Source organism: Corynebacterium casei LMG S-19264 (assembly GCF_000550785.1).
GTDB classification, from domain to species: Bacteria; Actinomycetota; Actinomycetes; order Mycobacteriales; family Mycobacteriaceae; genus Corynebacterium; species Corynebacterium casei.
In genome coordinates this window covers 1,495,540-1,610,882 of record NZ_CP004350.1, presented here as the reverse complement: position 1 = coordinate 1,610,882, position 115,343 = coordinate 1,495,540, and the positions used below count along the sequence as shown (strand labels likewise).

Here is a 115,343-nt window from a genome sequence, read left to right as displayed (position 1 = left end):
TCCAGGCGGCCATCCATGCCCACACCAGCGTCACCAGAGTGGACACCAGAACCGGTCACCATGGTGCCGGTGATGAGTACAACGCCTAGGCCTACCGCGGCGACAATCGCCATGTAGCGGATAGAAGCTGGCAAAGCGGCAGTGCGCTCACCATCATCGGGTTCCTTGATGCGGGCAAAGAGCATCGCTGCAATCCAGACCAAGACCATCGATGGCAGGAAGTGGATAGCAACGGCCCACCAGTGCAGGTCCATGAACACGGAGATAGCACCGAGAACGGCCTGCAAAGCAACGCCACCGAGGGAGAGCCATGCGTACAGCTTGAGCTCATAACGACGCTTTGCCATATGCATAGCGACGATGGCGGCAACGGCGGCGGCAGCAACCACGAAAGTCAGCAGGCGATTACCAAACTCAATGATCTGGTGAATGAGCGGTGCTGCGCCAGGAACCGGAACCAGTGAACCGGCGTGGCAATTTGGCCAGGTTTCACAGCCCAGGCCTGAGCCCGTCACGCGAACGACGGAGCCGGAGACGGTGATGCCGCCTTGGCACAGCAGGAGGATCATGGCGATGATTCTTTGCTGCTTGAGGGATGGAACCGCCTCCCGGAAGAAACTCCGGATGCGTTGGAGCAAACCGGGTTTCCCGGTTCCTAGTGTTGTTGAAGAAGAATCAGTCATGGCGCTCACAAATACCAACGTTACCTTTGATTATGGGGGTGACCTAAAAATTTCGGGGCATGGGGAAGAAGTTCACAATTAGCCCGCAAAGCGGAACCATTTGGTGGCTATATACGACGCACCAATTGCCCAGAGGATCAGCGCGATGATGGGAATGAAGGGAATGCTGCCGGAAAGCGCTTCTGCCAGTCCACTCGCCAGAGCCACGGAAGGGATGGCGTTGAGCCAGCCAACCTCAGTAAGACCTTGGGAATAGAGTGCCCAGCCAACGATGGCGAGCAGCACGAACCAGATGAGGTTCGATAGCGCCAGGACAATTTCAGCACTCAGGCTGCCGCCCAGCGCCAATCCCAAAGCGGTAAAGGAGGCAACACCAAGCAGCAGCACGATGAGTGCCAGGAGAACACCGCCGACAGGGGCGCGGAATCCGAGGATGATAGCTGCGGTGCCTAGAACAACGACCTGGAGGCAGACCATGGCGAAGACCGCGATAATCTTGCCCACGATGATCGCCCACGCGGGCACACCGGATGCACCATTGCGCTTGAGCGCGCCGTAGCGGCGGTCAAAAGCCACAGCAATAGCTTGGCCGGTGAAACCCGCGGACGTGGCTGCTACCGCAAAGACCATCGGGATGGCCGCATCCATGCCGCCGAGGTCTTCGGCGAAGGGAAAGATTCTAAAGGCAATGAGCAAGCCGAGTGGAATGATGATGCTCAACAGTTGTTGCTCACCGTGGCGCAGCATCAGCTTGGCTTCCATTGTGCCTTGAGCGGCGATCATCTTGGCTTTGCTGGCAGACTTCGCGTTGGGGGCGAAGGTGCCTGGCTCAAACGAGGGAAGAATCTGCCCATTCATCACGGCATCAGATTGGGAGGGTTTAGACATATCTCTTAGCTCCTTAAGTGATGTCCAGTGATATCAAGGAAGACGTCTTCCAAGTTGCGGTGCGAAGTTTCCAACTGAGTAATGAGTACGTTCTGACGTTCAAGTTCAGCTGCAATGCGTGCGATGGAAGCTGGGGAAGGCTCCACATTTACGCGATAATGCAAGGGCCGAAGAGCAGCAATATCAGATCCGACGTTGCGAATAATTGCTTCTTCATCGACGTCCTTGTTGCACACGATGGTCACCAGCGCCGAAGAGAAGTTTTGAGTCAGCTCCTCTGTCGTGCCCATGGCGACCTTCTTGCCGTGGTCAATGATGAGCACTTGGTCCGCTAAGGCTTCGGCTTCATCCATGAGGTGCGTGGTGAGAACCACCGCTACACCATCCCGCTTGAGAGCTCGGACTAGCTCCCACACGGCGATGCGAGACTGGGTGTCAAGGCCTGCGGTTGGCTCATCCAGAAACACCAAGTCAGGGCGTCCGATGATGGCCAATGCAAAGGCAAGTCGCTGCTGCTGGCCACCAGAAAGACGGCGGTAGCTGTTGGAAGCCACGCCGCGCAGACCGAGGATGTCAATCAACCAATCAGGGTCGTGTGGATTCGCACTGTAGCTGGCTGCTAGTTTGAGCATCTCTCGGACTTTGATGCCCGTGTAGCCGCCACCGCCTTGCAGCATGATGCCCACGCGTTCACGCACGGCATCTGCATGGGTAGTGGGGTTAAGACCTAGGACCGAAATGTTTCCTGAGGTTGGTGCGATGAATCCCTCGCACATTTCGATGGTGGTGGTCTTGCCGGCACCATTAGCGCCCAGCAAACAAAGAAGTTCACCCCGGTGAACGCTGAAACTCAGTCCGTCTACCGCGCGCTTGTCGCCGTAGGCTTTCATCACGTTGTCAACCTGCAAAACGGGCTGTCCACCAAAAGTTGTACTCACGGTTCCCTAGTCTAGGATACGACCCCGGTTAAGACGTAAAGCAACCCACCCGATCGTGACCAATACCGCCATTGATACTGCTGCTGTCAGATAAATCTGCGCCACAGTGCCAGCCGGTAGTCCCAGTCCGCGAGGTAGCACCACGAAGCTCATAATCGCGGAGTAGATGATTACTGCGTATCTAAAGAACAGACGGTTCGCCCACGCGGCAAGCGGGAAAATCGCCCACAGGATGTACCACGGGTGCACCACGGGAAACAGGACGACTAGCACCAAGGTGGAGACGCCGAGCCCGCCGATAGGGTGCATGACGCCACGGAAGGTGGCAAAAAGCATGCGGACCATAAACGCTGCTGCGACCACGATGCCCACGGCACGCGTCACCGACAAAATAGCTTCGGTGTGGTCACCCAGTCCCAGCATCATTCCCATAAACCCGGAAGCAACGCCGACGTCGGTAGAGACAGACAGCCAGGAACGAATGGAGACCGCTCCGCCTTGGCCAGTGATCCATCCCAGTCCAATTCCAGAGAGCACGGTAAATGCCGCGATGGTTGCCAGAAGCACAGTCAGAAGGATGCCGGCAGCAGAAGAAATAGCAAGGTAAGGCTTCAGATTTAGACGTTGGGCAAAGAATCGGGCAAGGGCCATGCCGGCAAAACCTAAGCCGGTAAAGCCCGTCACCTTGACCATCCCCGCGGCAGAAATCAGCACACCACCGCCTATAATCAGCAGCCAGGCAGGCCACGCCGAAGACATCGACAAGCTTGTGCTTGCTTGCAGCTTGTCGATGCCACGTAGAGCTAACTCCATTCCCACCAGTGCGAAACCGAGCATGATGGATTCATTGTGAATTCCGCCGATGAGATGCAGAATGCTCAAGGGGTTGAGAATGCCCAGCCACAGTGCAGAAGACGGTGCGACCCGGCAGCGAACCGCCAACCGCGAAATGGCCCAACCGGCTGCGATAACGCCCAATATAGAAGCCACACGGTGCAAAATAACTGCCGCCACAATGGAGTCGCTCGTGATCACACTGATGATCCCGGCAATACCAAGAGCTACTGGACCATACGGTGAGGGTGAATTAGCCCAAATGAAGGGCACCGATCTCGCCAGATCATTGTCCGCACCGAGTAACTGCACGGGTCCTGCTGAATAGGGATCCATGCCTTGCACGACGATGGACCCATTGGCGATATAAGAGTAGATGTCTTGAGTAAACAGGGGAGCTGTCGCAATGATCGGAAGTGTCCATGCGAAAAACGTGCCCCACACCTGCGTCCGGGTAATTGAGTGTCGCGGCGTGCAGGAACTCGCGCGCAGCTGATTGCCGGCCATCGGGGCCATTAAAACCCAGGCAATAACAATCAGCCCCACCCCGATGAGCACCAGAGCACTGGAAGTAACCAACATCCGTCCCATGAGTTGGCCGAAGGGTAGGCCACCGAAAGGATTGCCGACTACCGGCAACGCTCCCGCACCCAAGCCTCCGAGGCCGATCATCAATGCGCCAACGGTGCCAATCCAGCGGAGGAGAAACAACTTTCGGGCCTGCGACAGGGACAAAGCGAGCGGGGTATCCGGCTCATCACCAACATCAAACTTGGTGCCGTCTTCGCCGTGCAAACGTGCTGAACGGGAACCGGCAGTGCCGACGCGCGGTAGTTCCTCGCGCACCCCATCCAACAAGTTGCCTATTCGGCCCAATCTTATCCTCATGACCTCTCACTCTAATGTCCACCTTGTCGGGGGTGCGAAGCGTGTGCCTTGAGCAACACTAATAAGCCGCCCGCCGTGTGGGTTCGGTGTGAAATCCCTGGGAGGGGCGGTTGTTAAGTCTATGGGGGAAACAATTTTAGACACGCCGTTGACCTGCGTCGGTGGCAATTGGGAATGAATTAGGGAACACTAGTGTTGTCTAAAGAGAGAGCAAAAGGAGGTGCGCGCAATGGCTGAAGAAACACGGCTTTCGACTGAGACTCGGTCGACCGAAGGCGATACGCGCTGCCAAGTCATGCTTTTGTTGCTCAAAGATGGTCCGATCACAGCGTCCGATTTGGGCACGCAGCTTGGTCTTTCCGCTGCTGGCGTACGCCGGCATTTAGACATCCTGGTGGAAGATGGCTTGACCGAAATTGTTAACCGCCGCCCGCAGCCCAAAAAGGGACAGCCAGCGGGTAGGGGAAGACCGGCTAAGCATTTCCGCCTCACAGATCGAGGTCGATCCCAGTTCGGTCATACATATGACGAGCTTGCTTCGGATGCGCTGGATACGCTGCGCGAGGTCGGCGGGTCTGAAGCAGTTAAGAAGTTTGCCATATCCCGTATGGAGCGAATCCTGACCGATATTCAACCCATCTTGAGGGAAGATGAATCGGTTGTGGACACCGCCCGTAGACTTGCGGCCGCACTGGACGATAATGGGTATGCGGCCACAATCAGTGAAGCTGGGCATGGAGTGCAGATTTGTCAGCATCATTGCCCAGTGGCTCACGTGGCAGAACATCACCCAGAACTATGTGAGGCGGAACAGGAAGTCTTTTCCGCCCTGTTAGGCACTCACGTACAGCCCTTGGCCTCAATCGCAGATGGCCACGGAATTTGTACAACGAACATCCCCTTGACACCGATTAAAAGAAATTCAGACGAAAGGAGCAGGGCATGACCCAAGCAAAACCGGCGCCAGGTACTGAAAAGAAGATGACCGATGATGAGATCATCGATTCAATTGGTGCTTATGAATTCGGCTGGCACGACTCTGATGTCGCGGGTGCAGCAGCACGCCGTGGCCTAAGCGAGGACGTTGTCCGCGATATTTCCGCACAGAAGAACGAGTCCGAATGGATGCTGGAACAGCGTCTCAAGGCATTGCGCATGTTTGATAAGAAGCCAATGCCAAAGTGGGGTGCAGACCTCTCTGACATCGACTTCGACAACATCAAGTACTACGTCAAGTCCACCGAGAAGCAGGCTCAGAGCTGGGAAGACCTCCCAGACGACATCAAGCAAACCTACGACAAGCTGGGCATTCCTGAGGCTGAGAAGCAGCGTCTGGTTGCAGGTGTTGCAGCTCAGTACGAGTCTGAGGTTGTCTACCACCAGATCCGCGAGGATCTGGAAGAGCAGGGCGTTATCTTCCTGGATACCGATACCGCACTCAAGGAGCACCCTGAGCTTTTTAAGGAGTACTTCGGTACCGTCATCCCAGCTGGTGACAACAAGTTCTCCGCTCTGAACTCCGCTGTCTGGTCTGGCGGCTCCTTCATCTACGTTCCACCAGGAGTCCACGTAGACATTCCTCTGCAGGCTTACTTCCGTATCAACACGGAAAACATGGGCCAGTTTGAGCGCACCCTGATCATCGTTGATGAGGACGCATACGTTCACTACGTAGAGGGCTGTACTGCTCCTATTTACAAATCTGACTCTCTGCACTCTGCAGTTGTTGAGATCATTGTGAAGAAGGGTGGCCGCTGCCGCTACACCACCATTCAGAACTGGTCCAACAACGTCTACAACCTGGTGACCAAGCGCACCAAGGTTGAAGAGGGCGGCACCATGGAATGGGTCGATGGCAACATCGGTTCCAAGGTCACCATGAAGTACCCGGCTGTCTGGATGATGGGTCCTCACGCTAAGGGCGAAGTTCTCTCCGTAGCGTTCGCTGGCGAAGGCCAGTTCCAGGACACCGGTGCAAAGATGAAGCACCTGGCTCCATACACCTCTTCCAACGTTGTTTCTAAGTCTGTTGCTCGTGGTGGCGGCCGTGCCGCTTACCGTGGCCTGATTGAGGTTCACCCGAATGCTCACCACTCTTACTCCAACGTTGAGTGTGACGCGCTTCTGGTTGACAGCATCTCGCGCTCGGATACATACCCGTACAACGACATCCGCAATGACTACGTGACCTTGGGCCACGAGGCAACTGTTTCCCAGGTCTCTGAGGAGCAGCTGTTCTACCTGATGTCCCGCGGTATCGCGGAAGAAGAAGCAATGGCAATGATCGTTCGTGGCTTCGTTGAGCCAATCGCGAAGGAGCTCCCAATGGAGTACGCGCTTGAGCTGAACCGCCTGATCGAACTGCAAATGGAAGGATCTGTGGGCTAAACAAAATGCTGAATTCTAACGAATTTTCTGGTGCTGCTGTCTCTGAAGGCGCTGGCTACCAGACGAAGGGTGACCTTCCGACGTCCTTTGATGTTGAAGCATTCGAGGTACCTGTTGGCCGTGATGAAGAATGGCGTTTCGTCTCCCTGCGCAAGCTGCGCGGGCTTCACAACGGCTCTTTCGCCGAGGACCTCAAGGTTGTTCCTCAGAACATCGATGTAAAGCACCCAGCTGGTGTCACCGTTGAGACAGTCGACGGCGAGAACGAACGTCTGCGTGCTGCCGGTGCTCCTTCTGACCGCGTTGCTGCACAGGCATGGACTTCCATGCCAGAGGCAACCCTGATCACCATTGAACCGGACACCCGGTCTGATGAGCCAATTCACGTGACCATCGCTGGTGCAGGCGAAGGCAACGTTTCCTTCGGCGCAACCACCTTTGATGTTGGACACCGCGCTGAGGTCACCCTGGTTGTGAAGTACGAGGGCTCCGGCACTCACGCTGACAACCTTGGCTTCATCATCGGCGACGGCGCACACGTGACCGTTGTTGTGGATGCTGACTGGAACAATGACACCGTTCACCTGTCTAACCAGGCAATGCTGATGGGCCGTGACGCAGTTCTGCGCCACAACTCCGCCATCTTCGGCGGCGAAGTTGTTCGTATGTTCCCACGCGTTCGCTACACCGCTCCAGGTGGCGACGCTGAATTGTTGGGCGTGTACTTCGCTGATGCTGGTCAGTACTTTGAGAACCGCATGCTGGTCGACCACTCGGTTCCAAACTGCCGCTCCAACGTCCTGTACAAGGGCGCTTTGCAGGGCGACAAGAAGAATGAAGCCCGTACCTGCTGGGTAGGCGACGTTCTGATTCGTTCCTCTGCTCCTGGTACCGATACCTACGAGACCAACAACAACCTCATTTTGACCGACGGCGCTCGCGCAGACGCAATTCCTAACTTGGAAATTGAGACCGGTGAAATTGCAGGTGCAGGCCACGCAGCTACCGTTGGCCGCTTTGACGACCTAGAGCTGTTCTACCTGATGTCCCGCGGTATCCCAGCTGACGAGGCTCGTCGCTTGATCATCCGTGGTTTCTTCAATGAAGTTATTCACCGCATCCCAATCGAGTCATTGAGCGAAGAGCTGGAACGCCGCGTCGTTGATGAACTGGAAAAGATCAACGCGTAACTACTCGCACAGCACGTTTACATCGCAAGATACAGCTAATTCAGACAGAAAGAGCATTAGATTGTCTACTCTAGAAATTAAGAACCTCCACGCCCAGGTCCTTCCTAATGAAGAGGGCGCAGAGCCAAAGCCGATCCTCAAGGGTGTCAACCTGACCATCAAGTCCGGTGAGACCCACGCAATCATGGGTCCTAACGGCTCCGGCAAGTCCACCTTGTCCTACGTTATTGCTGGCCACCCACGCTACGAGGTTACCGAGGGCGAAGTATTGCTCGACGGCGAGAACATCCTTGACCTCGAGGTCGATGAGCGCGCACGCGCAGGTGTATTCCTGGCTATGCAGTACCCAACTGAGGTTGCTGGCGTAAAGATGAGCCAGTTCATGCGCTCCGCAGTCACCGCTGTTCGCGGCGAAGCTCCTAAGCTGCGCGAGTGGAACAAGGAACTCACCGACGCTCGTGAGCGCCTGCACATCGATAAGTCCTTCATCGCTCGTTCCGTCAACGAAGGTTTCTCCGGCGGCGAGAAGAAGCGCCACGAGGTTATGCAGCTTGATCTGCTCAAGCCAAAGTTCGCTGTCATGGATGAGACCGACTCTGGTTTGGACGTTGACGCACTGCGTATCGTTTCCGACGGCATCAATGCTTACCAGGAAGAAACCAACGGTGGCATCTTGATGATTACCCACTACCAGCGCATCCTCAACTACATCGTTCCTGACTTTGTACACGTATTCGCTGACGGCCAGATCATCAAGACCGGTGGCTCCGAGCTCGCTTCCGAGCTGGAGAAGACCGGCTACGAGCAGTTTCAGTAAAGAAGATCATGTCCACACCCGCATTTGATATTGAATCTATCCGCAGCCAGTTCCCTGTGCTCAGCAGGACGGTTCGAGGCGATAAACCTTTGGTCTATCTCGACTCGGGTGCTACTTCCCAGCGCCCGCTGCCGGTGTGGAAGGCCGAAGAAGACTTCGTCCTGAACAAGTTCGCGCCCGTTCACCGTGGTGCTTACCAGTTGGCTGAAGAAGCTACTGACGCTTATGAGTCTGCGCGTGCTGCGATCGCTGAGTTCGTCGGTGCCAGTGAGCATGAGATTGCGTTTACTAAAAACGCGACCGAAGCATTGAACGAGGTTGCCTTCGTTCTCGGTGATCCCCGCGCGGGCGACCTTCAGGTCACCGCTGAGGACACCATTGTCATCACCGAATTGGAGCACCACGCGAACCTGGTTCCTTGGCAGGAGCTTGCTGAGCGTACTGGCGCAACCTTGAAGTGGTACAAGGCCACCGAAGACGGCCGCATCGATCTGGATTCTTTGGAACTGGATGATTCGGTCAAGGTTGTTGCTTTTACTCACCAGTCGAACGTGACCGGTGCCGTGGCTGATGTCGACGAGATCGTTCGTCGTGCAAAAGCTGTCGGTGCACTGATCGTGTTGGACGCTTGCCAGTCTGTTCCACACATGCCCGTTGATTTCCACGAACTCGATGTAGATTTCGCGGCTTTCTCCGGACACAAGATGTGCGGTCCTTCTGGTGTTGGCGTGCTCTACGGCAAGGCTGAACACCTTGATAAGTTGCCACCATTTTTGACTGGCGGCTCCATGATCGAGGTTGTCACCATGGAAAAGACCACCTTTGCTGCGCCTCCGCAGCGCTTTGAGGCAGGTACCCAGATGACCAGCCAGGTCGTTGGCCTTGGTGCGGCAGTAAAATTTCTGTCTGAAATCGGCATGGAGAATATCCACGCCCATGAGCAGGACTTGACTGCCTACGCACTGCAGAAGCTGACGGCGATTGAAGGCCTTCGCATCATCGGCCCTACAGAGCCTGAAAACCGCGGTGCGGCTATCGCCTTTGAAGTTGAGGGCATTCACCCACATGATTTGGGTCAGGTTCTTGATGATCATGGCGTGTCCATTCGCGTGGGTCACCACTGTGCATGGCCAGTTCACCGCACCATGGGCGTGCAGTCGACTGCACGTGCAAGTTTCTACCTGTACAACACTCGCGACGAAGTTGATGCTTTGGCAGAAGCAATCGTTGCCGCGAAGAAGTTCTTTGGGGTGAATTAATGCTTGATTCTATGTACCAAGAGGTAATCTTGGACCACTACAAGAACCCTCAGCACAAGGGTTTGCGCGTTCCGTTTCAGGCGGAAGTTCACCACGTCAATCCTTCTTGTGGCGACGAACTGACGCTGCGTGTCCAGCTTTCCGCGGATGGCAACACGGTCGAGGACGTTTCCTATGACGCGGTTGGCTGCTCGATTTCCCAGGCTTCAACTTCGGTTATGGCTGAAGAAATCATCGGCAAGTCGCTGAAAGAAGCTAATGAGAAGCTCGCCGAGTTTGAGAAGATGATTACTTCTCGTGGCCAGGAAGAAGGCGATGAGGACATCATCGGTGACGGCGTTGCTTTCGCTGGTGTTTCTCAGTATCCAGCTCGCGTAAAATGTGCTCTATTAGGCTGGAAGGCCTTCCAAGCAGCGTCGGTTGACGCACTCAACGAATTGGAGTCATAAATGACCGAAGCAAATCCAACTCCGGATCCATACCAGAATGAAAACTCTTCGTTCGATGGTGCTCGTCACCGCTCTGAACAGACCGAAGAGCAGATCGCCAAGATCTACGATGTCGCTGAGTTCATGCGCGATGTGATTGACCCTGAACTGGGCATCAACATCGTCGATCTTGGCTTGGTCTACGACATGTGGTTCGAAGAACTCGAGGGGAAGAACACTGTTGTTATCAACATGACCTTGACCTCCCCAGCATGTCCTTTGACCGACGTCATCGCTGAACAGATTGAGGACGTTATCATCGGCAACAACCAAGCCGAAGCAGTCGACCTCAACTGGGTTTGGATGCCACCATGGGGTCCAAACATGATTACCGAAGAAGGTCGTGAGCAGCTCCAAGCTCTAGGATTCTCCGTCTAATCATCACCATAATTCGTCCGCCCTTATGCATCATTGAGATGTGCGAGGGCGGATTTGCATTTGCTCGTCTCTTTGCTTCAGGTCACTGGATTAGGAACTGCGGAAATCACCGTTAGAATGGTTCGATGTGATTGTTACCCAAGACTTGGAAGTGCGCGTTGGCGCCCGTACCCTACTCGAGGCCCCCGGCCAGCAACTTCGTGTGCAGCCCGGCGACCGAATTGGCCTGATCGGCCGCAATGGTGCGGGTAAGACCACCTCCATGCGTATTTTGGCGGGAGAGACCGAGCCCTATGGCGGCAAGGTCACGTCATCCGGTCCAATCGGCTACTTGCCGCAGGATTCCCGTGAGGGCAACATTGAGCAGACCGCGCGTGAGCGTGTGTTGTCTGCTCGTGGTCTGGATGAGATCAAGCGTTCCATGGCGAAAACTCAGCACATCATGGAGACCACTGAGGATGATAAGAAGCGCGACAAGGCGATTATGAAGTACTCCCGCCTTGAGGAGCGTTACCAGGCTCTTGGTGGCTATGAAGCTGATGCTGAGTGCGCTCAGATTTGTGACAACCTTGGACTGCCAGTGCGCGTGCTCGACCAGAAACTAGGTACCTTGTCTGGTGGTCAACGCCGCCGCGTGGAGCTAGCGCAGATTCTCTTCGCAGCAACATCGGGCTCAGGAAAGTCGGAGACGATTTTGCTTCTCGACGAGCCAACAAACCACCTGGATGCCGACTCCATTACATGGCTGCGTGGATTCTTGTCCAAGCACGAAGGCGGGCTCGTGATGATTTCTCACGACGTTGAGCTACTTGAGGCAGTCTGTAACAAGATTTGGTTCTTGGATGCCGTACGTGGTGAGGCAGATGTCTACAACATGGGGTACAAGAAGTACCTTGATGCCCGTGCTACTGATGAGGCACGTCGGCGCCGTGAGCGCGCGAATGCTGAGAAGAAGGCTTCCGCATTGCACAAACAGGCAGCCAAGCTGGGAGCGAAGGCGACGAAGGCAGCAGCGGCAAAGCAGATGCTGGCACGTGCGGATCGCATGATGAATGAGCTGGATGAAGTTCGCGTGTCTGATCGCGTTGCGAGCATTAAGTTCCCTGAGCCAGCGGCGTGTGGCAAAACCCCGATGTTTGCTAAGGGCCTGACCAAGATGTACGGCTCCTTGGAAGTCTTTGCAGGCGTTGACTTGGCCATCGATAAGGGCTCCCGTGTGGTTGTGTTGGGCACCAACGGTGCCGGTAAGACCACCTTGCTGAAGCTTCTCGCTGGCGTTGAGCGGACCGATGGTGAGGGTGGCATTGTTTCCGGCCACGGGCTGCGCATTGGCTACTTCGCGCAGGAGCACGACAACATCGATCCAGATAAGTCCGTGTGGCAAAACACTATCGATGCCTGCCCCGACGCCGGTCAGCAGGACCTACGCGGTCTGCTTGGCGCGTTCATGTTCTCCGGAGACAAGCTAGAACAACCAGCCGGCACCTTGTCGGGCGGTGAAAAGACTCGTCTGTCCTTGGCCACGCTCGTGTCGTCGCGCGCCAACGTGCTGCTTCTCGACGAGCCGACCAACAACCTGGACCCACAGTCCCGCGAGCAGGTGCTGGATGCATTGACCACCTACACCGGCGCCGTTGTCCTAGTGACACACGACCCAGGCGCCGTTAAGGCTCTAGAGCCGGAGCGCGTCATCATCATGCCCGACGGCGACGAAGACCTCTGGTCGGATGAGTACATGGAGATCGTTGAGCTCGCATAACCGAGTGAACCGATGCTTGTCGAAGAGCAATAAGTAAGGGTGCTGTTTCCAATCAAATGGAAGCAGCACCCTTCATTGTGTCGTGAGCTAGGGAATTGGTCGGGGTTATTCGGCGAGGAAGCCTTCTTTGACGAGGAAGTCGTAGGCGACGTCGGCGTAGTCCTGGCCTTCGATGTCGACCCGGGCGTTAAGTTCCTGCATCTTCTCATTGGTCAGAAGGTCCGCTAGTGGCGCGAAGAGCTCTTCAATCTCGGGGTGTTCTTCTAGGACCTCAGAACGAACGGTGAGTGATGCGTTGTACTTGGGGAAGAACGCTTCGGGGTCTTCCAGCACGGTGAGGTTCAGTGCCGGTACGCGGCCGTCGGTGGCGAAGATGACGCCGAGGTTGCAGTCGCCGTTGGAGACAGCGGCATAGACCGCGCCGGAGTCCATTTCCATGATGTTGTCATGGGGTGGCTCTTCCAGACCATATGCCTCGAGCATCGGGAAGAGTCCATCGTTGCGCGCGCGGAACTCGGCGTCGGTACAAATGGTTTGTTCTTCCATCGGCATGTTTGCAATATCGTGCAGCGTCGCCAAGGCATACTCGTTCGCGGTTTCCTCATTGGAGGCAATCGCGTAGGTGTTGTTCATCGGATAGGGCGGCAGCCATTCAATACCGTTGGCGGCATCCGCTTCCCGAACAGCTTTGTATTGTTCCTGCTCATCAGGAATTGGATCGGCATTGCCCTGGTAGGTAATCCAGGCGGTGCCGGTGTATTCAAACATCATGTCCAAATCACCAGAGACCAGCGCCTGACGCGCAGAGGTAGAACCAGGAACATTGGTGAGGTCACGCGCATTCGCGCCGGCTGACTCCAGCAAAATGGTGGCAATCTTGCCCAGCACAATCTGCTCAGTAAAGTTCTTCGACCCCACACCGATGGCTGCGCCTTCCAGGTCGATATCAGCCAGATCGCCTTGGAGTTCGACAGAAGGAATGAGTCCACCTGCGGTGCCCAGCCCACAGCTGGCCAGGAACAAGGTGCTAGCTGCAGTTAGCGTTGCAACTACTTTTTTCACTTCAGCATTCCTTTCGGCGTCAGGCCAATCTAAAGCACGCGGCCGACCCACTCGATGGCCAAGGCCAACGCGGCGATGAGCACGGCGCCAGAAATCAGAATTGGGTTACGGTAGAGGTTGATGCCCGCTGTGATCAGACCACCCAGGCCGCTAGCGTCGATGAAGGTCGCGAATGCGCCCGCGCCAACCAACAGAACGAGCGATGTACGTACGCCAGTCATGATGACAGGCAGCGCTAGGGACAGCTCAACTTTGAACAGGACCTGCATGGGAGACATTGATAGTCCACGCGCGGCTTCCACCAGCGAGCTATCAACGCCGCGCAGTCCTGCTACCACGTTGGCAAGCACCGGCAGGAAGGCGTAGAACCAGAGCGCAAAGATGGCGACGGGAGGACCGAAGCCCAGCAAGATTGCTAGCAAGACGATGACACCGATAACGGGTGCCGCCTGACCGACATTCGCAATGCCTGTGACCACGGGGCTGAGGAACTTGGTTGAAGGCCGCGCCAGGACAATGCCCAATGGAATTGCGGTAAACACCACTAAGAGCGCGGAGATCACCACGATAACCAGGTGCTTCCAAGTCAGACTAGGCACATATGCGGGAGCCAGCGTGCGGTTCTCAATGTCGTCGAGCATGGCAGGGGAGCGCCAGATACCCCAGCCCACCACTGCGATGATCACCAAGACGGGGATACCAAAGAGGAGGAGGTGTTTTACGCCTTTAAGGTTTATATGCTTCTCCACCAGAATCATCCCCCTCACTCAACACGTCAGCACTGTCAGAAGCGGCGCCATTGAGACTACGAATGTAGTCATTGACCGAGCCATAGCTGATAACGCCGATGTACTTGCCGCGGCGGGTGACCATCGCACCACCATGGGAGGACACCAGCATGGCAGACATTGCGTCGCTGACCGTAGAGCGAGCTTCGACTGTCGATGACAACTCAATCTGAGGCTCTGCAATGGTCTCTACGCGCTCTAGCTGACGCACCTGCACCCATTCGCGTGGGCGGTCCTGAGCGTCCAAGACAACTACAGAATTCTGCTTCGCCTCGCGGGCACGGCGGACCACCCCAGCTGCATTGTCACCGATGCGGGCGACTGGTGGCTCAGACAGGGGGAATTCATCAACGCGGCGAAGATTCAGCTGTTTCAGTGCAGAACCGGAACCAATGAAGTCCTCCACGAATGGAGATGCCGGTGCCGCCAGAATCTGTTCCGGGGTGTCATACTGCGCGATGTTGGCTCCTGGCTCCAGGATGAGAATACGGTGTCCAAGCTTGATGGCTTCATCGATATCGTGGGTAACCACCACGATGGTCTTGCCCAGCTCCGACTGGATGTTTACCAGCTCATCCTGCAGGCGTGCACGAGTAATAGGGTCGACAGTGCCGAAAGGCTCATCTATGAGAACAACTGGAGGGTCCGCAGCCAAGCCACGTGCTACACCGACGCGCTGCTGCTGGCCACCGGAGAGCTCACGCGGGAAGCGGTGGCGGTAGATGGATGGGTCAAGCCCCACCATGTCCAGCAGCTCATCGGTGCGCTTAGCAGTCTTGTCCTCGGGCCATTTCAGCAGGGATGGCACAAGCGCAATTTTGTCCGCTACGGAAATATGGGGGAGTAGGCCGTCGCACTGGATGAGGTATCCGGTCTGGCGGCGCAACTAGGTTGGGTTGCGCTTGATTGCGTCATCAGTGTTGATTAAAATCTGGCCGCCTGGTTGGCTCAACCAGGCGGTTAATCATCTTCAGCGACGTAGTCTTGCCGCAGCCGGAAGGCCCGACAAAGGCAACCAGCTCGCCGGCTGGGATCTCCAATGAAAGGTTGTCCACAGTCGGCGATTGCTGGCCGCGGTACTGCTTGGTGATGTTCTTAAACTCGATGCTCGCACCAGCTGTGGAGTTCTTTACGTTGTTAGAATCAGTCATGCTTTACAGCCCGTTTGAAGTAGTGAGTTTTTGCAGAAGTTCCAAAAGTGCATCTACAACAAGTGCGATAGTGACGATGCCGATGGTGCCGACAAACGCATAGTTCAAGGCATTCGCACCGCCACTTTGGCTTAGTCCAGTGAAAATGTAGGAACCTAAACCAGGTCCCAGCGCATAGGCGGCGATGGCCGCAACGCCCATGGACATTTGCGTGGAAACACGAACACCGGTCATGATCACTGGCCACGCTAGCGGCAAGCGGACCTTGAGCAGCACTGCGGCCGGGCTCATGCCTTGGCCACGCGCGGATTCGATGATCCCGGGGTCAATGTTTTGCAGGCCGACAATTGCGTTACGCAGGATCGGTAGTACTGCGTAAAATACCACGAGGACTACGGATGGAATGGTACCGATTCCAAATAGCGGAATGGCAAGGCCCAAAAGCGCCAGTGAAGGCAGCGTCAGGCCGATTGATGTCAGTGAGTTAGCAAGAGCTGTCGCACGATGGCGCGAAGAAATCAGTACCCCGATGATAAGTGCGATAACGAGCGCCAGCAATACCGATTGCAACACCAGTGAGGTGTGTTGATACGCGCGAAAGGTGATGTCTTGCCAGCGATCAAGAATGAACTCTCCCAAAAGATTCACCTGCCCAGTTCCAGTAGAAAACTTTTACTTAATATTTGGAATGGTTTGGATAAGCAGCGGTTACTAATTATCAGTGGGCTTCGCTGGGTTTTCAAGACCTTCAACCAAAAGGCGGTGCCCGTATGCAGCCAATTTCGGAAAGAATGAGCAATACTCCAGCAAAACCCCAGCGCAGTGGCGAAGAGGGGAAAAATAAACAATGCCTGTGGTGTGGACTAGAACAACTAGTCACACCATAGGCATATGGGGGTGAAATCTATCAGGTGTTAGTTTCTGAAGCCATGTACTGGTGCAGGGATGAAACCACCACGCGCGATGAACTCGGAGTTGCCCACGGTGTTGACGGGGATGATTGGGGCGTAGCCCAACAGGCCGCCGAAGTTAACCTCATCGCCAACGGTCTTGCCCGGAACCGGAATAACGCGCACAGCAGTGGTCTTATGGTTCATCACGCCAATCGCTGCTTCATCAGCAATCATGCCAGCGATAGTGGATGCCGAAGTATCACCCGGCAGAGCAATCATGTCAAAGCCTACTGAGCAAATTGCGGTCATGGCTTCCAGCTTGTCCATCGAGATTGCACCCGAACGAACAGCGTCGATCATTCCCTTGTCCTCAGACACCGGAATAAATGAGCCAGACAGGCCACCGACACGTGAGCAGGCCATCATGCCGCCCTTCTTGACGGCATCGTTAAGCAATGCAAGTGCTGCGGTCGTGCCGTGCGTACCAACCTGGTCCAAGCCCATGTGTTCCAGGATGTGCGCGACGGAATCACCCAACTCCGCGGTGGGAGCCAAGGACAAGTCAACGATGCCGAATGGGACGCCCAAGCGCTGCGCGGCCATGTTGCCCACCAGCTGGCCAGCGCGGGTAATCTTGAACGCTGCCTTCTTGATCTCTTCTGCAACCTGATCCAGGGTTGCGCCCTCAAGGTTGCCCAGCGCGCGGTCTACAACGCCGGGGCCGGAAACACCGACGGAGACAACGCAATCTGGCTCCTCGATGCCGTGGAAGGCGCCAGCCATGAACGGGTTATCACCCACGGAGTTAGCAAAGACAACCAGCTTTGCACACGCAATGGAGGAGTTGTCCCTAGTCAGCTCAGCTGCTTCCTTGATGATTTCACCCATCTTCGCGGCAGCATTCATGTTGATGCCAGTGCGCGAGGAAGCAATGTTGACCGAAGAGCAGACCACGTCGGTGGTGGCCAAAGCCTCAGGGATGGAGTTGATCAGCTTCTTCTCAGCGGTGGTCGCGCCCTTTTCTACCAGCGCGGAATAACCGCCGACGAAGTTCACGCCAACCTTCTTTGCGGCCTTATCCAAAGCCTTCGCTGCGTCGACTGGGCTACCCTCAACGCCGGCGACAACCAAAGACACTGGGGTGACGGAGATGCGCTTGTTCACGATTGGAATACCCAGCTCAGCCTCAATGCCTTCGCACACCTCAACCAGGTGTTCCGCCTGGGTGGTGACTCGGTCATAGATAGCCTGGCAGGTCTCTTCCATGGTGGTGCGCGTGCAACCAAGCAGAGAAATACCCATGGTGACGGTGCGAATATCGAGACGGTACTTCTCAATCATCTCGATCGTGTCGAGGATGCCGTGTGTTTCAAATGCCATTGTTAATACGGCTCCCTCTAGATTTCGTTCATGGCGGTGAACAGGTCTTCCGACTGGATACGGATAACCTGCTTAGTCTTTTCCGCCACTGGCTTCATGTATTCCTGGATCTCCTGAATGGACTTGTCTGCATCCAGGATTTCTACGCGCAGGATCATGGTGAAGTATCCAGACATCAAGGTCTGGGAGACATCCACGATGTTTATATTCAACTCAGCGAGGGCAGTGGTTACTTGGGCAATAATTCCGGTGCTATCCGCACCAGTAACAGTCATGATGGCAATCATGGATAACATCCTAGCTAGGGATGATTCGCAGGCGTTAACAGGCACGGTAAGCTTACTTGGAAGGCGGGAAACCTATGCGCATCGTCGGCTGTGTGGTGATATTAGAGGTTGATCTCTGCCAGCATTTTTGAGGTGGTGGGAAATGATCGCAAACGCGGTTAGGGTCGGAACCATGACTGATTCTAAGAAAGTTTTGTACATTGGCGGCCATGGAAAAATTGGCCTGCTAACCACCCCAAAGCTTGTTGAGAAGGGCCATGCAGTGCACTCTTTGGTCCGCAATCCTGATTACAAGGAAGAGTTAGAAGGCCTTGGAGCGACTCCTGTTATTGCAGACATTACGAAGTTGAGCTCGCAGGATTGGGCAGAGCTCGCCGATGGATTCGATGTCGTTGTCTGGGGCGCCGGCAACGGCGGCCGTGGTGCGGCTGCGCTTACTTTCGCTGTGGACCAGGACGGCGCGATTGCTGCGGTCGAAGGTCTGGAGTCCTTGGGAGATGAGGCACCACGCTTCATCATGATTTCTTATATGGGCGCAACCACCAATGAGGTCGAAAACGATGGTGGCTCTTGGTACGCCTACGTTGAGTCCAAGAAGAACGCGGACAACCGCATCAACGCTTCTTCGCTCGACTCCGTCATCCTGGGCCCAGGCGTGCTTACTGAGGACGCCACCACCGGCATCACCGTATCTGACCCGGGCAGCACTCGCGACAGCGACGTTGAAACCCCACGCGAGCTAGTCGCTGACGTGATTGCCGAGATCATCAACGAGGACAAGGTGCCACCTCACTCACCACTCGAGTTCTACACCGGTGACAAGCCAGTCTCGAGCATCTGGGAAAGCTAAACAGCGCGAGGAATCGACCTCCAGCTAGACCAAAAGTGCCGGGCACCTCCACATTGAAAAGGAGGTGCCCGGCACTAGTGTTATCTACGGCCTGCGAAGGAGAGAGCTAGGGCGACTGGAGAGCTAAGACGCGGTACGGATGGAATGCTCCACGATATTGAGCACGGCCTCTAGGTCATGGGTATCGCCTTGAACCAAGCGGGAGATAAAACCGTCCATGAACGTCTGCAGGTAGACCATGAGCGTGCTGACCGTGATGTCGTCGCGGACACGGCCCTGTTCTGCCTTGGAGCGTAAACGGTCACGCACAGCGTCATCCAGGATGGACTGCTGGTCTTTCCAACGCGCGCGGAATGACGGATCTGTTCTCACGAGTGAGACAACCTCAACCCGTGTTGCCAGCCAGTCATGACGCTCCGGATGCCGCAGCATCTCTCGCATCACCTCAACCAGACCGTTGTTGGCAACCACCTCAGCCTGACGCAGTGTGTCTTCCTTTGCCAAGGCTAGGAAGAGCGACTCTTTGTCACCGAAGTGATGGAAGATCGCACCGCGTGACTTGCCCGTTGACTCTTCGAGCAAGCGCACTGTGGCGCCTTCATATCCATGCTCAGCAAAGCACTTGCGCGCACCGACCAAGATGTCATGGCGACGGCGGTTGAGCTCTTCATCGCTAATGATAGGCATGTGCTGAGCCTGCTCCTTTGTTGAAAATGGATAAATGAAAGTGAAATGGAAAGCGGGGCCACGACCTGTGATCGTGGCCCCGCTTTAGCCTTAAGCCATGGCTAGCAATTGCTTACTAGCCATGAGTGACTGTGACAGTCAGTGCGAAGCTCAAGCCTTGACCATCTGACGCAGAACGTACTGCAGAATACCGCCGTGGCGGAAGTAGTCAGCCTCACCTGGGGTGTCGATACGAACGGTTGCGTCGAACTCAACCTTTTCGCCGGACTCCTTGGTTGCGGTGACCTTAACGGTCTTAGGCGTGTTGCCGTTGTTCAGCTCCTCAAGACCAACGATGTCAAAGGTCTCGTGGCCGTCAAGACCGAGGGACTCGTGGGACTCGCCCTGTGGGAACTGCAGTGGGACAACGCCCATACCGATGAGGTTGGAGCGGTGAATACGCTCGAAGGACTCAACAATAACTGCCTTGATGCCCAGCAGATTAGTGCCCTTAGCCGCCCAGTCACGGGAAGAACCGGAACCGTATTCCTTACCACCGAGGACAACCAGCGGAACGCCAGCTTCCTGGTAGTTCATGGAAGCGTCGAAGATGAAGGACTGTGGAGCATCATCCTGGGTGAAGTCGAGGGTGTAGCCACCGGTGACGTCAACCAACTGGTTAGCCAGACGAATGTTCGCGAAGGTACCGCGAACCATGACCTCGTGGTTACCACGACGAGAACCCAAGGAGTTGTAGTCAACGCGGGATACGCCGTGCTCATCCAGGTACTTCGCAGCTGGGGTACCAGGCTTAATAGCGGAAGCAGGAGAGATGTGGTCAGTGGTGACCGAGTCGCCCAGCTTCACCAGAACGCGAGCGCCCTTGATGTCAGAGACTGGAGCTGGCTCAGCTTCCATGTTGTCGAAGTAAGGAGCCTTGCGGATGTAGGTGGAATCTTCATCCCACTTGAAGGTCTGGCCTTCTGGAACATCCAGGTTGCGCCATGCTTCGTCGCCCTTGAAGACGTCAGCGTAGTCAGCCTCGTACATCTCACGGGAGATAGCTTCCTGAATGGTAGCTTCGATCTCTTCGGTGGATGGCCAGATGTCCTTCAGGAAGACATCGTTGCCGTCCTTGTCCTGACCGAGAGCCTGGGTGTCGAAGTCGAAGTCCATGGTGCCGGCAATTGCGTATGCGATAACCATGATTGGAGAAGCCAGGTAGTTCATCTTCACGTCAGGAGAGATGCGGCCCTCGAAGTTACGGTTGCCGGACAGAACTGCGGTTGCAGCCAAGTCGTGCTCGTTGATGGCGTCGGAGATCTCATCTGGCAGTGGGCCAGAGTTACCGATACAAGAGGTACAACCGAAGCCGGAAAGGTAGAAGCCCATTGCCTCAAGGTCCTTCCACAGGTCTGCACGACGGAAGTAGCCGTCAACAACCTGGGAACCAGGAGCACAGATGGTCTTAACCCATGGCTTGGACTCAAGTCCCAACTCAGCAGCCTTACGTGCAATCAGGCCAGCGCCGATCATCACGGAAGGGTTAGAGGTGTTGGTGCAAGAGGCGATGGAAGCGATAGCAACCATGCCGTGGTCTAGGGTGTACTCGCCACCGTTAGGGGACTCAACGATAACTGGGTTGGAGTGACGGCCAACTGCACCCTTTGCAGCGGACTCGCCCTTACCAGCGCGGGAGTAGTTCAGCCCACCGGTTACGTCTTCGCCGTCTTCGATAGCGCCACCCTCGGAGGACATGCGCTTTGCAGCAACGGAGGACTCATCCACCAGAACTTCGTCGGTGGTGTAGTTGGACAGGTCCTTACGGAACTGCTCCTTAGCCTCGGACTGCAGGATGCGGTCCTGTGGGCGCTTAGGGCCAGCGATGGAAGGAACAACGGAGCCAAGGTCCAGCTCGAGGTACTCGGAGTAGACAGCTTCCTCAGCGTCCTGCTCCAGCCACATGGTCTGAGCCTTGGAGTAAGCCTCAACGCGATCGATCTGCTCCTGTGGGCGACCGGTCAGCTCGAGGTACTTGATGGTTTCCTCGTCGATTGGGAACATCGCAGCGGTGGAACCGAACTCAGGGGACATGTTGCCGATGGTTGCGCGGTTAGCCAGAGGGATGGACTTAACGCCATTGCCGTAGAACTCTACGAACTTCTGGACTACGCCGTGCTCACGCAGCATCTGGGTGATGGTCAGAACCACGTCGGTTGCGGTAACGCCAGCTGGGATGTCGCCGGTCAGCTTGAAGCCAACAACCTTAGGAATCAGCATGGAAACTGGCTGGCCAAGCATTGCAGCCTCAGCCTCAATGCCGCCAACGCCCCAGCCCAGGATGCCCAGGCCGTTTTCCATGGTGGTGTGGGAGTCGGTACCGATACAGGTATCTGGGTAAGCCAAGCCGTCATTGTCAAAGACAACGCGGGACAGGTACTCAATGTTTACCTGGTGAACAATACCGGTTCCTGGAGGAACTACCTTAAAGTTGGAGAAGTTCTCAGCACCCCAACGAAGGAACTGGTAGCGCTCTTCGTTGCGCTGGTACTCGATCTCAACGTTCTTCTGTAGTGCATCAGCGGAGCCGAATGCCTCAGTAATAACGGAGTGGTCAATAACCATCTCAGCTGGGTTCAGAGGGTTGACCTGGTCTGGGGTACCACCCAGAGCGGAAACTGCCTCACGCATGGTTGCCAAGTCGACAACACAAGGAACGCCGGTGAAGTCCTGCATAAGAACACGAGCTGGGGTGAACTGGATCTCGGTGTCAGGCTCAGCCTGTGGATCCCAATTAGCAAGTGCGTTGATGTGGTCTTTGGTTACGTTCTTACCGTCTTCGGTACGAAGCAAGTTCTCAGCCAGAACCTTGAGAGAGTATGGAAGCTTCTCGAGGCCCTCAACGGCGGTAAGATCGTAGTAAGTGTATTCCTTGCCCTTTACGTCAAGAGTCTTCTCGGCGTTAAAGGAGTTCAAGCTTTCAGTCACAGGGAGCTCCAATCCTTGTTGTATTGAACTAAATATTCGTTTTTCCTCACCACTCGCTGCCTTCAAACCGCTTGAGTCATGGGGTTCTAAGTCAAACATCAATGAGGCGAACCGAGGGTTCACCCTTCCATCATAGTGAGGTATCTAGTCGAACGCCGTTCATTGTAACAGAACGCTCGTACTGTTTGCACATTTTGCCAATCTTCGGCGCGTCACCCCAGCTCCAACCTTCAGTCTTGGATATAACCAGGGGAGTAAGCAATGAGATCCACATATGGATTACACAACATAAGGGGTAGATGAAAATGATTCCTGAAGGAACAGATATTCCTGCCCTGTCTGCTCAGCTTTCAGAAGACGGTGTTGCTTTCTCGAATCCCGAACTGGCCAATAGTCAAGAAGTCCAGGCTCCGATTGAAGCAGCACTCCAAGACTCACACGGCATCGCCGTCGTTGATGTCCATCCGCAGCGGCTTGCCGATACCCGTGATATCGCGCAAGAACTTCAGGACGCAACGGGACTGGATACGGTTATCGTGCAAACCACTCGTAGTGTCTCGGCTGTCAGTGACACCTATTCACGCGCAGCAATCGAATCTGCCCAAACGGCACTGCCACAAGGAATTGATCAAGTCACACTCCTTGACCAATTCTATTCGGGGGTTGACCCCCTTGGCGTGCCATGGCCGATCATTGTCGTAGCAGTTCTATCACTTGCCGCCGCGAGCGCTGCTGTCGCATTCACGTCCGCGACCCGTAAGTAAAGTCTGCGCCCTTTATTATTTCGGCCGATTTCAGTCTGCCCGCAATTGCCGCCGCGAGCCTTCTTTCGTGACAGCCGGCGTTGAGCTGTGCATTTCCAGCCAATCTCCTTAAATTTCCCAAATAGCACACCCATTTAAGCTTTCCGGGATGGAAAACGCATGCAATATTCATTTTGTGACAAACATTACATATGTCTCGTTTTGATTACGGAAGTGCTGGTAATGAACCTCTGTTAAGTCATGTTGCGTTACTTGACGTATGTGTTTCTTGTGAAAGTAGGTGCGAAGGGGTGGTTGTGTGTCGTATGGTTCAAACATCGACTCACGAGTTGGATCTAATGATTTTTGGTCACGGTTCGAGACTTGATTGTTGACACAGTTATGAATACGCAGCTCGGGCATGTGGGGAAGCACGCCAAGCGCTGGCACATCATTGTGACGACAGTACGGTTTCGTTGGTGACGAAGATTCAGTAAGTGATAGCTCGCGGAGACGGTATTTTCTATTCGCTTTTTACTGAGCACCCACCGCCTGTTGTCAGGAGTGTGGGTCTTTATTCAGGGTGCGATGGGCATGTTTAACGCCAAGCCTGTACCCGGAGCAGTCTGAATGAGGGCTCCCGAGCATTGCTTTGCCTAAATCACTCCAGCGGCGCCTTACCTTGGTCCACTTTGCCCAGTGGACCAAGGCGGCGAAGCATTGCCAGCAGGTGGTGGCGTGAGGAGTTAATCCGTGGCCACCACTTCGTCTAGACGCACACATCGTATGCGGTCAGCACTTGCAGCTGTCGCGTGCACACTTAGCGTTTCTTTGATTTCAACGACGACCCCAGCGGTCGCACAAGAAAATACTTCCGTCGCTTCCAAGCTCCAGGATGTTCTGGACGGCAACGTTTCTGTTGCTTCCTTGGCCGGCGCCATCGCCGATGCCCAGGAAGAAATCTCTCGCCTTGAAAGCGAGATTGGAGAATTCCGAGAGCGCGCCAACCAAGCATTGGTTGATCTGCAAGACGCTCGAAACCTGTCCGAGCAAGCCCGTCGTGGCACAGTAGCTGCACGCGGTGAGCTAGATGATGCTCAATTAGAGGTGGAAGATGCCCAAGGAAAGCTGGATGAGATTTCTCGTTCTGCCTACCGCCGCGCCAACACCTCCGAATCAGTCACCAACGCAGCCGGTGGTGATGCTCGCGAGGACATGCTGACTCGCCAGAGCTACTTGCGCTCGCAGGCTGAAAAGCAGCAAAACACCGTCACCGAATTGGAACGAGTTCGCACCGAAAAGTCCAACAAGGAATCTCAGCTCCGCAAGGCTGAACAGCTAGCGACCGAACGCGAATCCAACGCGGTCTCGGCAGAAAATGATGCGCGCGGTGTGCTCGAGGAAAACGAGTCTCGGATCGGTGAGATCGCTTCTGAGCGTGAGCAGCTTGTAGCTCTGCAAGAGGAAGCGCAGCAAGCGCTTTCATCGGCACGCGGCGAGGAACCTACTTCAGACGAGTCTGAAAACAACGACGTCACCGAAGACACCTCTGCGGCTCCAGCTCCGGCTACTTCCGAAGAAGCTACTTCGGAAGTAGCCGAGGACACCGCATCTGAGACAGCAGAGCAAGACACCACCGTGGCAGAAGCCAACGAACCATCTGCTGACGAGAACGAAACAGCGACTTCTTCCGAATCTGAAACTGCGTCAGAGTCCGAGTCATCTTCTTCTACGAACGGCTACGCAGCATCTGCACCAGTAGGCGCCGGTCCGACCGCTGCGACGGTAACTGAGCCTTCAGCGACCAACACTGAAGAATCTGAATCTGCCGTGACGACTGAAGAGCAGGCAAGTTCTATTCCTTCTCAGGATGCCCAAGGCGCAAATGGCGACGCGCATGGCAGCAGCGTTGATGGGGAACAGGCAGCACAGCTCGCTGGCCTAGCAGTAACCGCCGCAGCTGCAATTGTTGCAGCGTCTCAGCCTACCCACTCTGTGGACGCAGAGAATGGTGCACAGGCTGGTGCTGAAGGCGATGTCGCTTCTGAAAACGAGGGCTCATCGGAGGCTCTCATCGCTGGCAGCAGTGCGCTGTTCCCACAGCAAGGTCCGGCTGCAGAAGATGACGTTGCAGGAGACTTGGACGGCATTCTTGAAGACTTGCCAACTCCAGGCGACATTGAAGATGAAGCTTCGGCAGAGCTGGGCAATGCTTCCCGTGCCGCCAAGATTGATGCGGTAGTCGCACGTGCCGAGTCTCAAATCGGTGTTCCATATGCTTGGGGCGGCGGCGACGCTAATGGCCCAACCAAGGGCATCCGCGATGGAGGTGTTGCCGATTCCCACGGTGACTACAATAAGGTCGGCTTCGACTGCTCGGGCCTTACCCTCTATGCCTTTGCTGGCGCAGGTATTTCCCTGCCTCACTTTACCGGCTACCAGTACAACCAGGGCAAGCGCATCAACCCACAGGAGATGGAGCGCGGTGACCTTATCTTCTACGGTCCAAGCGGCAACCACCACGTGGCTATCTACCAGGGCAATGGAATGATGATTGAAGCACCACAGTCCGGTCAGACCGTTGCGTCAGTACCTGTCCGATGGTCCGGAATGTCCGATTACGCAGTTCGATTGATTTAATTTAGCGGGGTCTGAGCACACATAAAAGTGTGTGCTCTACCTAACCTCACGTTGGTTCTGGATATCCAACTTTAGTTGGTAGAATTTTCATTCATGAGCGATTCAGCCCCAACCCCCCGTGATTATGATGCCCTTCTCGTTCTTTCTTTCGGTGGCCCGGAAAAGAATGAGGAGGTCGTTCCATTTCTAGAAAACGTAACCCGCGGGCGAGGCATCCCGCGTGAGCGTCTCGTGGAAGTAGGCCAGCACTACTTCCATTTCAACGGCAAGAGCCCGCTCAATGAGCTCAACCGTGAGATCATTGACCACATCGAGAAAGAGCTGAAGTCCCGCGGCAACGACATGCCGGTGTACTTCGGCAACCGAAACTGGCACCCGTTTGCCAAGGACACTGCTGAGCAGATGGTCGAAGACGGCGTTCGTTCCGCACTAGTATTCTCCACTTCTGCGTGGGGCGGATACTCAGCGTGCAGGCAATACAACGAAGATATCGTGCATGTTGAAGAGCACCTGGAAGAAAAAGGCCTCGCAAACATTGAGATGTTGAAGCTGCGCCACTTCTTCTCAAATCCTGCATTTATCAACGAAAACGCAAAGGCTCTGAAAGAAGCTATCGCCGCAGTTGATGAGGATAAGAAGGACAATCTGCGCATCCTATTCACTGCGCACTCAGTTCCGACCGCCCACGATGAAGTTGGTGGCGGCGAAGACAATCCAAATCTCTACTCCCGCCAGGTTGCTGAGGCTTCGCGTCTAGTTGCTGAAGCTGCAGGGATAAGCGAGTACGACGTGGTTTGGCAGTCTCGCTCCGGAAATCCAGCAACGCCTTGGCTTGAACCGGACATTGTTGACCATACTGAGGAGATCCATGCGAAAGACGGTGTACAGGCAGTGGTCGTGTGCCCAATCGGATTCATCTCCGATCACATGGAAGTGATCTGGGATCTGGATACTGAACTTGTAGAGGCCGCCGACAAACTTGGTGTGCAGGTCTCGCGTGCCTACACCGTTGGCCCAACAGAGTCCTTTGCTTCAATGATCGTGGACCTCATCGAGGAACACACGCAGGCGCGCACGCCGGAAATCCTCGGTGAAGTAACTGTTCAGGGATCAACCAAGAACGGTGCTCCTTGCACCGGAGGCTGCTGTGATATTTGGTCAATCAGAAAGACCAAATCCACAGCTTAAGATTTAACTACCGAGCAAAGTCCATCAGCGCGTAGTCCACACCGGCAATACGTGCTGCGCGCACATGGCGCCAGAGGCGGAAGAGTTGAGGATCGAGACTGTGATCGCCAATGCGGTCAGTGACAGTCTCGATGATTGCAGCGACTCGATCTGCTCGGGCAAATAACTTTGCGGAACGGCTCGGCACACTCGAGGGCAGCCCCGGAGTGTCATAGAAGTCAGCCAAGGTCCCCACCGTTAGACGCGGGTTGGGGATCTTGTCCGTTTTATATCCCATCGATTCGATAAGTGATGCTGACTCGTCGGTTGCTTGTGACAGTAGTGCGTCGGCATCACCAGGGCTCAGCCAGGCGGGCGCGGGCAATGACTGTGTCTCTTCAAAGATCGACCAATCTGTGCCACGCTCAGTACTTTCCGGAACCAAAATCAGATGGCGATGCCCGCCCATGTCGCCGAGGCTCGCGCCGGTGGCGTTAGCCCGGACAATGATCGCTCCTTGACTATTGGAGCTCGCTGCGAAACTAGCGGTGCTTCCCGCAGGAAGGGCAGGCGGGTCACCAGGACCTGAGAGGATTAGACGAAGGAGGGGACCTTCAGATGAATCATCCTCAGCCGTTGCTTCTCGGATCATTGATAGGGCATCAATGAATGGGCGAGTAGTAGCGGGAGAGTCAGGCGTAGAAACTAGACGTTGAGTGCCGCCAAGTGCGGTCATAGCAGATAGGGCTTCATCAGCTGGCTCGTGTCCATAAAGCCACGCCCCGATCCATAAGGCAGTATTTTGCAGTGGTGACCACACCTGTTCGCGCACATCCATGGCGAGCCAGTCTAATAGACGAGTGTTAGAGCGATAAAATGCTCGGCATGAGTTTTTCTTCCCGCGATCCTTATGCAGGCGATATTCTCGGTGGGCATGCCCGAAGCAAGCCAGTGGAATATCCGGTGGTGCCAGCAAAACCTGGCATGGTGGTCGAAGTCTTCGGCGATGACTTCGTTGGTGCGGTCATGGGCGTTGATAAGACCGTTTATGGCGACGTGATCCGCTTGGAGGACCGCCGTGGTGCACAGCGCGTATTTAACCTCATTAAGGGTGGATTCTTGCTCGAGGGCAAGCGAGTCTCACTGAAGCGTTATGTGGCGCCGCGACAAACGGAGACTAAGTCCAACTCCGGTTCACGCAGAGTGGAAAATCTCGAAGCTAAAGTTGCTGCACCATCGCGCATCTGGGTAGAAGGCATTCACGATGCCGCGATCGTGGAAAAGGTCTGGGGTCATGACCTTAGAGTCGAAGGCGTTGTTGTTGAATACCTCGAGGGACTGGACAATCTTGAAGAACGCCTCGCAGAATTCCAGCCGCAAAAAGACCGCCGTGTTGGTGTCTTAGCCGATCACTTGGTGAAAGGCTCGAAAGAAACCCGCATGACCGAGACCGTAGGCGAGCATGTCCTGGTCACTGGTCACCCCTTTATTGATATCTGGGCTGCGGTTAAGCCCCAGGCTGTTGGAATCAAAGCTTGGCCCGAGGTTCCCTACGGCGAGGACTGGAAAACGGGAGTGTGCGAACGCCTGGGCTGGTCTGACCCCAAGGAAGGCTGGCGCCGGGTCTATAACTCGGTCAACAGCTTCCGTGATCTGGATTCAACTCTCATTGGTGCAGTCGAGCGGCTCGTTGATTTCGTGACCACACCAGAGCTTTCCAAGCACGACCTGATGTAGGGGCTTTAGGCGTCCAAGTCAGCCGCTGCAATGAGGTTGACTGCCAGCTGCCATCCGGCGCCCTCTGCCGCCCAGCCAGCGGCCTGGAGGCGCTGGGACATCGCTTGTTTAGAGATACCCAATTCCTCGGCAGCCTCATTCTGATTCAGCCCTGAACGAACCAGAGAAGTCGCTTCACGGCCTTCGGCTGTGCGCTTGCCAAGAACGAAGCTCAACAGTGCGAAGGCCGAAACAATATTCGCGGAGTCCTTCTTGGCTTTCTCCTTTGCATCTTTCGAACCCGTGCCGGCAGCCACAGTGGGCTCTACCGTGGCATAGACCTGACCGGGACGTGCGGCTGGTTTCAGTCCCTCCGTTGCAGTCTTCTTAGCATCACTGCCTGAGACGCCAATGGAGATGGCCCAGGAGCCATCGGCAAGCAATGCCATGACAACCTCGCACACTGCTGTGGCGGTGTCTACATCGGCGCAAATATCTTCAACGCCGAGGAACTCAAACTCACCGACTCCATCCAACGTAGACAGTGCAGCGGCGGAGCGTTCAACTAATTCTGCGCGCCTCGTAGCGCGGCCTCGGTAACGTGCGTGGACAGCTAACATGCAATTTAGTCTACTGTCTTGCCTTGACCTGCTTCTGCAACTGGCATGCGCGCGTCGAGTATTAATCCGCCGATTCCCAGCAGTGCGCACACAACCATTGCGACCACGATTCCCGGATGGGTTTGCCCAGTCAACAAGTCACCAAAGAAGACACCGATGGCCGTAGTTGGTATCGATCCAACGGCTGTTGCGATAGCGAATTGCCCAACCGGAATTGATGTCAGCGCGGCAGCGTAATTAAGCAAAGAGAAGGGGACACCGGCTACTAGCCTGAGTGATGCAATAGCCAACCATCCACGACGCTCTAAACGCGCGTTAATTCCGGCGACAGCAGGGTGCTTAAGCCTTGGCCGCATCCAATCTCCCAGCAGCCCACGAACGACGAGCAGCGCGATAATCGCGGATGCCGTCAATGCAGTCAGTGCGATCAACAGTCCCGTTGCTGGACCAAAGAGCAGGCCGGCCGATACCGTCCATAAAGTTCGGGGGAGCGGAAACAGAGTGAGAACGACGTAGCCGATCCAGAACAGCACGATGAACCATGATCCGGCCCCATCTGCCCACGTACGAAGCTCGCCGATACCGGGGAGATCGACAAAGAGAATTAGCGCAACTAGTGCAATGACGGCGACGGCGACAGTCATCTTGCGCGCTGGGCTCCACTGGCGAATTGAGGCGACAGCATCCTTACACAGTCCTGAAATGAACTCTGCGAAACTTTTTAACCAGGAAGCAATTGATGACACGGGCAGTAATACTACTCGCACCTATGCCGCCTTCTAATCCAGACCTTCGGTCATATCGCCATCCGGTACGATGCCTATGACGGCGCCGCCAGCAGTTGGACCACACAGGCGTAAAAAAGAGGTTCTGAACTGCGTTTTCGCAATCCAGAACCTCTAAAAATTCTGTGCCCGGAGGGGGACTTGAACCCCCACGTCCGTTAATAGGACACTAGCACCTCAAGCTAGCGCGTCTGCCATTCCGCCACCCGGGCTGGGTGTTTCAACGAGGCATAATGCTCCGTTAGGCACGGACTAACTCTAGCGTTAAGCCACTGCAGGTGACAAATCGCCACGTCAACCTATATTTATGTCCCGAATTGTCTTGAATCTGACTTTTGAAAACACATCGGTGTTAGTTTAATTTTTGAATTGCCTAGGAAGAAAAGATGCGGGAAGGTTACGCAACAACTGCCGCAGAAGGATGATGAGACGCTAAAGCTCGCGGAAAAGTTCTGTGATGTCGGGTACAAATGGATTTATGACTACCTACAACGAACCACGATTCCCAGGACCAGACCCGTACGAAGCATTGGGCAACCCACCAACTTTTGCCCTCGCATCCACAGACTTTGTCGACGGCGATGAGCTGGAGGAGAAGTTCCGTGCACCATCCAACATCTCTCCGCAGCTGGAGTGGTCGCATCTTCCGGAGGGCACAAAGTCTCTGGCTGTAACCCTGCTGGATCCAGATGCACCAACCGGTGCGGGCTTTTGGCATTGGGCAGCATTCAACATCCCCGCTGATGTCACGGAGCTGCCACAAGGTGCCGGTTCCTCGGCCGACCTTGGTATCGAAGGTGTAGTTTCTTTGAAGCATGACGGCGGCCAGCGCGAATACTACGGTCCGCAGCCACCAGCAGGCCACGCGCCACACCGCTACCTCTTTGCGGTGCACGCGCTGGATGTAGAGACCCTTGACATTGATCCTGACGCTTCACCGACGGTGTTGGGCTTCAATCTCTACTTCCACACGCTGGGTCGCTCCATTTTGTGGGGTTGGTACGAACAAAAGTAGTTCGACCAGTTAATCTAACTATCTATGGCAAAGAATTCCCCTAAGTCCACTCAGCGTTCTGGCGACAACCCCGGCGTGAGCATTCCAATTCAGGTTCGCGTCGGCGGCGCATTCATGGCACTGGCCGCAGTGCTATTCCTTTTGGCACTAGTTGCTGTGTTTACTGACGGTTGGGCCGCACCCTTTGCTTGGACCCCAATCCGCGTAGCCATCGTTATCGCGGCATTGTTGGTTGGTGGCTTCGCCACGGTAAGAAGAGACCAGAAAGCAAGCATGACTCAGGTGGTTGCTCTTGCGGTCGCCGTGCTTCTTATCATCGGCAGCCGCTTTGTTCCACAAGAAATCTACCTCGTGCAGCACCAGGCATTCTTGGTTCTATACGGCGGCGCTGCGCTTATCTGCGCACTGATTCTGCGCCGTTCTGTCATGCCGAAGGCCTAACACACCGAGGTCCATTAGAACCGAAGGCTTAGATAAATCAAGGGCGCTTCACCACATTCACATGGTGAAGCGCCCTTGTACGTTTAAGCCTTTAGACGCGCTTCCAGTGCAAGTTGGAGCCGATTGCCTCAGTGATGTTGCTGAGTCCGTGCGCGCGAATCTGGGCAGCAATTCCCTTGTGAATATCCCGAATCCAGTCTGGTCCGCCGTAAATCAGGCCGGTGTATCCCTGAAGCAGGGAAGCGCCGCTGGTGATCCTTTCCCAGGCTTGTTCAGGAGTAGAAATACCACCCACGGAAATGATGACTAGCTTGCCACCAACACGTGCGTAGAGGCGCTTAAGAACCTCAAGCGAGCGCGCCGCAACTGGGGCACCAGAAATACCGCCAGCGCCCATCTCGCGTACGAATTGGTCGTCGGAGTTAAGGCCCTCACGCGAGATTGTGGTGTTGGTTGCGACGATGCCGGCCAGACCCAACTCAACAGCGAGGTCAGCTACCGCATCCACGTCTTCATCGGAAAGATCCGGAGCAATTTTGACGAGAACAGGAACGGAAGTAGATTCCTGGACCGCCCTGAGAATTGGGCGCAATGACTCAACAGCCTGCAAGTCACGCAATCCCGGGGTATTAGGGGAGGAAACATTGACCACCAGGAAGTTTGCCAGATCGCCCAGAAGAGAGGCGGAACGCCGGTAGTCATCAACAGCCTCTTCCGCCGGAGTCAGCTTGGTCTTGCCGATATTGATGCCGATGATGCTGTCAGTCTTGCGCTTATGCAGATTGCGGGCTGCCTCAGATGCGCCAGCGTTGTTGAACCCCATGCGGTTCAGGATTGCCTTATCTTCGGGAAGACGGAACAGGCGAGGCTGTGGGTTGCCCGGCTGTCCCTTCGCGGTAATAGTGCCTAGCTCCGCGTAGCCAAAGCCAACTGCTGACCAAGAGTCAGCGGCCGCTGCGTTCTTATCAAAACCCGCAGCCAATCCGAGTGGGCGAGGAAAGTGCACGCCAAAGACTTCCTGTTCCAGCACTGGGTCATTAACCGGCAGGACTGCACCCAAAACCTTGTAGGCAGGTGAGAAGCGATTGATTCCACCCATGAGCTGGTTCGCCATGATGTGAATGTGCTCAGGATCAATCTTGAACATCGTCTTCAGCGCGACATCATATGCCCCCTGGCGTGCCGCCGTAGCCAAACGGCCTGCATTTGATCCGAGCTTGTTAACAAAATTCATCAGTGCTTGTACCTTCCGGGGTGGTTTAAAGGCTCCGAGCAAGCGTCGGAGCCTTTAAAACTATTTCAAGATTTTCTTTGTGGCTTTGGATTCTAGGACTGTTCAGGATTGTCCACGGTGTCATTGACTTCCGTAGCCGGAATTGTTTGCAAACCGTCACCTGATGCGGAACCGATAACCAAGTCACCGTTGTTCAGCGCTTCAATATGCTGCGCATCAGCAACCGTATCCAAGGTGGTGACCAGCTCAGGCACACCGGTGGAGATATCAAATCCGTGGACAAGGTTGTTGTCAGTGGTGGTAATCCACGCAATCTGACGTTCTTCATCCCAGCTCACACCCCAAGGGCTGCCATCGACTGGGCCGAACTGGTGCTGGCGGATGACGTCTTCAGAGGTATAAACCATCAAACGGCCACCAACAGTGTCCGAGACCAAGATGGTGCCGTCTTCACCGACCGTTGCCTGACCCAAACCGAGTCCTGCGCGAAGACGTCCGCCTTCGCGGGAGTTCTCCCAGTCCAAGCTCTGAATGGTGGTATCTGCGCCATAAGTGCGTACTACGTTATCCACGCCGTCACGGTTGGGGATTGCCAACAACTGATCAGTTGGATCCTCGACCTTGAAATCATCAATAACGTCGCCGTTTTTATAGATGACGATCTCAGCGGCTTCGTCGGAAGCCAGGAATAGCTCCCCTGTGGAAAGCTCGGTTGCTGCAGTAACTGGGAATTCTACGTCCACTGGAATAATGCGCGGTTCGCCAGGATTCTCAGGGTCAATCTTGTAGACCTTGTCACCGCAGCCGATGAAGAAATTACCTGCAGAAGAGGTCAGATCGCCGCATTCCGGAGAGATATGAAGTGGATCGCCCAGGGAATCGGCAGAACCAAAAGTGATGGTGTCGCCCGAACGGACAGCGAGTGTGTCGCCGACATGATCGATATCACTAATTTCGGCGTGTTCTTCGACGCTACCAGCAGGATTGCTTGCCTCCGGTGAGGCTGCCGGGGTCGCGTTGCCTTGCACCTCCGTGTCACTGCCTTCATTGGGGTTATAACCACAAGCTGTGATGACCAGCGACGATGCCGCCACTGCGCCGACTAAAAACTTTTTTGCACCAGAGGATGAATACACGATGGTTCATTCTATCACCTGGAATTACCAGCTAAGAACCGTGTTCGGGGTAGGCTTACCCGCGTGGAAAATCTCACTCTTGCGCAATCTACAACCGAGATGACGGACATGTCCTGGATTCAGGTCATCGTCTTGTCCATCGTCCAGGGCCTTACCGAATTCCTTCCCGTCAGCTCCTCTGGCCACTTGAGGATCGTCTCCGAGCTGTTCTGGGGGCAGGATGCTGGTGCTTCCTTCACCGCCGTTATCCAGCTGGGCACTGAGCTGGCCGTAGTGGTTTTCTTTGCCAAGATGATCTGGCAAATCCTCACCGGCTGGTTCAAGGGCTGGGTGGACAAGGAATCCCGTGGGCAAGATTGGAAGATGGGCTGGTTTGTCATCGTCGGTTCCATCCCAATCGGCATTCTTGGCCTGCTGGGCAAGGACCTGATCCGTGATGCCCTGCGCAACCTGTGGATTACTGCGTCCATGCTGATCCTGTTCTCGTTGGTCTTTATCGTCGCAGAGCGCGTTGGTAAGAAGAACCGGGGATTCGATGATCTGACCATGAAAGACGCTATTGTCATGGGCCTGTGTCAGTGTCTGGCACTTATTCCAGGCGTTTCCCGCTCCGGCGGCACCATTTCAGGTGGTTTGTTCCTGGGACTCGACCGTGAGGTAGCAACCCGTTTCTCCTTCTTGCTAGCTATCCCAGCGGTTCTTGCTTCGGGCCTTTTCTCGCTTCCTGATGCCTTTGATCCGGCAGCAGGTCAGGCAGCATCAGGCATGCAGCTTCTAGTGGGTACATCCATTGCCTTTGTTGTTGGTTATGCATCGATTGCTTGGTTGCTGAAGTTTGTCTCCAACCACTCCTTCGAATGGTTTGCGGCATACCGCATCCCAGTCGGCATCTTCGTCATGATTCTGCTGGCCATCGGAGTACTGCAGCCTTATTAAACCTTTAAGCGAATGCTAGGTACGATGGCAGGCATGAAATCTTGGCCAATTCCTTCAGTTCCATCCGTACCGGGCACCGCTGCATCGCTAAAGTTGTACGACTCTGCAGATGAGAAAACAAAGCCAGTACACGTTGAAGGCGATACCGCCACGATGTACGTGTGCGGCATTACGCCCTATGACTCCACCCACCTTGGCCATGCTGCAACATATGTGACCTTTGACGTTATCTATCGAATGCTGCTGGACCAGGGTCATAAGGTGCACTACGTGCAAAACATCACCGACGTCGATGATCCACTATTTGAACGCGCAGAACGTGATGGTGTTGATTGGCGCGATCTGGGCGACAGCCAGGTAGATTTGTTCCGTTCAGACATGGAACAATTGGCTGTTTTGCCACCGCAGGACTACATCGGGGCGATTGAGTCTGTCGATGAAGTCATCGGGCTGACCCAGAAACTGTTGGACAATGGCGCGGCCTACGTGGTCGATGATCCGGACTTCCCTGACGTTTATGCATCAGTTGACGCGACCGCACAGTTCGGCTATGAGTCCAACTATGACCGCGAAACGATGAAGAAGTTCTTTGCGGAGCGCGGTGGCGACCCTGACCGCGCGGGCAAGAAGGATCCTTTGGATGCTTTGCTCTGGCGCGCTGCGCGCGAAGGAGAGCCTTCCTGGGAATCACCATTCGGCGCAGGCCGCCCCGGCTGGCACGTTGAGTGTTCGGCGATTGCCACCAACCGTTTGGGTTCTTCGTTTTTGATTCAGGGCGGCGGTTCTGACCTGAAGTTCCCTCATCATGAGTACTCGGCAGCGCACGCTGAGGCGGGTCACGGCGTTGACCGCATGGCGCAGTTCTATGTCCATGCCGGCATGATTGGACTGGAAGGCACCAAGATGTCGAAGTCTTTGGGCAACCTAGTCTTCGTGCACAAGTTGGTGGAGCAGGGGATTGACCCTTCTGCGATCCGCCTGGGCCTTTACACCAATCACTACCGCGATGACCGTGACTGGTCGGATGAGGTCTTGAACACAGGTGTTGCCCGCCTTAACGCTTGGCGTGAGGCTGTCTCCAACGCTCAGAACTCTGCCGATGCCAATGCTGATATCGACGCTGATGGCGCGATGGCAGCTGCAGAAGCAGCGGTAGCTTCACTTCGTGAGCGACTAGCGAATGATCTGGATACCGCTGGAGCATTGCTTGCTGTCGATGAGTGGGCGAAGAATCCATCGACGCCAGAGGCAGCTGCGGTGGTAGCTGTGGCAGTTGATGGTCTGCTGGGCGTGCGCATTTCATAGTTTTAGGGGACAATAACCACATGAGCATTCGCGCTACCTATCAGCCACAAATTGATGAGTTTCTAAGCAATCTGGAGTCATTCGCGACGGGTGACTACCTCAATGAAGAAGAGAAGGAATTTTGGGATCAGCCATTCGATCCCAAGGCACTACCAGCTCTTCGTACAATCCTCGAGCGTCTCTTTGATGCCTTTGATGCAATCCCTGATGATCCAACTGGCAGTCAGCTCAAGGGCGCAGTTGTCCCTTTCTTGGACGAGCTTGAGGCATTCAACCGCAAGAACGAAGACGCAATCATTGAGCCTGAAGAAAAGCAGGAACTCAATGAGCTCATCGCTCAAGCAGCTGCTGATACCGGCGCTGATGATGAAGCCTTGAGCGAGCTTCCAGAGCTGGACTAGCACCAGCGAAATTATCCTAGTGTTGCCCGTGTTGCCCGTGTTGCCCGTGTTGTTCGGGTGGGCGGGGATTAAAGGTGTGCGCAAGACACGCCCGGATTTTCCTACGACAAGAAAAGTACTAGCACTAAATTCATGAAGAAACCTCTCGCCATTTTCTGGGATATGGACGGCACCTTGACCAACTCGGAGTTACTGTGGGAGGAAGCTACCTACTTCCTTTCAGAGATTCTGGGCAAGCGCCTGACCCCCGAACAACGCCAACTGACTGTTGGTTCAACATTTGAGAACACACTGCGGATCTGCGCTGAGGCCGCCGGTGTTGAACTCACAGAAGAGGATTTTCCGAAGTACCAGGCACTGACTTTCAACAAGACGCACGAGCTGTTCGCCGAGCGCCTCGAGGTATTTCCAGGGATTCAGAATCTGCTCACGCAGCTCAAAAGCGATGAAATGCCAATGTTCGTGACCACCAATACCGTCCGCCACGTGGCAGATTCCGCAATCGATACCGTTGGACGGCACTTTTTCACTGACACCATCTGTGGAGATGAAGTGGCGGAAGGAAAACCTGCGCCAGATATGTACCTTGAGGCAGCGCGCAGAGCCGGTGTAGCACCGTCTGATGCCTTGGTGTTTGAAGATTCCACGACCGGCATGCGCGCGGCGCTGAAGGCAGGATGCAACGTCATCGGGCTGCCAGAACACGACGGGGTGGAGATTCCTGAGGGTGCGGTCAACATCAAGGATTTGAGCGGAAATAAGCACCTGGACGGCGCAAAGGTTGAGGATGTCTACGCGTGGTTTGCCCGCATTTCGGGGTGAAGCGCGGGCAATGTCGTGCGAAAATTACTATCTATGGAACAATAGGTAACCGTGAAGAACTTTGAGACTTTGTTTAATGAATTGGCACAGAAGGCCAGCGAGCGCCCTGAGGGCTCTGGCACGGTTGAAGCATTAGACAAGGGCGCCCATTTCATCGGCAAGAAAATCATTGAAGAAGCCGGTGAAGTCTGGATTGCGTCGGAATACCAGTCCGATGAGGAACTGGCCGAAGAAATGTCGCAGCTTATTTACTGGACCCAGGTGATGATGCACCATCGTGGCATCGCTCTGGAAGATATCTACAAGTACCTGTAAATAAACCACTCATTCGCGGACTTGCTGAAGTGTGTTCACCGCGGATGAGCGACATAAAATTCGAAGGACCTTTCCATGATTAAGATTGCTGTTCCGAACAAGGGCTCGCTGTCTGAGATGGCAGTGAAAATTCTCAGCGAAGCCGGCTACAGGTCCCGTGGCATGACTAAGGCTTTGAACATTGTTGATGAGGCCAACGGGGTAGAGTTTTTCTTCCTGCGCCCCAAAGACATCGCCATTTACGTAGCTAAGGGCCTGCTCGACCTCGGCATTACTGGCCGCGACCTCGCCGCAGACTCCCGCGTCAAGGTTCAAGAACTCCTTCCACTGGGCTTTGGATCCTCAACCTTCCGCTACGCCGCACCAAAGGGCCAAAGCTGGAAGGTTGAAGACCTCGACGGCAAGCGCATTGCTACCTCTTACCCGAATGTTGTGCGTGACTACCTAGCTGAGCGCGGCATGAAGGCAGAGGTTATCCGACTCGATGGTGCCGTGGAAATTTCCATCAAACTTGGTGTCGCAGACGTCATTGCAGACGTTGTTTCCACTGGTAACACGCTGCGCCAGCAAGGTTTGGAACCTTTTGGTGAGCCACTGATTGATTCTGAGGCTGTGGTTATCAAGCGCGTCGACACGGATGTCACTGAGGAAGAGCAGGTTGTTCTCAAGCGCATTCAGGGCATCTTGAACGCCTACAACTACCTGATGATTGATTACAACATCCACACGGACAACCTGGATGCAGCAACCAGCATCACTCCGGGTCTGACCGGTCCGACGGTTTCGCCGCTCGCACGCGAAAATTGGGTCGCGGCGCGAGCCATGGTGCCGAAGAAGCAAGCGAACCAGCTCATGGACGAATTATCCAAATTAGGAGCCGAAGCAATCTTGGCTTCAGAGCTCCGGATTGCCCGCATTTAGGGGTATTAAAAGCCACTTCATTCGTGCGCCTTGTGAACGGGGTTACGATTGTGACTGAACACTTCAGTTTTGCTTGATTGCGTCTAGTGAAAACACGGTGAGAACATCACCGTGGCTTTTTGCTGCGTGGTCAAGCGCGTATCCGAACAAGGAGCGAAACAAACATGGCCAAAACCTCCAAGAAGGACGAGTCCACTCAGGGTAAGTCCTCCGAAGCAGCTACCACTCAGGCAGCTGACACCAAGGAGACTCAGGAGAAGGCAGCCCACAAGGCGACCACCAACTCATCCGGATTGAAGGGTCCAGCAGTCGACACCAAGAAGGCTGTTAAGACGACCAACATGAAAACCCGTACTGAAGAGGATTTGCTGGGCAAGCTTGATGTCCCAGCGGATGCCTTCTACGGCGTTCACACGATGCGTGCACTGGATAACTTCCAGATCTCGTATGTCACCGTTAACTCCATCCCGGAATTTATTCGCGGCATGGTGATGGTGAAGAAGGCGTCGGCTATGGCCAACCGTCGTTTGCACACCTTGCCAAAGAAGAAGGCAGAGGCCATTGTCTGGGCATGTGACCAGGTTCTGAATGAAGGACGTTGCATGGACCAGTTCCCACTGGATGTATTCCAGGGTGGCGCTGGTACTTCTACCAACATGAACACCAATGAGGTTATTGCCAACCTTGCTTTGGAGTACTTGGGCGAAGAAAAGGGCAGCTACGACGTCATCAACCCAAACGATGACGTGAACATGTCTCAGTCCACCAACGACGCATACCCAACCGGTTTCCGTCTGGGCCTGTACTTTTCCCTGAACAATCTCATCGAGCGCATTGACCTGCTGCAAGACTCTCTGTCCGCTAAGGCCAATGAGTTTCAGGACATTTTGAAGATGGGCCGTACTCAGCTTCAGGACGCTGTCCCAATGACCTTGGGTGATGAGTTCAAGGCTTTCGCGCATAACCTTCAGGAAGAGCAGGCGATCCTGCGCAACGCGCAGAGCATGCTCCTTGAGATAAACCTCGGCGCAACAGCTATCGGTACCGGCGTTAACACCCCTGCTGGCTACCGCCACCAGGTTGTTGCCGCTCTGAGCGAGGTCTCTGGTCTGGAAATCAAGACCGCGCGTGACCTTATCGAGGCAACCTCTGACTGTGGCGCTTATGTGCTGCTGCACTCCTCAATCAAGCGCACCGCCATGAAGCTGTCGAAGATCTGTAACGATCTCCGCCTGCTGGCTTCCGGTCCACGTGCTGGTCTGGGTGAAATCAACCTTCCTCCACGCCAGGCTGGTTCTTCGATCATGCCAGGTAAGGTCAACCCAGTTATTCCTGAGGTTGTTAACCAGGTTTGTTTCAAGGTCTTCGGCAATGACCAGACAGTAACCATGGCTGCTGAGGCAGGTCAGCTGCAGCTCAACGTCATGGAGCCAGTCATCGGTGAGGCACTGTTCCAGTCCATCCGTATCATGGGCAACGCTGTGGACACCCTGCGCGAGAAGTGCATCGTGGACATCACCGCTAACCCAGAGGTGTGCCGCAACTACGTGGTTAACTCCATCGGTATTGTTACCTACCTCAACCCATTCATCGGCCACCACAACGGTGACCTCATCGCGAAGGAATCCCTGGAAACCGGCCGCGGCGTTCGCGACCTCGTGCTAGATAAGGGCTTGATGGATGAGGAGACCCTGGACAAGGTTCTCTCCGTACAGAACCTGATGCACCCAGAGTTCCGCGGTCAGCTCTACATCGACGAATAAAGCGTCGATATGAGCTAAGTGGGAGTTGAACCTTCTTCCTCGGTCTGTGCCCTTCCTTTTTGGGAGGGCACTTTCGCGATCTTGGGTCTAGATCAAAGTCACAGTGAGATGCCAGACGAGCTTAAAGTCCCTGCGTACGATAGAGGACATGACTAAGATTCCAAGTGATGTTGAGATTGCACAAGCTCACAAGCTCAAGCCAATTGCTGAAATCGCCGACACCGCAGGCGTTCCTTCTGAAGCACTAATTCCTTATGGCACCACCAAAGCCAAGGTTGATATCACCAAACTGCCAGATGCAAAGAATCCCGGAAAGCTGGTTCTGGTCACCGGCGTTTCCCCAACTCCTGCTGGTGAAGGAAAGTCCACCATTCTCATTGGTCTGACTGATGCGTTGAACCGCGTGGGCAAGCGTGCCATCGTTGCTATCCGCGAACCTTCCCAGGGCCCAGTCATGGGCATCAAGGGCGGGGCTGCCGGCGGCGGTTATGCGCAGATTGTCCCGATGGAAGAAATCAATCTGCACTTCACTGGTGATTTCCATGCGATTGCGGCTGCAACCAACACTTTGGCTGCGTTAATTGATAACCACATCCACCAGGGAAATGCCTTGGGCATCAACCCTAATCGTGTCACCTGGCAACGTTGTCTAGACGTCAATGATCGCTCTTTGCGCAATGTGGTCACTGGCCTGGGCGGTGCCGCGAATGGATCCGTGGCTGAAACTGGATTCACCATTACCGCTGCATCAGAGATCATGGCCATCCTGGGTCTTTCCACTGATTTGGACAACCTAAAGCGACGCCTTGGCGCCATCACAGTGGGCTACACCTTCGATGATAAGCCGGTAACGGCAAATGATCTGAAAGCAGCGGGTGCTCTCACAGCCTTGATGCGCGATGCGCTCAACCCAAACCTGGTTCAGACTTTGGGTGGTGCGCCAGCCTTTGTCCACGGTGGTCCTTTCGCCAATATTGCGCATGGCTGCAACACGTTGTTGGCAACCAAGGCTGCTCTTAACCTTGGTGATATCGCTCTGACCGAAGCTGGCTTCGGTTCTGACTTGGGCGGTGAGAAGTTCGTTGACATCAAGGCACGCTTCGGCGAGCTCAACGTCGATGGCGCTGTAGTAGTGGCCACCATCCGCTCCCAAAAGTACAACGGTGGTGTCGCGCAGGAAGACCTTCAGACCGAAAACATCGATGCGCTAAAGAAGGGCATTTCTAATCTTGAGCGCCACGTGGAAAATATCCGCAAGTTCGGGATCAAACCAGTTGTGGCATTGAATCTCTTCCACACTGATACCGACGCTGAGCGTGAGTTCATGCGTCAGTGGGCTGAGGATTTCGAGGTTGCTTATGAAGAGGCTGAGGTCTTCGCGCACGGCGGTGCCGGTGCTGAGAAACTAGCGCAGAAGCTACTGGATAGTCTCGATGGCGAGTCCAAGCAGCTTTATGATCCGTCTGAAGGTGTTGAAGCCTCCATCAAGACCATCGCGCAGGAAATTTACCGCGCTGAGGATATCCAATACTCCAAGCGTGCGCTGAAGGACTTGAAGTACATCAAGGACAACGGCTGGGACACCATGCCTGTGGTCATCTCCAAGACGCAGTACTCTTTCTCCGATGACCCGACGGCATTGGGCGCTCCTGAAGGCCACACCCTGCACGTGCGCGAGATCATTCCTCGCACCGGTGCCGGGTTCATCGTGGTGCTCACCGGTGATGTCATGACCATGCCTGGTCTTCCAAAGGTCCCATCTGCCAACAACATCGACGTTGATGGCAACGGACAGATTTCCGGGCTGTTCTAATCCCTGATTGTTCTGGGTCAGACTTGTTCTAGACCTTGGACGGCTACATAGCAAAGCTCCCCATCAGTTGGACCGAAGTTTCGGATTCTTAGCGGATGGGGAGTATGTTTTCGGGCCAGGGGAGCATCGACAAGCTAATCTGCGGTCGAACCTGGCCACCCGGGATATTCCGGCGGGGTGCCATCGAAAGCGGGGCACAGATCCTGGAATGAGCACCATCCGCACAACTTGGACTTCTTCGGACGGAAGATCCCCTGCTTGCCGTCGCCCTCAACCTTGGCCCACAAGTCACCCAAGTCGCGCTCAAAATACTCCAGTTCTTCGCGCGAAGGTGTGAGGAACATGGAGTCAAAGACCTTCAAGTACATCAATCGAAGCTGCGCTGGAATAACGCCGTGCAGACGCCAATAGACCAAGGCATAAAAGCGCATCTGGAACTGAGCGTCATGCGAATACCGCGGCTTGGGCTTCTTACCGGTCTTATAATCCACTACGCGCACTTCACCCGTCGGGGCTTCATCCACGCGGTCAATGAACCCGCGGACTGGCACGTTGTTGGGCAAGATCGTGTCCACGTACATTTCTACTGCCTTGGCATCAAAGCCCTGCGGGTTTTCCATCTGGAAATAGCCCTTGACCAGATCACGCGCCTCAACCAGAAAGCTCATGGTCTGCTCAGGTGGCACCAGCTCAATGAGCTCATCGTCCTTGGCACACATGTCCTCCCACTCCGGTTTGAGGAACTTCACCGCGCGTGGATAGGTGCGCTCCTCACGGGGAAGCTCATGCGTCTTTTCCAATGCCGCGTGCACCAAAGTACCTTTGACCTGCGCAATGGTCTTAGGCTCTGGAAGGCGATCAATGGCGCGCAGACGATACAGCAGCGGGCATTGGTTGTAGTCACTGGCGCGCGACGGCGACAAGGCAATGGGCCGGCGCTTGCGGCCATGGCCTGTGCCTGCGTTGGGACCTGCAGCTGCGGATTGCGGAGTGGACGCGGCAGGGTCTCCGGTTGGGTTCTGGATCGAGCTAGAGATAGAAGTATGGGGAGAATTCATGGTGTTTCAAGCTTAACGCTGTCAAAGAAGTGGCACAGTGGAGGGTATGGAAAATACCATTGAAGACTTTATTGAATTCATTGCTCAATCACCCAGCTCTTATCACGCTGCCGAAACTGTAGCTGGGCGCCTCGAAGAAGCCGGCTTCAACCGCGTGGATGAAACCGCGCAGTGGCCAACTAATCCCGGTGGACACGTCATGGTGCGCGGCGGGGCAGTGATGGCATGGTTTGTGCCAGAAAATGTCACTGGGGGCTTCAGAATCATTGGCTCGCATACGGATTCACCTGGCTTTATGGTTAAACCAACTCCAGATTTTCACAACACCGGATGGTCCCAGTTGGCCGTTGAAGTCTATGGCGGACCCATCATCCACACCTGGTTTGACCGTGAGCTCAAGCTGGCTGGCCAAGTGGTTCTGAAAGATGGCACGCGTCGTTTGGTGGATACCGGCGCTTTAGTGCGTATCCCTAACTTGGCAATCCACTTGCACAGGGAGAAGAACTTCGAACCAGACCGCCAGGTTCACGTCCAGCCCATCATGGCTTTGGACTCTGATGGTGTGAGTTTTGCGCAGGTTTTAGCTGACATCCTGGAAGTCTCAGCCTATGACATTGCGTCTTTTAACCTGGTCACGGTGGATTCGCAGCGCGGGGAAGTCTTCGGTGCAGGACATAAGTTCTTAGCTGCTGGACGCATGGATAATTTAACCTCCGTGTGGGCAAGCATGCAGGCGATGATCGCAGCCGCCGCCGATTACTCCGGTGGGGACGTTTTGGTCATGTCTGCTTTTGACCATGAAGAAGTGGGCTCTTCATCGCGCTATGGTGCGGCCGGCCCAATTCTGGAAGATGTTCTCACGCGCACGGCATCCGCCCTGGGCAAAGATGATGAGGGCCGCCGGCAGATGTACGCGCAGTCTTCCTGTATCTCAGTGGACGCGGCGCACAGCGTGCACCCCAACTATGCCGGCAAGCATGACCCGACACATCATCCGCTTATTGGTCAAGGCCCGGTGACTAAGATTAACGCGAATCAACGCTATGCTTCCGATGCCACCTCCATTCAGCTCTGGGAATCCGCATGTGAGCGGGCAAACGTGCCGTTCCAGCGCTTTGTGGGAAATAACGCTGTGCCATGTGGTTCCACGATTGGTCCGATCACCGCTACGCGTCTGGGCATTGACACCGTAGACGTCGGCGTGCCTCTGATGTCCATGCACTCCGCGCGTGAATTGGTGGGCGTTCAAGACCAACTATGGATGATCGACGCTCTTGAGGCATACTTGGTGGGTTAACAAGCCCAATAATTGACCACCTTTGTTGGTTTAAGAGGAGAAACACACATGCCTTATTCCGGTCCATTTCAGTACGGTGACCGCGTGCAGCTTACGGATGCAAAGCGCCGTCACTACACCTTGGTTCTGGAAGAGGGCGTGAAGTTTCACTCGCACCGCGGCATCATTGAGCACTCCCAGATTGTGGGCATGGATGAAGGCTCTGTAGTCACATCCACCTTGGGTTCTGATTTCCTCTTGTTCCGCCACCTCATGGTGGACCACGTTCTGTCCATGCCTCGTGGCGCTGCCGTGATCTACCCAAAGGACTCGGCGCAGATCCTGGTCGAGGGCGATATTTTCATGGGCGCCCGCGTGCTGGAAGCCGGCGCGGGTTCGGGCGCGCTGTCAATGACCCTTCTGCGTGCCGTGGGTTCAGAGGGCCACGTCTTTTCCTATGAGGTCCGCGAGGACCACTTGGAGTTCGCCGAGAACAATGTTGAAGAGTACTTCGGCACCAAACCTGAATGGTGGTCACCACGCCTGGGTGATTTGGCGGATGTGAAGAAGGAAGACCTGGGCGGCCCAGTAGACCGCATCATCTTGGACATGCTGGAGCCATGGGAACACCTGGAAACCGTGCGCGACCTGCTCATCCCAGGTGGCGTATTCATGACTTATGTGGCAACCGTGCCACAGCTGATGAAGGTCATGGAAGGTATCCGTGAACTCAAGTGCTTCACCGAACCACGCGCATGGGAGTCTTTGGTGCGTGAGTGGAAGGTTGAGGGACTTGCTACGCGCCCTGAGCACCGCATGAATGCGCACACGGCTTTCCTCATTTGGACCCGCCGACTGGCCGATGGCGTCACCCCGCCCGTGGTTAAGCGCAAGGCGCGGCGTTAATTACTCACCCCTAAATGTACCCACCCACCGTATATTGTCGCCCAGGTCACATATACTGACCTGCGGATACTCTTCGGTAAGCTTTGCCTAAGGTTTAAGCCGTGGGTTTAGAACGCAAGCGTTACTTTAAGCGCTAAGGTGGACACATGTCACAATCCACCGGAGCACAAGGCAACAGTTTAGACGCGCATAACGCGAGTGAGTTGCGCGTTCAGGTGCGCAAGCTTGCTGAACGCAATTCTTCACTTGCCTCGTTGTTGCAGGATTCTCGGAACAAACTGCAGCAACTAGCTGCTGACGTTAATGATTTAGCAGAACCAGCATCGACCTATGGCATCTTCTTAGGTTATTCGGGGCGCCCGCAAGACTCGCGTCGTGATGCAGAGGTTTATACCAATAACCGGCCCATGCGGTTGAAAATTTCGCCGCAGATTGAGCCGGGTTCCTTAGAAGTCGGCCAATTGGTGCGCCTGGGTGAGGGCGTCGTTGTGGTGGAAGGCTGCGGTTTTCCACGTGATGGCGGGCTTGCCACCATTACAGAACGTATTGGCACAGATCGTGCTGTGGTTCTGGGCGGAAACAATGAAGAATCCATCGCGATCATCGCTGAACGCCTGCGGGATAGCGTGCGCTCCGGCGATAGCGTTTTGCTAGATACCCGCGCGGGCATCATCTTGGAGCATGTGCACAAGACGGAAGTCTCACAGCTGCAGCTCGAAGAAGTGCCCAATGTTACCTTTGAAGATATTGGCGGCCTCGATGCCCAGATCTCGCAGATCCGGGACTCGGTGGAACTGCCGTTCCTGCACCCGGAGCTCTACCGTGATTATGCGCTGAGCCCGCCCAAAGGTGTCCTGCTCTATGGCCCTCCGGGCTGCGGCAAGACTTTGATTGCTAAGGCCGTGGCTAATTCCTTGGCGCAGCAAATGGGGGAGGACAGCTCCTCTTACTTCCTCAACGTCAAAGGCCCAGAGCTGCTGAACAAGTATGTTGGTGAGACTGAGCGCCGCATCCGTCTGATTTTTGAGCGTGCACGTGAGCTCGCGGCCATTTCCCCGAACCGTCCAGTCATTATCTTCTTCGATGAGATGGAATCGATCTTCCGTACGCGTGGTTCTGGCGTTTCTTCCGATATGGAAACCACCGTGGTGCCACAGCTGTTGACTGAGCTTGATGGCGTGGAAAAGCTAGACAACGTCATCATCATCGGCGCCACTAACCGTGATGAGCTCATTGACCCGGCGATTATGCGCCCAGGGCGCCTGGACATCAAGGTGCGCGTCAACCGCCCCAACAAGCAGGGGGCAAAGGATATCTTTGACTCGCACTTCCCAGAAGATATCCCACACCAGGGCAAGCGCCAGGATCTCATCGAGTTCGCAACAGATGAGCTCTTCGGTGAGCGTCCCTTTGTCCGCGTCCACTTTGATGATGGCTCAGATCGTTTGCTGCACTACCGCGACTTCGTATCCGGCGCGATGATTGCCAACATCATGGCCCGCGCAAAGAAACTGGCCATCAAGGACTCACTGCAGAATCCAGAAACTCCTAAGGGCATTAACCGCTCGCACCTGTCTCTGGCTATTGCCGCGGAGCAAGCAGAAAGTGAACATCTGCCAACGTCTACCAATGCTGAAGAATGGGTCAAGACCATTGACGGTGGTTCGGGCGGAACGCTGAATCAAGGCCAGCACATTGATCGCATTGAATTTCTAGGCTTTAGGAGCCCCTCATGGCACGTTTCCTAGGCACTGAGACCGAATACGGCATTTCCACCCCGGAGTGGCCTGAGCTTTCACCCATTATTACGTCCACCCACGCCGTGGTCGCTTATGCCGCGATGTTCACCAAGGCGCGTTCACGCTGGGATTTTACTGAGGAGCATCCGCTGCGCGATATGCGTGGGTTTGATCTCAAACGCTACAGCACCGCGCCCGTGGTGGATCCCAACGCTATCGGTGTTGCCAATGTGGTCACCCCGGCGGGCGCACGTTTCTATGTTGACCACGCGCACCCGGAGTATTCCTCCCCGGAGTGCTCTAATGCATGGGACGCCATGGTCTATGACGCGGCCGGCGATAAAGTCATGCTGGATGCAGCCGCAGCAGTGGCAGGTTTGACTGAGCAAGGCAAGTCAGTCCTGGCCAATAATGAGCCGTGCCCGCCGTTGAAGTTGTACAAAAACAACGTTGACGGCAAGGGCGCTTCCTATGGCTCCCATGAGAACTATCAGTATTCCCGGGACACGGACTTTGAGGTGCTTGCACAGGCTCTCATTCCATTTTTCGTGTGCCGCATTGTGGTCACCGGTGCCGGTCGCGTGGGCCTGGATCAGGATGGTTCCACGCCAGGTTTCCAGATTTCGCAGCGTGCGGACTACATGGAGCAAGAAATCACGCTGGAGACCACGCTGAACCGCGGCATTATCAATACTCGCGATGAGCCGCATGCGGATGCAGATAAGTGGGGAAGGTTGCATGTCATCGTCGGTGATGCGAATATGTCGCAGACTTCCAATCTGCTCAAGCTGGGTATGACTTCCATGGTGTTGGATGCTATTGAGCGAGGCGTTGACTTCAGCGATCTGAAGCTTACCAACCCTATCCAAGAGATTAAGAATATTAGCCGTGACCTTAGTCTTAGCCATCAGGTTCAGCTTAAAGATGGCCGAAAGTTAACTGCACTAGAGGTCCTTGCCATCTACCGCGAGCGCATCACAGCAGCTTCAGAGGCCGACACCAAGGTGATGGATGCGTGGGACGAGGTTGTCGCATTGCTTGCCGATGATCCCTTGTCCGCAGCACATCTGTTGGATTGGGTGGCAAAATATCGCCTGATCAAGGGCTTTATTGACCGCGGTGCGGCCCTTGATAATCCGAAGCTAGCCTTGATTGATCTTCAATACACAGACATCGATCCCGCCAAGTCGCTGTATCACGCGCTGATTCGCAAGGGGCAGATGCGCACGTTGGTCAGCCAGGAAGACATTGATGCTGCAGCCATCACGCCGCCGGCGGATTCCCGTGCATATTTCCGTGGTCGCGTGACAGAGAAATTTGGGCAAGATGTGATAGCCACGAACTGGCAGATGGTTTCTTTGCGGGAACATCAAATCACCAAGGGCGTTGATACTACAGCGCACCTAGCCCACGTTCGCATTGATGACGTGGAAGGCTTTACACAGTCAGCCGTCGGGGAGCTCATTGATTCCGCCAGCTCTGTGGCCACGTTAATCAAGGGCCTAGAAGAGCAGGGAATCGGTATACAGCGCACCAGTAAAGCAATTAGAGTACGACATTAAGAGCATGAGTTAAGGAGAAAATTATGTCTAATAAGCAATCACAGGTCCATGGCTCCGGCTCAGGGGATAATGCGGGCGATGATGACGCTCAGGCTTCCGGCCAGGTGCAAATTAACACCACTGGTACAGATGACTTGCTGGATGAGATCGACGGTTTGTTGGAGTCCAATGCAGAGGAGTTTGTGAAGTCCTACGTCCAAAAGGGCGGCCAGTAAGACCTCATGAATTTTCAGAGACCACAATCGCCGGTCTATGCCCGTCGCATCATGGGCATAGAAACCGAATATGGCATCACCGCTGTATCTGAGCCAAGCCAGCGTCGGCTCACCCCTGATGAGGTCGCGCGAGAACTTTTCCGCCCTGTTGTGGACAAACACCAAGCGACGAACATTTTCACCGAGAACGCGTCGCGTCTTTATCTTGATGTGGGTTCTCACCCCGAGGTTGCGACAGGGGAGTGTGACAGCCTGACGCAGTTGCTCAATTATGAGCGTGCGGGTGATGCCATTGTTAATGAGCTCGCGGTTGGTGCTGAGAAAACCCTGCAGGATATGGGGTTGGCCAAGTCTCTGATTCTGTTTAAGAACAACGTTGATAGCCAGGGCAATTCCTATGGTTGCCATGAGAACTATCTGATTTCGAGGCACATGGTGCTGCGGGATATTTCCCGCAAGCTGATGCCATTTATGATTACCCGCCAACTGATTTGCGGCGCTGGCATGGTGGCGCCACAAAAGGCGAATTCACCAGCACGTTTCGTGCTCTCTCAGCGCGCGGATCAGGTGTGGGAGGGAGTGTCTTCTGCAACCACTCGCTCACGGCCCATCATTAATACCCGTGATGAACCGCATGGTGATTCCTCGCGTTTTAGACGCATGCATGTCATCGTTGGTGACTCCAACATGGCGGAGCCAACCTTTGCACTCAAGGTGGGGTCCACCCAGCTCATGTTGGAGATGATAGAGGCCGAGTTTGATCTCCCAAATCTCGAAGTCGAAGATCCGATCGCGCATATCCGCGACATCTCCACGGATCTAACTGGTCAGACGCCAATCAAGCTCGTCAGTGATGCTGATTCTGGCTCCACAATGACTGCGTTAGAAATCCAGCAGGTGCTGTGTGAGCGCGCTGAGAAGTGGCTGGAGCACCGCCCAGATGAGGGCACTCCAACGGTTGAGCTCGCACGAGTCATTGACTTGTGGAAGCGCACCTTGGAAGCCATTCGGACCCAGGATTTCTCTTCAGTTAGCACGGAGATTGATTGGGTTATTAAACGCGACTTGCTGGAGAAGTACCGCGACCGATTGGACTCTGACTGGGCACATCCCAAGCTTGCTCAGATCGACTTGACCTATCACGATATCCGTCCTGGTCGGGGACTTTATAATGTATTGATGCGCAAGGGACTCATCTCCCGGTGGACCACTGATGAATCCATTGCGGACAGCATCGATGTTGCTCCACAAACCACCCGCGCAAAACTGCGCGGAGAATTCCTCAGTCAGGCCCGCAAGTACGGTGCCGATTTCACCGTGGATTGGACCAGACTAAAAGTCAATCGCCCCGAGCCGAATATGGAAGAGTTTTCAGATCCTTTCATTTCCGAAGATGAACGCCTAGCTGGGTTGATAGACTACATCATGGAACATAATCGCGATAAATAGTTAGTGGCATTGACATTAACGAGCCGAAAGGTCACGCAGAATGGGAATTGGGTCAGCTGATAAGCCGATAAAAGGCAATGCCGGACAAGAATATGTCGCACTAGGCCGGCACATCAGCTTGTACCTTGCTTTACTCGGTGCTGCAAACAGCGGTGGAAATGCTTCCCGCACTTCGGAGTGGATCCGCAAAAGCGTGCACGACTACAAGGACAAGTCGGACGAGGCATTTGATAAGGCGCTACGCCGCGATATTCAGGTGTTGCGTCACGCGGGTATTCCAATTTCGCACTCGCGTGATGCCTCAGGCCACACGCACTACCAGCTTTTGCTTGAGCAGTATGCGCTTCCGGATATGGAGTTCACACCGGAAGAAGTCATGGCGTTGAGTGTGGCCGCAGGCTTTGGAAACACCGGTGGTCTTGGAGACTTCTCGCAGTCAGGCTGGACCAAGCTTGCTGCTTCTGGCGCAACGCGTTCCAAGCAGGTGATTCCTGTTCACACAGCAGTCTCCGATATGACGCTGGTGCAGCCCGTCGTCATTCGCGATATCAACACCATTATTCGCAATGGTCTGCGGATGTCTTTTGAGTACAAGCGTCAGCCAGGCGTGCCGGCGGAACGCCGTCTCATGGATCCGTGGGGATTGGTCACGCACCACAACCGCGTATATCTGGTGGGCTTCGATGTGGGCAAGGGTGCGCCCCGAGTATTTCGCATATTGCGCGTGGCATCGGTCAAGGCGCGTGACGAGAAAGCAACGCATCCACCAGTGCAAGAGTCTTTGCAAACACTGGTCAATGACGCTTTGCTGCGCAGCCAGACCGCAGCGACGCTGCGCGTGGATGCAGATAAAGCTTATGAGCTCATTGAAGAGGCCCAGGACAATGGCGATGGAACCTTCTTCTTTGAAAAGGCTTCAATGGATTGGCTGGTGCGCACGGCTTTGTCCTACGCCGACTCCGCTGAAGTTTTAGAGCCCGATGAGATTCGCACGCAAATTGTTGAGCTGGCCGAAAAGGCATTAGATGAAGACCTGGTGGATCTGTCCGGCGAGTTGACTAAGTGGCGTCACGATGAGGTCGCCGAAGAGCCAGCGCAGAATTCCGCACATAATGTCTCCACCATGGGCCCGCGCATTCACCGTTTGGTTCGGATTGCCAACGTGATTCCATATTTCCGCCGCCATCCAAATAAGTCCATGATGGAAGCCGCGACTGATTTGGACATGACGCATGAAGAACTAGCAGCAGCGCTCAATACGCTGTTCGTCTCGGGTGCTACCCAAAATACTGAGGATCTCATCGACTTGTCGTGGGATTTCCGCAAGGTCAACATCATTGATAGCCAAGGAATGGATAAGGCACTGCGCCTAACTCCAACAGAGGCGAGTGCGCTGTTGTTAGCGCTTGAATCGCTGGAGTCAATGCCCGGGCTGATTGATCCTCAGGCAGTCCAGTCCGCTGCGAACAAGATTCGCGGCATCATGGATACCAAGACCGAGGGAATCTATGACTCACTAGCCACCACGCCACCGGAAGAATCGAAGATTCAGGCCGCGCTTGCCACGGCGGTGAACACGAATAAGAAGGTGCGCTTCGATTATTGGTCGCCGGGCACCAATGAGTCTTCCACCCGAACCGTTGACCCGGTTCGAGTTTTCCTCGCCGATTCCGAGCTTTATCTCAGCGCCTGGGCCGAGGATCGAGATGCTCACCGCACCTTCCGGCTGGACCGCATGCGCGGGGTAGAGGTCTTGGAAGAATACGCCACCCCCAAGTCGGCAGTGGTTGAGATTGATCCCACAGATCCATTTGGGTTTAGCTCAAGTCAAAGAGCAACGCTATTTCTGCATGAATCTGCGAGCTGGATGGCGGATTATCACGACATCACTTTGTCTGAAACCGCGCGTAATGGCTGGATTGAGGGTTCTATGCCAATTGGAAGAGATTCCTGGTTCGTTCGCTTCGCACTGAGCAATGCTGACAGAATCCAGGTGATTAGCCCTGAAAATATTAGAAGCTCCATTTTGGACACCGCTAATCAGGCCATTGCTCGTTATACTCGACTGGAAAGTAAGTAAAAGGCTGCGGGTGCCTGAAAATGTAGGTACGCGCCCAATCTTTGGAGTTAGTTCATGCCTGGTCTAGGTGCCGTAGAAATCATCCTCATCATCGTGGTGATCGTATTGCTGTTCGGAGCCCGAAAGCTGCCGGATCTGGCACGCTCTGTTGGTCGCTCCATGCGTATCTTCAAGTCCGAGGTCACTGAGATGACCAATGAGTCCAAGGCTCGTGAGGACTCCAAGCCTCAGGCTGAGTTAACTCAGGGCGATGACAACGATCAGTTCTGGCAGGATCCCAACATGCAGCCGCGCCAGAATCCACAGCAGAACGCTCCTCAGAATGGCAACCCGCAACAGGGTTACCCTCAGCAGCAGCAAAACTGGGGCCAGAACCAGGGTGGCTACCCTCAGCAGAGCAATCCGCAGGCTAACCCACAGCAGCAGAACTGGGTAGATCCTCAGCAGGGCATGCAGCAGCCGCCACAGCAAAACTGGCCACAGCAGCCAGGCCAGCAGAACTACCCAGGTCAGCAGCCAGATCAGGGCAACTACAACGCCGGTAACTACGAGCCTGGTAACAACCAGCAGGGCAATAACTACCCTCAGCAGCCGCAGCAATAAGTACCGGCTTTAAATCATCCACCATTGTGGGAACTGAATCTAGACAAGATTATTCAGATGGTTCCCGCCCAGGTGGTTCAAGTTTGGGTAGGGGATAAATAGATCATGGCCAACGGCATGCCACCACAGAGTTCGGGCAGCGTCGCATACAACGCTGGGCCCAACTCACCAGCGAAGGCCAAAAAGCGCGGAGCACTTAACCGCCTGAAGCAGTCGCAAGCTAAGCGCCAGGCAAAGAAGGCTAACACCACGGGTGAAATGACCCTGGTTGAGCACCTGCAAGAGCTTCGACAGCGCATTATTGTTTCCTTGGCGGCACTCGTCGTCGGAACAATTCTTGGCTTCATTTGGTATCAGTCTTCACCGTTCGGCTTAGCGCCGTTGGGTGAGATTCTCCGTGGTCCATATTGTGCTTTGCCAGAAGAGCAGCGCGCTGTATTCACGCAAGATGGTGAGTGCCGCTTGCTGGCAACGCAGCCATTTGAGATGTTCATTCTGCGGTTGAAGGTTGGTGCACTTGCCGGCGTCGTTCTGTCATCGCCAATCTGGCTGTACCAAATCTGGGGCTACATCACTCCTGGTCTGCACAAGAATGAAAAGCGCGGCACCGTCGTATTCGTAACGCTCGCGGTGACCTTGTTTGTAGCGGGCGCACTGCTTGCTTACTACATCGTTGCCTTCGGTCTTGAGTTCCTCATCAGCATGGGTGATGAGTTCCAGATCACCGCGCTGACCGGTAATGAATACTACAACTTCCTGCTGGCATTGCTCGTTATCTTTGGCGTCAGCTTTGAGGTCCCGCTCATTCTGGTGATGCTCAATATCGTCGGAATCCTCGAATACCGCCATGTTAAAGACAAGCGTCGCATCATCATCGTCGGCATTATGATTTTCGCAGCCTTCATGACTCCTGGCGGTGACCCAATCTCCATGGTGATTCTGGCTAGCGCCATCGCTGTTCTGGTGGAGCTAGCGTTCCAGTTCTGCCGTTACAACGACAAACGCCGTGGCCGAGAGCGTCCAGAATGGTTGGAGCTCGATGATGAAGAGTCATCCGGCCCTATTGGTCCTGCTTCAGCTATTGGTGCGGAAGGCGGGGTTGCACCGGCCGGTCCAATCGAGCCGGCTGCTCCGATCAACAATGGATTCTCCTACCAGCAGCAGCCACCAGCCCAGCACAACTTTGGTGCTCAACCGCCACAGAATCCGCAAGGCTATGGCCCAAACCATAGCCAGGGAAATGGCGTCACCACCCATCCTGGTCAGGGTCAACAAAACCGACCTTCCAATGGTGCGAATCCATTTGATGATGTCCTTTAATAGTTGATTTAAGCTCCATGTTCTCCTTCGTGGACATGGAGCTTTCTCGTTCGCACTACCTGCTGGTAGCGGGTAGTGTTGGCAACTATGAATCACCCGCATCTTGAGGAATTCCGAGCATCATTGTCACATCCCCTGGATGACTTCCAGGTTGCGGGCTGCGAGGCTGTAGAAGAAGGCCACGGCGTCCTTGTCTGCGCACCAACCGGTGCAGGTAAGACCATCGTCGGCGAGTTTGCTGTGTCCCTCGCGCTCTCACAAGGCACAAAGTGCTTTTACACCACACCGATTAAGGCACTAAGCAACCAGAAGTACCATGACCTTGTTGCCGAGCACGGTGAGCGGGCAGTTGGGCTTTTGACCGGTGACGTTTCCATCAACGGCAACGCAGAAATCGTCGTGATGACCACTGAAGTCCTGCGCAACATGATTTACGCAGACTCGACTGCGCTGCATCGACTAACCCACGTGGTGATGGATGAGATCCACTTCCTTGCAGATGCTTCTCGTGGTGCTGTGTGGGAAGAGGTCATCCTCAACCTGGATGAATCGGTTTCGATTATTGGCTTGTCAGCAACCGTGTCCAACTCGGAGGAATTCGGTGACTGGTTGTCCACGGTTCGTGGAGATACCAGGATCATTGTTTCAGAACACCGCCCGGTCCCATTGGATCAGTGGATGCTGCTTGGCCGCAAGATTTTCCCGATGTTTGAACCGGGCTCCGGTGGCCAGGTCAATTCTGAATTGGCGCGACGTATCGCGCGTTTGGAATCGGGTTCCAGTGAAGAAGGTCGCGATGACTACAAGGCGGGCAAAGGCTTTCGTGCTCGTGCTCGTCAGCAGGGAAGAGACGGTCGCGACGGCCGTGATGACAAAGATGGTCGAGGACACGGCCATGGCGGTCGCTCAGGCGCGCCACGCCCGCAGGATCGGTACCGCCCACTAGGTCGTCCGGAGGTTTTGCAGATTCTGCAGGGACAAAACATGCTCCCGGCAATTACCTTTATCTTCTCCCGTGCCGGTTGTGAAGGCGCGCTGTACCAATGCCTGCGTTCGCGTATGTCGTTGACCACGCCTGAAGAAGCCGAGGAAATCAAGGCAATCGTTGATGCCGGCGTAGAAGGAATCCCGGAAGAAGACTTGCAGGTTCTTAACTTTCGGCAATGGCGCCAAGCGCTGTCACGCGGATTCGCAGCACACCACGCGGGCATGCTGCCGGCGTTTCGCCACATTGTGGAAGACCTCTTTGTCAAGGGCTTAGTTCGTGCAGTATTCGCCACTGAGACTTTGGCGCTAGGAATCAACATGCCGGCGCGCACCATCGTGCTGGAAAAACTCATCAAGTTCAACGGCGAAGCTCATGTAGACCTCACGCCGGGACAGTACACACAGCTCACCGGCCGCGCAGGCCGTCGTGGCATCGACACCATTGGTAATGCAGTGGTCATGTGGGCGCCAGCGATGGACCCACGTCAAGTTGCAGGCCTTGCTTCAACGCGTACCTATCCTTTGATTTCAACCTTCGAGCCGGGCTACAACATGGCCATCAACTTGCTCGGCATGCTGGGCTACCAAGAATCGTTGCGTTTGCTGGAGAAGTCTTTCGCGCAGTTCCAGGCCGATGGCTCCGTCGTGGAAGAGACGCGCGAGATCGAGCGTGCAGAACACCGCGTGAGGGATTTGCGTGCGCAATTGAATCAGCTCATTGAGATGCTTGCACCGCCGGCACCGGACGATGATGACGCTGCGGATATGCTGCTCGACTACATCGATCTGCGCCGCGAACTGACTGAAGAAGAGCGTAAGTCCGTCGAGTCAAAGACACATGAGCGCTCCAAGGAAGTAGTCAAGATTTTGGGCAAGCTGCAAATCGGTGATGTTATTGCACTGGCGGGGAAGAAGCACCCAACCCTGGCGGTTGTGGCTACCCCGGCTAATCAAACCACCGATCCTCGTCCGTGGATTACTACGGAGACCGGTTGGTCCGGGCGTATTGATGCCAGTGGCATTGAGAACCCACCGATTGTCATTGGGCACATGAAGCTCCCGCGTTCGGTGCAAAAGAGTCCGCGCCGCAATGCCAAGTTCGTGCAGGACCAATTCCGCCGTCAGCACTTTGACCGCCCAAAGCGCATGAAGATGAAGCCCCGTTCACGCCCCAACCCGCAGGTTGGGGTCCTGCGTGACGCTATCCGCCTGCATCCTGTCCACGAATGGCCGGCGACAGACCGTGAGCAACTTGCTGGTCTGGCTCAGAAGCTGGCACGCCGCGAGCGGGATTTGAAGCGTCTGACCAACACGGTTGAGCGCGCAACTGATACTTTGGGCAAGACTTTTGAGCGCATTGTCGACTTGTTGGCGCAGATGGACTACGTCGAGTTTGAGGGCTTGGGCGAAGATCGCACTCCGGTCATTACTGATGAAGGCCAGCGCTTGGCCTTGATTCACAATGAGTGCGACCTTCTGGTGGCCCAGTGCCTCAAACGCGGTGTGTGGGATGACCTGGATCCGGCTGAACTGGCAGGCGTTGTTTCCATGTGTTCGTTTGAGAACCGCAAGGAGACCTCAGGCTCACCAGAAGCGGCGACAGATCGCATGGCTGAGGCTATGAACGCCACCCTGCGCATCTACACTGAGCTGACCGCAGATGAGCAGCTGCACAAATTGCCGCTCACACGCCAGCCAGAGCCAGGATTCTCACTGGCCCTTCATCAGTGGGCAGCGGGCGCACCGCTGGGCTACTGCATGTCCGCAGCCGCTGAATCCGGTGCGGATCTAACACCTGGTGACTTTGTTCGCCATTGCCGTCAGGCAGTTGACTTGCTGCAGCAGGTGGCAAAGACCGCTTATACCGATGAGCTCAAAGCCAATGCCCGGCGCGCGGTGGATGCCATCCAGCGCGGTGTGGTTGCTATCGGAGCTTAAGTTTCTTAGTTCATTCCTGCATTGCTATCAGTCCCTGTGCCGCGCGGTACAGGGACTTTTTGTGCGTGGAGGTTTGCGCAACGGTCGCCAGTCCTAGGTTGATGCCGAGTGGGTCAAGCACTAGGGATTGCACGGCATTGATAGTCGGTTGTGTGTCGCCGTCGCGCATGGAGAGAACGGCGCCGCCGGAGTCGCCTTTGATTGCTTTGGGAGTATTTATTTGAATGGCGGCGGGACGCACGCGGGTTTCAAATCCTCGGGAGTAGGAGATTGGTAAGGGCAGCAGCACAGTGCCATGCTTTTCGATGGCATATTTGCTGTTACCGCCATATCCGAGTGTGGCTGTCTTCATCCCTGGGGATAAGGACTGTGTGCCCACGCCGAGCAGCTCACGGGCCGGGGCTGGGCGTTGTAGCAGTGCGATGGCAATATCTGTGCCGTCGATGGTGCGAACAGCCTGCAGCTTGCGGTTAAGCCCTCTTCCTCGGACGTAGAAGGCACCAATGGGTGCGGTGCGAAAGAAGTGGGCGCAGGTGAGTACCAGCGAGGTGGATATTTTCTCTTCGGTTGCCTCTAAGTCGGGCGCAATCAGCATTCCTGAGCAGTACCTGCGGCCGTTGGAGATTCTTATAGTTTGCCCGTGCAGGTCAATGCTTGGGGAGTCTAGCCATGTTTCTAAAACCACACCGCCCACCTTAGACAACCAGGGCGGAGGAGAGGCGTGAATATTAACGGTGTTATCATGGCAGACATGAGTTCATTAACTGTCTTTTCCCCTGAAGTTTACGACCAGCGCCTGCGCCGCGCGCAGGAAATCACCAGGTCCGCTGGCATAGATGCCGTGGTGGTTGCTACCGGTGAGGACTTCTTTTATCTCACCGGCTCAACGCTGTCTTCCCATGAGCGTTTGACCGCGCTCATCATTCCAGCAGAAGGCAAGCCGCAGCTGTTCGCACCAGGTACCGATATTTTGGATCTGAATCTCTCGCCAGTGCCGAACTTGGATGTTGAGGTCCACGGCTGGAATGATGGCGATGATATCTACGGCCAGGTTGCCAAAGCCATCGGCCAGGATGCTGCAACGGTTGCGGCGACTGCTGCGCTGACTGCAGACCACTTGTTCCAGCTGCAGGGTTTGGTTGATGCCCAGTGGGTTTTGGCGAATACCGCCTTGGCCGAGCTGTTTTCTTCCAAGGATGAAGCGGAAATCGAAGAGCTGCGCAAGGCAGCGCAGGCTATTGACCGCGTCCACGCGAAGGTTCCTGACTTGTTGCAGCCGGGCCGTACTGAGCGTGAGGTCGCAGAAGACCTCACTGCAATGATCTTGGACGAGCACGTAAGCGTCGACTTCGTCATTGTCGGTTCCATGGAAAATGGTGCTAATCCGCACCACAGCTTCTCTGATCGCGTCATCAATGCAGGCGACCCAGTGGTCGTGGATATCGGAGGCACCCTGGAAACCGGATACCACTCCGACTGCACCCGCACTTATGTTGCAGGTGGCGATATTTCCCAGGCGCCGGAAGACTTCCTCAAGGCTTATGAGGTGCTACAAGCCGCGCAGAAGGCGTCGCTGGAGTTCTCGAAGCCAGGTCGCACGGCACAAGAGATTGACGCGTCCTCACGTACCCCAATCACAGAGGCTGGGTACGGGGCATACTTCACCCACCGCCTAGGCCACGGCATTGGCTTGAGTGGGCACGAAGAGCCATTCATCATCGCTGGTAGTGACCTAGTAATCCGCGAGAGTATGGCCTTTTCCATCGAGCCAGGCATCTACATGCCAGGCAAGTGGGGCATGCGCATCGAGGACATCGTCACCACCACAGCAGACGGCATTGAATCCCTGAACCAGGGTCCACGTGGTCTCCGCTAAACCCGAAGCTCAACCAGGCGCCGTCCTGTTTCTGGGTGGCCGCAGCGACATTGGCGGCGAGCTAGCACGCCGGCTATGTCCAGGCCGCCCAGTTGTTCTCGCAGCGCGCGGGAATCATGGACTTGAGGGGCTCACCGCAGAGCTAAAGGATCTCGGGTGCCCACAGGTGGAGTTTCTCGACTTCGACGCCACGGATATCGCCTCACACCGGGAGAAGATTGAATCGGTGCAGCACAAGGTAGGTCCGATTTCCTGCGCCGTGGTGGCTTTCGGCATCTTGGGTGAGCAGGAGAGAGCCGAGCGCGATGAAAGCCATGCGGTAGACATCGCAACGGTGGACTACCTCGCCCAGGTATCGATGCTCACAGTGCTTGCCGATGTCATGTCCTCCGGCCACATCATCGCCTTTTCCTCGATTGCTGGCTGGCGTGCCCGGCGCGCAAACTATGTCTACGGCTCCACAAAGGCGGGCCTGGATGCTTTCTGTCAGGGACTCGCCGACAAGCTGACCTTGGATAAATCTAAGAATTTGGCGCTCATCACCGCTCGTCCTGGCTTTGTCATCGGTTCAATGACCACCGGCATGGAGCCTGCACCAATGTCAGTCACCCCTGAGATTGTTGCGGACTCCATCGCCTCAGAGATTCACAAGCAGAACAAGTCCGGATCCGGCAAGAAGTACCGCAGCATCACGCTGTGGATTCCACGCCAGCTTGCTGTTCTGGCTTTCATCATGCGCCTTGTGCCACGACCAATCTGGCGGCGCATGCCGCGGTAGGTGTTTGCAACCACCTACCGCGATGCAACCTAGTTAGAGGAACGGCGAATTCACATCGAAGATGAGCCCGCGTGGTGCAAGTACTCGGACCACCGCGTCGGCATCGCCTTCGGAAAGATCGTGCAGGACAAGCCCCTTCCACGGGGTAATTGTCACTGGCACTTCCATCTTTCCTAGTATCTCGGCGATCTCGGCACTCATCACGCCGTCAAAAAGGCCAACGCCCAGTTCCACGCGGCCGCTTGGCATATGATCAGCCAACCAACCGATGGGAAGCTGGGAGTTCTTCAACGGAGCATCGATAAGCTCTGCATCGGCAAGCTGTGCCTCTGCGGACTTGTTGGCGTCCAAATATTGCAGGATCTCTGCCACCGCACTAGGTGCCTCACCAATGTCCGTGCGAAACTCATGTTCTAAAACCCTCACGCGAACTTCTGTGGTGTTTTCAATCAACGTCACGCACACGTGCGGATGATGGCTGGCAATGAGCCCATCCCCGGAATCAACTCCGACCACGATGTTGTCCTTGGTCGACTCTGGCGCTGCCTCACCAATCAAGCGGGCAAGCTCACGCGCACGCGAGTTCAAGGGGGACGCCACCACGCGGCACGGCGACGTGTGCAGAGTAGTGGTGGCCAAACGCTCAATGACAGCGTCTCCATCGGCAATGTTGCGCAGCTCCAGCGAGCTGTGCGAGGTGAGATAGATGTTGGAATCTGCAAGCTGACGCGAGGCATCCGCGATTTCTAGCCAATCCTGCGACCTAGTGATTCCGCCCGCGGGGAACAAGCTCAATACGGTGGAATCTGACTGCGCGGAAAGAATTGGTCGTGGCATGCGCCAGATTCTACTACCTTGTGACAAATACACAGCATGTACACATGTCGTATCACGCCCAAGCTTGTAGGATGGTCAACATTATGCCGTTCATGCTTGTCCTATTCGTATACCTCGTCCTCGAAGGCTTGGCCTTTGTAGGCCTCGCGCAGCTCATTGGTCTGGGATGGACCCTGCTGTTGCTGCTTGCCACCATGCTCTTTGGCATGACCATTGCAAGCCTGGAAGTCCGCCGCATCATGAGCGGCAAGACCAAACGCACCGAAGATGGTTCCGTCATCATGGAAGACGCAACCCCCGGCCGTACCGCGGGCAATGTTGGCCTCACCCTTGCTGGTGGCGTGTTCTTGTCCCTGCCAGGCTTTATCACCACCTTTATCGGCATCTTCCTGATCCTGCCGCCAACCCGTGCATTGCTGCGCAACATGCTTTCGGTCAAACTTTTCAAGTCAGTTGAGAACATGGGCGTGCGCTTTTATGATGCCTCCCCAATGTCCGGGCAGCACGAAAGCTACGGAAACTTCGGCGGCTTTGGTGGATTCGGCAATCCAGCGGCTGGCTTTGGTCAAGGTGCTGCGCAGCATCCAAGCGCTGGAGGACAGGGTAGCGCTGCTCATGGCCCTACTGCCGGTAATAAGCCAGAAAACCATGAAGTCATTGATGAAGAAGAAATCCGCAGCTGGACTGAATCCCTGAACCCAGAGGACTTTGGCAAGTCTGGTGGTTCAGACGGCTCAGCAAAGGATGACTCCTCGGGCAAAGACAACTAAGCATGTGGTTTCGGTGCCGTCACCACGCCAAAGAAGTGATAGTAATTAGTAGTGTTACTTTTGCTTCGCCTCCTGCTAGCCGGCCTCGGCGGCGCTGGAGTCTATTACTCCTTTGAGCCCCACGGCTACTGGCCTCTTGGCATCGTTGGCATCACCGTAATTTTTGTTTCGCTGATGCCGTGGCGCGGCAACTTTGTGAGCGCCAAGTCCGGTGCGCTCATAGGGTTTGTTCACTCCATGGTGGCCTACTTGCTGCTGCTGCCGTGGATCGGGGAATTGGTTGGCGCCTTCCCATACGGCGCACTGGCATTCTGGCTTAGCCTTTATGCCCTGCTTCTTGGCGTGTTTGGCGTGTTCATCGCCCGCATGCGCCTGGGCTATATCATCTTCCCGCTCTTCTACCTGGCCATTGAGCTTTTGCGATCCTCGGCCCCCTTCGGCGGCTTTTCGTGGGTCCGCCTGGGATGGGGCCAAGTTGATGGCCCGCTGGCGTTTCTCGCGTCCTGGGGAGGACCTGCGCTTGTGACCGCCGCCGCCGCCACGGTGGGCACCAGCATCGCCGCTTTACTCTTTGGCCCGCCACGTCAACTGGTAGCGCCGGAAACGGTGGACGAGAACCCACTGGTGCGCCTCGGCATGCGTACGGAGGCCGAGTCTGGCGCCTATGGTGTTCGCGCCCTTGCACTTTTTACCGGTTTGATTCCATTTGGTCTGGCGTTTTTGGCCCAGCAAGGTGTTAATCAGCCACACCACACCACAGATACCATCAACATTGCCGCGATCCAGGGCAACGTTCCACGCTTGGGTCTAGAGTTCAACGCACAACGTCGCGCCGTGTTGGAAAACCACGTTGACGTGACCAAGCAGTTGGCAGAATCCGGCGAGGACGTTGACATCGTGATTTGGCCGGAGAATTCCTCCGACGTCAACCCTTTCCGTGACCGACAGGCAGGCGCGCTGATCCAAGAAGCCGTGGATGACATCCAAGTGCCAATCATGGTGGGCACGTTGACGGTTGACGAAGTCGGCGAACGCAACACCATGCAGGTCTTTAACGCCGATGGCGAACCGGGGGATTACCACTACAAGAAATACTTGCAGCCCTTCGGCGAAACCATGCCCATGCGAGATATCTTTAAACATGTCTCCGACTATGTGGAGCTCGCCGGCGACTTTAAACCCGGTGACGGCCCAGGTGTAGTCAACATGGCTGACGTAGTGCTCGGTGTAGCAACCTGTTATGAGGTCAGCTTCGACAATGCGTTTAGAACTTCCATTGAAAATGGTGCACAAATCCTGACCAGCCCAACTAATAACGCAACCTTTGGCTTCTCGGACATGACCTATCAGCAGCTGGCAATGAGCCGCATGCGCGCCATTGAGACAGACCGCGCCATGGTAGTTCCTGCAACATCAGGTGTTTCCGCTATTGTTCATCCCGATGGCACGGTGTCTCAGAACACTGAGATTTTCCAGCCTGACTATCTAGTTGAAGAACTTCCACTGCGCGATTCAGTAACATTTGCAGTGCGCTTTGGATGGTGGATTCAACTCATCCTCATCGCCTTAGGCGTGGTGGGTGCAGGGTATGCTTGGATGATAAAACGTCAGCCTCGCAACGTTAAAACTGCCAAGCCTGCTCAAGCAGAGGCATAGAATCAGTTATGTTTTCTTTGGCCCCAATCATATTTTTGCCGATTAAGGAGTACCAACGCCCGTGACTTCTCCACAGACCGCACTGTCTGACAGCACTTTGGTGATCATCCCAACGTTCAATGAGATTGAGAACTTGCCGCTGATCACCAAGCGTGTGCGTGAAGCAACCCCAGAGGTTCACATTCTGATCGTGGATGACTCTTCTCCTGACGGCACCGGCGAGCTCGCTGATGAGCTCTCTGAGAAGGATGACCACCTGCACGTCATCCACCGCAAGAGCAAGGATGGCCTGCTGGGCGCCTACATCGCGGGCTTCAAGTGGGGCCTAGAGCGCGACTACCAGGTTCTGTGCGAGATGGACGCTGATGGCTCCCACGCACCAGAGCAGCTGCATCTACTCCTAGAGGAGATTGATAAGGGAGCTGACCTGGTTATCGGCTCCCGCTATGTTGAGGGCGGCGAGACCGTCAACTGGCCTGCTTCCCGTGAGTACCTCTCACGTCTGGGCAACATCTACATCTCTATGGCACTGGGCGCTGGTCTGTCCGATATGACCGCTGGTTACCGCGCATTCCGCCGTGACCTGCTGGAGTTCATTGACTTCGATGAGCTTTCTGATGCCGGCTATATCTTCCAGGTTGACCTTGCATTCCGCGCGGTCAAGGACGGTTTTGATGTCCGTGAAGTCCCAATTACCTTCACTGAGCGCGAATACGGCGAGTCCAAGCTGGATGGCTCCTTTGTTAAAGACTCCCTGTTTGAGGTCACCAAGTGGGGCCTTGAACACCGTACTGAGCAGGCCAAGGACGCAGTCGAGGACGTCACCCCAGTGGTGAAGAAGCTGGTGGAAGATACTGGCGTGACCAAGGTTCCATCCCGTTTGGGCGAAGCAACCTCCTACGTCGGCGATCTGGCTGGGGAAGTCTGGAAGCTAGCAAAACATACGGTAAACGACATGCGCTCGGGCTCAAAGCGCTAGGCTTTTAGCAACAACTATTTTGCGTAAGGAAAACCATGGCTCACGTAGTTTTTGATAACGCCACTTGTACCTACCCGGGCGCCGAGGAGCCTTCCGTGGACAAGTTCAATTTGGAAATTGCTGATGGCGAATTCCTGGTCCTCGTTGGCCCGTCGGGCTGCGGCAAGTCCACAACCTTGCGCATGCTCGCGGGGCTCGAGATGGTAACCGATGGCTCAATCTCCATCGGGGACAAGGACGTCACCAACACTGAGCCACGCGACCGCGATATCGCCATGGTTTTCCAGAACTACGCCCTGTATCCACACATGTCTGTGCGTGACAACATGGGCTTTGCGTTGAAGATGGCCGGTAAGTCCAAGGCAGAGATCAATGAGCGCGTCGAAGAAGCCGCGGAGACTCTCGGCCTCACTGAGTTTCTTGACCGCAAGCCAAAGGCACTGTCTGGTGGTCAGCGTCAGCGAGTGGCCATGGGACGCGCGATTGTGCGCAGCCCCCAGGTGTTCTTGATGGATGAGCCATTGTCCAACTTGGATGCCAAGCTGCGTGTGCAAACCCGTACTCAGATCGCAGCACTGCAGCGCAAGCTCGGGGTAACCACCGTGTATGTTACCCACGACCAGACTGAGGCCTTGACCATGGGGGATCGCATCGCAGTGCTTAAGGAAGGCAAGCTGCAACAGGTTGGTACCCCGCGTGAGCTCTACGATTCACCACGCAATACCTTCGTGGCTTCCTTCATTGGTTCACCAGCAATGAACCTTTCGACATTTAGCGTCGACGCTCAGGGCTATGCCACCAATGGCTCGGCGCGAGTTGAGCTTCCTGAACAGGCACGTTCCGCAATTTCATCCTCTGGCGAATCCACCGTTGTGGTTGGATTCCGTCCTGAAGGACTGGAGTACGTTCCAAGCGCCGATCAGCTCCCAGCAGATAGCCATGGTGTTGTGTCCTTCGTTGTTGACTTCACCGAGGAACTCGGAAGCGACACCTACCTCTACGGCCACCTTGATGGCACCGAGGCTAGCTCCGCACCTAGCGTGTCAGCTATTTCGACCAATGCAGGTACAGCAGGCGCGGCAGGCGCCGCACCGGCTGCTCCGGTAGCAACACAGAACGCCGCAGACATTGTCATGCGCGTAGCTGCGAGCGCCAATATCCAGGCAGGGGAGACCGTTCACGCAGCAGTAGTTCCAGGCGGACTGCACGTGTTCTCCGCCGGCGATGGTGAACGCCTCAATTAAGTTCACACAAAAGTAAGGTGCGGGCCTCCAAGAAAATCTTTGGAGGCCCGCACCTTTGCATTGAGAGTTTAAGCTCAGGCGTAAAGCAAGAACTACTTGCCGTTCTTTGCCTGTTCTTCCTGCTGTTCCTTCAGCATGCGAGCTGCGGAGCGACGACGCTTGCGCAACGCATCAATGCGCTGTTCCAGCAAGGAATCAAGTTCTTCGATGGAGCGACGCTCACGCAGCATGTCCCAGTGGGTACGTGGTGGCTTGATTGGCTTGGACTCTACGCCTTCGCCCTCAACCAGGGTGCCCCATGAACCGTTCTTGCACAGCCATTCCACTGGAATTTCTGCATCGTGTGCGAAAGGAACCTCGTAGATCTCACCCGCTGCCGTGCGGTACTTGACCATCTGGCGTGGAGCGAGATCGTGGTCGCGGTCGGTTTCGTAGCTAACAGTGCCCATGCGGCTGCCACGGAGTACGCGATCTGCCATTGCGACATCATCCTTTACATCTAGGGATAGGAGAGCGCGGGTGAAAACACCCACAGCACCTTCTCATTAAACAGAGCTATAAGTATAACGGACAAGCACTGAAAATTGTTCCCGGCATCCCCAAGACTTATTATTCAACTGTGAGGAGTCACCCACGAAGCCGCCGGCATGGACTCACTAGTTTGGCAAACGTTGTACTAAGGTAGAGCAAGTGATGCGTACTTCTGATAGTGAAGGTGACAAAGCAGCCTGTCAGTGGTGTGGGAAATCTGTTGTAAACCAGGGTAGAGGCAGGCCAAAGAAGTATTGCAGCTCCGCGTGCAAGCAACGTGCATACGAGAAACGAGCTGCTCTACGGGATTTTTCGGACAACGAGAAAGCCTTGACCTTATCGCCTGAGCGCGCGGTGAAACTGCATGACGGGCTCTTTGAGCTTCGTTGTTCTGCCGAGGATATTGCCACAGCAATTGAAGAAGGCGCACCAGCATCAGAGGTACGGCACCTGTGTGACGAATTGGTTGGCATTGCCCGCCGAGTGGAAGAGTTGAGATAGAAACCTAATGTTGAAGAAGATTTTCTACAATCGCAAAATTATGGTCCCAATTTTTATTGTGATCATCGTGGGCTTGACGCTGGTTGCGCTTGTCCCAATGTTCTACACACTCTTCATGGGCTCCGGTGTGAAGACTGAACCAATCAATGCCGAACGAACCGAGCCAGCATCCACCGAACTGGATGGCAATTGGGAAGTTATCCAAGGTAACGCTCACAATTACAGCTCCGTAGGCTTTACCTTTGGCGAGGTTCTGCCAGCTGAGGTCACTGTCACTTCAGGCTCCACCAAGCATGTGAGCGGCCAGGCTGAGATTACCGACGGCACCGTTGAATCCGCAGCAATCACCGTGGATATGGCCGAGCTTTCTACCGATAAGCAAGTCCGTGACCAGAATATGAAGGACAAGCTGTTTGAGACTGATCAGTTCCCGGAGGCAACCTTTGAGCTGACCGAGCCAGTTGACTTGAGCACGTTGCCTGAGGACGGCACTCTTGGCGAGGTTGAGCTCACTGGCGACCTGGCCATCAAGGACACCACCAAGAATGTCACCGCGCCATTCCAGGCCGTGCGTGACGGCGACACCATCTTGCTGGGTGGCGATATTCAAATTAATCGTCTTGATTTCAACGTCATCACACCGGACATGATTGCGGCCAAGATCGAAGAAGAAGGTGCCGTCAACGTTCGCGTAGCACTGGGCAAGATCGAAGAATAGCTACCGCGAAAGCTGCAACCAGATAATTACCCCTAATAACGTCACGGTGACGTTATTAGGGGTTTATTCAGCCTTGCGGCTGCTTAAGGGCAATGGGGCCCTGAAGCGACTTCAGCAGCTAAAGACGGACAAATGCACCGAAACTCATCGACGGCCCGACGCGAACCCGGGTTGAACAGCCGAGCAGCAACGCACAAACAAAGCGAGGACGCGTACCTAAGCAAGAAAAGGCGCACATGCTCGACACGATTATTAGAGCAAACACAATAATAAACACAACGCACCGAATGTAGTGCAGCGATTTTTCTACAGCGAATGTTTCAAGTGCATCAAGCGTTTATCGAAGGTAAACCGTGGACTGTGGGCATTAATAAGCAATTGCTCCTTTTGTCCGATAATGTACATTATGTCATTATACATTTGGGTGCCGCTCTCCCCAGTTTCCAACTTGGATTGTTTATCCGCTTAGACATCCGCTCGGCTAACTAGCTCTTGGCCTGACCGTTGGCCCGCGCTTAGCGCCATTCGGTTTGCACGGACCGCCGTTCTGCAGCGAGCGCCGTGTGGATGACTGGACGCCAGGCCCGCAGGCTCGATCGCTTTAGGCCTTCGCAGCCCATTTCAGTATGATGTGCGCCATTGTGCGGTAAATGACTTTGATTTCTAATTGTTCACGCGTTAGTCTAAAAGTCTCACGGAATGGGAATGTTTCGTCCATTGAGTGAGACTTTTACTTTAATCACCAGGTTAGAGGTGTGCAATAGGTATGTTGCGGCTTCTCACCTTATGACACAGCGAATTAGAAAGCGCCAGAATATTGACTACCTCTGTTTTTCAAGATGGGAATACGCCCACTGCGGGTTCGGCTGCTAAGTTGACGCCGAAAGATCGTCGTCGTGTCGCGTTTGCATCAACTATCGGCACCACGATTGAGTTCTATGACTTCTATATCTACGCCACCGCGGCCGTAGCGGTCTTCCCTCTCCTGTTCTTCCCTGCTACTGAGGATCCAACTGTAGCGTTGCTGCAGTCGTTTGCCACCTTCGGTCTGGCGTTCGTAGCTCGTCCTTTGGGCTCCATTGTCTTCGGCCACTTTGGTGACCGCGTTGGCCGCAAAGCAACTCTCGTTGGCGCGTTGCTGACCATGGGTATTGCAACGTTCATCATCGGTTTGCTGCCAACCTATGCCACCGCAGGCATTCTCGCGCCGGCACTGCTGGCACTGATGCGTTTCTGCCAGGGCTTAGGCCTGGGCGGCGAATGGTCCGGCGCTGCCCTGCTGGCATCGGAGACTGCTGAGGACGGCAAGCGTGCATCGGCAGCCATGTGGCCACAATTCGGTGCGCCATTCGGATTCTTCCTAGCTAATGGCTTGTTCCTGATTCTGGTTTCCGTATTGGGCTACACCCGCGGTGACACCACCGGCCCATTCATGGAATGGGGCTGGCGCATCCCATTCTTGGCTTCCGCAGTCATGGTTCTCATCGGTCTGTATGTCCGCCTGAAGTTGGAAGAGACCCCGGTATTCCAGAATGCTGTTGACCAAGGCAAGAAGGTTAAGGCACCCATCACTGAGGTATTCAAGGTCGCTGGCAAGCCAATGTTCATTGGCACCTTCGTCATGGTGGGCTGCTACACCTTGTTCTACTTGGTCACCACCTGGATTCTGTCTTTCGGTATTGGTGATCCTTCACAGGGCCTGGGCTTGGGCATCGAATACACCGACTTCCTGCAGCTGCAGCTGATTTCCATCTTCGCGTTTATCGCAGGTATCCCAGTATCTTCCATCCTGGCCGACAAGCGCGGACGTAAGCCAATTCTGGCAACAGTTTCCGCCCTGATCATTGTCTTCGGCTTCACCTTCACCCAGTTCCTGTCCATTGAGACAGCAACTGAAAGCTCCGTGCTGGCCTTCCTGACCATCGGCATGTTCTTGATGGGTCTTATTTTCGGCCCAATGTCAGCGGTACTGCCAGAGCTCTTCCCCACTAACGTGCGCTACACCGGCTCCGGCATTGCGTACAACGTCTCCTCCATCCTGGGCGCGGCGATTGCACCGTTTATCGCCACCTGGCTGGTTGCACAGGTCGGTGTTCACGCAGTGGGCTTCTACCTGGCCATCGTGTCTGCAATCTCCTTGATTGCAGTACTGTCCATGAAGGAACTGTCCAAGCAGGACCTCAACGACGTCTAAAGTTGGGTTAAGTAAAGAAAAGTGTGTCTGTCGGTGTGTCGGGCAAGAATTCGACTGCTCTCGCTATGACGGCACGTACTTACTGGTAGACGAGCTATCGCTGAGTTTTAAGGCCGCGCAAGGGCATTGTATTGAGATGCGCACCCCACGGCAAAGAAGTGCTCTCGAGGAGCTTTCCATTTGATTCTTCGGTCCCTGTAAGCGAAGCTAACTGGCTGTTGTACAGGCCTTATGCTCCTAAGTGTGTGCCGGGGCGGTGTCGCTGCTGTTCGTACCATATTGAAATCTCCGTCGTGGCATTGACGTGAAAATGCCGGTTTATAGCTCCTGAGGAACTATAAACCGGCTAAAAACAGGTGATGAACTGGTAAAAGAAGGCCAACTCAGACACACTTTTCTTTACTTAACCCCTAAAGTTCGCACCTCAATAGCCACACAAAAATTCCCACCTTCCACCAGTTCGCTTTCCTGGTGTGAGGTGGGAATTTATTTTGCCATATTCCGGCAAATGCGCCTGTTCTGGTGCTGCGCTTCTGCGCAGCCTCCCTACTTGTCTTCGGGCAGGCTGTAGTGCGCGACCTGGCATGGGTAGTAGTTAGCCAGTTGAACATCCTTGACGTTGCCGCCGTCGAGGGCGATTTCCAGACGGTCTAGAATCAGTTCCCACTTTGGGGCGATAAGACTGATCTGTTCTTCAACGCCTTCCACGCTGTGGTGGAATTCCAGGTAGGTCTCATGGTTGTCTTCCTCAGTGAGGTAGAAGCGGATGTTGAGATCGTGGCCCTGGTGGTCGTTGACTGCCAAGTGCAGGTAGGTGTACGGCGTGGACTCAGCGATGGTCACGTCGTAGCTGGACTCGATTTCTTCCGAAACCATGGTCATGCGTGAAGCATCGCCCAAGGTGTGGCAGTGGCCAAACCAGCGGGAGATGCGGGCAGCGTTAGCCAGGTAGCCCCACACAACTTGTGGTGACTGCGGCAGCTCACGCGAAATTACGATCTGTCGCCCGTTGTCGGTTTCTTCGATATCACCGGTTGGCTCGAAGTTCTCAACATCGAGTGCATCCCTTGCATCCGCTAACGCCACGGTGGAACCGCCGCGCAGGTTGTGCGAAGCACGCTTTTCAGACACTTAAACAGTCTCCTTAAGTAGATACTGCATTGTAGATATAGATGAGAATAGGCACTCAGGGGCCAAGAAAGGGCCCATTAGCAATTAATAGACCCTTAAAATGATGCTTGTTTTTTAGCAAGACACAACACTAGCCCTCCTTTTCGGCAAGGTGGTAACAGATCCGCCGTTCACCCCCGATTGGAGGGGGCTAAAGGTTGCCCTCACCTGCACCTATAGTCTCAGAACTGTGCCGGAAGTTACCTTCGCCCACCCCGGTGGCGGTGGGTGGCAACGAAGGCCACGGAATCAATCATACCCAGGGCCAGCAGTGCTTCACGCAGCGCAAATTGATATGTCCACAGCCGGCGAAATACTTGGTCGAAGCCGGCCGCAGCGGCCTCACGCAGACGGCCATCAAAAAAGGACCGTTCATACTGCAAGGAAGCCTTGTAGTGCGTGCCCAGGTGCAGATGTTCCACAACGCGCAGGCCAGAGTGGCGTTCGAGCAACTTGTGTACGTCTTCCACGCTGGGCAGTTCCATGCCCGGCCAGATGTACGCGCGCAGGGGCTGCAGCGCAGAATAGGCAGCTTTTGACATCGTTTCGGTAGTCACCATCGATTGCAGGACCGCGCGGCCCGTGCCCACCAGCAAGCGGCTTAAGGCTTCCACAAATGCTTGACGTTGCTTGGGGCCCAGAGCTTCGAGCTTTTCGATGCTCACTATCGCCTCATAACGACTCTTCAACTCAGTACGGTTCGGAATTCCTTCATTCAGCGCAAGACAGGCCACTGAATCATCAACGCCCTCCAAGACCAATTGGTCATTGAGGAACTTCAAGTGGGCATCGTCAGCCGATGCAATATCAACCGTCGCGCGGCGAGCCGCAGCCTGAACTGCAACCTGTGCGCCAGATGCCGGGTAAATCAGCATGTGCGTGCCCACGTTTGTCTTCGTTAGGTCACACAACTCAGTTGCCCAGCGGCGCTGCGCGTCAGCGAGGTCCTCCCGGTCAACGGTGTCATCGGGCTCATGCACGGTGGTGACATCCACAAAATGCGGCTTCTTTGCACCCGCACCGCGCGTGAAGGACGGCCAAGACTCCCGCACGGTGGTGGAAACACCAGACGTAAACAGCCCGCCATGGTGGCTTAGCCCGTCACCCGAATACAGATTGACCAGATCTCCGGGCAGCTCCCCACCAAAAGACTCTGAGAGCGGAACCTGGTTTGTAGCCGGGTTGTAGCCCACACCGAGCAGGCGTGTGAGAACTTTTACCAAAGTCGAAGAATCCGGCGTGGACCACTCCCCGGCCATATACGATTCCGCGACGCCCAGCCATCCACTGTGCGCAATTCGCGCGAACAACGCATCATGATGGACGACCAGATCGGGCTCAACTTCCAACGAAAGTCCAGCATTGGAGCACGCTTTGGCGAATTCGGCTTCCGCACGACGAGCCCTAACTGCGGTGATGAGCCCGCTGGGGTACGTGGCGATTCCCGGCCATGCTTGCGCATCAATGCTAGACAAGTGTTGGTGTGCGGCCATTTCTGCCTTTCTTAACCCTTAAGGAAAATGAGGGAAACCCCCAGCGGGATCCTCATAGAAGAACTATCGTTTAACCCGAGATTCGATCTTAGTTATTAAATACACGTTTCTTTATCAGGCTTGCCGCGCGAAACGTGGGCCACAGTGTTTAGTAACTAGTCTTTCAGCCTTTTCGGATCTAGACTACTTACGTCGAAAAATTACTTATTACTACAGGAAGGGTGCTCCTTCGCAATGACTGATGCTCCATTTCGTCCAAACGGTGGCCGCCACCACGTCGTCATCATCGGTGCTGGCCTCGGTGGCCTGACTGCTGCTCGCAAGCTCAAGGGTGCCAACGTTGATGTCACCTTGATCGACATGAAGAACCACCACTTGTTCCAGCCAATGCTGTACCAGGTGGCCACCGGCATGATTTCCGCTGGCGAAATTGCCCCTTCCACCCGTCAGCTGCTGCGCAACCAGGACAACGCTAACTTCGTCAACGCAGAAGTAACTGACATTGATATCAAGGCTCAGACCGTGACCGCAGTGAATGATGAGTTCACCCGCGTCTTCGAGTATGACTCCCTCATCGTCGCTTCCGGCTCCGGCCAGTCCTACTTCGGCAACGACCACTTCGCTGAGTTCGCGCCAGGCATGAAGACTTTGGACGACGCTTTGGAGCTGCGTTCCCGCATCATCGGTGCTTTCGAGAAGGCAGAGCTTACCGATGACCCTAAGGAGCGCGAGCGCCTGTTGACCTTCATCATCGTGGGCGCTGGACCAACCGGTGTTGAGCTCACCGGCCAGATTGCTGAGTTGGCGAACCGCACTCTGACTGATGCTTACTCCAACTACTCCACCGCGACCGCAAAGATCTACCTGCTTGATGGTGCTCCTCAGGTTCTGCCACCATTCGGTAAGCGCTTGGGCCGCAAGTCCCAGCGTGCTCTGGAGAAGCTCGGCGTTGACGTTCGCCTGAACGCAATGGTTACCGACGTGACCGAAGAGGCTGTCACCTACAAGAACATGAAGGACGAGTCCGTTCATGAGCTAACCGGTGCAACCAAGATCTGGTCCGCTGGTGTTGCTGCTTCCCCACTGGCTCGCCTTGTTGGTGAGCAGGCTGGCGTTGAGGTCGACCGCGCTGGTCGTGTATCCACCAACGAAGACCTGACTGTTGGCGAGTACTCCAACGTCTACGCGATTGGTGACCTCATGGGTCTTAACCGCCTTCCTGGCCTGGCTCAGGTTGCAATGCAGGGTGGCGCTCACGCTGCCAAGCTCATCGCCGCAAAGACCGATGAAGAGTCCACCGCTAATGAGACCGAAGCATTCGATTACTTTGACAAGGGCACCATGGCGACCATCTCCCGCGGCTACGCCGTTGTGAAGATGGGCAAGACCGAGATCACCGGCTTTATCGGCTGGTTGGCTTGGTTGGGTCTGCACGTCAGCTACGTCACCGGTTTCCGCAACCGCCTGGTCACCATCATCAACTGGTTCCAGAACGGTTTCACCCGCTCCCGCGGCAACATCGAGATCACCAAGCAGCAGGCTTACGCCCGCAACATCATCAATGAATCCAAGAAGCAGGAAGTCAATTAAAGCTTCTTTGGTTGAAAAAAGCGCTCGCTAGCACCTCGTTCATTCGAGGGCCAGCGAGCGCTTTCGCGTTCTTAACCCAGGAGCGAGCTACCCGGGCGTGACAGTACCGCCACCAAGAAAGTCGAGTTCGCGCTAAAGGTATTCATGTCCCACGATGAGAACTTGAAGTCGATGCGGAAACCGACCTTTTCTACGAGTGCGAGGAATTCATCAAAGCTCCAGCCACGGCCTTCGCCGAAACCGACGACGAAGCGGCCGCCGGGCTCAAGTGCGTTGAAGATATTGCGCAGCGCTGCTTCGCGGCCGTCTTGGGCGAGAAAGCCCATGACATTGCCGGCGGAGATAGCTAGATCGAAGCCGTTGTCCGGGATCTCATCGTTCGTGAGGTCCCCCACTTCCCAGCGCACATCGGGGTGTTCTTCGCGCGCATAATCAATCAAGATTGGGTCAATATCCATGCCCAGCACATTGTGGCCTTGCCGCGCCAAATATCCACCGACACGGCCGGTACCACAGCCAGCGTCTAATACCTTGGACCCGCGCTCCAGCATGGCGTCTGCAGTGCGAGCCTCGCCGTGAATGTCTTTTCCTTCTGCTTCCAAGACTTTCCAGCGGCGGGCGTAGTTATGGGAGTGGGAAGGATCTGCTTCCGTGATTTCTTTCCAGGTTGCCATGACAATGAGTATAGGTGCTCTGGTTGCGGGTATGATTCCTAACCGTCACGATGACGGGGAACATCCCCGCCGCAACCACTGGGAAAAGGAGGCTGATATGCCCGCTGTACCGTCGCCGTTTAGGCCGCGCAAGCCAAAGGTTGAGCCTCCTTCACAGTCCAAGATGAACGTGCCCGTTGAGCGCGCGATCGAACACTGCCGCGTCTTTGTCGACGGTGAAGCATTGCCCGGCGAATACACGGTTAACTCAGCGCTGGAAGCCGTTGAAGAATACGGCCGTGGCTTCGTCTGGGTCGGCCTTGTTGAGCCCGTTGAGCACCAGATGACGCGCGTCGCTGAGCAATTCGGCATCCACGAACTGATTGTTGAAGACGCCGTCTTGGCGCACCAGCGCCCCAAGCTGGAGCGCTATGACGATCAGCTTTTCGTGGTCGCACGCTCAGTAAACTACCGCGACTCCGATGAGGTGACGGACCGCCGTGACGTCATCTCCACGGGTGAGGTGCAGATGCTCATGGGCAAAAACTTCCTCATCACTGTCTGCCACAAGGCGAAGCTACCCAACTTGGCGTACACCGTCGCTGATGAGCAGTCGCTTGTGGAAATCGGCCCCGTTGCTATGGTCTGGAAGATTCTGGATATGTTGGTGGACCGCTACTCAGAGATTTCCGCGCTGCTAGCAGTCGAGGTCGATGAAATTGAAGAAGAAGTCTTCGAGCCCGGCGTGAAGTTCGACGTCAACCGCATCTACCTCTATAAGCGCGAGATTCTAGAGATGAAGCACGCTATTGAGCCGCTGTCTGCTGCCTTGAAGTCGCTGGTTGAAAACAACAAGGACCTCATCGACAAGCAAATCCGCTCCTACCTCCGCGATGTCAACGACCACCAATCAGTGGTCAAAGACCACATCCAAAGCTTCGATGAACGCCTTTCTTCACTTCTCGATGTCTCCGTGGCCAAAGTCTCCATGCAGCAAAACACCGACATGCGCACCATCTCAGCCGTGGTTGGCATGGCTGCCGTGCCCACGCTCATCGCGGGTATTTACGGCATGAACTTCGACAACATGCCCGAGCTGCACTTGGAATACGGCTACTACATTTCCATTGCATTCATGGTCATCACCGTCGGCGCCATCTTCTGGTGGTTCCGCAAAAACAACTGGTTGTAGGAAACTCAAGAGTTTTCCCACAACCGAAGGTTCGCCTTCTACAACCAATTCGTATCCGGCAACCCATGTTTCGATGGAACATCGGCAAGCTGTGCTTAGCCAAGCGTCATCGTGCGCAGCTTGGACAAGGCTACAAGCTTGCCCTCGTGGCGTAGTTCAATGTTCCAAATCTGGCTGCGCCGACCCGTCTGAATTGGCGTGGCATGCGCTTCAATGATGCCGTTGGTCACTGACTTGATGAAGTCGGTGTTGTTGTTGACGCCCACGACAACCTCGCCGGCTTGGACAACACCCGCGATGGAACCCACTGATTCCGCGATCGAGCAATACACGCCGCCGTTAACCAAGCCCCACGGTTGCAGCAACGACGGGGTCACGCGGACCATGGCGCGCACCTCGCCGCGAGTTATATGCGTATAGCGAAGGCCAAGTGTTGCATCAAAACCAATTGCATTCTCATTAAGCAACGCCAACTCGGGCTGATTCAGAGGACGCTTGTGCGCGATTTTTAGCAGCTCATCCAACTTTTTGCGGATCTCCCCGCTGTGATTCGGTGGGTTCATAGGTATTCATCTTAGGCACCACTCGGTGTGCTTGTAACCACTTGGCGGCACGCGAGTCAGCAGTGTGCGTAAAATGTCGGGTATGAGTGAAACTACTGATCGTGCCCACATTGGTGTTGTCGGATTGGCAGTTATGGGAAGCAACTTAGCCCGTAACTTTGCCCGAAATGGCAACACCGTCGCCGTGTATAACCGCAGCCCTGAGCGCACCCGCGCGCTGATTGAAGATCACGGTTCCGAAGGCAATTTCATCCCTTCCGAAACCGTTGAGGACTTCGTCGCTTCCCTGGAGCGCCCACGCAAGGCCATCATCATGGTCCAGGCTGGTCCCGCGACGGATGCCGTGATCAACCAGCTGGCTGACGCTATGGATGATGGTGACATCATCATTGACGGCGGCAACGCCTTGTACACCGACACCATCCGCCGTGAGAAGGAAATGGCGGAGCGCAACCGCCACTTCGTCGGCGCTGGCATCTCTGGCGGCGAAGAGGGCGCGCTGAACGGTCCTTCCATCATGCCTGGTGGCCCGGCCGAGTCCTGGAAGACCTTGGGCCCAATCCTGGAGTCCATCGCTGCTGTGGTTGATGGCGTTCCTTGTGTGACCCACATCGGTCCTGATGGCGCCGGCCACTTTGTGAAGATGGTCCACAACGGCATTGAGTACGCTGACATGCAGGTCATCGGAGAGGCTTACCAGCTGCTGCGCTACGGCGCTGGCATGGAGCCAGCTGAAATTGCTGAGGTGTTCAAGGAATGGAACTCCGGCGACCTGGATTCCTACCTCATCGAAATCACCGCTGAGGTCCTGGCCACCACCGATCCGGACACTGGCAAACCACTTGTCGATGTCATCGTGGACGCCGCCGGCCAAAAGGGCACCGGCCGCTGGACCGCTATCGGCGGCCTCGAGTTCGGCATCCCAATCACCGCTATCGCAGAAGCTGTCTTTGCACGTGCACTGTCCTCTTCCGCTGACCAGCGCACCGCTGCGCAGGAAGGCGAGCTGCCAGCTGGTACCGCTGTTGATCTCGAGGGCCTGGGCACCAGCCGCGAGGACTTCATCGAGGACGTTCGCCGTGCGCTCTACGCCTCCAAGCTGATTGCATACTCCCAGGGCTTCGACCTGATCAAGGCTGGCTCCGATGAGCACAACTGGGACGTTGACCCACGCGACTTGGCCACCATCTGGCGCGGCGGCTGCATCATCCGCGCAAAGTTCCTGGATCGCATCCGCGAGGCATATGACACTAACCCAGCGTTGCCAGCACTGATTTTGGATCCTTACTTCAAGGGTGAGTTGTCCGACCTCATCGATCCATGGCGACGCGTGGTCATCGCCGCAACCCAGCTGGGTCTGCCAGCACCAGTCTTTGCGTCTTCACTCTCCTACTACGACTCCCTGCGCGCATCCCGCCTGCCAGCGGCATTGGTTCAGGGTCAGCGTGACTACTTCGGTGCACACACCTTCAAGCGTATGGATAAGGAAGGCACCTATCACATCGAGTGGTCCGATGACCGCTCCATTACCAAGATGGATTAACTTCCGCTGTGGCGCGGCGGCTAAGCTGAGAGGCAATGACTACTTTTGCCGATCTTGGCTTGCCCCGCCCCATTATTTCTGTCCTAGCTAAGCAGGGCATCACCTCGCCGTTTCCTATCCAGGAGGCGGCGATTCCTGATGCTCTCGCCGGAAAGGACATCCTCGGCCGCGGCCCCACAGGTTCCGGTAAGACCTTCACATTTGGCTTGCCGATGATCTCCCGGCTCGCCAGCTCCGGCGCCTCCAAGCCAGGCCGCCCCCGCGGCTTGGTGCTGGCGCCAACCCGCGAGCTAGCTATTCAAATCCAGGAACGCCTGGATGAGCCCGCTAATGCGATGGGCCTACGCGTTCTTTCTGTGGTTGGTGGTGTCAACATCAACAACCACATCCGCAAGCTTGCTCGTCCAGTGGACATTCTGGTGGCCACCCCGGGCCGTGCCCAGGATCTAGTGAATCAGCGCAAGCTTTCCTTGGCTGATGTTTCGCTCACCGCCCTTGATGAGGCGGATCAGATGGCTGACATGGGCTTTTTGCCACAAGTGAAGAAGCTTCTGGATCTCACCCCCAACGATGGCCAGCGTCTGCTGTTTTCCGCCACGCTTGATGGAGACGTAAACAAGCTGGTCAACCGCTTCATGCACGATCCAATCACGCACTCGACCGCGCCAGTTCAGGCCGCCGTGGACACTATGAAGCACTACCTGTTTTTCGTCGGTGAGCGCGATGACCGCAACAAGGTTGTCACGCGCATTGGCGCACGCGATGGCAAGACCATCATGTTCATGCGCACCAAGCACGGCGTCGACCGCCAGGCAAAGAAGCTGCGCCGCGCCGGCATCCCAGCGATGGGCTTGCATGGCGACAAGGGCCAAAACACCCGTACCACTACCCTGCAAGGCTTTGCTGACGGCAGCGTCTCCGTTCTAGTCGCCACCGATATTGCCGCGCGCGGCATCGACGTCCACGACGTCTCTCTGGTTGTTCACGTAGACCCACCAGCAGAGCACAAAGCATATTTGCACCGCGCCGGCCGCACCGCCCGCGCAGGCGAGGCAGGTACCGTGGTCACCTTGGTCATGGACGCCCAGCGCGACGAGGTGGACAAGCTCATCGCCAAGGCCGGCGTGGATGCCCAAAGCATCGATCTGACCAATGACGCCAGCCCAGCCCACAACCGCACCCTCGCCGCGATTACGGGCGCGCAGGCTCCCACCGGCGTGGCACTGCCGGAGCCAGGCCAGCAACAGCAGAAGAAGTCTTCCAAGCCCAAGGCTGCAAAACCCCGCAGCGGCGGAGGCCGAGGCGGCGCTTCGCGTGGCGGTTCTTCCCGCGGCGGTGCAACACTCTCCGGCAAGCGCGGCAATACCCCGCGAGGAAAGGGCTCGAAGGCGGGCGGAGGGGCATCGTCAAGCAATAAGCCTTCCCGCAGTAACAACTCGAGGCGACGCAGCTGGTAGAAATGGATGTCCTCGACCCTTCCGAATGGCGTGCGCGAATGGCTGCGCACGAAACCCGCGCGGATGAGTTGCTGGCCACCTACCGGCACCCCGGCACGAAGCATCCCATCTTCGATTTTTTATTCAACTACTACCCGGTCCGGCCCAAGCACCTGCGGCAGTGGCACCCCGGGGTGGGCACTTCGCTTGCCGACGCTCCCTCCGCACCCCACACGACCTGGCGCGACTATGCAACCGACGGCGACGTTGTTGCCCTTGACCTCTCTGCCTTTTGGGCACGGCGCGGTGAATCGATGGAGCATATCCAACGGTTGCTGATTAACTCTGAAGCCAACCCTTCGCGCTTTGAATGTTTCGGGCTGCACGAGTGGGCGATGCTGTATAAATCTGAAGAATCCCGCCATGACTTGCCGCTCAGACTCGGACAAACTGGCACCGATGAAGTCGTGGAAACCCACCGTATCCGCTGCTCACACTATGATGCCTTCCGGTTCTTTACTCCCCCTGCGCGTCCTTTGAACCTGACTGTGCTGGAGCGCAAAGACCAAGTCCATACTGAACAGGCCGGTTGCGTACATGCGACGATGGACCTGTACAAATGGGCCTGGAAAATGGGGCCGCTGGTGCCCGGTGAGCTCTTCCTCAACACCCTCGAACTAGCCGTCGACGCTCGTATTTTAGACATGGAGGCTAGCCCCTATGACTGTCGTAAGCTAGGGTTTTCCGTGGTGGCCATCGAGACGCCGGATGGCAAGGCAGAGTATGTGCGCCGGCAACGAAACTTGGCCGCGCGCGCAAAGCCACTGCGCAGTCGGCTTGTCGTACTCATTGAGGAAGCTAAACGCGCTAATCTGAACTCCTGAAATACTGTGGCGTAGGAAATGAAAGGCACTGCAGAATGGCTCGGCACTCAAACGGAAAAGACAATTACAAGGTCGCAGGCTGGGTCATTGCTGTGGCCATTGCCGTGGTAGTCGCCATAATTGCGCTTATCATCTTCCTTCTCAGCCGCGGCGGCGACGACGTCGATAACGCTGCTGATTCCGCCATTACTTCTGAGGCACCCGCGGAGACTCAAGAAGACGACGCCGCCACAGAGCGCACCTATGAGGAAGTCACTTCCGAAGAGAACGAGGCTGAGGCAACGTCCGAGGCGCCTGAGACTTCCGAGACTGAGACTCCGTCTGAAGCGCCCGCTGCGCCTTCCGCCACCGCTTCTGACACTCTGATCCTGCTGGATACTTCCGACGGCCTAGCCGGGCAATTTGAGCCTGTTACCGGCGCTCTTGCCAACACCGCGCGGGCCCTAGCTGCCGATGGCCAATCCGTCGCCCTGTGGAACTACTCGTCGCCGCTTAACCCTGGTGTGACCGTGGGCTTCCGCGACAACCTGGGCTTTGGCAGCGGCGAGGATGCCGCCAACACCATCACCGCTTTCGGCACTGGCGGTGCGCCGCAGTCCCGCTCCGCAGTCGTGGCAGCGGTCGATACTGCAACCGATCAGGCGGCGAACACCAATGCGCCAGTACGCGTCCTGCTAGTCACCACCGGAACCGACGCTGACATGGATGACGCTTCCTTCGCCCAGGCTTACGGGCAGGCAGCTGGCAATAATGTGGAGCTCTCAGTCGTGCACGTCGGACCTGGTGAACCAGATAGCGCAATTGAGGGTGTTGCTTCCTCCTTCACAGCTGTCGATGGCAACGATTCCACCGCCGTCGCTGATGCTCTGAAGGCAGCCGCCGGCGCCTAATTTACCCCCGTTATGGGGCACTTCTAGGGCTCAAACCTGACTGGTTTGGGCCCTCTTTTTCATGCCCATTTCTGGGCCGTTGCGCCAGTTCGCAAGAGTGTATTTCAAGGTTTAAGTAATCCAGTTTTGGAGCGATTGCTTCGAAAATAGGGGGTTTATTTGTCGAACAGATTGGCTAGGCTGAAATTCAACAAAAGCAAGCCACAAGGGACGCTCTCAACTGCGAAAGGAGGTAGAAATCATGACCGGATATAACCCGACATCCCGCACTCAAGACCCTCATTCCGCTAACGCTATCATTCGCGATTCCATCGAACACATTCGCATCGGACTCATCAATCTGCAGGCAGCAATGCACTCCGTTGACACCTTGAAATTCCATGACATCTACCTCCAGTTCGAGGAATTGGAAGAGCTTTTTGGCAAAAAGACATTCATCGACGCAGCCTTCGCCTTCCTTGCCGAGCGCGATGATGCAGGCCGCATGGTCTCCTCCTCCCACGCCACCGAGTACCTCATCAAACGCTTGGGGCTTTCTTATGGCACCGCCATGGACCGTCTTCGCAATGCACAGACCATTTTCGGCGAGGATGTTAAGCCCGACCCAGGTCCGGAGCCAACGCCGCAGCAGGATCCGGAAGAGCCTGCTGTTGATGAGGCTGTTGACGAAGCAGCTGATAATGCGGCGGATGAAGCTGCGCGAGAACAAGCTGAACAGGCAGCGTGTGAGGAACGCGAAGAACGCGAGGCACGCCAGCGTGAGGCCGACGAGCGCGCCGAACGAGAGAATGACGCCAAGGCCCGCAACCGCGAAAAGATTGGAACCGGCTCCATTCCCGCCGATGTCTTGAGCATGATTGATTACGAGCTCAAGCAACTCGACCGTTACGCCCAGCCAGGAACACACGAACTGCGCGCCATAGCCATCGATAAGGCAAAGAAACTATCAAAGACCCAGCTGAAGAACTGGCTGCGTTCCGCAGTCCGCAAGGCTAACGCCAACGCAGTTATGCCCAACGGCGAGAAAGACCACACTGCGCTGACGAAAAAGCGCGAGTTCATCATCTCCAAGCCTGATGCCGAAGGCATGGTGTCTTTCCGCGGCAAGCTCGACCCAACCTCCGCCGCAATACTCATGAAGGCCATGTCCCCTGCGGCCCGTCCCGGCTTCGATAAGGAAGAGACAGGGTTCGAAGACAACCGCAGCCTGACTCAGCGCCGCGCGGACCAGCTCACCCAGCTGTGCTCCAACTTCATGACCAGCCGTCATCCTGACTCTGGACTGTCCAGCATCGTGGTCTCTGCAACGCGCCAAGAATTGGAAAACCTCTCCCCTAATACACTGCTGCCAACCGACACCGGAATCTTCCTCACCCCGCTGGACTTGGTCCGCTTGGGCGCTGCTGGCAGCGATTTCCTGTGCATCATGGATGACACAGACTTCCAGCCGCTGGCATTCGGACGCAGCAAGCGCACCGCTACGCTGGCGCAAAAGATTGCACTAATTGCCTCCGAAATGGTGTGCTCCCACGATGGCTGTGAGACCGCCGCAATGAACTGCGACGTCCACCATATCGTCGCCTGGAGCTTCCAAGGCGTCACGGACTTAAAGAACCTGACGCTACGATGCAGAAGGCACCACGGGGATAACAATGACGCCCAGGACTTCCGGCGCAACATGGCCCATGCAGCCCGCTGCCCCGATACCGGGCGGGCTGGAACGCAATATCCGCGCACTGACGGCCTTAAATTCAATGACTCAACGGCCGCGCAACAATCAGCGCACCACAAGCTCAAACATCAGGACCCTGCTGAGCCAGAACATCCAGCTAGTAGCGCACACGCCGAGTCCCCTCCTCCGGGAGGAGCACCTGGAGGTCCGCCGGGGAGTTCGCCGCCGGCTAGTCGAGCAACGAGCACACCGCCTGAACCTAGTGAAGAGCAGACCAGTCTCTTCACAACCGCCTAAAAACAAGTCAACCAACCGACCCCCGGGCACAACCGTGCCTTAGGGACCGTGGTGGTTTTGCCGTCTAGCGGAAGCGCTTCGGGACGTCCGGCTCGCCGAGGGTGAGCATCAGCCGGTTAGCCCAGTTAAAGAAGGACGAAGAATTGATGACATCGATGATGCTGAGGTCATCAAGGCCTACCTCCCGCAATTTCGCCACGTGAGTGTCGTTGAAGGCGAAGGGAGTGCTGGTTAACGCAACCGCGGCGTCGCGGATAGCTGACCACTGCGCGGATCCGAGGTCGGCCTGAATACCTTCATCAAGCAGGCGGTGGATGGCATCGGCATCGCCCCCTTCTTCCTTCGCACGAGCCTGATGCACGGAGGCGCAATACTCGCAGCCGTTGTAGCGAGAGGCGACCGTTGCGGCCAGCTCGCGCTCGGCACGGCCCAGACCGCCCTCGGTGTTGTAGAAGATGTCAAGGTCAGTGACCGTACGGGCCCTCAGCGCGGCTGGGTCGCGGGCTAGTAGGCGGAAGTAAGGCATATCGATACGCTCAGGCTTGATCAGCGAATCCAGGTGAGCCTCGGTGAAATCCGCCTTTTCCATGGGAGCCACCCAAGGCTGCCAGCCGAGGGAATGGTTGACGAACTTACCTGGCTTGACCACCTCCGGCGTCAGAGTGTTCTGCCCTGGTTTCCAGCCAGTATTTGTAACGGTCTTGACAATGGAGCCCGCCGCGTTGGAAGGCTCCTTATCTGTGGAGACTGTGGACACCGAGGAACCGGCAAGAACTCGAAGTCCATGCACCACGCGCTGCTGAAATGCGAGGAAGGAGATCAACTGTGCCAGGGAGACGATGTCGTCGGAGGACCAGCCCGCCGCATCCAGGTGGCCTACCGCGGAAGTATCGGCGTCCCTTGGGTGAAATGTCAACAGATGCGCGAAGTCTAGCGCTGCGGCGAGACGTGCACCCAAGTCAGATTCAGGGGCAAAGATAGTGAACTCGCCCTGGTGGAAAGGACCGGCCGTGGTGCCAGCCGCGATGGCTTCGCGGACGGCAGCGACAAGGGCGTCGTCGGATTCATCGGCGAGAAGGTCGAGGTAGAACTTTGCGGCCTCGCCCGACTGGGAAATGCCCGTGACAAAAGCGGCCACTGTGTAACGTTCCGCGTAGCTGAAGTCGCCAGGATTTTCTGGCTCTAAAAGGGCCTCGAAGCTGGTCTGAGCATTGGCAACGGCGTCGGCGCGGCGCTCACGCAAGGCGATGAAGTCGGCGTCGATTCCGGAAAGTTCATTAATAATATCGGTCATGGTGTCCCCTTTCTACAGGCCCAAGTTTAGGTCGCCGGCGCGGTAACGCTGGCCAGGAATGGCACCGATCAGGTCGCGGGTGAAATCGGATTGTGGGTGGCGGAAGACGTCTTCAGTCACGCCGTGCTCTACCTGTTCACCGCGGCGGAGCACGCTTACGGTGTCAGAAATCTGGCGCACCACGGCTAGGTCGTGGGAAATGAAGATGTAGGTCAGACTCAGGTCTTTCTGCAGCTTGTCCAGCAGCCGGATGATTTGTGCCTGCACGGTGACATCCAGTGCGGAGACAGCTTCGTCGAGGATGACCAGCTCCGGCTCCACAATCAGTGCCCTAGCAATGGCCACACGCTGGCGCTGGCCGCCGGACAGTTCGCGGGGGCGCCGGGAGTACATATCGGCATCCAGAGCTACCAGTTCCAGGTATTGCTTGGCGCGGGCTTGAGCCTTGCTTTTCGATACCTTTGTGAAGTTCCGGTACGGCTCCGCAATGATGTCGCCAATGCGCATGCGCGGGTCCAAAGAGGAATACGGGTTTTGGTAAACCAGCTGGATGTTGCTGCGCAGCTCCTTGCGTTCGGATGCCTTGGCGCCCAGGATATCCACACCGCCTACGGTCACGCTGCCGGAGGTTGGGGTCTCAAACAGTGACACCATGCGGCCGGTTGTGGTTTTACCGGAGCCGGACTCACCGACCAAAGCGTGGGTGGAACCGGGGCGGACCTCGAAAGAGACATTATTGACGGCCGTAAAGTCGCCGTAGGTCTTTGTCAGCCCTGACACCTTGACCAATGGCTCGGTGGCAAATTCTCTAGTGCCGGAGCCTTTCGCAGCGCCCTCGCGGCGGATGGTGGGGGCGGCGAGTGAGGGGGCATCGGCAAGCAAGCGCTTGGAGTAGTCATCCTGCGGGTCTGTCAGCACCGTCGCTGCCCAGCCCTCCTCACGCACCTGGCCTTTTTCCATGACCACAATGCGGTCGGCACGGTCGCCGGCCACCGCCAAGTCGTGGGTAATAAACAGTATGCCCAGGCCAAGCTCTTCGCGCATGCGGTCCAATAGGTCCAGGATGACCTTTTGGACCGTAACATCCAGCGCAGAAGTTGGTTCATCCGCGATGATGAGCTCGGGCTCCAGGGACAAAGCCGCCGCAATGAGCACACGCTGCTTCATGCCGCCCGATAGCTCGTGCGGGTACTGCGCATAGCGCCGCTCCGGGTCATCGATTCCGACCGTGCCAAGCAGTTCAATGGCGCGCTTCTTGCGCTCGGCGGCACTGCCGTAGTTGTGGATCACCATGGCTTCCTCAACGGAGGCACCAATGGTCTTGACTGGGTTGAGCGAGTTGTTCGGGTCCTGCGGGATCAGCGCGATCTGCTGGCCGCGCAGCTGGCGCCATTCGCCACCCGACAAATTCGTGATGTCGCGGCCTTTAAAGTGCACCTCGCCGGTATCAATGCTGGCGTTGCGCGGCAGCAAACCGATGGCTGCCATCGCAGAAGTGGACTTGCCGGAGCCGGACTCGCCCACAATCGCGGTGATTTCACCCGGGTGGACCTCCAGGCTCACGCCGGAGACTGCCGCCACGTCTCCCCTGCGGGTCTGGTAGCTCACAGCCAGATTGTCAATCTTCAATAGTGCAGATGACATGGTTCTTAAGCCTCCGTGTGGATGTTGTGGGACAGGTGGTTGGCGGCCATCACGACGGCGATAATGGCTAGGCCCGGGAAGGTAATCACCCACCAGGCAGTGGCGATGAAGTCGCGGCCGTCGGCGATGATCAGGCCCCATTCTGGGATTGGAGGCGGTGCACCGTAGCCCAAGAATCCGAGGATGGCCAGCTGCAGTATCGCACTACCAAACTGCAAGGTGGCCAGTGCGATGACTGGAGTCAGCGAGTTGGGCAGGATGTGCTTGAACAGCACCTGCACACCAGATGCACCAGAGCCGTAGGCGGCCTCAATGAAGTCGGCCTTGGCCACAGTCATCACCTGCGAGCGCGACAGTCTCGCGAAGGTCGCCACGGAGGTCATACCCACAGCGAACGCGGCGTTGGTGGAGCCGAAGCCCAAGATAATGATGATAGAAAGCGACAGCAGGATACCCGGGATGGATAAAAGGACATCCACGATGCGCATGATCACGGAATCGACCCAGCCGCCGCAGGTGCCAGCCACAAGGCCGAGCAAGGTGCCGAGCAAGAGACCAACGGCGACCGCGATCAGTGCGCCGAACAGGGACTGTTGGGCACCGTAGACAATGCGGCTGTAAACGTCGCGGCCCACAGCATCGGTGCCCATCCAGTGTTCGCCGTTTGGCGCCTGCAGTGCGACGTCCGTGCCGGCATAAGGGTCGGCGCTGGTAAACAGGCTCGGGAACAGCGCCCAAGCAAAGGCGATAACGAGCACGATGATCGCAACAATTGAGCCCGGAGAGGTCCACGGATTGCTGCCCTTATGGCGCCGGGTTGTGGACCGCAGGCGGGATTGCACGTGTTCTTGTGAAGACGTTTGATTGGTCATTTACTTAGCCTTCCTACGCAAACGCACGTCCAGGACCGGATACAACAGGTCCACGATGAGGTTGATAATGATGTACGCGGTGGCCGCGATGACCACGACGGCCAGCAGCACCGGGGTGTCGCGGTTAGACACCGCCTGCACAGTCATGTTGCCAAGGCCGGCGCGGCCAAAGACGGTTTCAGTCACCACGGCGCCGCCAACCAGTTCGCCGAACAGCAGGCCGACCATGGTCAACGCCGGCAGGATGGCGTTGCGCAGCACATTGCGCCAAAAGATCCAGCTTTCCGATGCACCCTTCGCGCGCACCACTTGAACAAAGGACTGTTGGTTGACTTCGTCGATGGAGCGAATCAGCACCTGAATCAATGGCGCAGCCATGGGCACCACCAGCGTCAGGGTCGGCAGAATGAGCCCTTCCAGGGTGCCGGGGTTAATGGCGCCGACCCAGCCGAAGCGGAAGGAGAAGACCTGCAGCAAGATAATCGCTAGCCAAAAGCCTGGCAAAGATACCAGTAGCGAAGGCAGGCTGCGGAAGAAGTTGCCGATGAAGCCCATTCCCGGCACGGTGGCTAGGAATGCAACGATGAGCGCGATGATGATTGCCAGCCCCACCGAGGTGGTCGCAAGCGCCAGGGTGTGTGGCAGATTTTCAGCCACCATCGTCGACACCGAGGTGCCGGTTTGGACGGAGGTGCCAAAATTACCGGTGAGAAAGCCGCCCAGGGTGGTAATGAATTGCACCAAGATTGGCTTGTCGATGCCCATCTCTTCGCGAATTCCCGCGATCTCCGCCTGTGACAACCCGAGTGCGGGAGCACCGTAGCGGGCCATGACGCCATCGGAAGGCAATGCGGAGAGTAGGAAGAATGCCACGGTGAACGTGATAAACAGCACCAGGACTGATTGCCCGATGCGTCGAGCTAATACTCCGGTAGTCATTTACTGTGCCTCCTCGTGGTCAATCCACGCGCCGTAGAAACTGGGTCGGCCAATCGCCTCTGGGTTAAACCCCTTGAGATATGGCTGCACCGCATAGACCACTGGTTCTTCAAACAGCGGCAATGCGTATGCCTGCTCGGTGACATAATGCTGAACTTCTGCCGTGGCGGCCGCACGGCGCTCATCACCCGCGGTGGAGACGACCTTGCTCAGCAGGTCTTCGAGGTGCTGGTCCAAGACATTGCCGTCCTCGTCCTGGTTAATGAAGGAGTCACGGTTGTTGACCGAATAAAGCGACTTGATCACGTCATAGTCCGCGCGGCCGACCATGGTGTGGTCCAGCTGAATCTTGTTAGGGTCCTTGGAGTCTGCGTCCTGGGTGGCTTGGTCGCCGGAGTTCAGGCGCACCTCCACGCCGATCTCGCTGAGCTGTTCCTGCACCATGGTGATGACCTCGCGGGAGCGCGGCTGCGGCATCGCCAGCTTGGCGGTAACACTCAGCTGCTTACCGTCTTTCACGCGGATGCCGTCGGAGCCGACTTCCCACCCGGCGTCATCGAGAAGCCGCTTCGACAGCTCCGGATCGAATGTGTACGCCGCACTTTGGTCCTTGTAGCCCAAAGCCGTCGCTGCCATGGTGGACGTGGCCAGCGGGTAGGACTCAGAGAAGAGCACGTGAATGATCTGCTCGCGGTCCACGCCGTGGATAACAGCCTCGCGCACTGCCTTTTCATTGAAAGGCCAGTGGTTGAAGCGGAACGCCAGCTGGTTATTCATGCCGTTGGTGCCACGGGAGATGACGTTGAGGCCCGCCGCTTCCAAGTGTGGCTCCTGCGGTGCCGACACCTGACGCACAATTTGCACCTGATCCGACGTGATCGCGCCGGTACGCATGGATTCCTCCGCGGCAAGGACATAGTTGATGCCGTCGAGACGCGCTCGTCCCTGGTGTTCGTGTGCTGGCGGCGCCCAGTCATAATCCTCGCGCGCCGACAAGTGCAGGTCGGTGCCCAGACGCTCGCCGTCGATCACGAACGGACCGGAGCCAATCACTGCCTCCGCGTTGCCCGGCGCAAAACCCTCATTGTCCAAGTCAAGCGTGGAATCCGCCAAAAGGCCCGCGTTGAAAGAGGACACCGCCTGCTCAAAACCAGGCGAAGGCACTGAGAAGTAGAACTTCACGGTGTCTTCATCGACTACTTCCCCGCGGTCGTAATTAGAGATCTGCTCAGACACGTTGAGCAGGCGCTCATCATCCCCCTGTCCATAGAGATCAATGTTGCGCACCACGTTCTCCGCCGTCAGCGGCGTGCCATCAGAGTAGGTAACATCGGTGCGAATATCGAAGGTGAACTCGGTGGCGTCCTCGTTAATCTCCGGCAGGTCGGTAGCAATCCATGGCGAAAGCTCCAGTGTCTCCGGGTCCTGATAAAGCAGGCGGTCCGTAATCTGGTTTACCACCGCACCATTGGGATAAAAGCCCGCCGCCGGTGGATACAGCGTGCGGAAGAACTGCGGCTCGAGGTAGGTAATCTCGTTCGCTTCGAGTCCGCGCTCACCCCCGAGGCTTTCTTCACTATCTTCACTATCGGCGCTCGACGTGCATGCGGCGACCAGGCTGGTGGCCATCAGCACGGCGATAACACCCAGGGCCTTTCCGCCCCGCACGCGTTGAATGCGTTTCACTATTCCGCGTCACTTTCTTATAGCTAATGTTAATGGGTTGTTATTATTCAATGAAGAAAACCTAACAGATTTCAGACTAGACTGTTCTTTTCAAACAGACTACACTGTCTACAGTCTATTAAATTAGCAGTTCACCAGGCAAAACCTCAAGAAAGCTGAGCGAATTTTTTCCATGTCTTCCACCCCCACTCGCGGCAATACGCAACCAGCTACTCCTTCGATTGCCATTGTGGGTGCAGGACCACGCGGAATCTCCATCATTGAGCGCATCGCCGCCTACCTTCGTTCAGCACACTCTTCGCAAGGCCTGCGCATCCACCTCATCGATGACGCCCAGCACGGCGCCGGCCGCATCTGGGAAACCACGCAGACTCATACCCTGTGCATGAACACCCTCGCCGGCGCCGTCACGCTATTCACCGAGCCTGGCGCAACCGTTGGCGCACCCGTTCTCGAAGGACCCATCCAGTACGAGTGGATCAAGTTGTTGCGCGGGGAGCGCGAAGGCATCGACAAGAAGAAGCTTGAGCTTTTCGATTCCTTCCCGACCGACCCCTCCATCGCCCGCGACTTTGCCGCCGAGATTGCTGCGACCGTCCCCGAATCCAACCCTTCCCGTGCGTTGTACGGCGCCTACCTGCGCTGGGCTCTCGAGGTTGCCATCGCCCAGCTGCCCGCCGGCACCGAGGTAATAAACCACCCGGCCCGCGCGGTGAGCATCACCGAAACCCGCACCTTTGATGTCATTGAGCTCTCCACTGGCGACACGGTTGACGCCCACGCCACCGTCCTGGCCTCCGGCTGGGTTCAGCCTGCGCCGAACGCCGAAGAAGAAATCTTCGCCAACTCGGGCCTGACCTGGGTCAAACCCGGCAACCCGCTGGAACAAGACCTTTCCGTCGTGCCGGACAAAGCCGACGTCATCGTGCGCGGTCTCGGCATGGGCTTTTTCGACGTCATGGCGCTGCTCACCATCGACCGCGGCGGCAAATTTGTCGAAGACTCCACCGCGCGCGCCGGGCTGCGCTATGAGCCAACCGGCCGCGAGCCACACCTGTATGTAGGCTCTGGCCGCGGCTACCCCTATCTGCCTAAATCGGAGTATCATTCGCTCCCGCCGAAGGCTAACCTCGCGCGGCTGAAAGCCGTCATCGCCGAGCACCACGACGCGCCCGAACAGTCCATCGACTTCACACAAACGGTCTGGCCCGCCATCGTGCGCGACGCTTATTCCGAGTACTACACCACCCTGGCCCGGGTTCGCCCCGCGAGCTTGGAGCAGCCGCTGGAGGACATTCTCGCAGCCATCGATTCCACTCCCGTGCCGAGCAGCAACGATGCCAGTGCCATGCCGGCAGCACTCACGGCCGTGCTGGAAGGCTCCTCCACCGAGCCCTTCGTGCTCAATGACTGGATCGCGCCGCTATCAAAGAAGGGCGTCGGCGTGGCTGGCTTTACCACCCGCGAGCTCACCACGCGCATTGCCAGTCGCCTCGACCGAGACATCCGCGAGGCAGTCGCTGCCCGCAACTCGCCGCTCAAGGCTGGTCTGTGGGCGGTGTCGGCCGCGCGCAAGCCTACATCGATTCTCGGCTCCAACGGCCGCTTTATCTGGGAGACCCGCACCGGGGCTTATAAGACCTTCATGACTCTTGGGCAGATGGCCGGCTCCGGCCCACCACTGTTTCGCACCCGCCAGCTCCTGGCCCTGGTGGACGCTGGCCTGGTTACCTTCGTCGGGGATCGCACCTCAGTGACCATCGGCACGCCCGAGGGCAGCAGCAAGCAAGAGTTCATCATGACCTCCGGATCGCGGGCTGTGCATTCGCCCGTATTGATTGATGCCTGGATGCACCAGCCCGATGTTCGCCGCCCCGGCGACAGCCTCTCACAGTCCATCACCGATCGCGTCACGCCATTTATTGACGGCGGCAATGCAACCGGCTCGCCCGCAACCGACGCCGAGACTCGCCGCACCATTCACGCCGATGGCACCGTGGATGCCCGACTGCATGTGGCCGGCATCCCAACTTATTCGCAGTGGCCAGACACCACAATTTCGCCGATGCCGGGCACAAATCCCCTGATGTTGCAGGAAACCGACAAGGTTGCCAAGTCCTTGCTGGCAACCGCCGGCGTTGAAATTTAAGCTGCGAACTGCATAAATCCGGTTTATGCCCGAAGTGTGGCAAAATAATTAGACTCTCATCAGAATCTGCCGCCTTTATGGTCTGATGCCCTTTTCCGCACGCCCAACTACCATCGGGGTGTGCATATTGGGTACGCAGATTAGAGCTCTAACAATGCGTTCTACTTCAGGATTATAGGTTTTTGACTACTTCACAGAATTCAGTTTCGTCCCCTGCTCCTCACGTCGCGGATTTCATTATCGCCGCGCAGCGTTTTCCGGATACCAACCAGCGTCTAGCCTCCGCCGAGGCTGCGCTGGCGTCCGCTGCGCAGCTGGAGCTCACGCAGCCCCAGCTGGATTGGTGTTCCACAGAGTTGGGCCACGCCTTGTCTGCGTCTGTGGAAGCGAAGAGTTCTGTCGAGGAAGTGTTCGCGCAGTTCCCTACATTGGCCGCCGTCGTCCGCTTTAACGGCGCGGCGCATTCGCGCAACAAAACCACGCTGAAGACCGCCTTGGCGCAGCAAACCGCTTGCCGTAACAAGGACGCCATCGCATTGCTTGCCGATGTCACCGCCGCCGAAGCCACCCTCCTTCCCGCAAGCCCCGCCCTTCCGGAGGTTCCTCACCTGAAGCTGGAGCCGGACACGGGCAAGCTGTATCTCATTCTTCCGGCAATCATGCCCAGTGATGATGAGCAGATTGAGTGGCTCATCGACGCCGGCTTCGACAGCTTCCGCATCCCTGCTGCATTAGATGACGAAGGCCGGCCTCTGAGCCAGCGCGTCAGCATTGTTCAGCCCACCGCGCGCATTACCGTCACCAACTCTGAGACGGGCGACAAGCATCGCTTGCCAGTCATTGACGCTGGATTTCCTTCCGTGCTGTTTGCCCCGGATCTTAGCCGCGCGGCGGATCAGAATCGGATTACTACCTCGACCGCGTTGTTCCTGGCTCCAACCGGCACCAAATTCCAGTTGCCGGCAGATGTCGTGGAAGCACCAGAGGCGACCGAGGACGTTGAAACTCCCGAAGAGCCTCAAGAAAGCGTCTTCCCCACCCGCGCTGCCGTTCCCACCGATGAGCTCAAGTTCAGTTCCTGGCCCGAATGGTCCCTCTTTGAGTTCAGCAACCTGGACGTCACCGGTGTCCTGCTGATGAGCTACGGCGCAGCAAACTCTACCTCGAAGTCGCAGACCACCAAGCATGTGGCTCTCGGCGGGAAGCTCGCTCCGCGCTGGTACGACGCTGCTGGCCGCATCAACGACGCCGAAGGTATCGATGGCAAGCCCATCTACACCGTCTCCCCGAAGCTGCAGTTGCCAAAGGATGACGGCGCCGAATGGACGGTGGAGCTGTACTACATCGACACCACGGCTGAGGGTTTCGCTGAGGGCGAGCTGCCGGAGCGCGAACTGGTTGAAGAAATGATCGAGCTCGATCAGCATGAGGGCGAGCCTTTCGCGCTGTTCGATGATGTCTTTGAAGACGCCTGGATCGGTCACTATGACATCGATGTCTTGCGCGACGGCGAGCTCGTGGAGCGCCGCACCTACAATCTCGCAGAAGGCTTTGACCTGCGCGTGTCTTATACCGGTGATTCGGCCGCGAACTTCCGCCACCCGGACCAGACGGGTGACGCCAATGCCTATACGAAGGCCTATTTCGCGCAGCGCTCCACCTCGGAAAAGTACATCGAGGTGCCTTTTGAACGCGCGCAGCCGATTGATCGCGACGAGCGCTCCAAGTCCTTTGTCATCTCCAATCCAGCCGAGTACCGCCTGGATGTTGTTGTCGTGCCCAAGGCACTAGCCTATTCCGTGGATCAGCGCGGCGAGCAGCCGGACTGGGATTATTTTCCGAACACCATCGCCTTAGATTCTTTGTCAAAGAACGGCGAATTCCGCGTCCACTTCCCTGGCACCATCGGCGGCACCGCTTCCCTGTTGTTGACCCACGAGGTCTCGCGCAAGGTGAAGGTCATCCAGCTCAAGCGCAAGCGCGGCGGCGCAGTATTTACCACCACGAATGCCTCCATTCGTGCCGCTTTCAAAGACGCCCACGCCTCCATCCTGGCAACCCTCGCGTGGCATCCAAAAAATGCGCAAGATACCTGGAGCGAACTCCAGACTGCTGGCCAATCCAAGGCTTTTGAATCCGAGATCGAGTATGAAAAGGCTTATGCCGCGCATGCCACGCCCGATGTCATCATCGCTACCACCGCGCGCTTTACTGAGGCGCTGCCCGAGGTCGCAGGCCACATCGTCGGCGATACCCTGCGCCTGAGCGGACTTACCAGCGATAAGCCGCTGACCGGCTTCTTGTGGCCTGCCACCCGCCCCGATATTGAACCTTGGCGCGTTCACTTCGATGCCCGTCTGAGCTGCACCGTGCCCGAAGAGCTCCAGGATGCCGGCCCGCTGGTCCTTGATGTCGCAGAAACCCATCCGGGCTACATTGCCAAGGCACCGAACCGCCCTACTTTCAATGCGGTCGTCATCGGTCAAGAGGGCCACTTCGACACCGCTGACGGGGCCAAGCTGGCGTGGCAGTTGTCGAAGGGCAATGAGAAGGAGAGCATCGAAAAGCAACTGCAACCAGCGTTGTGGCGCCACCTATATGCGCTGCGCAACCTGGATGACCCGCTGTTGAACCCCATGCGTGCGGTCATTCGCCGCACCGTCAACTCCGACCCGCGCCACATGCTGGAAGCCCTGGGCCGCTCCAATGTTCGCGTGGGTGATCAGCCGGCGCTGACTATCATTCATGGCCTGGTGAATTTTGACTTCCACTCCAACGGCGAGCGCATGGTAGATTTCCGCGCCACCGCATGGGTTTATGCCTTGGAGCTGCTCAACGAGCTCATCGACGGCAACCTCACCGGCGAAGCGCGCGCGGAGGCGCTGGACTTCCTCCGCACCGAGGGCGGCGAGTTCATCGCCGGGCTTATCGATGGCTCCTTGCCCGCTGAGCTCGCCCCGAAGACCGCCGATGCCACCTCTCCGATTCTTGCGCCGCTGCGTGATACCCAGCAGATCATGAAAGAGGTTGTCGCCGCCGCACAAGCCAACGCGCTGTCGGACGCGGTGGAAGCGCTCAATGACATTGCCGGCGACCGCGGAATCGTGGACGCCAAGGCGCTGCGCCACGGTTGGTTTGAGTTGCTGCGCCGCCGCCGCAAGTTTGAGGACATCGAAGGTTTCCTCGAACTGCGCCAAGAGATGTTTGACCAGGAAGCCAACATCATTGGTGATGACGTGCGTCGCCATCTGCTCCTGCTGCGCAAGTTCGGCACCACCTACGGCCAGCGTCAGAAGAATTGGTGGGCGTGGGGACCTTATATCTCCGTCGCTGCAGCGCATGTCTCCCGCGCAGCTGCCGCTGAGCAAAAGGGCGTGGCCAAGTTCTTCACCCCAATCAAGTCCCAGCACTTGCGCGCCTGGGCTGACATCGCCCAGCTCGCGCCGACCATGACCACCTATTATTTGGTCATGGAAGAAGCTCGCCAACTAGTGCGCGCCCACGGCTCCATCTAAGACAAAAATCTCCGCTGCCTCATTTGGAGGACAGCGGAGATTTTTCGGAGTATTACGCGCGCGGGTTTTAAGAAGTCTTGCGCTGACGCAGCTGCGCCAGTTCATCAATACCGACGACGGTTGCCTCGCCCTCATCAAAGTCAACGCGCTCTGATGGGAAGGAAGAAATGGTGCCCGACAATTCCTTCATGATGCCTGGAACTGCGATGCCGAACACACCCTGGCCGCCGGCCAGAAGGTCAATAACTTCATCATTGGAGCGGCACTCGTACACCGTGGTGCCATCGGAAACCAAGGTCAGCTCCGCAATGTCGTTAACACCCAGGTCGCGCAGGGAGTCGACGGCCAGACGAATGTTCTGCAGGGAGATGCCGGTGTCCAGAAGACGCTTCACAATCTTCAGAACAAGGACGTCCTTGAAGGAGTACAGGCGCTGGGAACCAGAACCACGCGCGGTGCGGATGGATGGGTTAACCAGGCCAGTGCGTGCCCAGTAGTCCAGCTGACGGTAAGTAATACCTGCTACCTGGCATGCGATTGGCACGCGGTAACCGACCTGCTCATCAGGCCCCACGTCGAAGAGGGACTCTTGGTAAGGCTGGGTAGCCTGCTCGGTTGCTTCTCGTGCAGCCTGTTCGATGTGGGTGTTGTCGCCCGTGATGAGGGCATCTTCGTTCTTAGACACGTAACTACTCCAATGGTGTTTAGCTCAAAGGCTATAGGTTCATTATTTGCCATGGATTGACATACGTCAACCCCGCACGCTTCGCAGTTTCTGCAAAGTCTCAATCTCTACTTCAACCTTAACCCGAGCAGATCTCGAATTCACCATTAGTCACAAGCGTGTCATTCTTTCAGGGTAATTATTTTCCATAACACCCCCATACCTACCCCCGACAGGTGTAAATGCCGTGCTTAGCGCTGGTTTTCACTGCCGTCGGAGTCATCCTCGTCCTCTGCATCCAGGAAATCATCAATGCTTGTCTGCCCATCATCGGCTGCTTCGTCGTCAGCCGAATCGTCCACATCAGCATCAAGGCGCAGCTCGTCCTCGCTCAAGCCCATGGACTTCATCAGCTCGCTAAAGTCTGCATCGGCCTGCGCGTCGCCGGAGGCAGAAGTGGACTCGGAGTCCTCATCATCAGGACGCGAGCTTTCACCAGGAACAAACGAGGTCGCTTCATAATCAATGTGGAAGTACTGGTCCAGGTCATCCTCGGTCACGTAGAGACCAACCTTGCCCAGCAATTCTTCATCGATAGTTAGCGGCACATTGAAGTGCATCGACAGCACCAGCGCATCCGAGACGCGGGCATCCAGGTTCTTCTCCGCGCCGGTGGTGACCTCAACATAGAAAGCGCCCTCATGGACATTGTTGACAACAATGCTTGTGACCCCGCCCTGTGCCTCAAGCAACTCAAGCAACAAGTCATGAGTATCTGGGCGGGAAGGATTGTAGCCGTCTGCGCGGGAGCTTAAGCGTGCACCATCGGAAAGAGACATCCATACCGGCACAATCTTGTGCGAATCAGGGTGTGCCAGAAGTGCACACAGGAAGTCTTCCGGCTCCATCATGTGTACGCCGAGGAATTCTAACTCCACCGATTTCATGGTCATCGCTATCTTGTACAGCCTTCCCTTAAAGTATGAAACCACCCTAACCCCTGGGCATGGCTAGCGCAGGATGATGAGGGTGGAATTAATTAAATTGCGCGCCTAGAACTCGTTGCGCAGGTCAGTCTTGACCAAGGTTGCGTGCAAGGAGACAACCAATGCTGCCATCTGGGAAGACAGCTCCTCTGCTTGCTGGCGCGCGGTGTCTGACTTGGAGGTTGCAACTGGTGTTGCCACCTGAGCAATCAGGTCAGCCTGGCGGCGCGCATTATTGCGCAGGGACTTCAGGCGACGCTCATCAAAGCCAAAGGCCTTCAGTGCTTCCGCCGCGGAGACTACAGAGACATCATCAGCGGTGAAGAACCCGGAAGAATCTGGGCTAATCAGACCAACCTTGACCAAAGCCATCACAGACTTCTCAGTGCTGCCGGCCTGCTCTGCCACGTCCTCCCCCGTCAAACGGGTAACAACTGGTGCGCGGAACTTGTCTGCAGAGACCAACGTGGAGGTCTGGCCCGCACCAACAATCGCGGTGACCTGGCCGGAATCCATGGCGTCTAGCTGCTCACGGATGACTTTTAGCGGCGTGTAGTTGTCACGCTGCTGGGTCAAAATGTAGCGCAAACGCTCCACATCGTCTTCGGTGAAACGACGGTAACCAGAGGCAGTACGCGAAGGCGTGATCAGCTTCTCGGACTCCAAAAAGCGGATCTTGGACACAGTGACATCGGGAAACTGCTGCTGCAGGTTCTCCAAAACCACGCCAATGGACATGGTCTTTTTCTTCGGTGCGGGGCTTACTGCCGCTGCCTGTTGCTTCGCTGCACTCACGATGTTGTTGTTCTCTCCAGAACTCGCCAGCAAATTGCATTGCCAACGAATTTCATAGGTATCGCTTGGAATACCAGCCATCCGGTCCAAAGCCGAAGCTCAAGCCCGTTTAGCTGTAAACCACAGTTGTGTCATTTACTAAGAAACAGTCTCTCACAAAAAGAGACTGTTTTGTTCAAGAACTAGAATCCTACTTCTTATTAGCAATGAAGACTAGTCGGAATTTACCGATCTGAATCTCATCGCCGACTTCCAAGACCTGGGAGTTGCGTGGCTCGCGGTTTACGTAGGTGCCGTTGAGGGATCCCACGTCTACTACCTCGAACTTCTCACCATCGATGCGGAACTCCGCGTGACGGCGAGACACGGTGACATCATCAAGGAAAATGTCTGCCTCAGGGTGGCGGCCAGCGGTGGTGGTTGGCTGGTCAAGCAAGAAACGTGCACCCGCATTTGGTCCACGCTTAACAACGAGGAGGGCCTGGCCGTCAGGCAGGTTGTCTGCGCCCGCGGTGGAGGTCTCAGTGCTCGATGCAGCAGAGTTCTCCATTTCTTTGAGCAGGTCCGCGCGGAAAACCGAAGTGGTTTCAACCTGCGGCTCTGGAGTGCCAGTGTTCTCGGCCATAATGTTTACCTCCGAAGTATTGGGCAAAGTCGTGGATATTGATTTACTGATTTCATAATAGCGACTTTCTCACGGTCTGCGGGCAGTCGCGTGAGATTTCACTTACCTAAATAGATTACCAATCCCTCCAATAACCGAGTTGCCAGACCCAGCCAGAGGGTTATCGGACACCATATAAGTCCATGTTGCAGATGGTCGCGCAAGCCCGGAATCATCCAGATGAGCACCGTTTTCGTTGATTTGGACTGTGTTAAATGTCTCGACGGAGTCATCGACTGCGCGCTGCGCCAGCTCTTTAAATTCCCTTACGGCAATCCGGTGATATTCGTCGATGGGGGTCTCTCGCGCAATCGCGCGGAGGTGAATGGATTCCCGCACATCGTCCATCAGCTCGAGGTGATCAGCCCATGACAGGTCCAGATGGAAGAGCATGATTTCGCGCGCGGCGGCCACTTTGGCGGCCTCGGGGACATCGGCAAGCTCTGCGGCACGCTGCGGGGCGCGCTGGGCAAGTTCCTTCCAGGCTGGGTCGGTGTCCAGGAGGTTCGCACGACGCTTGTCGATGATTATTCGCTGATCTGCCAACAACTGATTGTATTTCCAGGTCTGGGCATGGATTTCCAGCAGCTGGCCTTCAGTCACGCGCTGGCAGTGGGCAACAAAGGCATTGACGCGCTTAGATTCGATGCGCCCGTCTTCACCGGGGTTAAACACCAGCGAGTCATCTTCCCCACCTTGGACCACGAGGTCGTCTTCCAGTGAAACGAAAAACAGTGACAGCCCTGGGTCTCCCTGGCGTCCTGAACGCCCGCGCAGCTGGTTGTCTAGGCGCGCGGTGCGATGCCGCGAGGTACCCAGCACCGCCAACCCGCCGCGTTCCACGACTGCTGCGCGGTCAGATTCATCCGCACCGCCGAGTTTGATGTCGGTACCGCGGCCGGCCATCTGGGTGGAGACGGTCACTCGCCCCTCATCGCCAGCCTCGGCAATGATCCGCGCTTCTTCTTCGTCATTCTTCGCGTTGAGCACGTTGACCTCAATGCCCAGCTCGGCAAGAGCTTCGGCCAGGTCTTCTGATTCCGCCACGTCTTGTGTGCCCACCAACACCGGCTGTCCGGTGGCGTTCAGGGCCTGAATTTCGGCAACAATCGCTTTATTCTTCTCCGCCATGGTGGCGTAGACGCGGTCTTGTTCATCAAAGCGCTGGAGCGGGTTATTCCGGTCAATCACCGAAACATGCAGGTCGTAGAACTGACGCAACTGGTCAGTTGCCTCAACCGCGGTGCCGGTCATGCCGCACACCGTTGGGTAGCGGCGCATCAGCTCCTGCAGGGTAATGGTGTCCAGGATGCGCCCGCCCTCGGATACTTCCAGGCCTTCTTTGGCTTCTACGGCTGCTTGCAATCCGTCTGGCCAGCGCTGTAAATCTGCAACGCGGCCCTTGGAAGCATCGATAAGCTGCAGCTCGCCTTCGTTAACGATGTAGTGGATATCGCGAATCAACAGCGCCTTGGCGTGCAACGCCAGGTTGACCTTGACCAGCACGGTGCCAATGTTGTCCTCGGAATACAGCGAATCAATACCGAGTTCATGTTCTACCCGATGCGCGCCGGCATCGGTCAGTGTTACCGTGCGTCCGTCCTGGCTAATGGTGTAATCAAGCTCCTCGCGCAGGCGCGAGACCACATTCGTGATGTGCCCCGTGGGCGCGTCACCCTTGCGGGAACCAGCCAGCACGAGCGGCACCAGGGCTTCATCGACAAGCACTGAGTCTGCCTCGTCAACCAGTGCCACGTCGGCTGGTGCCTGCACGGTCTGCTCGCGGGAGATGATCTGGTTATCGCGCAAGACGTCGAAGCCCAGCTCATTGACCGGCGCGTAGATAATGTCGCTGCGATATGCCTCGCGTCGCTTATCAGCGCTGAGTTTCTCCGTCACGCTGGCAACGCTAAGCCCAAAGGTTTCAACCAGCGGGCGCATCCACTCGGCGTCACGCTGGGCGAGATAATTATTCACTGTAACCACGTGCACGCGCTTGCCCGTTAGCGCGAAACCGGTGGCGGCCATTGCGCCCACCAGCGTCTTGCCTTCGCCGGTGGCCATTTGAATAACATCGCCTTCCAGCAGTCGAAGTACCGCCTGGGATTGGACATGAAACGGTGCTAAGCCCAGCTTGCGCTCTGCCGCAACCGCTAAGCATGCGAGGAACGTGGACTTGTCTTTAAGTTCCCCACCTGCGGCGCAGGACCGGGCGCGGGCGGCTAGGTCGGCATCATTGAGCGCGCTAAGTTCTGCGACCAGCTCGCCTGCGCCAGTCGCAATAGACTTGGATTTCTTATCGTTGCGCTCGGACGATGATCCCATCGCCTTCCAAAACCAGTCTAATGCTCCCATGAATGTTATTCCATCTCCCTATAGCGGTTCTTGTGATTTATATTGACTGTAGCAGGCCAAGCTAACCCCACAGACACCTATCCCGTTATTGTATGTGTCATGCAATCCGTGAATGTCACGTTTCCATCGTCGACCGGTATCAACATCGCCGGCACCATTGACTTTCCTGACTCTCCGCCCAAAGCGTACGCAATCTTTGCGCACTGTTTTGCTGGCCACCGCCACACTCCCGGTGCGGCGCGTGTCTGTAAACAGCTGACGAATTTTGGCATTGCCGCTTTGCGCTTTGATTTTCCGGGCCTAGGCCAGTCCGAGGGGGACTTTGCCGAGACCTCGTTTAGTGAGAACGTCGCTGACCTCAAGGCGGCCGCGGACTGGTTGGGCCAGGAGTACAACGCCCCGCAGTTGCTCATTGGGCATTCGCTCGGCGGCGCGGCGGCCTTAGCTGCCGCAGGCTCCATTGATTCGGTCAATGCTGTCGCAACCATCGGCGCTCCTTTTGATCCCGCGCACTCGGTGCTGCACTATGCCGACAAGATTGGCGAAGTGGACAAGCACGGCTCGGTAGAGGTTGTCCTGGGCGGGCGCCGTCTGACCATCTCTCGCCACTTCCTGGAGGACCTCGCGGATACTAATCCGGAGGATTACCTGCACCATATGCGCAAACCGTTGATGCTGGTGCACTCCCCAATTGATCAGACCGTGGGCATTGACAATGCGCAGAGCATCTTCCGCGTTACCCGCTACCCCAAGTCATTGGTGGCACTGGACAAGGCTGATCACTTGGTGACCAAGCAGGGTGCCGCGCAGCGCGCCGCCGATCTGATTGGCGCGTGGGCTGAGCAGTACATCGAGCCAGACCACACTCCTGAGGCGGTCGGTCCGGAAGCCGCCGTATCGCATCTGGCAACCGGCACCCGCTACGGCGTGGTGGTGCGCAACAATGACCGCTCCATTTCCACGGACCGTTCCAAGGCCGATGGTGGCCGCGGCAAGGGCCACACGGCGGAGGGGTTGCTCATGTCAGCACTGGCTTCAGGCACGGCACAAGCGGTCAAGGCTGCAGCCAAGGGCATGAAGCTTGACGATGTCAACGTCACCGTAACCCACATCCACGAAGCCACTTTCGAGCGCCGCGTCGACCTAGTGGGTCAACTCAGCGCCAGTGAAAAGTCCACCCTTCTTGCAGCGGGCAAGGACGCGGAGATTGTCTCCTTGATTTCTTCCGCGCACATCGTGGATGTGTTTTAGCTCCATGGATATTCTCAACCCACTTCCTGCCGATGTCCGTTGCCCGTGCGGCACCGGGCTGACGTTTGGCGAGTGCTGCAAGAAGTACCATGACGGCGCGCCCGCCCCCACGGCGGAAACACTCATGCGCTCACGCTTTAGTGCCTTTGTCACCGGCGATGAGGCTTACTTGCTAGGCACCTGGGATCCTGACACTCGGCCGGGTTCGCTCAATCTTGCTGAGTCCTTCGCCGCCGATTCCGGCATCCGTTTCTACCGCTTGGATATCATTGACACCGCTGCCGGCTCGCCGCTCGATGACACCGGCATGGTCGAGTTTGAAGCCTTCTACAAGGGCGCCGCTAAAGGCTCTCAGCGTGAGCGTTCAAGCTTCCGCCGCATGCAGCTTCGCGATGACCACCCGCGTGAATGGGTCTACTCCACCGGCGACGTCAGCTAAGATTTTCCCAAACTCCAGCCCTATTTTTCGGTTCCAAATACCAATGATGTAACCTATCTTCATCGGCCACAACGAGCCGATGGCGGACTATGGCGCAGCTTGGTAGCGCACTACACTGGGGGTGTAGGGGTCGCAGGTTCAAATCCTGTTAGTCCGACAGAATTCCGCAGTCGATTCGTAGCTAACACTATGAGTCGACTGTCTGCTTTGACGCCAGAATTTCCCGTTCGAGTGCAGTGAGTTCGAAAACGGGGATCGCTCCCCGCTTCCTAGTCATGCGCAGTTGTTTAGAGCTAATTTCTAGCTCATGAAGACCCTTACTATCGCTATCATTTCCACGGTCGCAATCGCCGCAGTGGCCATCACCATTACGATATTCGCACTAGGAAAAGCCCCCTTCGTTATCTCCTTCGTTCAAGAACAGGAAGCTCAAGCTCATGTCTCCGAGCAAACAAAGCCTGAAGAATCCAAGTTCGACCGACTCAAACGGCTAGATTCCTTATCGAGAGAATTGCAAATAAATTCTGGGGTTCTACATGAACCAGAGCTTGACAAAGCTGCACACAAGCACTTGGAGAGAGCAATGTCTGGGCAAGTAGATTGGCACACCGCTCCCGATAATGAAACCGACGAAGGTCAAGCAGCTGCGATAGGCCACGAAGGACAAAGTCATGTCGGCTACAGCCGAAACTATTTGTCAGAGTTAGATGGCAACATCGAGCACCTTGAGAAAACAAAGGATGGAATTCCCAGTGAAATTATCGATTTCGGACTCGCGGTCGGCGCAGACTCTGAATACTATTATGTCGTAAACATTTACACCTTTGACCTTGAACAACTACGTAAGTAGTACTCAAGTACTGCACAGACGCACCGTCACGATTATTAGCAGACACAATGCGAATCGCCCGATCAGAACACCTCTCACTCACACAGTGGATTACCCCGATTGGTTAACAGCAGGTTAAATTATTCTCTCCACGAATTCCCGTCCGCGGCCAATTCCCGCAGGTAAACAATACAAATATTCTTTGTATACAAATTAACCTGTCCGGAACCTTGGGGTTGCCTGAATACAACCTGGCCGAAACCTGTTACTTTCGTCTTGCTTATTGATCATGAGAAAACTCACTACTGCCCTCGTGTCCATGCCACGGCCGCTGCCCTGGCCCTATCCATCGCTCCAACCGCAGGCGCACAGTCCGCATTCTCCCTGTCCTCCAGCGGCAGCAAGCCTGCCCCATCTAGCCCAAAGAACCCAACCCCTAAGCCTGGCAATTCGACTGAAGGAAAGCGACAGTTACTTGAAAACTTCGTCGCCAGCAACATCAAAAAGGCAGGCGCAGAACGGTCAGCAGCGTATGACAAGATAGCAAGAGTGCACATCAAGTTGGCGCAGGAGGGGAAACTCGAATGGATTGACGTATCTGTTGACGACTATGAGAGCGCAATTGCTGGCGCACAGGTAGACGACCTATTTGTAACTGTTATCCGTTACGGCATTTCCTCACTTGATGGACTGGGCGAGGAATTCGATCCATCCGCTGAAGTCGAGCCAGCTCCTGCAGGAACAAAAGCAGGTGTCGCCACCGATGCTGATGACAGGTATGTTTGCCTAGCGATGGCAGCCACAATCATTCAGGACCAGCCAGAAGATTACTAATCAGTGGTCCCCGGAATCCCACTTCCGGGATTAGTGATTGAAAAAAGAGGCTGTGCCCCGCTCCGGTTATGGAGTGGGGCACAGCCTCTTTGGTGTGAAGCCGGAAGAGCTTGGTTTAGCTCTTAGCGGTCTTCTTCTTTGTTGTCGTCGTTGTTGGAGCCGAGGGCGCCGTCAATCTTGTCGCGCGCACCGTCTACCTTGTCGTGGTGCTCTTCGCCGACCTTGTCCTTGGCAAAGTCTTCTGCCTTGTCTAGGTGGTCATCAAGCTTGCCGTCCTGTGCAGCCTCGGCAGCCTTGTTCTTTGCATCGTCAAAAATACCCATGAATAACGCTCCTTAATACAAGTTTCGTTTAGCGCCCAAGGAATAGCCCTGTAGCTAATTGCCGCAGCAGCTTCATGCCTTGGCGTCTCGTGCACTTCCCCACGATAGAGACGTCAGAGGCATCGCGCCATGAAAAGTCGAGCAAAAATTGCTGAAAATTGCCTAAATCAGACACCCGTAATCTTTTTGTGACCTGCGTCCTATTTGCAAGATGGTGGCAATAGTTACCCTCGTAAAACCCCGATTGCAGTGGATCGATACCCAAGGTCTGCCATTGGCGGTGGTAGGGTCAACTAATCACGTTCAGTGGCCAGATATTACGAATTAATTTCATTGCAAATTAATCCAAAAATCAGACGGATCTTCACTGTGGCGGGCGCTCCCCAAACCTGCCGTGGTCGAAAATGAAGTCAGTCTGCTGGATCTTGAGAAGCACGTAGAAGAAAACTTCAAGGAGCACCCCACCCTCATGACGCAACCCGCGACTCAGCAGCAAAAGCCGTCTTCTGTCAATACCAACTGGGTGATATCCCTCTTCGGTACCGCTGTTGGCGCCGGCATCTTGTTCCTGCCCATCAACGCGGGCGGATTTGGTTTCTGGCCGCTGCTGATTGCCACGGTGCTCATCGGGCCCATGACATATCTCTCGCACCGGGCGCTATCGCGCATCATGTGTGCATCGCCAGTCGCAGGTGCGGACATCACAGGAGTGGTCACCAACTACTTTGGTGAGCGCGCCGGCACAGTAATTTCTGTGCTCTACTTCTTTGCCATCTACCCCATCGTGTTGATTTACGGTGTCTCAATTACCAACACGGTGGATAGCTTCATCGTCAATCAGCTTAATGGCCCGGAAATCTCACGCTGGCTGCTATCGCTGATTCTGGTCGGCGGCATGACTTTAGTCTTTGTGTTCAGCCAACGCCTGATGCTGATCATCACCCAAATTATTGTCTACCCACTCATCGTCTTCCTTGCAGCGGTGTCGCTGTACCTGATTCCACAGTGGGACTTTGAAAGCTTCTATAACGCAGAACTGAATACCGCTGGCATCTGGGCCATCGTCATGATTTTGCCGGTTCTGGTATTTTCCTTTAACCACTCTCCAGCGATTTCGCAGTTCTCTTTGGCCATGCAGCGCACCTGGGGCCGTCGCTCGACGGAGAATGCATCCAAGGTCTTGGCCATTACCGCCATCTTGCTCACCGTCTTCACCATGTTCTTCGTCTGGTCTTGCGCCCTGGCAGTCGGCGGCGACGGCCTAGCGGAAGCTCGCGAGCAAAACATCCCGGTCATGTCCTATATTGCGAACACCACTGGTGTGCCAATCATGGCGCTGTTGTCGCCGATCGTTGCCATCCTGGCCATTGTGTCTTCTTACTTCGGCCACGTGCTGGGGGCATCGGAAGGCGCGCGCTTTATCGTCGGCAAGATTGCACCAGGCTTTGCCAAGCGATCATCCTCCGCCACCATCACCAACCTGGTGTTCGCGTTTATCTTCCTCACCACGTGGGTGGCGGCCATCGCCAATCCATCGATTCTGTCGCTGATTGAATCCATCGGTGGTCCATTTATCGCTATGATTCTCTACATCATGCCGATGTACGCAATCTACAAAGTTCCAGCGCTTAAGCGTTTCCGCAACACCTGGACTGATTTGTTTGTCATCATTACTGGTATTGCCGCGATTTCCGCAACGATTGTAGGACTCTTTCTGTGACATCAAGCTTCGGGCTTCACTGGCCGGGCAAGCAAGAAGCGCTCGCCCTGGCTCATTCGCCCGCCCAAGCTACCGTTACACCTACCGCCGGCAACGTGCTGTATGCCGGTGACAATCTAGACGTGCTGAAAGTCCTGCGTGAGCACGCGCCCGGCAGCGTGGATGTCATCTACATTGACCCGCCGTACAACACTGGCCGAGATTTTGTTTACCGCGATAATTACCGCAACCGCCGCGAGCACAAGTCCACAGACCATGGCCAGTGGCATACGCAATGGCTGTCGATGATGGCGCCGCGCCTGCAATTGGCGTGGGACCTGCTGGCGCCGACGGGCCATATCTTTATCTCCATCGGCGAGGATGAAGCTGCGCATCTTCGCATGCTTGCCGATGAGCTCTTTGGCCAAGCCAATTTCGCCAACCAGTTCATCTGGAAGAAGGGCGGCACGGGTAAAAATGACTCGCGCTTCGCGGTCGCAGAGCATGAGTATGTGCTGGCTTATGCCAGATCGCCCGAGTCGCCGGGGTTTAATCTAGACCCACAGGGACATACCAGCACGAAATATAACTTCCGGGATGAGCACGGCGCCTATTCCCTGGTCCGGTTGGACTCAAAGACCTTGGGCTACCTGCCTTCGCTGGATTTCGCCATCACTAATGCCGATGGCAGACAGTACTGGCCGCACCAGCCCGAAGGTCAGACGCAGGTGGCGCGCTGGCGCTGGAGCCGCGAAAAGGTTGCTGAGAACTTTGACCAGCTCGTGTTTCGCCGTGGGTTTGTGTACACCAAGAACTATCGAAAAGCTGGTGCGCGGCCGCGCAGTATTCTCGACGGCGAGCGCTTTGGGGTCACCCGTGCGGGTCGCCGCGACGCCGAAACTGCGCTGGGAGTGGCTGGCATCTTCGATTTTCCCAAGCCGGTGCGGCTGGTGGAATACCTCATTGGCATTGGTGGGCCCAAAGATGGCCTAGTGTTGGACTTCTTTGCCGGTTCTGGCACGACGGCGCAGGCAGTCGCACAGCTAAATGCTGCCGATGGTGGAACGCGCCAAGTGCAGCTGATTCAGATTCCGGAGCCGACCATGGAAGACAGCGCCGCGTTTAAGGCAGGTTTTGAAACCATTGCTGACATCTGTTGGGCACGCATGCAGGCGGCTGGACTAGATGCCACCCGGGTTGATGCGAGCTAGCTTTCGCAGGCTCTAGCTTTCGCTGAGCTCGTTTTCTTCCATCGTGCCGGTTTCAACGGTTGCGGCCTCCTCCATGCCTGCTGGACGGCCCGGGATGCCAAAGAAGTCTAGAACCTTATCGGTGGCAAAGCCGTCGCCGACTTCGCTGTCTTTGTCATAGGTGCCGCCCGGCCACACGTGCTGACCGCCGCCAATCCGGATGTGCTGAACGGGGCGTTGGCACTGTTCCCACTGCACCAGCAAGGCGTTATTGGCTAGACGTTCGGTGCGCAGATTGCCCTCGCAGAGGTTGCGCTGAGCATCCATTGCGGCTACTTCCTGGACAGCAACATAGCGTTCCTTGTGGCGGGTTCCGCCGTAGTAGTCAACGACTGGGTCAAGGGTGCCGTGCATGTCCAGGCGTCCCACTGGCTCGCCCTTGCAGGAAGCGTGGATGGCTTGGTAATAAGCCGCGGAGACAGTGGCAACGGACTTGAAGATATTCGGAAGCTGACAACCCAAATAAGCCGCAAAGCCACCACCGTTGGACATGCCAGTGGCGAAGATGCGGTCATCATCCACGGCGTAGGTAGCACGCAGCGAGTCGACGATATCGCTAGCAAACTGCGTATCTTCTTCGCCCGTGGTTTTCGCGTAAGGCGCAGGCGCCCAGGCGCGTTCGACGCCAGAGGGATAGACCATGATGGCATCGGCAGCATTGAGCTCCGTGTAGCGCTGCATCATGCCAGCGGTTTCTTTCCATCCGTGGAAAGCTAGTACGACCGGCCACTTCTTACCAGGCTCGTAGTTTTCAGGCACGTGCAGGATAAAGCTGCGACCCGATGCAAGATTGGTGGTCTTAGACTCGCCCGGCTCAGGACCAACGAGTGGTGCCGACTTTGGCAGACCAAGGTTGCGGGTTTCGGAGGCGGCGTTTGCTTCGCTGCTTGGTGTGATGGTGTCTTCTCCCGACAGCGACGTGGTCTCCCCTTGAGAGGGAAGCTCAGAGCACGACACCAGCGCGGCGCCCATCAGAACCGCAGTTGCGCCGGCAACGAGGCGTTTGCCAAGACCCTGCGGGATAAAACTCCGTGCAACACGCCCGATGTAGCTGGTTGTGTGCACGTGCGTTCCTCGCATTCTCTTCTCAGTTATCTGTGTGGATTACCTGTTGGGGTCTATTCTCTACCACGCTGCCACGCAGTCCAAAGATGCCGGTAACGCCCTTCGGATTCTAGCAATTGCTCATGGGTTCCTCGCTCCACGACGCGACCATTGTCCATGACCAGGATCTCATCTGCGCGTGATGCTTGGTCCAGGCGGTGAGCCACCACCAATGCTGCGCGACCTCGGGTGAGTTCTTCAGCCGCATCCTGCAGCGCCTGCGCGCCTTGGGAACCGGCCTCGGCGGTGGCTTCATCCATCACCACGACCTTCGGGTCAAGAAGCAACATGCGGGCCAATGCCAACTGCTGTGCGGCCACAGGATCAAGCTGCAAGCCTTGTGCGCCGACTACGGTGTCGAGCCCGTCAACGAGGTGATCAAACCAGTCTGCATGCACGCGCTTGAGTACTGCGAGCATCTCCTCATCGGTCGCGTCCGGTTTGGCCAAGCTCAAGTCTTCACGCAGAGTTCCGGAAAAGACATGGACCTCTTGTGAGACTAGAGCGAGGCGAGCAACGCGTTCGGCATCGGATAGCGTGGTGACTTCTACACCGTCGACGGTGACGCTGCCCGAATCTGGAACACGAAGACCTGCCAGCAAAGCAGCGACTGTAGTCTTGCCAGCGCCAGACGCGCCCACCACGGCAACGGTTTCACCCGGTTTGATGGTGACAGAAACGTCTTCTACTGCCCAGCCCTCGCCATAGGAGAAGGAGACTTCACTAACCTCAACGTGTCCTTCCTTCGGTGGAGCACCTGCCGGTTTGGTGGGCTGCGGCGGGTTGATGACCACGCCCACGATACGAGCCAAGGAAGCATAGCCGGACTGAACGGTATCGAGAACGCGCATCAAACCCATCAGCGGGCCGCGCAGGCGAATAAGCATGAGCATCGCGGCGGTGACTGCACCCACAGTGAGCGATCCGGTCTGTACGGTAATGAAGCCGACGATCAGACCAACGGTAAGGAGCACGAACTCCACCGATGTCATCCACAGCTGCAGCACGAACATGGTGCGGCGAGCCGAATAACCGTGTTCAACTACGTCCCAGGACGCGGCATGGATGCGGTTGTGCATGTCTTTTTCCATGCCGAAGGCACGCACAGTGGCGCGCCCGCGGATAGCCTCCAGAACGCGTCGCGCACGGTCTGCCATGGAGGCGCGTTCCGCAGCATAACGGCCAGGTGCGACGCGAAGATAGCGTCTCGCGGCGATGACATAGATGGGTAGCGCTGCCACGACAACGAGCAGGAACTGCCAGTCCAGGGCAATGAGCGCCAGCGCGGTTGTGACGATGGCAAACCCGGAGTTCGCCAAAATCGGCACTGTTTCGGTGACTGCCGCGGAAAGCTCTGCGACATCATCGGTAGAACGCGACACCAGGTCGCCTGTGCCGGCGTCCTCCACGCGGTGCACGGGCAGGCCGAGGGCGGTGCCGACCATGTTTTCACGCAAATTGGCAATGACCCGCTCTGTTAGCCGCGACAGGACGAAGAAGCCCCAGGCGGAGAAGATCGCTGCCACCAGTGCCGCGATGACCAGCTCAATACTTATGCGGACAAGGCTTGTGCTGGCCTCAGAAATCACCACGTCCACGATGCGGCCCAACTGGATGGGGATCCAAATATTGGCTACCGCGCCAACGCCCAATAAAACGATAGAGAAAATGAACTGGCTTAAAGCGCCTGGAACCTGGCGCAGATGCCGGCCCAAAACCTTGCGGGTTTCTGGCCACGTGGCGGTTGGGAAACGCATGCTCATACTTACTTCGCCTCCATTTCCACGGCCTGCCAGGCGGGCGCATTGGTGTACACGATGGTTGGTTTATCCGCGCGCGCTGCCGCGACGCGTGTTGCAATCGTCTGCTCAGTAACCGAGTCCACCGCTGTGGTGGGGTCTTGCAAAATCAGAATGTCGGCATCGGCAGCAATCGCGCGCGCCAGTGCAACGCGTTGGCGCTGCCCACCAGAGAGGTGTCCACCGTTCTCCCCGACCTCGCGCTCGGGGCCACCGGGGATATCTTCCGCCGAAGCCACTTCCAGTGCCCACAACGCACGTTCACGATCTGGGTGCACGTTATCGAGCACTGAGCCTTCAAAAATATCCGCGCCGTGTGGAGCAACAATGCATTTATCCCGCGGCAAGTTCACCAGCTCTGCCGGTGGCGTCGAGGTCACCACGGTGATGCCGGGACGAAGAGCAGGCAGCGAAGGATGATCGTCGGTAAAGGAGGCATCGGCAAGCAAAAGCTCCTGGATACGCCGGCCAGATGCCTGCGCGGTTGCCCACCGCGAAGCGATATTCTTGCCCAACATTGTCATCGGCGTGATGATGAACTGCGTCAGACCCACCACCGTAATGAGCTCACCCACCGTCATCGTGCCATTGATAGCCATGAGACCCGACACGACGCTGACGATGATCACATAGAAAGCACCAGCCGTCTCCGTCACCGCGTTTAGCCGTGCCTGCGCGCCGTTGGCATCCACGGTCTTGTTATAAGCCGTATCGGAGACCAACTGGTAGCGCGAGCGCACCGTATCCACTGCTCCCAAACCTTTGAGAATACGCAAACCCTGAACCACATCTGTTGCTGTAGCTGAGGCCGCCGCCAACGCCCGTTGCCGCCTGCTAGACCGCTTGCGCAGCGGCGTTGCGGACTTGAGTGAAATCATGACCACAATCGGGCCACCGATAAGAACACCAATGCCCAGCGGAACATTGACCAAGGACACCATGATGGCGACATAAGTAATGGAGGTAATCTCCGCGACGGGGAAGACCGTCATCATCACCGCGTCGGAAACACGCTGCGTATCGGATGATGCAATGGAGAGCATCTCCCCCGCTGTGCGCTGCTTGCCAGCCATCCCTTTGGGATGCTGAATACGATCCGTAACCGTCATGCGCAAATCATGGCCGATCTCCAACGCGGCCCGGGTAAACATCGAGCGCGCGAACCAGCCCGCGGCAGCGTTGACGCAGAATGTCACCAGCAAAATAGCGACCCACAGCCACAGCGCCGACAAGCTTCCGATGGCAATCGCCCTGTCAATAGCTTTGCCAACGATGACCGGGGAGAGACCGTTACACACAAAACCGACGGACATTAAGATAGCGGCAGGCACAGTCAGCTTTTTGCGGGAAAATAGAGTCTTTATCAACCACCGAGGATCGCTTGCTTGTGGAAGAGCAGCCACGACCATCACCTCACGCACTATCTGTATTGTTCTTATTACTTATGACTTCCGAACCAACCCATCCTAGCCCAGGACATTATCCCAGCTACCGCCCGCCGTCGCGCCGGCAAGCACCGCGCTTTGCCACCATGGCGCACAAGGCGGCTGCGGCGGAAGCATTTCGCGATGGCGCGGATGTTTATGATGAAATTCGCCCCGAGTACCCACGTCTTATTGGGCATCTTGCACCCGGCAAAACTGCCGTTGATATTGGTGCCGGAACCGGCAAGCTTACTCTTAGTTTGCCGCATGACACAGTTTTAGCGTGTGATCCTTCCCCCGATATGGTACGTGTTCTCCAAGCGCACGGCATAAAATGCTGGCGGGCAACGGCTGAGCGTTTGAGTCTTGCCGATTCTTGCGTGGACGCTGCCTTTTGTGCCCAAGCTTGGCACTGGGTCGACGCCAAGGCTGCATGCCAGGAACTCGACCGCGTGGTACGTGCCGATGGCTCGGTGGTGTTGGTGTGGAACACCATCGACGTCCATTCCGATCCCTGGGTGCTGCGGCTAACCCGCATCATGCACTCAGGTGATATCTTGCGCCCCGACTTCACACCAGAAGTGCATTCACCCTGGACAATTGCTGAAGAACACCACGAGCACTGGAATCAGACGCTTCGCGTGGAACAGCTTCATACTTTGATGCACTCGCGTTCCTATTGGCTGCGAGCTACTGAGAAGAACCGCTCACGTATGACCGGCAACCTAAATTGGTACCTTTTTGAGCACATGGGCTTTCAACCTGGGCAAAAGATAGAAATCCCCTACCGAACGGACGCATTTGTGCTGAGCCGTTATGCTGGGTAGAGCGAAAATAATCAACAATAATCATAAGGACTGATGAAGTGAGCTCCGAAGAACCTAATATCGTTCCGGATACACCAGTCGAGGACGTCACTCTTGCACGAGTAGCCGAAATCTTTGACGACAAGCAGCTGGTCTACCGCCTCGAAGAGGTGGACACCCCCGACGGCGAGCAGGGCACCATCTTGCGCACCGGATTCTCCAACGCTGCAATCGCGATGCAGATCCGCGACAACACTTTGGTCATTGACTCCTTGTGGCGCGGCGCATTCCCAACCACTCAGGGTCCGCAGGTTCTGATGCTGACTAACCAGTGGAACCAAGACAACTTTGCACCAACGCTGCGTTTCTTTGACAGCAATGCAGAGGAGCTTGCGGTGTCAGCTTTCCGTGAGCTGCACGTCGGCGCTGGGGCTTCGCGCAACCAGCTTGATGCCTTCGTGATGACGACCATTGATGCCATCTTGGGTTCCTTTGAATGGATCGAACAAAAGCACCCTGAACTCGTGACCTGGGAGGGCGACCACAGCCATGACTAATTCTGACAACGCTAATACCGCAAATACCTTGCCACCTGTTGATATTGACCGTGTCATCAACGCGATGACCCAGTTTGATATCACGCTGGAGAAGGCTCAGGGCGCAGATTCTGTCGCTAGTGCCAACCTGAATGGCTTGGGCATCATGTTCGCAGTGCTGCCGTCCGTCATCATCGTGCGTGCCGATGTTGGCACCGATGCATCGTTTGCCAATGCTGATGCTGGCCTCTTCTTGGCTGCCGGCCAGATCAACACTGTGTCTTTCGGTGCCCGCGCAGTTATTACTGAGCACGAAGACCAGCTCATTGTTCGCACTGAGCGCGAATTCATGCACTTGGCCGGTATGAATGATGATCAGCTTGCGCAGTCCCTCAAGGTCGCCGTCGACGGCGTCTTGGCTGCCCAGGATGCTCTTGTTGCCGCCGCTGAGGAAATGGCGAAGCTTGGCTCCGAAACCGCCCAGGACGAAACCTCGCAGAACTAACTTTCTCGCTGATACAAAAGCACCCATCTCCTACCGCTACACGGCGGTCAGTGAGACGGGTGCTTTTTCTTACTTAGAGTCCAGAATCCTTTGGCGCTCTACCTCTGGATCGAACTTGGCTTCAGGCCAGGACAGGTCCATCTCCCGCAGCGCGCTGAGGATTAAGAACTTCAACGCCATGCGCGCGTACTTCTTATTATCCGATGGCAGGATGTACCACGGCGCGTAGTCTTCATCCGTGCGGTTGAAAGCATCAGCATAAGCCTTGGAATATTCATCCCAATGGGCGCGCTCGGTCACATCACCGTCATCATACTTCCAGAACTTCTTCGGATCCTCGACGCGCTCCAGCAGGTTTTCCACCTGGAAGTCCTTGGAGATGTGCAAGAAGACTTTGATGATCCGCACGTTGCGATCTGCTAATTCCTTTTCATACTCACGGATCGCTTCAAAGCGCCGATCAATCTCGTCCTCATCAACCCAGCTATGTACCCGCTGGATCACGACGTCTTCATAATGAGAGCGGTCAAAAGCCACAATCTGGCCTGGCAACGGATCGTGTTTGCGGATACGCCACAGGAAGTCATGCTCCATTTCTTCCTCCGTCGGCTTGCCAAATCCAACCGTGGTGGTGCCCTGCGGATCAAAGATTGAGAATACCGAGCGAACCGCGCCACCCTTGCCAGAGGTATCCATTCCCTGCAAAATTACCAGGATAGAAGACGCATCCTTGCCCAGCGAGCGGCCATTGGCAAACAGCAGCTCCTGCAGGTCACTGAGCTCATCATCATAGCGCTCAGCCTGCTTCTTCAAATCATCCTTGTCACCGTCAAACCCTGGGGTTGCCGTGGGATCATCATCCTCAAATTCGAACGGCTTCTGGATTCGCAGTTTCAGGGCATCTTTGACTTTGAATTTGCTCATTCTCCCCACTTTACTAATAAACAAAGACCGCCTGCCCGAAATCCACTAATGGATTAAGGCTAGGCGGTCAATACCGCGCGCGAGGCACTAGTGAATCTACTGATTCTCCCCTGGCTTCTCAGACATCTCAGACAACTCAGTATTCTCTGCCTCGGGAGCTGCCTCTGCGACTATTTCCTCAGCTACATCAGCAGCCTGGTCATCAGTCGAGTCTTCAGTCGCGTCGACGTCAGATTCGGCTTCATCTTCGCTGTCTTCAGCACTGATGTCCGCGTTCATCGGGTTGTCCTCTGAACGGAAATGTGCGACGTCGTCGAGGACAGCGTTGATGTACGGTGCGGCGGCATCAGTCGAGTATTCGCTGGCCAGTTCAACACCTTCGGTCACAGCCGTGGCTAGATCGATCTCTTCAGGGTTGAATAGCAGCTCCCAGACGGCGACGCGCATGATGGCACGGTCGACGGCAGGAATGCGGTGCAACTCCCAGTCCTCGGACAAGAAACGCTCAATGGTGGTGTCGATGGTGTCCAGCTCTTCAGCGACACCGGTGACAAGGACCTTGGTGTACTCCGCAATCGGAGCCACATCATGCTCATTTTCACGAGCCAGCTTGATGCGATCCTCAACGATGGCTACCGGGTCCACATCGCGGTTTTCTGCCTCATACATGATGTCGGCAGCGCGACGACGCGCACGGTACCGGGCACCGTGACGACGCGACTTCGGCACACGATTCGATGTTGCTTTGCCTTCAGCCTGTGCCACAGGCTCGGCGTTAGTGTTTTCTTCAGACACGATTAGTTGCTCACGCGGGACTGGTACTCGCCGGTGCGGGTATCAATCTTCAAAACGTTTCCGATTTCAATGAACAATGGAACCTGGATTTCAGCACCGGTCTCCAAAGTTGCTGGCTTGGTGCCACCGGAAGAACGGTCGCCCTGCAGACCTGGCTCGGTGTGCTCAACCTTGAGCTCCACAGAGATAGGAAGCTCTGCGAACAGTGCGTCACCCTCGTGGAAGGAAACCTGAACGCGCATATTTTCCTGCAGGAACTTCGCAGCCGGACCGAACTTGTCTGCAGACAGTTCAACCTGCTCGTAGTTGGTGTC

At 56.0% G+C, this 115,343-nt stretch carries 101 protein-coding genes, 2 tRNA genes and 1 pseudogene (2 of these 104 only partly in view); 61 read left to right on the top strand and 43 right to left on the bottom strand.

Annotation, left to right across the window (positions count from 1 at the left end; all coding sequences use genetic code 11):
* The 4 genes from CCASEI_RS07420 to mptB form a co-directional block, all read right to left on the bottom strand.
* On the bottom strand, nt 1-683 hold the 5' portion of the coding sequence (locus CCASEI_RS07420) for a COX15/CtaA family protein (protein ID WP_025387567.1). The gene continues 364 nt to the left of window position 1, outside the view; 683 of the gene's 1,047 nt are visible here — the first part of the coding sequence; the start codon lies at nt 681-683; its stop codon lies off the left edge, out of view.
* 78 nt (nt 684-761) lie between these two features.
* Nucleotides 762-1,571 (bottom strand): ABC transporter permease, encoded by an 810-nt coding sequence (locus CCASEI_RS07415; RefSeq protein ID WP_006823733.1) that lies wholly within the window; start codon nt 1,569-1,571, stop codon nt 762-764.
* Nucleotides 1,572-1,576: 5 nt separating this feature from the next.
* On the bottom strand, nt 1,577-2,509 hold the full coding sequence (locus CCASEI_RS07410; RefSeq protein ID WP_006823732.1) for an ABC transporter ATP-binding protein: 933 nt from the start codon (nt 2,507-2,509) through the stop codon (nt 1,577-1,579).
* Nucleotides 2,510-2,515: 6 nt separating this feature from the next.
* Nucleotides 2,516-4,231 carry a polyprenol phosphomannose-dependent alpha 1,6 mannosyltransferase MptB gene (gene mptB, locus CCASEI_RS07405; RefSeq protein ID WP_025387566.1) on the bottom strand — a complete coding sequence of 572 codons (1,716 nt, stop codon included), beginning with the start codon at nt 4,229-4,231 and terminating at the stop codon, nt 2,516-2,518.
* Nucleotides 4,232-4,460: 229 nt separating this feature from the next.
* On the opposite strand from mptB, the gene CCASEI_RS07400 reads away from it, so the two are divergent.
* The 8 genes from CCASEI_RS07400 (at nt 4,461) to CCASEI_RS07365 (ending at nt 12,510) form a co-directional block, all read left to right on the top strand.
* A complete protein-coding gene (locus CCASEI_RS07400; protein ID WP_006823730.1) occupies nt 4,461-5,177 on the top strand; it encodes a helix-turn-helix transcriptional regulator in 717 nt (238 codons plus the stop codon).
* Nucleotides 5,174-6,619, top strand: coding sequence for a Fe-S cluster assembly protein SufB (gene sufB / locus CCASEI_RS07395; protein WP_006823729.1), 1,446 nt, complete (start codon nt 5,174-5,176; stop codon nt 6,617-6,619). The genes CCASEI_RS07400 and sufB overlap by 4 nt, the downstream gene beginning before the upstream one ends.
* A gap of 5 nt (nt 6,620-6,624) precedes the next feature.
* Complete coding sequence (gene sufD, locus CCASEI_RS07390) at nt 6,625-7,809, top strand: Fe-S cluster assembly protein SufD (RefSeq protein WP_025387565.1); 1,185 nt, start codon at nt 6,625-6,627, stop codon at nt 7,807-7,809.
* A 61-nt stretch (nt 7,810-7,870) separates the two neighbouring features.
* The gene (sufC, locus tag CCASEI_RS07385) at nt 7,871-8,626 is read left to right on the top strand and encodes a Fe-S cluster assembly ATPase SufC (RefSeq protein ID WP_006823727.1); all 756 of its coding nucleotides are present in this window, start codon (nt 7,871-7,873) and stop codon (nt 8,624-8,626) included.
* An 8-nt stretch (nt 8,627-8,634) separates the two neighbouring features.
* On the top strand, nt 8,635-9,885 hold the full coding sequence (locus CCASEI_RS07380) for a cysteine desulfurase (RefSeq protein WP_006823726.1): 1,251 nt from the start codon (nt 8,635-8,637) through the stop codon (nt 9,883-9,885).
* Nucleotides 9,885-10,334 (top strand): Fe-S cluster assembly sulfur transfer protein SufU, encoded by a 450-nt coding sequence (gene sufU / locus CCASEI_RS07375; protein ID WP_006823725.1) that lies wholly within the window; start codon nt 9,885-9,887, stop codon nt 10,332-10,334. The genes CCASEI_RS07380 and sufU overlap by 1 nt, the downstream gene beginning before the upstream one ends.
* Nucleotides 10,335-10,751 (top strand): metal-sulfur cluster assembly factor, encoded by a 417-nt coding sequence (locus CCASEI_RS07370; RefSeq protein ID WP_025387564.1) that lies wholly within the window; start codon nt 10,335-10,337, stop codon nt 10,749-10,751.
* A 127-nt stretch (nt 10,752-10,878) separates the two neighbouring features.
* The gene (locus CCASEI_RS07365; RefSeq protein ID WP_025387563.1) at nt 10,879-12,510 is read left to right on the top strand and encodes an ABC-F family ATP-binding cassette domain-containing protein; all 1,632 of its coding nucleotides are present in this window, start codon (nt 10,879-10,881) and stop codon (nt 12,508-12,510) included.
* Between the two features lie 105 nt (nt 12,511-12,615).
* Here CCASEI_RS07365 and CCASEI_RS07360 read toward each other — a convergent pair whose 3' ends face one another.
* From CCASEI_RS07360 to CCASEI_RS07335, 6 genes and pseudogenes are all read right to left on the bottom strand, one after another.
* Complete coding sequence (locus CCASEI_RS07360; protein WP_025387562.1) at nt 12,616-13,572, bottom strand: glycine betaine ABC transporter substrate-binding protein; 957 nt, start codon at nt 13,570-13,572, stop codon at nt 12,616-12,618.
* Nucleotides 13,573-13,601: 29 nt separating this feature from the next.
* Nucleotides 13,602-14,330, bottom strand: coding sequence for an ABC transporter permease (locus CCASEI_RS07355; RefSeq protein ID WP_051461198.1), 729 nt, complete (start codon nt 14,328-14,330; stop codon nt 13,602-13,604).
* A pseudogene (locus CCASEI_RS07350) lies at nt 14,299-15,511 on the bottom strand (ABC transporter ATP-binding protein). The gene CCASEI_RS07355 and the pseudogene CCASEI_RS07350 overlap by 32 nt, the downstream one beginning before the upstream one ends.
* Nucleotides 15,512-15,514: 3 nt before the next feature.
* On the bottom strand, nt 15,515-16,150 hold the full coding sequence (locus CCASEI_RS07345; RefSeq protein ID WP_025387561.1) for an ABC transporter permease: 636 nt from the start codon (nt 16,148-16,150) through the stop codon (nt 15,515-15,517).
* Between the two features lie 275 nt (nt 16,151-16,425).
* Nucleotides 16,426-17,784 carry a PFL family protein gene (locus CCASEI_RS07340; protein WP_025387560.1) on the bottom strand — a complete coding sequence of 453 codons (1,359 nt, stop codon included), beginning with the start codon at nt 17,782-17,784 and terminating at the stop codon, nt 16,426-16,428.
* Between the two features lie 17 nt (nt 17,785-17,801).
* Nucleotides 17,802-18,071: an ACT domain-containing protein gene (locus CCASEI_RS07335; protein WP_025387559.1), complete on the bottom strand. Its 270-nt coding sequence runs from the start codon at nt 18,069-18,071 to the stop codon at nt 17,802-17,804.
* 172 nt (nt 18,072-18,243) lie between these two features.
* Between CCASEI_RS07335 and CCASEI_RS07330 the strand changes: the two genes are divergently transcribed.
* Entirely contained in the window at nt 18,244-18,921 is a 678-nt protein-coding gene (locus CCASEI_RS07330; protein ID WP_025387558.1) for an NAD(P)-binding oxidoreductase, read from the top strand.
* Nucleotides 18,922-19,044: 123 nt separating this feature from the next.
* Here CCASEI_RS07330 and CCASEI_RS07325 read toward each other — a convergent pair whose 3' ends face one another.
* On the bottom strand, nt 19,045-19,608 hold the full coding sequence (locus tag CCASEI_RS07325) for a TetR/AcrR family transcriptional regulator (protein WP_025387557.1): 564 nt from the start codon (nt 19,606-19,608) through the stop codon (nt 19,045-19,047).
* A gap of 150 nt (nt 19,609-19,758) precedes the next feature.
* Entirely contained in the window at nt 19,759-22,575 is a 2,817-nt protein-coding gene (gene can, locus CCASEI_RS07320) for an aconitate hydratase (RefSeq protein WP_025387556.1), read from the bottom strand.
* A 299-nt stretch (nt 22,576-22,874) separates the two neighbouring features.
* Here can and CCASEI_RS07315 point away from each other — a divergent pair, with 299 nt between their 5' ends.
* The 3 genes from CCASEI_RS07315 to CCASEI_RS07305 all read left to right on the top strand — a co-directional run bounded on the left by CCASEI_RS07315 (nt 22,875) and on the right by CCASEI_RS07305 (nt 27,146).
* Nucleotides 22,875-23,339 carry an Rv1476 family membrane protein gene (locus tag CCASEI_RS07315; protein WP_225868384.1) on the top strand — a complete coding sequence of 155 codons (465 nt, stop codon included), beginning with the start codon at nt 22,875-22,877 and terminating at the stop codon, nt 23,337-23,339.
* 732 nt (nt 23,340-24,071) lie between these two features.
* Nucleotides 24,072-25,958 (top strand): DIP1281 family NlpC/P60 protein, encoded by a 1,887-nt coding sequence (locus CCASEI_RS07310; RefSeq protein WP_025387554.1) that lies wholly within the window; start codon nt 24,072-24,074, stop codon nt 25,956-25,958.
* Between the two features lie 93 nt (nt 25,959-26,051).
* Entirely contained in the window at nt 26,052-27,146 is a 1,095-nt protein-coding gene (locus CCASEI_RS07305) for a ferrochelatase (RefSeq protein WP_025387553.1), read from the top strand.
* A gap of 7 nt (nt 27,147-27,153) precedes the next feature.
* Here CCASEI_RS07305 and CCASEI_RS07300 read toward each other — a convergent pair whose 3' ends face one another.
* The gene (locus CCASEI_RS07300) at nt 27,154-27,963 is read right to left on the bottom strand and encodes a hypothetical protein (protein WP_025387552.1); all 810 of its coding nucleotides are present in this window, start codon (nt 27,961-27,963) and stop codon (nt 27,154-27,156) included.
* 47 nt (nt 27,964-28,010) lie between these two features.
* Between CCASEI_RS07300 and CCASEI_RS07295 the strand changes: the two genes are divergently transcribed.
* The gene (locus CCASEI_RS07295) at nt 28,011-28,862 is read left to right on the top strand and encodes a DUF3097 domain-containing protein (RefSeq protein WP_025387551.1); all 852 of its coding nucleotides are present in this window, start codon (nt 28,011-28,013) and stop codon (nt 28,860-28,862) included.
* A 5-nt stretch (nt 28,863-28,867) separates the two neighbouring features.
* Here the strand turns inward: CCASEI_RS07295 and CCASEI_RS07290 are convergent, their stop codons facing one another.
* The 3 genes from CCASEI_RS07290 to CCASEI_RS07280 form a co-directional block, all read right to left on the bottom strand.
* A complete protein-coding gene (locus CCASEI_RS07290; RefSeq protein WP_025387550.1) occupies nt 28,868-29,461 on the bottom strand; it encodes a hypothetical protein in 594 nt (197 codons plus the stop codon).
* 5 nt (nt 29,462-29,466) lie between these two features.
* Nucleotides 29,467-30,207 (bottom strand): TVP38/TMEM64 family protein, encoded by a 741-nt coding sequence (locus CCASEI_RS07285; RefSeq protein ID WP_025387549.1) that lies wholly within the window; start codon nt 30,205-30,207, stop codon nt 29,467-29,469.
* Nucleotides 30,208-30,372: 165 nt separating this feature from the next.
* A tRNA-Leu gene (locus CCASEI_RS07280) sits at nt 30,373-30,458 on the bottom strand.
* Nucleotides 30,459-30,724: 266 nt separating this feature from the next.
* Here CCASEI_RS07280 and CCASEI_RS07275 point away from each other — a divergent pair.
* Nucleotides 30,725-31,261, top strand: coding sequence for a YbhB/YbcL family Raf kinase inhibitor-like protein (locus tag CCASEI_RS07275; RefSeq protein ID WP_006823705.1), 537 nt, complete (start codon nt 30,725-30,727; stop codon nt 31,259-31,261).
* A gap of 24 nt (nt 31,262-31,285) precedes the next feature.
* A complete protein-coding gene (locus tag CCASEI_RS07270) occupies nt 31,286-31,702 on the top strand; it encodes a hypothetical protein (protein ID WP_006823704.1) in 417 nt (138 codons plus the stop codon).
* Nucleotides 31,703-31,793: 91 nt separating this feature from the next.
* On the opposite strand, the gene CCASEI_RS07265 is transcribed toward CCASEI_RS07270, so the two are convergent.
* Nucleotides 31,794-32,936 (bottom strand): quinone-dependent dihydroorotate dehydrogenase, encoded by a 1,143-nt coding sequence (locus CCASEI_RS07265; RefSeq protein ID WP_006823703.1) that lies wholly within the window; start codon nt 32,934-32,936, stop codon nt 31,794-31,796.
* Nucleotides 32,937-33,028: 92 nt separating this feature from the next.
* Nucleotides 33,029-34,072: an NHL repeat-containing protein gene (locus tag CCASEI_RS07260; RefSeq protein ID WP_025387548.1), complete on the bottom strand. Its 1,044-nt coding sequence runs from the start codon at nt 34,070-34,072 to the stop codon at nt 33,029-33,031.
* A 108-nt stretch (nt 34,073-34,180) separates the two neighbouring features.
* On the opposite strand from CCASEI_RS07260, the gene CCASEI_RS07255 reads away from it, so the two are divergent.
* From CCASEI_RS07255 to CCASEI_RS07220, 8 genes are all read left to right on the top strand, one after another.
* Entirely contained in the window at nt 34,181-35,008 is an 828-nt protein-coding gene (locus tag CCASEI_RS07255; RefSeq protein ID WP_006823701.1) for an undecaprenyl-diphosphate phosphatase, read from the top strand.
* 33 nt (nt 35,009-35,041) lie between these two features.
* Nucleotides 35,042-36,313 (top strand): cysteine--1-D-myo-inosityl 2-amino-2-deoxy-alpha-D-glucopyranoside ligase, encoded by a 1,272-nt coding sequence (mshC, locus tag CCASEI_RS07250; RefSeq protein WP_025387547.1) that lies wholly within the window; start codon nt 35,042-35,044, stop codon nt 36,311-36,313.
* Between the two features lie 20 nt (nt 36,314-36,333).
* The gene (locus tag CCASEI_RS07245; RefSeq protein ID WP_006823699.1) at nt 36,334-36,714 is read left to right on the top strand and encodes a hypothetical protein; all 381 of its coding nucleotides are present in this window, start codon (nt 36,334-36,336) and stop codon (nt 36,712-36,714) included.
* A 132-nt stretch (nt 36,715-36,846) separates the two neighbouring features.
* Nucleotides 36,847-37,536, top strand: a complete 690-nt coding sequence (locus CCASEI_RS07240) for an HAD family hydrolase (RefSeq protein ID WP_025387546.1) — start codon at nt 36,847-36,849, stop codon at nt 37,534-37,536.
* A 51-nt stretch (nt 37,537-37,587) separates the two neighbouring features.
* Entirely contained in the window at nt 37,588-37,851 is a 264-nt protein-coding gene (locus tag CCASEI_RS07235; protein ID WP_006823697.1) for a phosphoribosyl-ATP diphosphatase, read from the top strand.
* A 75-nt stretch (nt 37,852-37,926) separates the two neighbouring features.
* Nucleotides 37,927-38,772 (top strand): ATP phosphoribosyltransferase, encoded by an 846-nt coding sequence (gene hisG / locus CCASEI_RS07230; protein ID WP_025387545.1) that lies wholly within the window; start codon nt 37,927-37,929, stop codon nt 38,770-38,772.
* Between the two features lie 164 nt (nt 38,773-38,936).
* Nucleotides 38,937-40,535 carry an aspartate ammonia-lyase gene (gene aspA / locus CCASEI_RS07225; RefSeq protein ID WP_006823695.1) on the top strand — a complete coding sequence of 533 codons (1,599 nt, stop codon included), beginning with the start codon at nt 38,937-38,939 and terminating at the stop codon, nt 40,533-40,535.
* Nucleotides 40,536-40,683: 148 nt separating this feature from the next.
* Nucleotides 40,684-42,348, top strand: a complete 1,665-nt coding sequence (locus CCASEI_RS07220) for a formate--tetrahydrofolate ligase (RefSeq protein ID WP_006823694.1) — start codon at nt 40,684-40,686, stop codon at nt 42,346-42,348.
* A 134-nt stretch (nt 42,349-42,482) separates the two neighbouring features.
* Here CCASEI_RS07220 and CCASEI_RS07215 read toward each other — a convergent pair whose 3' ends face one another.
* On the bottom strand, nt 42,483-43,406 hold the full coding sequence (locus tag CCASEI_RS07215) for a RecB family exonuclease (protein ID WP_225868382.1): 924 nt from the start codon (nt 43,404-43,406) through the stop codon (nt 42,483-42,485).
* Nucleotides 43,407-43,452: 46 nt separating this feature from the next.
* Here CCASEI_RS07215 and CCASEI_RS07210 point away from each other — a divergent pair, with 46 nt between their 5' ends.
* The 10 genes from CCASEI_RS07210 to CCASEI_RS07160 all read left to right on the top strand — a co-directional run bounded on the left by CCASEI_RS07210 (nt 43,453) and on the right by CCASEI_RS07160 (nt 57,481).
* On the top strand, nt 43,453-44,703 hold the full coding sequence (locus CCASEI_RS07210) for a M18 family aminopeptidase (protein WP_025387543.1): 1,251 nt from the start codon (nt 43,453-43,455) through the stop codon (nt 44,701-44,703).
* Nucleotides 44,704-44,751: 48 nt separating this feature from the next.
* A complete protein-coding gene (locus tag CCASEI_RS07205) occupies nt 44,752-45,588 on the top strand; it encodes a tRNA (adenine-N1)-methyltransferase (RefSeq protein ID WP_025387542.1) in 837 nt (278 codons plus the stop codon).
* Between the two features lie 146 nt (nt 45,589-45,734).
* On the top strand, nt 45,735-47,336 hold the full coding sequence (gene arc / locus CCASEI_RS07200; protein ID WP_006823690.1) for a proteasome ATPase: 1,602 nt from the start codon (nt 45,735-45,737) through the stop codon (nt 47,334-47,336).
* Entirely contained in the window at nt 47,321-48,889 is a 1,569-nt protein-coding gene (dop, locus tag CCASEI_RS07195; RefSeq protein WP_006823689.1) for a depupylase/deamidase Dop, read from the top strand. The genes arc and dop overlap by 16 nt, the downstream gene beginning before the upstream one ends.
* Nucleotides 48,890-48,912: 23 nt before the next feature.
* Nucleotides 48,913-49,104 carry a ubiquitin-like protein Pup gene (locus tag CCASEI_RS07190; protein ID WP_006823688.1) on the top strand — a complete coding sequence of 64 codons (192 nt, stop codon included), beginning with the start codon at nt 48,913-48,915 and terminating at the stop codon, nt 49,102-49,104.
* A 6-nt stretch (nt 49,105-49,110) separates the two neighbouring features.
* Nucleotides 49,111-50,553 carry a Pup--protein ligase gene (pafA, locus tag CCASEI_RS07185; RefSeq protein ID WP_006823687.1) on the top strand — a complete coding sequence of 481 codons (1,443 nt, stop codon included), beginning with the start codon at nt 49,111-49,113 and terminating at the stop codon, nt 50,551-50,553.
* Nucleotides 50,554-50,593: 40 nt separating this feature from the next.
* Nucleotides 50,594-52,633, top strand: coding sequence for a WYL domain-containing protein (locus tag CCASEI_RS14735; protein ID WP_006823686.1), 2,040 nt, complete (start codon nt 50,594-50,596; stop codon nt 52,631-52,633).
* A 54-nt stretch (nt 52,634-52,687) separates the two neighbouring features.
* Nucleotides 52,688-53,236, top strand: coding sequence for a Sec-independent protein translocase subunit TatA (gene tatA / locus CCASEI_RS07170; protein ID WP_025387541.1), 549 nt, complete (start codon nt 52,688-52,690; stop codon nt 53,234-53,236).
* Between the two features lie 105 nt (nt 53,237-53,341).
* Nucleotides 53,342-54,556: a twin-arginine translocase subunit TatC gene (gene tatC, locus CCASEI_RS07165; protein ID WP_006823684.1), complete on the top strand. Its 1,215-nt coding sequence runs from the start codon at nt 53,342-53,344 to the stop codon at nt 54,554-54,556.
* An 87-nt stretch (nt 54,557-54,643) separates the two neighbouring features.
* Complete coding sequence (locus CCASEI_RS07160) at nt 54,644-57,481, top strand: DEAD/DEAH box helicase (protein WP_006823683.1); 2,838 nt, start codon at nt 54,644-54,646, stop codon at nt 57,479-57,481.
* Between the two features lie 10 nt (nt 57,482-57,491).
* Here the strand turns inward: CCASEI_RS07160 and CCASEI_RS07155 are convergent, their stop codons facing one another.
* On the bottom strand, nt 57,492-58,166 hold the full coding sequence (locus CCASEI_RS07155) for a trypsin-like peptidase domain-containing protein (RefSeq protein WP_006823682.1): 675 nt from the start codon (nt 58,164-58,166) through the stop codon (nt 57,492-57,494).
* Between the two features lie 57 nt (nt 58,167-58,223).
* Here CCASEI_RS07155 and CCASEI_RS07150 point away from each other — a divergent pair, with 57 nt between their 5' ends.
* The gene (locus CCASEI_RS07150) at nt 58,224-59,357 is read left to right on the top strand and encodes a M24 family metallopeptidase (RefSeq protein ID WP_006823681.1); all 1,134 of its coding nucleotides are present in this window, start codon (nt 58,224-58,226) and stop codon (nt 59,355-59,357) included.
* Nucleotides 59,344-60,135 (top strand): SDR family oxidoreductase, encoded by a 792-nt coding sequence (locus CCASEI_RS07145; RefSeq protein ID WP_006823680.1) that lies wholly within the window; start codon nt 59,344-59,346, stop codon nt 60,133-60,135. The genes CCASEI_RS07150 and CCASEI_RS07145 overlap by 14 nt, the downstream gene beginning before the upstream one ends.
* A 33-nt stretch (nt 60,136-60,168) precedes the next feature.
* On the opposite strand, the gene CCASEI_RS07140 is transcribed toward CCASEI_RS07145, so the two are convergent.
* On the bottom strand, nt 60,169-60,972 hold the full coding sequence (locus tag CCASEI_RS07140; RefSeq protein WP_006823679.1) for a hypothetical protein: 804 nt from the start codon (nt 60,970-60,972) through the stop codon (nt 60,169-60,171).
* A gap of 92 nt (nt 60,973-61,064) precedes the next feature.
* On the opposite strand from CCASEI_RS07140, the gene CCASEI_RS07135 reads away from it, so the two are divergent.
* The 4 genes from CCASEI_RS07135 (at nt 61,065) to CCASEI_RS07120 (ending at nt 65,621) form a co-directional block, all read left to right on the top strand.
* A complete protein-coding gene (locus tag CCASEI_RS07135) occupies nt 61,065-61,742 on the top strand; it encodes an FxsA family protein (RefSeq protein WP_318532813.1) in 678 nt (225 codons plus the stop codon).
* A 51-nt stretch (nt 61,743-61,793) separates the two neighbouring features.
* The gene (gene lnt, locus CCASEI_RS07130) at nt 61,794-63,398 is read left to right on the top strand and encodes an apolipoprotein N-acyltransferase (protein ID WP_025387538.1); all 1,605 of its coding nucleotides are present in this window, start codon (nt 61,794-61,796) and stop codon (nt 63,396-63,398) included.
* Between the two features lie 61 nt (nt 63,399-63,459).
* Nucleotides 63,460-64,377: a polyprenol monophosphomannose synthase gene (locus CCASEI_RS07125; RefSeq protein WP_006823676.1), complete on the top strand. Its 918-nt coding sequence runs from the start codon at nt 63,460-63,462 to the stop codon at nt 64,375-64,377.
* A gap of 35 nt (nt 64,378-64,412) precedes the next feature.
* Nucleotides 64,413-65,621, top strand: coding sequence for an ABC transporter ATP-binding protein (locus CCASEI_RS07120; protein WP_006823675.1), 1,209 nt, complete (start codon nt 64,413-64,415; stop codon nt 65,619-65,621).
* A gap of 92 nt (nt 65,622-65,713) precedes the next feature.
* On the opposite strand, the gene CCASEI_RS07115 is transcribed toward CCASEI_RS07120, so the two are convergent.
* Complete coding sequence (locus CCASEI_RS07115) at nt 65,714-66,100, bottom strand: RNA polymerase-binding protein RbpA (protein WP_025387537.1); 387 nt, start codon at nt 66,098-66,100, stop codon at nt 65,714-65,716.
* Between the two features lie 214 nt (nt 66,101-66,314).
* Between CCASEI_RS07115 and CCASEI_RS15690 the strand changes: the two genes are divergently transcribed.
* The 3 genes from CCASEI_RS15690 to CCASEI_RS07100 all read left to right on the top strand — a co-directional run bounded on the left by CCASEI_RS15690 (nt 66,315) and on the right by CCASEI_RS07100 (nt 69,565).
* Complete coding sequence (locus tag CCASEI_RS15690) at nt 66,315-66,653, top strand: hypothetical protein (RefSeq protein ID WP_051461196.1); 339 nt, start codon at nt 66,315-66,317, stop codon at nt 66,651-66,653.
* Nucleotides 66,654-66,660: 7 nt separating this feature from the next.
* Nucleotides 66,661-67,371, top strand: a complete 711-nt coding sequence (locus CCASEI_RS07105; protein WP_006823672.1) for a YceI family protein — start codon at nt 66,661-66,663, stop codon at nt 67,369-67,371.
* Between the two features lie 874 nt (nt 67,372-68,245).
* Nucleotides 68,246-69,565 (top strand): MFS transporter, encoded by a 1,320-nt coding sequence (locus CCASEI_RS07100; RefSeq protein ID WP_050808147.1) that lies wholly within the window; start codon nt 68,246-68,248, stop codon nt 69,563-69,565.
* A gap of 546 nt (nt 69,566-70,111) precedes the next feature.
* On the opposite strand, the gene CCASEI_RS07095 is transcribed toward CCASEI_RS07100, so the two are convergent.
* A complete protein-coding gene (locus CCASEI_RS07095) occupies nt 70,112-70,696 on the bottom strand; it encodes an SRPBCC domain-containing protein (protein ID WP_006823669.1) in 585 nt (194 codons plus the stop codon).
* A gap of 239 nt (nt 70,697-70,935) precedes the next feature.
* Entirely contained in the window at nt 70,936-72,228 is a 1,293-nt protein-coding gene (locus tag CCASEI_RS07090) for a class I SAM-dependent methyltransferase (RefSeq protein ID WP_006823668.1), read from the bottom strand.
* Nucleotides 72,229-72,462: 234 nt separating this feature from the next.
* Between CCASEI_RS07090 and CCASEI_RS07085 the strand changes: the two genes are divergently transcribed.
* Nucleotides 72,463-73,818 carry an NAD(P)/FAD-dependent oxidoreductase gene (locus CCASEI_RS07085; RefSeq protein ID WP_006823667.1) on the top strand — a complete coding sequence of 452 codons (1,356 nt, stop codon included), beginning with the start codon at nt 72,463-72,465 and terminating at the stop codon, nt 73,816-73,818.
* A gap of 71 nt (nt 73,819-73,889) precedes the next feature.
* On the opposite strand, the gene CCASEI_RS07080 is transcribed toward CCASEI_RS07085, so the two are convergent.
* A complete protein-coding gene (locus CCASEI_RS07080) occupies nt 73,890-74,492 on the bottom strand; it encodes a class I SAM-dependent DNA methyltransferase (RefSeq protein WP_006823666.1) in 603 nt (200 codons plus the stop codon).
* A 97-nt stretch (nt 74,493-74,589) separates the two neighbouring features.
* On the opposite strand from CCASEI_RS07080, the gene corA reads away from it, so the two are divergent.
* Nucleotides 74,590-75,663, top strand: coding sequence for a magnesium/cobalt transporter CorA (gene corA / locus CCASEI_RS07075; RefSeq protein ID WP_025387535.1), 1,074 nt, complete (start codon nt 74,590-74,592; stop codon nt 75,661-75,663).
* 95 nt (nt 75,664-75,758) lie between these two features.
* Here the strand turns inward: corA and CCASEI_RS07070 are convergent, their stop codons facing one another.
* Entirely contained in the window at nt 75,759-76,226 is a 468-nt protein-coding gene (locus CCASEI_RS07070; protein WP_006823664.1) for a PaaI family thioesterase, read from the bottom strand.
* A gap of 82 nt (nt 76,227-76,308) precedes the next feature.
* On the opposite strand from CCASEI_RS07070, the gene gndA reads away from it, so the two are divergent.
* From gndA to CCASEI_RS07045, 5 genes are all read left to right on the top strand, one after another.
* Nucleotides 76,309-77,769, top strand: coding sequence for an NADP-dependent phosphogluconate dehydrogenase (gene gndA / locus CCASEI_RS07065; protein ID WP_006823663.1), 1,461 nt, complete (start codon nt 76,309-76,311; stop codon nt 77,767-77,769).
* A 35-nt stretch (nt 77,770-77,804) separates the two neighbouring features.
* A complete protein-coding gene (locus CCASEI_RS07060; protein ID WP_025387534.1) occupies nt 77,805-79,226 on the top strand; it encodes a DEAD/DEAH box helicase in 1,422 nt (473 codons plus the stop codon).
* A gap of 2 nt (nt 79,227-79,228) precedes the next feature.
* Nucleotides 79,229-80,089 (top strand): hypothetical protein, encoded by an 861-nt coding sequence (locus CCASEI_RS07055; RefSeq protein ID WP_025387533.1) that lies wholly within the window; start codon nt 79,229-79,231, stop codon nt 80,087-80,089.
* Nucleotides 80,090-80,124: 35 nt separating this feature from the next.
* The gene (locus CCASEI_RS07050) at nt 80,125-80,979 is read left to right on the top strand and encodes a VWA domain-containing protein (protein ID WP_006823660.1); all 855 of its coding nucleotides are present in this window, start codon (nt 80,125-80,127) and stop codon (nt 80,977-80,979) included.
* 241 nt (nt 80,980-81,220) lie between these two features.
* Nucleotides 81,221-82,948: an HNH endonuclease signature motif containing protein gene (locus CCASEI_RS07045; RefSeq protein ID WP_025387532.1), complete on the top strand. Its 1,728-nt coding sequence runs from the start codon at nt 81,221-81,223 to the stop codon at nt 82,946-82,948.
* 64 nt (nt 82,949-83,012) lie between these two features.
* Here the strand turns inward: CCASEI_RS07045 and CCASEI_RS07040 are convergent, their stop codons facing one another.
* From CCASEI_RS07040 to CCASEI_RS07020, 5 genes are read right to left on the bottom strand one after another with little or no spacing between them, the layout of a single operon-like run.
* Nucleotides 83,013-84,242, bottom strand: a complete 1,230-nt coding sequence (locus CCASEI_RS07040; protein WP_025387531.1) for an alkylhydroperoxidase domain protein — start codon at nt 84,240-84,242, stop codon at nt 83,013-83,015.
* Nucleotides 84,243-84,254: 12 nt separating this feature from the next.
* Nucleotides 84,255-85,886, bottom strand: a complete 1,632-nt coding sequence (locus CCASEI_RS07035) for a dipeptide ABC transporter ATP-binding protein (RefSeq protein ID WP_006823657.1) — start codon at nt 85,884-85,886, stop codon at nt 84,255-84,257.
* A gap of 5 nt (nt 85,887-85,891) precedes the next feature.
* Complete coding sequence (locus tag CCASEI_RS07030) at nt 85,892-86,758, bottom strand: ABC transporter permease (RefSeq protein WP_006823656.1); 867 nt, start codon at nt 86,756-86,758, stop codon at nt 85,892-85,894.
* Nucleotides 86,759-87,697 (bottom strand): ABC transporter permease, encoded by a 939-nt coding sequence (locus tag CCASEI_RS07025; RefSeq protein ID WP_006823655.1) that lies wholly within the window; start codon nt 87,695-87,697, stop codon nt 86,759-86,761. It lies immediately after the preceding gene.
* On the bottom strand, nt 87,698-89,326 hold the full coding sequence (locus tag CCASEI_RS07020; RefSeq protein WP_404825302.1) for a TIGR04028 family ABC transporter substrate-binding protein: 1,629 nt from the start codon (nt 89,324-89,326) through the stop codon (nt 87,698-87,700). It abuts the gene before it with no gap.
* A gap of 229 nt (nt 89,327-89,555) precedes the next feature.
* On the opposite strand from CCASEI_RS07020, the gene CCASEI_RS07015 reads away from it, so the two are divergent.
* Both CCASEI_RS07015 and CCASEI_RS07010 read left to right on the top strand, forming a co-directional pair.
* On the top strand, nt 89,556-91,532 hold the full coding sequence (locus CCASEI_RS07015; protein ID WP_025387529.1) for an FAD/NAD(P)-binding protein: 1,977 nt from the start codon (nt 89,556-89,558) through the stop codon (nt 91,530-91,532).
* Between the two features lie 182 nt (nt 91,533-91,714).
* A complete protein-coding gene (locus tag CCASEI_RS07010; RefSeq protein WP_025387528.1) occupies nt 91,715-95,047 on the top strand; it encodes a hypothetical protein in 3,333 nt (1,110 codons plus the stop codon).
* Nucleotides 95,048-95,114: 67 nt separating this feature from the next.
* Here CCASEI_RS07010 and CCASEI_RS07005 read toward each other — a convergent pair whose 3' ends face one another.
* From CCASEI_RS07005 to secA2, 5 genes are all read right to left on the bottom strand, one after another.
* Nucleotides 95,115-95,687 (bottom strand): MerR family transcriptional regulator, encoded by a 573-nt coding sequence (locus CCASEI_RS07005; protein ID WP_038575042.1) that lies wholly within the window; start codon nt 95,685-95,687, stop codon nt 95,115-95,117.
* Between the two features lie 275 nt (nt 95,688-95,962).
* Nucleotides 95,963-96,664 (bottom strand): bifunctional nuclease family protein, encoded by a 702-nt coding sequence (locus CCASEI_RS07000; RefSeq protein ID WP_225868447.1) that lies wholly within the window; start codon nt 96,662-96,664, stop codon nt 95,963-95,965.
* Between the two features lie 99 nt (nt 96,665-96,763).
* A complete protein-coding gene (ftsR, locus tag CCASEI_RS06995) occupies nt 96,764-97,435 on the bottom strand; it encodes a transcriptional regulator FtsR (RefSeq protein ID WP_169731193.1) in 672 nt (223 codons plus the stop codon).
* A gap of 247 nt (nt 97,436-97,682) precedes the next feature.
* Nucleotides 97,683-98,117 (bottom strand): oxoglutarate dehydrogenase inhibitor Odhl, encoded by a 435-nt coding sequence (gene odhI, locus CCASEI_RS06990; protein ID WP_006823648.1) that lies wholly within the window; start codon nt 98,115-98,117, stop codon nt 97,683-97,685.
* Nucleotides 98,118-98,219: 102 nt separating this feature from the next.
* Entirely contained in the window at nt 98,220-100,511 is a 2,292-nt protein-coding gene (gene secA2, locus CCASEI_RS06985; protein ID WP_025387525.1) for an accessory Sec system translocase SecA2, read from the bottom strand.
* Nucleotides 100,512-100,610: 99 nt separating this feature from the next.
* Between secA2 and CCASEI_RS06980 the strand changes: the two genes are divergently transcribed.
* The 5 genes from CCASEI_RS06980 (at nt 100,611) to CCASEI_RS06960 (ending at nt 103,864) form a co-directional block, all read left to right on the top strand.
* Nucleotides 100,611-101,762, top strand: coding sequence for a bifunctional alpha/beta hydrolase/OsmC family protein (locus CCASEI_RS06980; RefSeq protein ID WP_006823646.1), 1,152 nt, complete (start codon nt 100,611-100,613; stop codon nt 101,760-101,762).
* A 4-nt stretch (nt 101,763-101,766) separates the two neighbouring features.
* Nucleotides 101,767-102,201 carry a YchJ family protein gene (locus CCASEI_RS06975; protein WP_006823645.1) on the top strand — a complete coding sequence of 145 codons (435 nt, stop codon included), beginning with the start codon at nt 101,767-101,769 and terminating at the stop codon, nt 102,199-102,201.
* Nucleotides 102,202-102,284: 83 nt separating this feature from the next.
* A tRNA-Pro gene (locus tag CCASEI_RS06970) sits at nt 102,285-102,358 on the top strand.
* 150 nt (nt 102,359-102,508) lie between these two features.
* Nucleotides 102,509-103,051: a hypothetical protein gene (locus CCASEI_RS06965; RefSeq protein WP_006823644.1), complete on the top strand. Its 543-nt coding sequence runs from the start codon at nt 102,509-102,511 to the stop codon at nt 103,049-103,051.
* A 255-nt stretch (nt 103,052-103,306) separates the two neighbouring features.
* Nucleotides 103,307-103,864, top strand: a complete 558-nt coding sequence (locus tag CCASEI_RS06960; RefSeq protein ID WP_025387524.1) for a hypothetical protein — start codon at nt 103,307-103,309, stop codon at nt 103,862-103,864.
* Nucleotides 103,865-103,986: 122 nt separating this feature from the next.
* On the opposite strand, the gene CCASEI_RS06955 is transcribed toward CCASEI_RS06960, so the two are convergent.
* Nucleotides 103,987-104,187, bottom strand: a complete 201-nt coding sequence (locus tag CCASEI_RS06955) for an Rv0909 family putative TA system antitoxin (protein ID WP_006823642.1) — start codon at nt 104,185-104,187, stop codon at nt 103,987-103,989.
* A gap of 469 nt (nt 104,188-104,656) precedes the next feature.
* On the opposite strand from CCASEI_RS06955, the gene CCASEI_RS06950 reads away from it, so the two are divergent.
* Complete coding sequence (locus CCASEI_RS06950; protein ID WP_038575040.1) at nt 104,657-105,907, top strand: SLC5/6 family protein; 1,251 nt, start codon at nt 104,657-104,659, stop codon at nt 105,905-105,907.
* On the top strand, nt 105,904-107,097 hold the full coding sequence (locus CCASEI_RS06945) for a site-specific DNA-methyltransferase (RefSeq protein ID WP_025387522.1): 1,194 nt from the start codon (nt 105,904-105,906) through the stop codon (nt 107,095-107,097). The genes CCASEI_RS06950 and CCASEI_RS06945 overlap by 4 nt, the downstream gene beginning before the upstream one ends.
* Nucleotides 107,098-107,109: 12 nt before the next feature.
* On the opposite strand, the gene CCASEI_RS06940 is transcribed toward CCASEI_RS06945, so the two are convergent.
* Genes CCASEI_RS06940 through CCASEI_RS06930 form a run of 3 tightly spaced genes read right to left on the bottom strand, consistent with a single transcriptional unit; the run spans nt 107,110 to nt 111,448 of the window.
* Nucleotides 107,110-108,201 (bottom strand): alpha/beta hydrolase family esterase, encoded by a 1,092-nt coding sequence (locus CCASEI_RS06940; RefSeq protein ID WP_025387521.1) that lies wholly within the window; start codon nt 108,199-108,201, stop codon nt 107,110-107,112.
* A 53-nt stretch (nt 108,202-108,254) separates the two neighbouring features.
* Nucleotides 108,255-110,003: an ABC transporter ATP-binding protein gene (locus CCASEI_RS06935; RefSeq protein ID WP_006823638.1), complete on the bottom strand. Its 1,749-nt coding sequence runs from the start codon at nt 110,001-110,003 to the stop codon at nt 108,255-108,257.
* A gap of 2 nt (nt 110,004-110,005) precedes the next feature.
* Entirely contained in the window at nt 110,006-111,448 is a 1,443-nt protein-coding gene (locus tag CCASEI_RS06930; RefSeq protein ID WP_050808144.1) for an ABC transporter transmembrane domain-containing protein, read from the bottom strand.
* A 35-nt stretch (nt 111,449-111,483) separates the two neighbouring features.
* Here CCASEI_RS06930 and CCASEI_RS06925 point away from each other — a divergent pair, with 35 nt between their 5' ends.
* Genes CCASEI_RS06925 through CCASEI_RS06915 form a run of 3 tightly spaced genes read left to right on the top strand, consistent with a single transcriptional unit; the run spans nt 111,484 to nt 113,310 of the window.
* Nucleotides 111,484-112,290 (top strand): class I SAM-dependent methyltransferase, encoded by an 807-nt coding sequence (locus tag CCASEI_RS06925; RefSeq protein ID WP_006823636.1) that lies wholly within the window; start codon nt 111,484-111,486, stop codon nt 112,288-112,290.
* A gap of 38 nt (nt 112,291-112,328) precedes the next feature.
* The gene (locus CCASEI_RS06920) at nt 112,329-112,826 is read left to right on the top strand and encodes a YbjN domain-containing protein (RefSeq protein WP_006823635.1); all 498 of its coding nucleotides are present in this window, start codon (nt 112,329-112,331) and stop codon (nt 112,824-112,826) included.
* Nucleotides 112,819-113,310, top strand: a complete 492-nt coding sequence (locus CCASEI_RS06915) for a hypothetical protein (RefSeq protein ID WP_006823634.1) — start codon at nt 112,819-112,821, stop codon at nt 113,308-113,310. Before CCASEI_RS06920 ends, CCASEI_RS06915 begins: the two co-directional genes overlap by 8 nt.
* A 69-nt stretch (nt 113,311-113,379) precedes the next feature.
* Here CCASEI_RS06915 and CCASEI_RS06910 read toward each other — a convergent pair whose 3' ends face one another.
* The 3 genes from CCASEI_RS06910 to efp all read right to left on the bottom strand — a co-directional run.
* On the bottom strand, nt 113,380-114,234 hold the full coding sequence (locus tag CCASEI_RS06910; RefSeq protein WP_006823633.1) for a PPK2 family polyphosphate kinase: 855 nt from the start codon (nt 114,232-114,234) through the stop codon (nt 113,380-113,382).
* Between the two features lie 96 nt (nt 114,235-114,330).
* A complete protein-coding gene (nusB, locus tag CCASEI_RS06905) occupies nt 114,331-114,963 on the bottom strand; it encodes a transcription antitermination factor NusB (protein WP_035095924.1) in 633 nt (210 codons plus the stop codon).
* 68 nt (nt 114,964-115,031) lie between these two features.
* A protein-coding gene (gene efp / locus CCASEI_RS06900) for an elongation factor P (RefSeq protein WP_006823631.1) crosses the window boundary here: on the bottom strand, nt 115,032-115,343 show its 3' portion. 252 nt of this gene lie beyond the right edge of the window; 312 of the gene's 564 nt are visible here — the last part of the coding sequence; its start codon lies beyond the right edge, outside the window; the stop codon is at nt 115,032-115,034.

Bases quoted from the DNA above. Each gene is read 5' to 3' on its own strand.
- CCASEI_RS07335 (WP_025387559.1), bottom strand. From the start codon at position 18,071: ATGATTGCCATCATGACTGTTACTGGTGCGGATAGCACCGGAATTATT.
- CCASEI_RS07295 (WP_025387551.1), top strand. From the start codon at position 28,011: ATGAGTTTTTCTTCCCGCGATCCTTATGCAGGCGATATTCTCGGTGGG.
- mptB (WP_025387566.1), bottom strand. From the start codon at position 4,231: ATGAGGATAAGATTGGGCCGAATAGGCAACTTGTTGGATGGGGTGCGC.
- CCASEI_RS06975 (WP_006823645.1), top strand. From the start codon at position 101,767: ATGGATATTCTCAACCCACTTCCTGCCGATGTCCGTTGCCCGTGCGGC.
- CCASEI_RS06910 (WP_006823633.1), bottom strand. From the start codon at position 114,234: ATGAGCAAATTCAAAGTCAAAGATGCCCTGAAACTGCGAATCCAGAAG.
- CCASEI_RS07055 (WP_025387533.1), top strand. From the start codon at position 79,229: ATGGATGTCCTCGACCCTTCCGAATGGCGTGCGCGAATGGCTGCGCAC.
- CCASEI_RS07270 (WP_006823704.1), top strand. From the start codon at position 31,286: ATGGCAAAGAATTCCCCTAAGTCCACTCAGCGTTCTGGCGACAACCCC.
- corA (WP_025387535.1), top strand. From the start codon at position 74,590: ATGCCCGCTGTACCGTCGCCGTTTAGGCCGCGCAAGCCAAAGGTTGAG.
- sufD (WP_025387565.1), top strand. From the start codon at position 6,625: ATGCTGAATTCTAACGAATTTTCTGGTGCTGCTGTCTCTGAAGGCGCT.
- CCASEI_RS07290 (WP_025387550.1), bottom strand. From the start codon at position 29,461: ATGTTAGCTGTCCACGCACGTTACCGAGGCCGCGCTACGAGGCGCGCA.
- tatA (WP_025387541.1), top strand. From the start codon at position 52,688: ATGCCTGGTCTAGGTGCCGTAGAAATCATCCTCATCATCGTGGTGATC.
- dop (WP_006823689.1), top strand. From the start codon at position 47,321: ATGGCACGTTTCCTAGGCACTGAGACCGAATACGGCATTTCCACCCCG.
- CCASEI_RS07275 (WP_006823705.1), top strand. From the start codon at position 30,725: ATGACTACCTACAACGAACCACGATTCCCAGGACCAGACCCGTACGAA.
- CCASEI_RS07060 (WP_025387534.1), top strand. From the start codon at position 77,805: ATGACTACTTTTGCCGATCTTGGCTTGCCCCGCCCCATTATTTCTGTC.
- CCASEI_RS07190 (WP_006823688.1), top strand. From the start codon at position 48,913: ATGTCTAATAAGCAATCACAGGTCCATGGCTCCGGCTCAGGGGATAAT.
- CCASEI_RS07050 (WP_006823660.1), top strand. From the start codon at position 80,125: ATGGCTCGGCACTCAAACGGAAAAGACAATTACAAGGTCGCAGGCTGG.
- tatC (WP_006823684.1), top strand. From the start codon at position 53,342: ATGGCCAACGGCATGCCACCACAGAGTTCGGGCAGCGTCGCATACAAC.
- CCASEI_RS06935 (WP_006823638.1), bottom strand. From the start codon at position 110,003: ATGAGCATGCGTTTCCCAACCGCCACGTGGCCAGAAACCCGCAAGGTT.
- CCASEI_RS07205 (WP_025387542.1), top strand. From the start codon at position 44,752: ATGCCTTATTCCGGTCCATTTCAGTACGGTGACCGCGTGCAGCTTACG.
- odhI (WP_006823648.1), bottom strand. From the start codon at position 98,117: ATGGCCGAGAACACTGGCACTCCAGAGCCGCAGGTTGAAACCACTTCG.
- CCASEI_RS07215 (WP_225868382.1), bottom strand. From the start codon at position 43,406: ATGAATTCTCCCCATACTTCTATCTCTAGCTCGATCCAGAACCCAACC.
- CCASEI_RS07105 (WP_006823672.1), top strand. From the start codon at position 66,661: ATGTTGAAGAAGATTTTCTACAATCGCAAAATTATGGTCCCAATTTTT.
- CCASEI_RS07015 (WP_025387529.1), top strand. From the start codon at position 89,556: ATGTCTTCCACCCCCACTCGCGGCAATACGCAACCAGCTACTCCTTCG.
- CCASEI_RS07370 (WP_025387564.1), top strand. From the start codon at position 10,335: ATGACCGAAGCAAATCCAACTCCGGATCCATACCAGAATGAAAACTCT.
- CCASEI_RS07085 (WP_006823667.1), top strand. From the start codon at position 72,463: ATGACTGATGCTCCATTTCGTCCAAACGGTGGCCGCCACCACGTCGTC.
- CCASEI_RS07080 (WP_006823666.1), bottom strand. From the start codon at position 74,492: ATGGCAACCTGGAAAGAAATCACGGAAGCAGATCCTTCCCACTCCCAT.
- CCASEI_RS07340 (WP_025387560.1), bottom strand. From the start codon at position 17,784: ATGGCATTTGAAACACACGGCATCCTCGACACGATCGAGATGATTGAG.
- arc (WP_006823690.1), top strand. From the start codon at position 45,735: ATGTCACAATCCACCGGAGCACAAGGCAACAGTTTAGACGCGCATAAC.
- CCASEI_RS06980 (WP_006823646.1), top strand. From the start codon at position 100,611: ATGCAATCCGTGAATGTCACGTTTCCATCGTCGACCGGTATCAACATC.
- CCASEI_RS07040 (WP_025387531.1), bottom strand. From the start codon at position 84,242: ATGACCGATATTATTAATGAACTTTCCGGAATCGACGCCGACTTCATC.
- CCASEI_RS06950 (WP_038575040.1), top strand. From the start codon at position 104,657: ATGACGCAACCCGCGACTCAGCAGCAAAAGCCGTCTTCTGTCAATACC.
- CCASEI_RS07240 (WP_025387546.1), top strand. From the start codon at position 36,847: ATGAAGAAACCTCTCGCCATTTTCTGGGATATGGACGGCACCTTGACC.
- CCASEI_RS07325 (WP_025387557.1), bottom strand. From the start codon at position 19,608: ATGCCTATCATTAGCGATGAAGAGCTCAACCGCCGTCGCCATGACATC.
- CCASEI_RS07355 (WP_051461198.1), bottom strand. From the start codon at position 14,330: ATGATTCTGGTGGAGAAGCATATAAACCTTAAAGGCGTAAAACACCTC.
- sufU (WP_006823725.1), top strand. From the start codon at position 9,885: ATGCTTGATTCTATGTACCAAGAGGTAATCTTGGACCACTACAAGAAC.
- CCASEI_RS07020 (WP_404825302.1), bottom strand. From the start codon at position 89,326: ATGGCCACCAGCCTGGTCGCCGCATGCACGTCGAGCGCCGATAGTGAA.
- CCASEI_RS07090 (WP_006823668.1), bottom strand. From the start codon at position 72,228: ATGGCCGCACACCAACACTTGTCTAGCATTGATGCGCAAGCATGGCCG.
- CCASEI_RS07255 (WP_006823701.1), top strand. From the start codon at position 34,181: ATGTCCTGGATTCAGGTCATCGTCTTGTCCATCGTCCAGGGCCTTACC.
- CCASEI_RS07070 (WP_006823664.1), bottom strand. From the start codon at position 76,226: ATGAACCCACCGAATCACAGCGGGGAGATCCGCAAAAAGTTGGATGAG.
- sufB (WP_006823729.1), top strand. From the start codon at position 5,174: ATGACCCAAGCAAAACCGGCGCCAGGTACTGAAAAGAAGATGACCGAT.
- CCASEI_RS14735 (WP_006823686.1), top strand. From the start codon at position 50,594: ATGGGAATTGGGTCAGCTGATAAGCCGATAAAAGGCAATGCCGGACAA.
- mshC (WP_025387547.1), top strand. From the start codon at position 35,042: ATGAAATCTTGGCCAATTCCTTCAGTTCCATCCGTACCGGGCACCGCT.
- CCASEI_RS07300 (WP_025387552.1), bottom strand. From the start codon at position 27,963: ATGGATGTGCGCGAACAGGTGTGGTCACCACTGCAAAATACTGCCTTA.
- CCASEI_RS07035 (WP_006823657.1), bottom strand. From the start codon at position 85,886: ATGTCATCTGCACTATTGAAGATTGACAATCTGGCTGTGAGCTACCAG.
- CCASEI_RS07160 (WP_006823683.1), top strand. From the start codon at position 54,644: ATGAATCACCCGCATCTTGAGGAATTCCGAGCATCATTGTCACATCCC.
- CCASEI_RS07210 (WP_025387543.1), top strand. From the start codon at position 43,453: ATGGAAAATACCATTGAAGACTTTATTGAATTCATTGCTCAATCACCC.
- CCASEI_RS07315 (WP_225868384.1), top strand. From the start codon at position 22,875: ATGAAAATGATTCCTGAAGGAACAGATATTCCTGCCCTGTCTGCTCAG.
- CCASEI_RS06965 (WP_006823644.1), top strand. From the start codon at position 102,509: ATGAAGACCCTTACTATCGCTATCATTTCCACGGTCGCAATCGCCGCA.
- CCASEI_RS07120 (WP_006823675.1), top strand. From the start codon at position 64,413: ATGGCTCACGTAGTTTTTGATAACGCCACTTGTACCTACCCGGGCGCC.
- CCASEI_RS07135 (WP_318532813.1), top strand. From the start codon at position 61,065: ATGCTTGTCCTATTCGTATACCTCGTCCTCGAAGGCTTGGCCTTTGTA.
- CCASEI_RS07380 (WP_006823726.1), top strand. From the start codon at position 8,635: ATGTCCACACCCGCATTTGATATTGAATCTATCCGCAGCCAGTTCCCT.
- CCASEI_RS07025 (WP_006823655.1), bottom strand. From the start codon at position 87,697: ATGACTACCGGAGTATTAGCTCGACGCATCGGGCAATCAGTCCTGGTG.
- CCASEI_RS07245 (WP_006823699.1), top strand. From the start codon at position 36,334: ATGAGCATTCGCGCTACCTATCAGCCACAAATTGATGAGTTTCTAAGC.
- CCASEI_RS15690 (WP_051461196.1), top strand. From the start codon at position 66,315: ATGCGTACTTCTGATAGTGAAGGTGACAAAGCAGCCTGTCAGTGGTGT.
- CCASEI_RS07000 (WP_225868447.1), bottom strand. From the start codon at position 96,664: ATGACCATGAAATCGGTGGAGTTAGAATTCCTCGGCGTACACATGATG.
- CCASEI_RS07330 (WP_025387558.1), top strand. From the start codon at position 18,244: ATGACTGATTCTAAGAAAGTTTTGTACATTGGCGGCCATGGAAAAATT.
- ftsR (WP_169731193.1), bottom strand. From the start codon at position 97,435: ATGTCCATTGGCGTGGTTTTGGAGAACCTGCAGCAGCAGTTTCCCGAT.
- hisG (WP_025387545.1), top strand. From the start codon at position 37,927: ATGATTAAGATTGCTGTTCCGAACAAGGGCTCGCTGTCTGAGATGGCA.
- CCASEI_RS06915 (WP_006823634.1), top strand. From the start codon at position 112,819: ATGACTAATTCTGACAACGCTAATACCGCAAATACCTTGCCACCTGTT.
- CCASEI_RS07415 (WP_006823733.1), bottom strand. From the start codon at position 1,571: ATGTCTAAACCCTCCCAATCTGATGCCGTGATGAATGGGCAGATTCTT.
- CCASEI_RS07115 (WP_025387537.1), bottom strand. From the start codon at position 66,100: ATGGCAGATCGCGTACTCCGTGGCAGCCGCATGGGCACTGTTAGCTAC.
- CCASEI_RS07265 (WP_006823703.1), bottom strand. From the start codon at position 32,936: ATGAATTTTGTTAACAAGCTCGGATCAAATGCAGGCCGTTTGGCTACG.
- secA2 (WP_025387525.1), bottom strand. From the start codon at position 100,511: ATGGGAGCATTAGACTGGTTTTGGAAGGCGATGGGATCATCGTCCGAG.
- aspA (WP_006823695.1), top strand. From the start codon at position 38,937: ATGGCCAAAACCTCCAAGAAGGACGAGTCCACTCAGGGTAAGTCCTCC.
- CCASEI_RS07045 (WP_025387532.1), top strand. From the start codon at position 81,221: ATGACCGGATATAACCCGACATCCCGCACTCAAGACCCTCATTCCGCT.
- CCASEI_RS07305 (WP_025387553.1), top strand. From the start codon at position 26,052: ATGAGCGATTCAGCCCCAACCCCCCGTGATTATGATGCCCTTCTCGTT.
- CCASEI_RS07140 (WP_006823679.1), bottom strand. From the start codon at position 60,972: ATGCCACGACCAATTCTTTCCGCGCAGTCAGATTCCACCGTATTGAGC.
- CCASEI_RS07400 (WP_006823730.1), top strand. From the start codon at position 4,461: ATGGCTGAAGAAACACGGCTTTCGACTGAGACTCGGTCGACCGAAGGC.
- CCASEI_RS06925 (WP_006823636.1), top strand. From the start codon at position 111,484: ATGACTTCCGAACCAACCCATCCTAGCCCAGGACATTATCCCAGCTAC.
- CCASEI_RS06930 (WP_050808144.1), bottom strand. From the start codon at position 111,448: ATGGTCGTGGCTGCTCTTCCACAAGCAAGCGATCCTCGGTGGTTGATA.
- CCASEI_RS06955 (WP_006823642.1), bottom strand. From the start codon at position 104,187: ATGGGTATTTTTGACGATGCAAAGAACAAGGCTGCCGAGGCTGCACAG.
- gndA (WP_006823663.1), top strand. From the start codon at position 76,309: ATGAGTGAAACTACTGATCGTGCCCACATTGGTGTTGTCGGATTGGCA.
- CCASEI_RS07030 (WP_006823656.1), bottom strand. From the start codon at position 86,758: ATGACCAATCAAACGTCTTCACAAGAACACGTGCAATCCCGCCTGCGG.
- CCASEI_RS07150 (WP_006823681.1), top strand. From the start codon at position 58,224: ATGGCAGACATGAGTTCATTAACTGTCTTTTCCCCTGAAGTTTACGAC.
- CCASEI_RS07220 (WP_006823694.1), top strand. From the start codon at position 40,684: ATGACTAAGATTCCAAGTGATGTTGAGATTGCACAAGCTCACAAGCTC.
- pafA (WP_006823687.1), top strand. From the start codon at position 49,111: ATGAATTTTCAGAGACCACAATCGCCGGTCTATGCCCGTCGCATCATG.